This is a genomic window from Clostridium paraputrificum AGR2156, assembly GCF_000424025.1.
Classification (GTDB): domain Bacteria; phylum Bacillota; class Clostridia; order Clostridiales; family Clostridiaceae; genus Clostridium; species Clostridium paraputrificum.
This window is the reverse complement of the sequence record NZ_KE384122.1, coordinates 22,003-137,345: the sequence shown is the minus strand read 5'-3', so window position 1 is coordinate 137,345 and position 115,343 is coordinate 22,003. Positions and strand designations below refer to the sequence as shown.

The following is a 115,343-nucleotide window of genomic DNA, read 5'->3' as shown; positions in this document are numbered from 1 at the left end:
AAATAGCTTGACCAGATGCATTTAAAACATATATTCCATAGTTACCTCTTGCATCTAATCCTATTTGTACTCTTGTTTTTGGAGTAGCTTGGTTATCTTTTATGGTAATTGTATTATCTGCTATTGATAACTTACCACTTGTTGAACTTATATTAACCTTTGTTGCATCAATTTTACCAGCAGTTATTTTATTGGCATTTAAACTTTTAATAGATGCATCTGTAATAGTTGCCTTTGCTATTTGAGCTTCGGAAATAGATGCTTTTGCTATTTTTGCTCCAGATATAGTACCATCTACTATATTTGCATTACCTACTTTAATTTCACCAGATGCTATTTTATTAGCTACTAACTCCCCAGCACTTACTTCTATTGCAGAAATGGTTTCTGAATTTATTTTTGTAGCATCTATACTTCCTGCTTTTATTCTATCCGCAGATAAAGTACCAGTAGTTATTTTACTTGCATCTAAATTAGCTATTTTGGCAGAGCTTATAACTGCATCTCCAATAGTAGCATTTATTGCATTTATTGCATTAGCTTTCATTCTATCTGTAGATATATCACCAGTTGTTATTTTATCAGCACTTAAATTACCAATCTTTGCACTATTTATTGTTGCAGTATCTGTTGATAAATTAATTGCACTTATTACCCCTGCTTTAATCCTATCAGCAGATAAATCACCAGTAATAATTTTATTTGCATCTAAATTGCCTATTTTAGCAGAATCAATAGTTGCATCACCTATATATGCATTTATAGCATCAATTACATTAGTAGACATTTTATCTGCTGATAAGTTTCCAATCTTTGCACTATCTATTGTTGCATTTGATGCATTTAAATTTATAGCGGTAATAGCATTGGCTTTCATAACATCAGCTATTAAATTACCTGTCTTAATTTTCTCTGCTTCTAAATCAGTAATCTGTGCATTTCCTACAACTAAATCCTTTGCAACAATACTTGCTATTTCAGCTACATCTATTTTTGCACTATCTATTGTTGCTTCTTCAATGGATGCATTTATTGCTTCAATAACAACTGCTTTTATTTTATCTGCTGTAATTGCCTTTGCATCTATCTTATCTGCTGTAATACAGTTAGCAGCTAAATTATCAGCAGTAATATTACCTGCTAGTATTTCATTAGCCTTTATTGAATTTATTAAAGCAGTATTTGCAGTTTGACTTATTGATTTATTTCCTGTAGATCCTACACTATTATTTGTACTCGGTACATTTGCACTAATATTAGAAATTAGTCCCCCATTAAAACTAAGTTTATGAACTCCAATTGGAATTGATCTTAAAACACTTTTCTTATCTGTTAACTTTATGATATCTCCACATTCCAAATGTGGCATTCCCTGTACCTTTAAATCATAAGATGGATAAGTAAAAGGAAACATTCTATCATAAATTACTTTTAGTTCTGCATTAGAAGAAATATTTTCGTTCTCAAACTCTAATGTCGCTCCTGTATCATCCCCATATTGAAATATATCTTCACCTTTTTTGCATATAAGCTTAGATATTTTAATATTACTATCACTCTTTAAAGTAAAATCTATATAATTGTTTGTATCTAAGTCAAACTCTACTGTATTAAAACTTCTAAATTCTATTTCATTATCTCTATTTACTAAGCAATTAGCAGTCAATAGCTCTGCAATAATCATAAGCACATCCCTTATAGAACCAGTAGGCAACACTTTAACATTTACGTTTGGTAATACTACATCTTTAAATATCACCTTGTATTTATTCTTTAATTCATTAACTACATTAGTAACTGATGTAGGATATTTTAGCCCAGATTCATACTTAACATTGCTATAGCTCTCTATAATATCAAAGCATTCTATACTAACCTTATTATCTGTCCTTTTTATAGAATCCGGATTAGGATAAAATGTTCCTAATGGTACCCACATTAAATTACCTATTCCATCATCTATCGCTACAGATGGTTTAATAGTTTGAGTAGTAAAGTAAGAAGGTGTATTCCCTATTCTTAATAACTCTAAGCTAAGCTTTGAAGATGTCACTCCTCCTATAGCTGGTATTCCGTTATTACCAAAGGTATATTCTACATTAAGGCTTTGGACCTCTGTATTATCTAGTATTCTATCTCCTATAATGACTTTAATAGCTACTGTTCTTGTTGGTTCTTTAATCTTATTTAAATAAATAGGACTAACACTATACATCTAACCACCTCCTACTTTTCTATTAAATTAAGTTTTAATCCACTCCACTTAACCTCTTCATCAATATACTGATATGCTGGAGCAGTTCTATCTCCTACATACATAGTTTTGGTTATAATTCCTAATTGTGGATCTGGAAAAGTAACCGTAAAAAAAACTCCAGATACAGCATTTAGTATCGGAGCTATTTCACTTTGGGATAATGGTCCCCACTCAAGATTTAATTTTCTTTTTACTGCTATTCTATCTCTAATAAGCTGTCCAGCAGCATTTCTATTAGATTCACCATCTAAATCACTAACCGTAGCTTCATAAATCTTAGGAGTAGCTATAGCCACTCCATTAATCTTTATCATCTATAACTACCTCCTATAAATCTAATAAAATTTTTCCTTCTTGTCTAAATAGCTTATTCATATTGTCTATAACTACTCTTCCAAGTTCCGTTCCACTAATCTCTAATATTATTGATAAAGGACCACTTGGATATGAAGAATTTCCTCCCTGTGGCATTCTAGAAGCTAATTTATCTGCTAATAGACTAATCCACCCTGTATTATTTTCTAAAGGCATTACAACTTCTCTACCTCGTTCTCCTATTACAGCAAGAGTGGCACTATCTACAATACCACCTTTAGCTAGGTATGGAACTTTTCCGAGCTGTGGTATATCGAATCCCCAAGTTTCTCCACCTATAATTGGTACCCAACTAGGGACCTCCCAACTCAACTTGTTTATTCCTCTAATAGCTACATTAATTGCACTTATCATTCCATTAATAAGTCCAATAATCATATTTATAGGTGCTTTAGCTATTCCAGTAAAGCTATCCCATATTCCTTTAAATATGTTTTTAACGCCTTTCCAAGCTCTATCCCAGTTACCTGTAAATACACCAGCTATAAAATCAATAATACCGCTGAAAAATCTTTTAACTCCATCTAGAACATTCTTTACATTAGTTAGATATGCATTTAGTATATCTCCTAGGAAACCAAACTTTTCGCTCCAATCAGTAGCAAATACATTGCCTAGCCATTCTTTAAATTGGTTAAACTTGTCTTTGATCCAATTCCATACTTGTCCACATTTTTCTTTAACTTCATCCCAGTGCTTTACAAGTAACACACCTATAGCAATAACTGCTCCTATTGCTATAATAACTAAGCCTATAGGACTAGTCAAAAATGCTATTGCTGCTCCAAATGCACTTGTAGTTGCTGTAGCAATCCCACATATAACATTCCATGCACCAGTAGCAACATTCATTGCAACTTGTGCTGCTGTATTTGCTATTTTTAATCCTGTGTTTATAGTCCATTGACCTGCTTGTTTAATTAATTCAACTGTCCCTTTTGCTACTGAAACTATAAAGTCTTTTGCATATAATGCAGTTAAATAGATAGTTTCTGCTTTATCTATTAACTTCGCTAATGTACATGCTTTTATTGCTTTTGTGATTTTTGCAAACGCTCCTGCTATACCTCCACTCATTTGAATAAATCCCATAAGTTCTGTTAGCTTCCATGCTGCAAAAAATGAAACAACAACTGTTGTCATAGCATTTACAATTGTTTTATGTTCTTTCATCCAATTTCCAATAGATTTCAATACATTTGCTAATCCATTTAGAACATCTACTATAACTCCTCCTGTCCAACTAGCTATAGGCTGTAAAAATCTCTCCCACAACCAAGCTCCTTGTTCCTGAAAAACATCTATTATCGGATTTATTATATCTAATGCTCCGGCTAAAACATTAAAAAATGCTGGAATAAGACTAGATATACTCCATGTACCAAATGGTACTAATATTTCATCCCAAAACCATTTCAAATTCTCTGCTACATTATCTATAAATGGATTTAATGATTTTTTTAAGCTTTCAAAGCTTTCTGCAACTGGTCTAAAAATATCTTTAAACTTATTTACTGCAGCTTCCAATCCACTTGTATCTGGTTCAAGTATTTCCGCATTACTAAAGTCTAATAATCCTCCACCTATGGGTGCACTTATTCCTGTGTTTCCACTATCAGAACTACTATTTTTACTTAATACATTTATTTCATCAAATCCACCTAGAAGTCTACTTACTTCTTTTTGTGCCTTCTTAGCTTTTTCTCCAGTTTTAGTAGCAGCATTACCTAATGCATTAACTTGTCCTGTTGCTCCTCCCACACCAGTTTTGCTAGAGGGCTTATATCCGAATAGCGTTTGCATAAATGCTGCAACATATCCTGTTACAGTTCTTAGTCCCATAGCAAAGTTAGTTAAAATAGGCATTACTACATTCATAATAGGTAAGAAAGCATTTCCTATATTTAAAGCAACATCTTTAAGAACTGCCACAAATTGTTGTAGGCTAGAGTTTGTATTGCTAAATACTTCTCCACCAAACTTATTGCTTGTTTGCTCTAATATTGCCATTAATCTAATTTGTTGTTGTGTTTGGAAAGATAATTGGTCCCACGATTTGCCATTAGCAAATCTTTTAAATGCTTCTGTACTCTGTAGCATAGCAACATTTACATTAACTCCTAAGTCTTCAATGGCTTCTGTATTACCAAGTAAACCAGATCTAATACGTTCCATTACATCTTCCATAGTTCTACCAGTACCACTAGCTATAATAGAAGAAGCTTTTAATAAATCTGTAGTATATTGTAAAGTTTGTTGAGTACCATTACTGAATGTACTTACTAAATTAGAAAATATAGCTCCATAATTCATTGCATCACTTTGTGACATATTAAATGCTAATGCATTAGCCTTTGACCACTTTAAGAATTGATTAGTACTCTCGCCCATGGTTCTTGTAATCTGTTGAATAGCTGATTCTACTTTCATTGCACTTTGAACACTATTAACAAATATCTTACCTATACCTAGAGTCACTACAAATCTTCCAAGAGACTTAAAGATATTTTTAACTTTATTAACTTCGTTATTAACAGTATTAGTCATTCTTTTAACTTCACTTTGCACCTTATTTATTTCATCCCTAAAACCCTTAGTTTGTGCTTCTATTAATACTTGAAGTTTTTCTAAAGTCATACCATCCATGTTACTCCTCCTTTCTTAATTTTTGATTATGCCTATAAGCATATTCCTCCATCTTAGCTTTATATAATGCCATATCATTATTAACTTCTTCTTTGTCTTCTGCAAAAAGACTAGGAAAAAATTTATTTAATGGAGTTAATTGAGCTTCTTTATTAAATAAACTTGCTACATATTCTCCTATCTGTCTTGCTAATACTGCATTAAGAGATATTTCAGCCTTTAGCTTATCCTCTAGCTCATTAATTTCATTTTTCTTTCTTCTGTTGTAGCTATCCATTAAGTCATAAACTTCTTGAAGTGAAGAATCCCAAAACAAAGAAGGACTATATCCCATATCTAAAAACTGTGGGTATAATCCTTCTATTAATTCAGTATAACTATTTATTATTCCAGCATTTCCTTCATCTCTTCTTGTTTCTCCTCCATCATCTCTGTTTGAGATTCTGTAAAAAAACCACTCACCTTATAAATATCCATAATCACTTTAGTGAAAAACTCTAATTGGCTTCCACCTTCATCAACATACTTATCAAATAGATTTTGAACATCTTTGAATTTAATATTTGCATTATAATCTTTCATAGCATAATGCGTTATCGTAAGCATTATTTTTAATGCAGGCATATTCCCATTACCTAATACATTCATTAAACTAGTACCTAATTTTTCTTCTAAATCACATAAAGTAGAAGTCTTAAGCTTTAACTTATACTCTTCATCTCCTACTTGCCATATAGCAAATTGTTTTCTTGCCATTTAATATCATCCTTTCTTTTACATAATAAAAAGCACCTACAAACTGTAAGTGCTTATCTCTTTCCTGGTTTAAACTGCTTTCCACAATTTAAACAAGTTATTATTATTTTATTTTTACCTATTAATCCAGTAGCAACACCTACTATTGGAGTTAAAGTTATTACTCCTCCAGCTATCGCTTTTCCTAAACTATATCCTTTTTTATTAGTAGTTAATTGAGTACTGCCACACTTTGGGCAGCATACTGATTTTTCTTTAATTGGCGTATAACTTACGGTTCTATGTTTACTTTGAGATACTTCTGGATCAGTAGCCATTATTTTTTCAAAAAGTTCTTTCTTTCTCTGTTTTTCAGCTTCATTATGCTCTCTTTTTTCATTTCTAATATCCTCTGCTGTTAATATATCAAAATGATTATACTTTGCATATTCATTATATAACTCTATAACATGCTTTTGCTTCTTACAAACAAAACTAATTTTATAATCTTCTTCGTAAACGATATGAATATTAAGGCTATTAACATCAAAACTTTTAATTGATTCAAAACTTATAAAATGCTTATCTTTAAAAGCTTGTTCAAAAAATATACCATAGTTATTAACACATAAATTACCACTTCCAAAATTAGAATCTACGATAATTATACATCTTAATCTTCCGCCTTCTTTTTTTAATCTTTTGAATTCAACTTTATCAATAATCATCAAATACCCTCCATATATCTCCTAATAATGTAATTATAGACTAAATATATGGAGAATAAAAGATACTAAATACTTAACTTGGATCAACTACTGTTATTTCACTTTGAAGTGCCATCTTAAGAGTAAATTCTATAACCCCATTTACTCCACCGCCACCTAATTTGACACTTACTTGTGCTTTCCAATTGAACTTTGTTCCATCTGGTAATGTTTCTTCAAAGCTCAATACTTCACCATCTTCTTGTGCTTTTCTTAATATCCTATATGGACTAGTTGCGCTAGAATTTTCATACTTAAATTTAAATTCTAAATCCCCTGCATCTCCTATTCCATTTTCATATTGCTTTACTTTATCACTTAAACAAGTATTTTCAACTTTTTCTGGTTCTATACCTAATTCAGGTATTTCCTTTAAGCCTGGTAAATCTGTATACACATCCGGTTCTGCACCGCTTTTCTTAAATCCTAACTTAGTTCCATTAGCTAACATTTTCATTCCTCCTTTTATTGATATACAAACTGGGTAATATTATCTATAATCCCCTCATATCTCATTACTTTATGGCGTAACCCACTAGGGTCAGCTACATCTTGGCATAATGTTCTCCTTAACCCTAATGCAGATACCTTTTTATCTACTTCTAAAGCAAATTCAGAAGTACTCCTATTGTGCCAAATATCAATTTTATATCTTATATAAGATTTGTCCTCTTTTCCATCTGTAAACTCATATACCTTGTTATCCTCTTCTACATACTGTATAGCGGGTAAATTCGCCCATTCTGACGGGTAGCTATCACTTACATTGGAAGATATATCTTTGATAGCATTAAAAATTTGATCCTTAACATTAATCATTTCTTTGCTACCTCCTTTATAGCTTTCTTAACATCTTCTTTTATATTCTCTATTACTTTTTCTTCATTGTTCTTTAATGCAGGGTATAAATAAGGTTGAGCTGGTTGACCTTCTATCCACCTTACCCCTACATCTGGAATATTAACTTTCCACTTATCTTGCTTATAAGATAGAGGACCAGGATATTTATCTACTGTAGGAGTTGTTTCTCCTTTTTTTCCTGTACCAAACTCAACATATCCTGCATATTCATTATTTGTATAAACTTTAGATACTATCTTGTCTTTATACCTTTTAGTTTGCCTATGAATACTCTGTCTCAAATCACCAGTATCACCAGTAGGACATAAGTCTTTTGCATCACCTTTTACTAACTCACCTTGCTGTTGCATACTCTTATAAAGTACTTCATCAACATTTCCACCTAATTTATCTAATTTTTTAAAAAGACTATCTAAACCAACAACGCTCTTGCCCATTTTTATATCTTCTCCAATTCAATAAATAGATGTGAATATCGCTTAATGCTTATAACTTTGTAATCTGGTTCACTTTCTTTAGAAACATATACACATATGCCATCACCTTCATTTAAAGTTTTTGATCCATCATATAGCATATTTGAGATGTAATTAAGCCTTTCTCCATATATTTCAGCTTGTAATTTCCCACTCGCCGGATATATATTTGCTTGTATTTCTATAGGCTCTGAATATCCTGGATATTTACCACCTTCATTATCTTTAATTACTGTTTTCTTCTTAAGGTAATAAGTCTTTTTATTCTTTATTCGCATTTGCAACACCTACTAACTTAAGTCTTCTAAAAGCTAGTAATCTACTTTTAATATTCTCTGGTATCTCTGTAGAATAACTTACAGATACTCCTCCTTCACTCCTAGAAGCTTCTCCTTCACTTCCTATACGATTATAGTAAGTAATAGCTAATTCCCTTTGTAGAACCTGTGCTTTATCTGGAAGTATATCTCTATTGCAGAAGTCTAATATCTCACCTTCTGCATCTTCTAAAAGTATATTTAATAGATTATCTTCGCTATTATCACTAATTCCTAGCCTTATTTTTAACTTTTCTAACTGTGCCATAATAACACCTCATAACAAAAGAGAGGTTTTACCCTCTCTTACTAAATTGCAGCTTTCTTAACACATACTTGAATTCCAGCATGTCTTTCATCTAAGATAAATACATCTTCAAATGATTCCTCAAAGTATACATACTTACCTTGGCTCAATGCTGACGGCTCTTGTAATTGTGCAAATGAGTATGATACTATTGGCAATACTGCTGATGGATGAACTAATATCATAGCCATATCTCCAGCCGAATCTCCTGGTTTTATCCCTCCTGATTCTTGTCCTCCTGATGTTCCGTCATTAAATGTATAATTAGTTTTCATTAAAGTAGTAGGTACACCAACTATGTCAACTTCCTCAAGTCTTGATACGGATCTAGACAAAACCTTATCTCCATTTGTTCTTACTATAGCTACCGCATTATCTAATAAAGTCTTAGTATAAGTGTCAACATAAAGTATTCTTCCTGTCGGTGGTACTAATCCCTCATCCATTTCATCCATCATTGCATCAAATTTAGCTAATGCAGTTTTAGAAGTTAATTCAGCTTCTTCTGCTGCTATTGATTTCTTTGCATTTTTTAATGTGTAAAGAGTGGAGAACATCATTGCATCAAGTTCTGGGAACTTTTGAGTTTCATTCATAGTCTTAGTAATATTAGATATTGAAGCAACTTGATTAGTTTGATTAACATCTTGTGGATGCACTAATGTTTGCCATATTCTATGATTTTTAAGTTCCTTAGTTTCCCAACTATTAGAGAAATTCTGTGAAAAATCACCTATACTAGTTCTATCACCATTTACTCTTCCTGTAGTTGAAAGTTTCGGTATTTTTATTGTCTTTGCATCAACCGGTTTATATTTATTTGTATTTTCTGTACTCCACAATCTACCTGAATAAAGTACATATGGATATGCATTTGCTAACTCCCTTGCATATTGTTCAGCATAATTTACTGTCATTTTACATTCCTTCTTTCTTTAATCTATTTTGTTTCCTTTGGTCTAACTCCAGCAAAGTTAAAACCAAATGTTGATTGATTATTACTTCCTTGTCCACCTTTAGGAGGATTTCCACCCCTTAACTTATCATTTACTGCTTTCTCTACTGCAGATTGGAAAGCTTTTTCTACTGCTTCAATGCTTTTATTGCAAGTTTCAGCAGATTCATAGTTAAGAATATCTACTAACTCCTTAGGTAGATTCTTTTCTGCTAGAGTTTCATAAGCTGTTGCCCTTAATTCTCTAGTAGTAATATCTTTCTCTCTTTTTGCTAGTTCATCTAGTTTCTTTTGTTTCTCATATTCTGCCTTTTGGTCAGCGTTCATCTTTGCTAACTTTTCAGCTTCTGTCTTAGCTTCTTGGATTTTAGCTTGGTAATCTGTCTCCCACTTTGACTTAGCAGTTTCAAGAGCCTTGGCAACTCTCTTGTCAAATTCAGATTGATACTTTTTATCCTTTAATACATCATCAAAAGACTTGTCTCCACCTTCTTGACCTTGAGTACCTTCTCCTGCTCCTTCACCATTGCCACCATCTGCCCCAGTTCCAGAACCTCCATTTGCTCCTGTATCTGCTTCAAGTAGTCTACCCATACCTAAGCTTTTTCTTAAATTTGCATTTCTTATAAACATTTCTTCCTCCTTGCCCCTAATGTTCGATGCCCATTAGATTCAAATATTATTTACTATCCTGTTCTTTAAAGCCTATCAGTAAGTAATAAAAGGCATAATAAAAAGCCTTAGTTTCCTAAGACTTAAATTTATCCATAATAAAAGCACCTACCCTTTAATTTAGTAAGTGCTTTTATTGATTATCCTTTTGATATGATATTTCATCATATAATTTATATAACTTTAATCCTAAACTATTAACAGTATCTTGATTATCCATACCATTAAGTACTATTTCATCATTTATTAATAACTGTACTTCCCTTAAATTTTTAATATCTATACTAAAATCAATACAATCATTTTCCTCAACTTTATTAACTATATACTGTTCAACTTCTGGTACATTAATTAACAAATCAAATAAACTCTTTTTTAGTTTAAACTTCATAATAGCCACTCCCCTTCTTTATGGATTAGTTTGAATTAAAACTCCTGTTTTAGGATTTATTGAAACCATGCATTTATCTGTTATAAATTTTATACTATTAGGATCACTTTTTCTGATTCTAACCGAACCATTTAAAAGCGCATCCTTAATATCATTAATTTCAACTCCACTTCTAGACCTATTTGTTTTAGGATCTTCATTAGTTCCAAAAACTCTTTCTATAAAGTGTTTACTTTGACCTGTTATCTTGATTCCGTTATTAGTTATTAATCCTACTATATCTGAATCAATAATAGCTTTATATTCTTTATATTGACTATATGGCGTAAATGCAGATATCATGTTGTTTTCTCTAGATTTTACATAATCCTTAACAAGATTCCATTCCTCACTATTATTATACTTTAATTCTTGGAATGCTTTCAATGTATTAGGTGAATCTTTTCCTAAAGTCTCCTTAAACTTCTTAAATTGTTTTCTATCCGAAGCTTTATTCTTAATCATCTTCTCAAAAACTTCTGTTTTACCTTTACCATACTTATCAACAACAAACTTATCATACCAATCTTGATACTTCATATCTCCAGGTACTAAATAAGTCTTTCCTGTCTCTGGATCTCTCGCTCTTCTCTTAATATCATTTAAAGTCTTTTCTCCTAAGTAAGCCCTTGTTGTACTTCTGCAATGTGGATGTAACGGAGGAAGGTTTACTCCAGCTTCTGCTTTTTCTACTTCATGTACTTCCCTATCATGTTCCCTACACACGCTAGAAGTTCTTAAGTCTAAGGTTGCTATAAAGATATATTTGTTTATATCACATTCTTTATAGCTTTCTAATTCAGCCATATTGGTTACATAAGTAGTTTCAGTCCTTATCAATCTCTCACAAGCAAACTTACCATAATCAGTTAAGTCTTGTAGCTCTTGTGCCATCCTTCTTGAACTTTTACCACTCATTAATCCACTTGTTATTACTTCTTCTAATTGCTTTGCTAATACATCAGTATTATGCCATACACGCTTGCTATAGTGTTTTCCACTCCAATTATTCTTAAGTATCTCTTGTATAGTTTCTATAGGCATTTCTGCAATATTAAAACCTACCCCCAAACCTTTTTGTATATCAAAAGTATTTGAGTAGTAGGCTTTCTTTATATTATCTGTATATAGTTTTGTACTTTGGTTTATCTCAACATCTGCTGCTAACTTAGTATTGATATATACACTCTCTTTTAAAGCTTCTAATCTTGTTATCCTAGCCTTATATGCTCCTGCATTAAGCTGGGCCATCATATATCTTTTTAACTCTTCATCTTGGATATTATAAATCCTTTTTCTAATACTATCTAATTCCTTCTTGGGTATTTTAGTATTTAATAGCTCTCTTACCTCTGTAGTAGATAAGCCACTGTCTAGCTGGTACTTATAAAAGATTTTATTTATATCTTCATTAATATCTTTTATAGCTTTGTCATATGCAGCACTAATCTTTTGAATAGTAGAATCACTATTTTTGTGATACTCTTCCATTCTTAAGTTAGCTCTTCTGGTCCAGTAAGCATTATTCTTCATCTACCTCACCACCAGTAGATTTAAAGTCATATGATCCAAACATCTTTTGCTGGTCCTCAACCTTTTTCTTATTCTCTTCTTCTAGTCTCTTTCTTTCTTCATCTACATCTATTTCACCATCAAATCTCTTTATTCTAGTTTCCCATGAAATAAATCCTTCTGTTTCTTGTGCTATTCTTGCTGCAAGTTCATCATCAACTGGTAAAGAACGTTTCATAGAAATATCTATGTTGCTAGGATTAATATTCTTGGCCCTTATATTCTCTATATTAGACATAAGCTTTAATCTTTGCCTTAATCCTTGTTTAAAGTATCTTTCCTTAGTTCTTCCTAACTGTTCAAACCCTAATAGCTTGTACTTCATAGCAATACCAGAAGCATTACCTACAAAGTTTTCATCAGTAAGACATGGTACTTTACTAAACTCGTGTATATCATCTTTTAATGCTTTTTTAAGTACTTCTATTTCAGTTTCATTAAGATTTTTGACTAACCACTTTGCATCTCCACCCTCATCTAGTTCAATAATCTTTAATTCCTTTAATAGCTTTGCTGTTTCAACTTTCTCTTCTTCATTATCACCTAAAGATGCTCCTATAACAGCTAATAAAGCATCAACTACTTGCTCTTTATCATTTACTCTATCACTTTGTAATAAATTATAGGCATCTATAAGTGTTATTACACCCTCGAAGTCCCCTTTAAGTCTTTTGTTATTCTTATACTCTATAAGTGGAATATCACTAAAGTAATGTTCTTCTGGTTCATCTATTGTAGGAGATTGACTAGTTAAATCAGTAAAGAAATAATGAGTAATGTTTTTATCAGTATAAACATTAACATCATATCCTTTTAACATTCCTTCAATATCTCTTTTTTCAAAATACGTAACTGCAAACATAGGTTTTTGTTTTACTGTACTATCTACTACAAGAAAGCTATTTAAAGGACTTACTACTGCTAACTCTGGATATGGAACTTCATCATCATTCATATAAAGCAACTCATATCCCACACCAAATATAGACATATCTAAAGCTAACTCATTATTATGGCTATCTTCATCTATTTCAGTAAATATTTTATTAAGTTCATCTGCTCCATCACCACTATAAGTTATTGGAGCTCCAAATACATACCCTGTCGCCATATCTGTAATATATTCTGCATGATTTGCTACTATCTTATTATTAGGCAATGATTCAGTTGTTAGTGTTCTAGATAGTATCTTGTGTTCCCCATCATAATAGTTGTTTAGCTTACTATATCTATCGACTAGTCTCTTATGTTCATCTATACATTTGATTAATAACTTATTCGATATGCTACCATCTTCATTAAGCAAATCTCTATCCTTTATGATTGCCATCTTCTTACCTCCTACACGAAATTTTAAAAATCACTTCTAAAGTTTACTTATAGTAAACAAAAAAGCCTTATTCTAATAAAATTTAATTTACTAGAATGGCTTAAACACTAACTTTCTATATTACTTCGCTAAATCAAAATTAAACGAAATTATCTTATTCCTATTTTTCCTTTACTCTTAACTTTTACTTTTTTATTTATAATTTCATCTTCCATTCCATACCTACAAGCATCAATAGTATGATTATCTTTATCTGGGTACTCTCCTTTTAGGTTTCCTTCCTTATCTTTCTCTATTTCATACCCTACAAACTCCCTCTTTGCATTAGGACATCTTACTGGATCTATTATTATTTCCTCTATTTCCTCAGACAAAAATTTAAGACCATGTTCTACTGAATCTGGTCCTTTCTTTGCTCCTATTATGTTTAAACCTAATTTCTTAAATTCATTTATTGTTCTAGGCTCTGCACTATCTGCAGTAACCCTTTTATTTAATGGATTAAGCTTCTTTATTTCTTCAACTGCTTTACTATTACTTAATTGAACCTTATATACTTCACCAAAGATATATAATCTCTTTCTAGTCTTATCATAGTTCATTAACAAGTAAGCTAATGGATCCGCTGCATAACCAAAGTCTAATCCATTCTTTAATCTATCAAATATCTTTATTTCTTCATCTGTAATTTCTCTTATAGTTAAGTTCCTAAATACTTCTCCCCCAGTACCAGTTACAGCTCCTAAGTAATCATGTTCATATTTGGTAGGATTGACCTTCTTCATATGTTCAGCTTCTATAATAAACTGCTCTCCTAGCCATTCTTTAGGTACTGTTCTATAGTCACTATGATGTACATATTTATCTTTTCTAGTTTCTAATACTTCCTGGTTACACCAATTCCTTTGACTTTCTGGTGGGTTAAATGAGTAAAATACAAAGAACTTAGGGCCACCTCTCATAAGAGATTGATTAATTGTATCTATCTTATGCTTTCCTTCAAATTCATCTACTTCCTCATACCAAATATATTTGATATATCCTTTAGGTACTTTGGTAGATTTAACTTTCTTAGGATTATCAGCACCTTTAAACCTTATTACTTGTCCTGTAGGCTTATAAGTTATTGTTAATTTAGCTTCTGGTACATGCCAATCATCACTTACACCTAAAGTATCTATTGCCCACTTTATTTGGTCTCTTACTGATTCTGATAAAGTATCTTTAACTCTTCTAAGTATCAATGCATTAGACATAATTCCTTCTTGTGCATCTCTCATCATACCTAATACAATCTCTATGGAAATAAAAGAGGACTTCGTACTACCTCTACCACCTTTAAACCAGTAGTGAGTGTGAAGTCCTTGCTTTATATCTTTATGAGCTTCATAGAAGCTTGAAGCTATTATGCACTTTAACTTTACTTTAATCATTCTATATCATCAACTATCTGTACTTGTTGAACTCCTTCTACCTCAACCTTTTCAGTAAACAATCTATATCTCTTACCTAGTAATTCTGCTGCTTTAGTTCTATCTTGGAGTGAAGGATCTAAACCAAATTGGTCTTTTTCTTCACCTCTCATTACCTTTGTGAGATACTGGAGGACTTCTTCACCTTTTGCTATTCTTGCATCTTCTATTTTTGCTAGGCGTTCTTCTATATATTGTTTTATGTTATCATTTGCTATCAATCTTGCTGCATTACCTCTAGCACCCTTCTTATTATATCCAGCCTTTATATAAGATTCTGTTGCATTTCCTGTTTCTATATAATAATCAACAAAAGCTTTTTGTTTAGGTGTAAGCTTCTTATCCATCTGCTCCACCTACTTCCTTATATAATTCTACTAACTTTAATAATATTTCTATTTGGTTAAATGTACTTAATAGTTCTACTTTAACGCTAGAATATTTATTAGTATCTTTCTTATCATCTGGATACATTCTGTTATAATCTTCTATATCCATTAAGTGAAATAACTTATATACTGTACATATTTTATTTGATGTTTTGCTTAAGAATTGTTCTCTATTTACTAAATAGATATATCCATATGTATTTAATGCTTTTATTAGTTTATTTATCTTACTTTGTATATTCATTATTTCACCTCCTTTAACGTAAAATAAAAAGGTTCTTTTATTAGAACCTCTTAAATTATATAATATTCGGTTATAGTCTCATCATAATTCTTTATTTTTTTATTTATCAACTCTTCTATTTCGTCCTTTTTCATTGTATATTCATCTTTCATACCTTTTGAAATTGATTTTACTAAATATTTTAACACATAAAATACAATACCAATTACAATTCCAAGAACAATTAATCCTGATATACTACTTAAAATACCTTCTTTAAATCCTTCTCCAAAACCAGCGATTACAAAACTTATAGAGTATAACGCAACTAATACTATCACAAGTGCTGGTACTATACATAAAATAGAGAATACAAATACTTCAAGTAACGAGTATGTATACATTAAATAATCAATAGTTCTAAAAATACCATTTGCATTATTAGGAAACCTCTTTCTATAGTCTTCTAATAAAACTTTATGTAATTCAACTTTCTTATTTGCTTTAACTAAATAAAAAATATAGCTAGGTATATAATAATCTTTAATGCTATAATTTTCTTTAATAAAATCTAAAGGATTAATTTTATTATCTTTATTATATAAATCAACATATTGCACTAACAATTTCTCAAAATAGTTGTCTATCAATTTGATATATTTATTTTGTTCTTTATTAAAGTATGTAACTATAAATGTAATTACTGCTCCAACAATTGCAATAATATTAAAATAATCTCCTTTACTCATTCAACTTCACCCCAATAACATAATTTCTATAAAAAATGGGGAAATTCCTTTATTTTTCATAATAAATATTAATATCTACTTGGTATTAATCAACAAATCTCTTTTGCTTTTCTGTTAGCTTGGCCATTAATGCCACCTCCTATTATGAGAAAAAGAACCCAATTAAGAGCTCTTTTTCTTATTGTATATCCTTTTTGCTTCATTATATAAATTCTTATTATCAGCAAACTCAAACACAGAAATTACTACTAAAGCAACCGAATTAAACCAAGTAATTCTGTCATTAGACATAAATGTTACTATAGTTCCAAAAAAAGCTACAACAAAATAAGTTCTCATCTTCCATGAGTACTTAGTCATCTCTCTATACTCTTTCTCTACTTTTTTCCCTAAATGCTTAGCATTAAAATTTTCTGTACCAAATCTAATTACCAACACATACAAAAGAATTATTATTGTACTAATTATTATGCTTATTCTATCTGTACCTGTAAAAATATTATATAAATATTCCATTAAATCACCTCTATATTTCTATTTCTACAAATATAGGAAAAATTCCTTTATAATTAAAACCAGTAGAGTGGTAATACACAATATATTGGATGAAGGGGGTACTCACATCCTTTCATATTATATTCTTCTCTACTGGCTCCTATAGGCTAAACTTCTATTGCCCAGTAAGTATTCTTAGTTCTCTTTACTGCCTTACCTCTCTTTTGTCTTTCTATGTATTCTTTTCTAGTTATTTTCTTCATCTCTTTTCTTGCTCCTTTCATTTGCTTTACTGAAAGAATTTAAGAACCATTGTTGTACTCTATGATTCTTCTTATCTGTTGCATCAATTTTTATATTACTTATCATTTCATTGAATCTAAACATATATATTCTCCTTTTATATAAAATAAAAAGAACCCTATTTCTAGGATTCTTTTTATTTCGAATTTAAAACCTTTCTAACCTCAACTACTTCACTTTTCTTTATATATCTCTCATGTCCATTTTCAAATATCAAATAAAATTCACTATACTCTAAATATAATCTACACTTTATTTTTTCTTCCTTCGTGTTAATAATATACAAATTATTACTAATAATTGAATTATATATACTTTCTAGTCTGATAAGAAATAAAAAGCATACTACCAGAAAAAAATTATATCCTGCAAATATTGTGCTATTTTCCTTATTTAGAATATATAATGAGCTATCTTTGCTTAAATATTGCTGAGTACATAAAATTATTAATGAAATAATAGGTACTACTAATGATAACCTTTTCCATTTTACTATTGTTTTTTTATAATTTTCTTTATGCCTATTGAAAGAACCACCTTCTAATTTATCTATATATTCATTCATAACATCAAAGAATACTACTGTTGTATTAAATATTGGCGCAAATATTAAAAATGCAATTATTATTCCAATAATTATTACTATTATACTATAATATCCATTTGTTGAACTTTTTGTAATAATGATATTTAGTGCTCCCAATAACCAAATTATAAATGTTACTATTCCTACAATATAAATCATTATTTGAATTACAAAACTAAAGCTTGATTGCTTACCAGGTACATTCTCATATTTCATCTTAATTACATTTATGAAAAAGTCATTTATTCCTTTAATTAATACCCCTAAAATTGTTAAAATCATACTCATAACAGTTAAAAATGTCCTCAAATTATCCACTTCTCAACCCCTCCTCACCATAATTATACAATAAAAGACACCTATATTTCTATAAGTGCCTTTTTAAAAAGGGTATTGAGAATTAATGAGAGGTCGTTTAAACAAACTTCCTAGCTTATATAATAAACCTTTTAATTTTAGATTACTTCAAGCAATTCTATAATTTTTCTATAGTTTTCTTATATATTCTCTAAATTCTTACTACGCTAGATACTTCTCCATTTTTTTAATTGCCTCACACTCTATTTGTTTTATCCTGGAGTAAGTTCTATTATATTTTATTTCTAATAAATTATATTTCTTTTGATCTATTAATGCTGTTTGCACTATATCTCTTTCTTCTTCTTTTAATATAGTTAATGCATTATCTATTCGTGCAATCTCTCTAAGCTTTCTATTCTTAGCTTGTAGTAGCTTATCCTTTTCTTTAAGATGCTTTTCTGCCTGTTGCTCTACACTAGAAGTTATCTTATATGTCTTTCCTGTTCTTTCTTCTTGTGGTTGAGCTGATACTCCTAATATTTCTTCTTCTAACTCTTGTATTCTTATATCTATATCAACTATATCCGCTTTAAGCTCTTTATACTTCTTTATTCTTTTTGCTGTATTGTTCATATTTCCTCCATCTTCCAGTGTACTTATTTATGACACACTGATATAATATGATACAAATATTCAATAAATAGAATATTTGTACTAATGTAATCAAAATCGAATAATAAGGAGGACTCTATGAAAGGCAATTTGAAAAAGTGCCTTGCTTGGACAGCGCTACTACTAGAAATATTTAAACTTGTTTTATTTTTAGTAACTCTGTTCAACTAAGCACTAATCAAAGGCGTTACAATACGCCTAGTGTAGGTATCAAATAAATTATAAATATCTACACTGTTGTCTCTTCCCAAATGTAGGATACAATGCTTGTCCTCCTATATAGAGTGGAGTGTTTGTTTACTCCACTTTTTTATTATAATTTCTTAGAATTGCGAATAAAAAATACCGCTTATTCTTTTTTTGAATAATACGGTACTTTAGTTATTTCTTTATTCGTCAATCGACTCTATTCTTTCAGGCAGCTCATCCCAAAATCCAATTAAAGAGTTACAATATCTCTCAAAATCATATTCGTTTATATTTAAAACTTCATCATTAAGTGAATTTTTATATAATTCTAATCGGTTAATTTGTAATTCATCTTCAAAATATTCTGGCTTAATTTTTTGTAATTCCCTTGCTGACCATCCATCTCCATGTTTAATTACATTGTTCACTAGTCTCAATTCATTAATTTCCTTCCAAGAATTTTTCAACTCTAGATTATAATTAAACCATAAGAATATTTCTTTTATGTCACTAATGCCTTTAGTGCAAAAATCTTTATAATCACCAAGAATATGTGTATGAGAAATTTCATCATATAAGAATTTTCTTACTTGTTGTTCCCAAAATTGATATACTGTAGAAATCCACATCATTTTAGTGTTATATTTCATTAATGATACCCCTTCATAATAATCTAATCCCTTTTCCCAAGCTAATTCAGCATAATCTCCAGGGTCATCAGACTCATTGTTGAAATACCTCCCCAATTCACTATAATATTCTTCACTGACTTTTTCTGCTTCCTGCTCAATATTTAAGAATTGAGGTGCTATTCTATTTATATAGGTATCTCTGAAATATTCATAAGGCTTCTTTAAACTTTCCCTTCTGCTTCTATAAAGATAAAGCATTGCTAACATAAGGCATCCCTCCAATATTCTCATTATATAAAAATATTGTAACATTTAACTTTATCAAAAATAAAGAAAATACCGCATTATTCAATTTTCAAAGATCATATTTTTTATTACTTCGCACATTCTTGCAATTACGACTTACCAATTACCAAACCATATGGTTATGCAAGTCATAAGAGCATTACAAATATATAAAAATAAACACATTGCTATTAGAATTACTGACACAACTGATATAGTAAGCATTAAATGAATAAGCTTATTATTCTTTATAAATATCCCTGGAATAAAACTAAATATAAGTGTAAATACCGATAATCCTAATAAAATCTCTATAAAATACATTCTTATACTCCTTTCTTCTAGGGTTAATATTTTTCTCTTAACTTTTACTTGGTTAAGCTTGTACCATTAACCTTTCTTTTGCCTCTTTTATTACACTTTCTTAGGTAATTTCTTTTCCTCTTTAACTTCTAGCCAAAATTCATCTAGCACCTTGTCGCTAACTCCAAATTCTTTTTTTAGCTTTCTTAGTGCTGTAGCTTTCAATACTTTATCTTTCCTATACTCTCTTATCTTTGCTTTAATAGCAGCATCATTTACGTTCATTTCCTCATATCCTTTCACAACTATTTTTTAATGGACCATAATACACTCCATCCAGTTGTATAATGTAATTATTCTCCTGTTCAAATATGAAGCTCCATACAGAGCCACCTAAAAAGCTACTATGTAACTCTGTACAATCTTCCTTTAATCTAATAAAGTTAAATCCTATCTGCTCCATACTAGAAAGGACAATCTCCCATATCATCTGCTAGAGTAACATCTTCTCCCATGTCCCAACCACCATCAAAAGGAGTGCTCTCTTGTGTATTTTCTTGTGTATTAGCTTGTCCATTACTTCCTACGAACTCAAAACTCTCTACTGCAACATCTGTTGTATATCTCTTAGTTCCATCTTGTGCATCATAGCTTCCTGTTCTAATACTTCCAATAACAGCTATCTGTCTACCCTTTGTAAGATATTGAGATATCGTTTCTGCTGTCTTGCCAAATGCAACACAATTAATAAAATCTGTTTCATCTTTCTTGAATTGTCTTTTTACTGCAACAGTAAATCTACAGATACCCATTCCACTACCAGCTGCATATCTCAACTCAGGATCCTTTGTAAGTCTTCCAATGAGAATAACCTTATTCATTACCTCTCACACTCCTTTAAGGCTAATATGCTAAACCCTGTTCTTAACCCTAATCCATTAGGGCATCCCTTGTAGATATATGATATTTTCTTTCGTACTTCTCTTCCTGTATACTTTTCATCTATAATTACTTCTTCTGGACCAGTCCAATCTCTATATCCTGGAATATATTCTCTAAGAATTAATACATCTCCAACATTGAAACCTCTATCGTCTTTTCTAAGTTCAAAAGTTTTACTTCCATCTAAGACTTTTTCAAAATACTCAGGTAGAATCTTCAACTCATGCATCTTCATTCTTTTACCACCCTTTCCAAAGCCATCTTTATACCTCCAATTTTTATGGATAGAACACCAAGCTTTTTACTAATCTCTTTTAGATCATTATTATCTAGTAATATTTGTCTTGGTATAGCTTCTAGCAATTTATCTACTTGACTAAAATATCCTACTGTTACCCATCTTTCTTCTCCAATGTTTTCTTCTTTTGTTAGCTTACTTTCTTGTACTACTTTCTTAGATTTTAAGATAAAACAATTACTATCACTTTCTATTCTGTAATCACCTAAATTAAGCTTCATCTACTTACACCCCTTAATATCAATTCTTATAGTGTTATTAGCTTGTCCTAGATGATATATTAGAGCTTCTGTCCCATCTTCTAATTCAACTGTTGCCTTTGCTTTTATATTTAATTTTCTAGCTTGTTTTATACCTTCTAAATTCTCATTAATCTCTTTTAAATCTTTTTTAGTTATCATTTTTAACCTCTCCTATTCTTTCTCCTTATTTTCTGTAACTCGTAATAATCTATAAATCCATATTCATCACCATATTTAAGATTTCTAGCAACTATACTTAGCTTCAAATCTCTATAAAAATGATTAAATAATTTTATTCTTAACTCACCTTGTTGTGTTGTCATTCCCTTTACATCTACATACTCCTCGCTACCATCATTGTGGTATATAGCAAAGTCTGGAGTATATGTAATTGCTCTATAAGTTTTTCCGTTCTTTTTAAACCCTTGTACTAATGTAAACTTTGGTTGTAACTCAAAGTTTTGTATTTCTCCTCTGTACTTTCTTATCTTTAATGCCTCATAATATTTAGCTTCATCTTTAGAATCAAATGTAATTCCATCTACTACAGTTTTATGACTTAAATATTTACTCATAATTCACCTTCTTATATTAAGAGGGGAAGTTATCCCCTCTCTTAATTAAGCTATTATCTCAATGTTTTCTAACTCTTTTAACTCTTCTTGTAAGTATTCCTTTATACTTAAAATTGCTTTATTTCTCCATGCTCCTCCATCAGCTTCATAAAGTGCTGCTCTTGGACCTTCTTGCATTCTGAATATAAACTTACTTATTGGTTGTTCTACTTCTGGGAATGTTCTATAAGGTGCTAATTCAACTGGATTAGGCACAATAGCTTGTCCTACACTTGCTACACCAGTTTTAACTGTTACTTGTTGGCTTACTCCATCATCACCAGTAGTCTTTACAGCTTCATCTTGTATAAGTCCTGTATACTTAAGTAATGCTGATTTAGTTCCTACATCTACAAATGCACTTTGCAACATAATATTAAACTGTTCTGTTCCTATAAATCTGTCATATATAACGTTATCTGGTAAAATCGCTTCTGCAGATATATATTGTTCTCTTTCTCTATCTGCATTTAAAGGACTATATAGAGCTACCTTTCTTGGAGATATAACTTGTATTAATAGTTTTTCTGGTAACTTATCTAAATCTGACTTAATATAGTCTACCAATCCAGTTAGGGTTGATACTGTTAATACTGATGCCTTTGCTTCTTTTACTCTGCTTAAGCTTTCCTTTGTAAATGTTCCTTGGTCCAACATTACTATTGGATCCTTTTCCTCTCCCAAATTTACTAAATACTTTAATGCTTCTTGATTAATCATTTTTATTCCACCTTTTTATTTAATGTGCAAGGTTTATGCCCCTTGCCATGGCATTGTTTTTATAAATTATTTAACTAATCTAATTCCGTCTAAATCTATTTCTTTTTCTTCTGCTGTTGTTATAATTTCTCCAGTTGATTCATCAACTCTCATTGCACTTTGCCCTGGTATTTGCTTTTTAAATTCACTTGCTAATACTCCACCCTTGCCATCTGTTCCAATTATTATTCTTGTGTTTAATGGCTTAGCTGGTGCCAACTTAGTTTTAGCAACAATATCTACCTCTGTAAGTTCCCTATCTTCCCCTGCTGTAAAAGTCATATCAATTGTCAATTTTCTTTTAGTCTTGTACTCTGTGTTAGGATCTGTTATGTTTGCTAATACCTCCTTTAATGCTATATTTACCTTTTCTGCTAAAGCTCCATCTGCAAAGCTTTCTAAGTTAATCATGTTTTCCATTGTTCTCATCCTTTCTTAATTGAATATCAATTGATAATATATAGGTACAGCTATTGCTGAAATCTATCATTTTCCTAAATATCTTCCCTATTATTTCTTATATCTTCCCTTGCATATTTCCATACCATACGAGAAGTAACTGCAACCTCTTTAAGATATTTACACATTTCTTCTAACCTATCTTTAAGAGCTGCTTTCTCTCCTCTCCCAAGGTCTTTCTTAATATCACACTTTATCTTTGACCATCTGTTATAAACTTGTAGTGCATCTTTAGTTAATTTAAAAGCTCCTACTATATCATTTTCTTGTAAAGTTTCAAACCTAGTTACTATACTGTTAAATAACTTTACTTCTTGAAGATATTGCTTTTCATAGTCCATTACTTATACACTCCAGTTCTAAACTTGATAGCTTTTATTACTCCTGCTCTATGTGATTCATAATTATTTAAATCTCTTTCCTTATTTTTCTTACGCTTTTCTAGAGCTTTAATAGTTAATTTCGCTTTCTCTCTTGGTGTCATTTGCTATCACCTTCTAGGAGCTCTGGATTTTCATATATATTGCCCACAACTGTTATATCCATATCACTCATATCCATGTTGGCTAAATATTCTGTCCCGTATTTAAAGTGTTTACAACAAAATGCTCCGTCTTTAAATACAACTTTGGCATATCCAGGCTTAATAATATAATCTACATCATTATAGAATTGTAATATATTCCCCTCATAAATCGCTTTTCCACACTTGTCCTTAAGCCCTGTATCTCGGACTATCTCATAATCAATTGCGCTCTTAACTTCTTCCAACGGATTTAAACCTTCTTGATGAAATACCAAATCTCCATTTTGATTCAATAAGAATTGACCACAATTACTGGTCAACCATTTATTACGAGTTTTATCCCATATCTTAAACTTAACTCTACTCAATATTTCTCCTCCTCTACAATCAATTTACCGCCCATGCACGCCCTTATAACATCTTTCCTAACATATTTACCCTTATGTCTTTCTACTGTCTTTAAAAGACGATTTAAAGGCTTGTCCGATATGTCTAATACTTCTTTAATCTCTTCTCTAGTTAAGAGTTCCTTATCGAAAAGTATCTCTAAATTATTCTGGAACTGTAACTTTAGTAATCTATCTAACTTATGTCCTTTTCCATTATGAATTTTATCGTGGCACTCTAAACACAATGGTATTAAATTGAGATCACACTCTATTAACGGTCTACATTGTGACCTAAATACTCTATGATGTGAATGACAAGCTCTCTTACCACATATACAAATTTCATTCATGCTAATCCTCCCATCCTAGTAACTTTTTCTCTAATGAATCATAATCATATTCCCTTGGCTCAAAGTTATTAAATCCACTAGTCTTACTATATTTATTTTGTTGCTTATTCTGTGGTTTCTCTGCCTTAAATCCTCGTGCTTTCCAGTTCTTAAGAATACCTTTTACATACTTAATATTTCTTATTCCCTGTTCACTTGCTTCTTTAAGCGCTTCTATTACCCACATTTCTGTATACTCTTTTTCTAATAACTCAATATCTTCTACAATAATTGGACTAATAGAACCAAATCCTAATTCTTCAAACAACAACAATGATTTATTATTATTGTTTTCTTTACTTTCCTTTACTTTACTTTTCTTTACTTTACTTTGTGTACCAATGTCTACATTAACTCCCTCTGAACTAGGGTTTATGTCAACAATAACTAAGTTTTTGTATACATTAATGGTTTCATCATCTAAAAGTAGGTATTCTTTTAATATTTTTACCTTCTGTCTTCTCCCTACTGCTGCTAAATATCTCTTTTGGATACCGTTAGAAGTAAGTATCTTCTTACTTCTAAACAGCTCCTCATTAAAGAAATTCCACTTTATTAAATCATTAATGATTACATTAACCTCATTAATGTCTACATTAACTCTCTTTGAAAAGAGTAATTGTTCCTTTTCTGTCCACTCATAGAAGTATCCGTTCTTATAAATCTTCATTAATAGTTTGATAACTACACCAAAACCTTTAATTCCATGCTGTGCTTCTATAAGTGCAACTTTATCATCCTGATCTATATCACAATCTAAAGGAAAATATTCTAATCCTTCTTTAACTGGTCTTGCCATGATATCCCTCCTTATAAAGGGTTATTTTACTTTTACCTTTCCTTTACTATGAACCTCATATTTATATCCATTATCCTTAAGGAACTTGCTAAGGTTTTGTATTTGCTCAAAAGTACCTTCTACATAAGTATCTACAAAGAACTTAGGTTCATCTTCTTTAACTTCCTTAGGTACTTCTGGAGCCTTTGGCTTTAAATCTATAGGTATTTGTACTTCTTCCTTCGATACTTTTTCTTCCTCAATTTTCTTAGTTGCCATTTCCTCTGCTGCTTTTTCAGCTTGTCTTATTTGTGCTGCTCTCTCATTAATTTCTCTTACTATTCTTGGCCCATCCCAACCTAAAGCAATATACTTCTCAAAGTCTTTATATTCTAATGGAGTTTTTAAAGTTAGATTTACAGTTTCTAAAGCACTTTCTATATTTGCTTTAATCATTTCTGCTTTAACCTTATCCATATTCTGTTGTTGCTTTAATGCCTCTGCTCTTTGCTCTATATCTTCTACTACACTTTTTGCACTAGCACTTAAATTTAAATACTTATCTAGTACTGTAAGTTGATCTGCATATTTCTTTTCTAAACCTAGAGCTTGGCAAGTTTCAAAAATCTTAATATCTGCAAATTTTCTCTTTTCTTCTTTACGCTTGCTATCAAATACTGCAATACCTGCTTTTATTGGCTTTTCTACTTCCTCTATTATTGCTATAAGCTCCTTAGTTTCTTTGTCATGCTCTTTTATTGGTGCTTCTAATACCCTTTTTACTTCCTTTCTTTTGCTGTCAACTTGATTTCTAAGCCCTGCTAATTCTTTTTGCATAGCCTTACAGTATTTAAGGTTATCCTCTGTAACTATGGTGTTTTCATACTTTTCAAGATTTCTTTTCAAACTTTCTTTAACTTCTTCAAAATTAGTCTTTATTACTGGTAATTGCGTATTTACAATAATCTCTTTCATTTCTCATATCCCCCTTAAAATTCAAAATCTTCTTGTTTATTTTCTAGATCCTTTTGAAGTTGTTCTTGTTGTCTAGCCATTTCCGCTTCACGCTTTTTTCTTTCAATAGCTTCATTTAAGTCTTTCTTTTTCTTATTAAGCATATTGATACAAGTTCCAAGAGCATTATTAGTTATATCCTCAACTCTCTCTACTCCTGCCCATTCTAAGAACTTCCTCTTATCTGTCTTTGTCTCATCTATTAAGCCATTAATAGTTAATACACTGGCTTTATTAATCTTTTGCTTTCCTAATTCTGCTTCTTCATCTACTCCACCATTATCTATTGCATCACTTTCAGCTATTTCAAAAGCCATCATGTATAGGTATCTTCTAGCGAAGCTTTGTGTACCCCCTATGTTCTGTATCATGCTGCAACCTTTTAAGCTTGCTACTTCTACTGGAGTATTCCATTGTCTAAATTCTTCTGTATTATCAACATCATAAATAGTTAGCCATGCTTCTGTATTACTGTATTGAAACTCTGTATAAAGCCCTAACTCTCCACATATCTCATTTATTGGTGAAAGAAAATCGCTTAGTTCAAAGTAATAATAATTACTGTACTTGTTATATCCTGTTTTCTTTATCTCTCTTTTTTGAAGCTCAACTCTAGCTTTTTGTATCTTTTGAAACAAATTAAGTTTCTTAACTTCTTCTGACATTTATCTATCCTCCTGGGTTTCAAAATATAATTCATCTGATTTTCCGTTATATCCAACTTGTGTGATATAGAATCCTGGGTTTTCTGAATCATAAATCTTGTAATCAGACTTATTTAATTCTGTTAACTGTGCATTTATTGTAGCTATTAATACATCTATAGCTCTCATTAAATCCCCTCCTATAAGTCCCTGATTGTTTGTCCACTCTCTATGTCATATAACTGGTCATTGTCTAAATCTGTTCCTGGTGGTATAATATTTTTAATCGTTTTGTACTGGTTACTTGGATCTGTTTGGTCGCAATCCTCGTAACCTTTTACTATTTCTAAAGCTTCTTCAAATGTCTTGCCTTCCTCTACTCGCCTTCTTATTTCTTCTAATCTTTCGTTTAATGTTAGTAATCTTCCCATGTTTAACTCCTTCCCACATAATTGCATTACTGTTAAGTAGTAATAGTCTTACTGTTTCTTTTCTCATAACCATACCCCCATAGTTCTGTCATAAGTCCATAATGCTTCTGTATATTTGTTATAAAATACATACTCTTCTGGTGTTGCTCTTTCTATTAAGAAGTCATTAGGATTTAATCTTTCTTTCTCTAAAAACTTCTTTTGATCTCTAGTTAGTTTCTTAAGTTTCTTCAATTTGCTATCCCTCCTTTATAAGTGATATAGGAAATATATAAGTAACCAGAATAAAGAACAGAATCCAAATCCCACCCAAAATCCTAGGTTATCTTTTTTATTCTCAACTGCTTTTATTGCAATTTCTAAAGCATTGTAATCATCAATCCAAACATCATTATTTTGATCATATCTAAGTTGATATTCTGCTTCACTTTTTAAGTCTTTTAATTGTCTTACAACATTTTCTTTTGTCATGTTTGTACCTCCTTATTTTGTTCTTGCCCCTTAACATATGGTAAAATTATGTTGAAAGGGGGTGAAATTTATGAAAAAAGATTTTAATGAGTTTTTATCTACTCTTACAGAAGATAAACTTTTAGAAATTACTGATAAAATTAATTCAGTTGAAAATAAAATTAGTTTTTCAACTACTCCAGAGGGAATTAATAAGTTTGTTAGTATTATTTCAGCGGTTAATCTTCAATTCACAATTGAAGTGGTTAGACTTTATCATGAATGGCTAAATTCCTAAATATTTCGGAACCATTTAATACAAGTGTTATAGACTGCTCCTGAACTGGTACTTCTGGAGCAGTTCCTAAATTCACTCCACATACTGGACAATAATTGTAATCTTCTTTTAAGTTTTCATTTTCACATCTTGGACATTTATTCATTTTTATTCCTCCTTCTCTCTCCAATCTTTACAATTAATAATTGGTTTCTTATCTAGTTGTTCATTTTTCAAAGAGCAACATCTAAAAGCTTCTATCTTTTCATAAGGACAACCATCAAGTTCTGGATGTGGTTCTAAGTACCCTGGTTCATATTCATAATGACTACAAGTTAAACAAGTCTTATTCTTTGTATTAAACCAACACATATTCTCATGCTTTTTCATCTGTGTTTTATTAATTAACTTTTTCTTATTACAATGTTCGCATTCATAGATTGTTCTTTCTATCATATAGACCTCCTTAAAAACCAAGTGCTATTTTCCCGTTATTTAGTCTTTGAATTAACATCTCATTTTCTCTTTCAAGTTTTTCAATTTTCTTTCCAATCTTCTGCGCTCTAGTGGAGAAAGTGGATTAATATCTTGCCCTAAGCTTTCTATCTTTTCAATTTCTTCTAGACTATACCTAATTGAGTTTGGAAGTGGCACTCTAGTTAATACACCTGCTTTTTCAAACGCTTCAATAGGCTTAGTTGATTCATAATCCCATCTCTTTGCAAGATTTTGTCTATTAATCAAAGTTTGTTCCATACGTTATCACTCCTAAGCAACTCCATATTTAATAGCCAACTCTTTTACTATTGCTACATAACCTTCTATTAATCTACTATCTCTAGCAATAACATCTAGATAATTAAGCTTATCTCTCTTAGATTTACACACACCTTCATCAGCCATTCTTCTTCTCATATTAGTAAGTTGAACATCTAATTTACATTTCAATCTAATTTTCATAAGTCCATATATTTCTCTATTTACATCACCTATAAATCTATTGCCACCTAAGCTATTTGCCATTTTGACAATTAACCTTCGGCATTCCTCTCTCCAACTTACAGTGCTTGTATTAATAGAAACTACATCTCTAATCCCTTGTATTTCTTCCTTGGTTTGTTCAACTTTTTCATTAGTTCTTTCTATATAAGCTTTAATTTGCTTATTTTCTAATTCTTGTTTTGCAACTGTATCAAATATTTGCTTAAACATTTGAAGCTCTGGACTTAATTCGGAGGTATTTAAATCTTGTACTTTTTCTTTAGGATTAAAATAGTTTTCCTCTAAATCTTCATATACTTCCCATGCTTCATCTGTATCAAGAATTTTTGCATGTCTTGCTGCTCCTCTATCTGTCCATAAATATAAAACCGGTGCAAATTTTATAGGTTCAAGACTTTCAGTCGGTAAGCTATTTTTAAATTCCTTTAATGCTTGTCCTGCTAATTTGTAATAATGTTTTCCTTCTAAGAATCTTTTTTCATTTCTTGAATAATTCTTTTGAATATTTCCTTCTTCTGTTCCAAACTCTTCTGCTAATACTTTAGTTGTAATAATCCTTTGATTTTTAAATTCTAATGGTGTTAAATTATTCATTTCTATTCGCCTCCCTAATTTACATTCATCTTTCCCCAATACTCTTGCATTTTATTAAGATGAATCCATTCAAACTTAATTAATGTATTTATTACTGCTAAAGCAATTTCTTTTGCATAGTCATAATTAGATTCAGTTATTTCTGTAAGTCTACTAACACCTACATACTCCTTGACTATATTACCTATTTGGGTTATTAAACTTGATTGTATACATTTTCCTTCCCCATACCTCTCTCTTAATATAGGAACTAAATAACTCTCTCTTATGCTTGTCCAATTCTTTTGTGTTTTCAAAGTTTCTCTTAATTTTATATTTTCTTCTTTTAGTACTACATTTTCAGCTAAAACCAATTCCATCTTCTTCACTAGCTCTTCATTACTCATTTTTCTTTTCCTCCTCTTTTTCAAGTTCCTCTGCCTTCTTAATCAACTCTGATACAGGAATCCCAATCCCTTTTGCGATTTTATCTAATGTTTCTATTGTTGGGTTTGCATTTTTCCCATTTGTTATTTCGCTCAATGTTGTTTGTGCTATTCCAGAAATTTTAGATATCCTATATTTGCTGATTTGTTTTTCTCTAGCTAATATTGTTATTGCTTTCCCTATTGTCATTTCCACACCTCCCTCTAACGTATTACTACGTTAATTTAATAGTATTATATTTACGAAGTATTTTCAATAATGATACTTCGGTAAATTTTACTATTAAACAAAAATAAGTCCCCAATTCTTTAAATTACTTCGTTTTTCTTGACATATCTCTTTTTCCGTACTATACTACGGAATATAGAAGTAGTAACCATAAAGGAGGTTATAGTTATGTTTAATAAAGATATAATTATCGAAATACTAAATAAGAAAGGTTGGAGTAGATACAAACTATGCAAAGAAGCTAATATGGCGCAATCAACATTAAGTGACATTCTTTCCGGAAAAAATACAAGTCCTAAGACTGATACATTGCAACGTATTGCTGATACTTTAAATGTTCCTATAAGCTATTTCTTTGACGAGGAAAGAGAAGAATTAAAAAAAGAAACAAATTTAAAGACTATACAAAATGATTTTCCTATAGTTCCAGAACATTTTACTGATCCAGAAGAAGCAAGAGCTTATGTTACTAAACATCAAATCTTTGGATACGGTGGATTTGACCCATACAAGATGAGTGATGAAGATATTCTTAATTTTGCTAATGAAATGATAAACCAAGCAGAATTATTAGGTTATAAATACATGAAAGAAAAAAATAAATAAACCTAACTTTAACGGAGTGAGATTCTATGAGATGGATTAATGAAATAGCAGACGGTATTCTTGATATATACAAAACCAATAGTCCATATGAACTATGTAAATATTTAAATATAAAAATAGAAAAAGTAGAAAGTACATCCTTCTTGTTGCAAGGGAATGATTCTATATACTATAGAAATTACTACGGCACAGAAATTATTTTTATAAGAAATGACTTATATGGTTATGATGAAGAATTTAAACTTAGGCATGAAATAGGTCACGCGATTCTACACGATATACCTAGTTCTAGATATACCAATATTGGAAAGTTAGAGCGCCAAGCTAATTATTTTGCATTAGCTTTAACAGGAATAAAGTTTGATTTAATTGAAATACAAGGAAAGACATTAAAAGAATTTGCCAGTTGTAAAAACGTTCCTTATGAACCTTTAGCTCAACTGGTTAATTTATAAAGCTAAAAAGAACATACATTCGTAAAAGGAGATGATTTTATGGAATATAACATCACTAACCGTAAAAAAGATAATGGATTGCAATTTATAATTTCATACAAAGATAAAAATAGTAAATGGCGTCAAAAATCAAAGCAAGGTTTTGAGAATTCTAGAGAAGGTAAACATAAGGGAAAAGAATGGGCTATGAATACTTTAAAAGAGCTTGAAGGTACTTTTACTCTAAATACTAATTTAAGTGATATTACTTTTAAAGATTTCACCACTTTATTCCTAGAAGATAAATCTGATTCTATCCAGCATAATACCATTGATACTTACAAAAAAGCTTTTAATCGTTTTAGTGATCTAGATAATATTAAGATAAAAAACATAAAAAATATTGATGTTCAAAAAATTGTTAATAAAATGCTTAAATCTGGTTGTAAAGTTTCAACAAGTAAATTGTATTTATACAAAATAAAAACTTGTTTATACTCTGCTGTTAATGACTATAATATTATTTTAACTAATCCAATAAAAAAAATAACCTTCCCAAAAGAAGATACAAAAACAGAAAAGGAAGCTCTAACACTTAATGAAAGTAAAATCTTATTAAATAAATTAATTAACAAAAATATAAAATACTATATCTTCACTCTTTTAGGCTTAAAATGTGGTTTGCGTGCTTCTGAAATTGTAGGGCTAACATGGGATTGTATAGATTTAAAAAATAAAACTTTAAGAGTTGAAAAACAATGGAAATACGATAAAGATAAGAAAGTTTATAGTTTTGGTTCTCTAAAATCAAATAATTCTTATAGAACTATTCCTATATCAAAATTTGTTGTTTCTGAACTAAATAAATATAAATCAACTAATCCTATCCCATTAGATAATAGAGTATTAAATTATGCAACTACTGATTCAATAACTAGTCATTTGAGAAAAGAATTTCACGCACTTGGATTTAATATATCTCCACATAATCTACGCCATACCTATGCTACATCTTTAATTGCAAAAGGTCTAGATTTTAGAACTGTTGCTAATCTTATGGGGCACACTATGCAAGAAACAATTAAGACTTATTCTCATGTTACAGATGAAATGATTGAAAGAGCAAAAGATTTAATTGAAATGATATAATTTTTGACGATTTTTTGACGAATCTGATATAATACAAGTAAATACAAGGAGTGATGAATATATGCCAAGTTTAATTTTGGAAGGTGGTACCTTTAGACCTATATTTAGTGCCGGAGTAATGGATGCTTTATTAGATAATAATATTATGTTTCCTTATTGTATAGGAGTTTCTGCTGGTATTACAAATGGGGTATCATATATATCAAAACAAAGGAAAAGAAACCTTGATATACTTATAACATATAGAAATGATAAACGATATTTGGGACTAAGAAATTTTCTAAAATGTAAAAGCCTTTTTGGATTAGATTTTGTTTATGGAGAAATTCCAAGTAAACTATCTCCTTTTGATATGGAAACTTATCAAAAATATGAAGGAAAAGTATTAGTTGGCGTTACCAATGCTATAACTGGTAAGACTGAATACTTTGATGGAAAAGAATTAGATGATAAATGTTCAATTTTAAGAGCTACTTGTGCTATTCCACTATTCTTTCCTGCAATTAAAATTAATAATAGTTATTACTATGATGGGGGGATATGTGACCCTGTTCCAATAAAGAAAGCTATTGATGATGGTAATGAAAAACATTTAATAGTGCTTACAAGACCAAAAGAATACAGAAAAAAACTTAGCAAAGGAAATATTATAGTTTCAAAGCTATTTAGAAAGAAATATCCAAATTTAAAAGAACCTTTATTAACTAGACATAATCATTATAATGAAACTATTCGTTTTTGTGAGGAATTAGAAGCTCAAGGAAAAGCCGTAATTATAAGACCCACTTTAGAACAATCTATTGAAAGCTTCGAAAAAGATGTTAACAAATTAAGAGAGGGTTATAATAACGGCTATAAAATGGCTATAGAAAATCTTGATAAAATTAAAGAATTATTTAACTAACATTGCTTAAAGGGAATATTCTTTAAAGCAAAACTATATAGGAATGGATATTCTTTTTCAATATATTTCATATAAACTATCCATTCCTTAGTTAAATATTTATATAACCTTAAAATATCGCTGTTTAAATGAGATATATCTTCACTTGTTAAATCCACCTTGCTTTTTCTAAGCTTTATCTCACTATGTAAGTGTACTGCTGCTTGTAATAAATCTGTAAAAATATCATGTTCATCTAAGTATGGATTCTCTATAAATCTAAATAATGTCTCTTTATTCTCATTTAGATTAGTATAAATATCCTCTATATCTTCTTTATTAAAATTTAATTTACAACTATATCTTTCAATTCTTTCCTTTATCTCATTAAAATCCTTTATAATACTATCCCCTATTTTAGGTATAACAGAGCACAATTCATCACAACCATTGTCTCTTTTTGCAATTGTCCTTAACAGTTGATTACCAACCTCTTCGAAAAAAATCTCAATTAAAAGGTTTATCTTTTGTAATTTATGCTTCTTTTCTCTTTTTTCTAATGCTCTTTCAATAATTAATACAGTTACTAATACTTCAATTGGAATAAAAGCCAAATCCTCTGTAAAAAACATTCCTATATGGTGTAAATCTTTAAAAATAGCATAATTAATTAAATATAATATTAAAGATGCAACTATTAGTGCTAATATAAACTTAAACATATACCTGTCTTTTTTCATAACATCACTCCTAAAAACACTTCAATACTATTGTTTCCAGAAATAAATAATTAATTAAGAAAAAAGTGGAGTGGATATTTATTTTGCTTGTTACATAGCTACGCTCCAAGAAAGTAAAACGCTTATCCTTTCTTATTCAAAAAGAAACTCTACAAAAACTGCAGAGTCTCTTTATTTCCATTCTTACCTCGTACCTCATAACTAGTAACTTTTACCTAATCTATGTCTTCCACCTTTATGTTTTTTTCCTTTAACTTACTATTAGTTATAGTTGAAAGTAAAGTATACAACACTCCAAATAAAGGAATTCCTATTAATATACCTAAAATACCAAATGTACTTCCACCTACTGTAATAGCAAGTAATACCCAAATTGCAGATAATCCAATAGAATTTCCAACAACCATAGGATAAATTAAGTTTCCTTCTATCTGTTGAATTACAACTATAAGAATTACAAACCATACTGCTGTCATTGGTTCAACCATGAAAATTATAAATGCAGCAGGTATTGTACCTATTAATGCCCCAAATATAGGCACTAATGCTGTTACACCTATTATTGTACTTACAAGTAAGGCATATGGCATACTAAAGATAGTCATACCAATAAAACATAATCCACCCAATATAACAGCTTCAATACATTGACCTGTTATAAACTTAGAAAACTTATCATGTGATATTCTAGCTACTTCCATAACCTTATTTGCTTTAATTCTATCAAAAAATGCATAAAGAATTTTCTTTGCTTGTATTCCTAACTTCTCTTTACTTAAAAGAATATATATAGCTATTAATATTCCCATAAAGAAATTAATTATTGTTGATGTAACCCCAACAGTTATATCTACTACTTGGCTAACAAGACTTCCTGTAACCTGTCCAACAACTTTTATTATATTTTCTCCCATAGATAAAACCTGATTCCAAAGTTCATCAAAAACTTCAGTTTTACTGAAATGTTCTGCCATAAACATTTCTAGTGTTTTAACGTAATCAGGTATGTTCTTTACCAAAGTTGATCCACTTTCTACAAGTTGAGGAATTATAAATAGTACTAGCCCAACAACAATTGCTATTATTGTAATAATAGTTAATATTATTGCCAAAGGTCTACGCTTTTTAGGTTGCTTTATAACCTTATCTAAAACCTTCTCTTCATAAAATTTCATTGGTATATTAAGTACAAAAGCTATACATATAGCTATTAAAAATGGCTTTAACATTCCCATTGTAGAACCAAATATGTTTCCTACAGATTTAATATTTATGAATATAAAGGCTAGTACAACTACATAGGTAGCTAATAACAAATTAGATTTAAATTTTGGATCTTTCATATTACTCACTTTATCATCTCCATCTAACTAAATCTCTTCACCAATACATACCTTCTTAATCCACCATACTTAATTTTATCTTTAGCTATTTCATAGCCTAAATCTAAAAATGTATTTACACTATAAGGATTATACGGTGAAGCAGTGGCACTCATAATTAAGGTGCCATTTTCTTTTGCAATATCTTCTAATAACTCACATATTATCTTTTGTAGCTTGTTGCCTCTAAAGCTTTCTTTTACTAATGTTGATTCAATTTGTCCTACCTTTAATAGTTCCTCTCCATTAATTCCAATATCATAGCCGTAGTTATCTTCATCATAGCCTAATTTGCAATATACACCTATAGCTATAAGATCGTCATCTTCAGTAACACATCCAATTATATTTCCTTTATTAGATATAAATTGTAAGAATTCTTCCTCCTTACTTGGAAAATATAACTCTTTATTCTCAAGTCCTTCAACAATTTCATCTTGAAACCTCATAATCCTATTAATATATGATTCATCAAGCTTCTTTAATATTCCTTGTATTATCTTACCATCTTTCCTCTTTAAATTAATTTTCTTAATCATATTTCTCTCCAACTCTATTTCAAAACACTTTTCTTAAATTCTTCTATTCCTATTCTATCAATAAAAAAGCCTAACTTCTCTCCCATTTCTGCATTTTCTATATAATAGTTAAAGATATTGTCTATTATTTCTAAAGCCATCTTCTCATCAACTTTATCTACTATTATATCCGCTATCCTAGGATTATAACCTGCCGAACCTCCTGCTGTAACTATGAATCCATCCTTATCAGCTATTACCCCTACATCTTTACTATAGACACTTCCGCAGGCATTTCTACAACCTGCTACACCTATCTTACTTCTACAAGGCATACTCATCCATTGATATTTATTTAATAGCTTCATTCCAGTTCCTATAGTATTAAACTTAGATCTTTTACAGAATCCAGCTGGACATATCTCTACATTTTTAACAGAATTCTGTTCCTTAACTGCTGGCTCCATTTCTAGTTCATTCCATATATTTTCTAAATCTTTTTCTTCAAGGTTTGTTATTAATATTCTTTGACCTGATGTTATCTTTATTACTCCGTTGTATTTTTTAACAACCCTTGCTATTTTCTCTAAAGTTTCAGGCAGAATAAATCCTCCAGGAATATGTGGTGTTATACCATATTTTCTTTTCCCATTATAAATCTTTTGTAGATTACCATATTTATTAGGCACCTTCTCACCTCTTACTATTCTATTTTAGAATAAATTTTTTAACAACTTCAGCAACACCGTCTTCGTTATTGCTCTTTGTTATATAGTTTGCTGCTTCCTTTACATTACTATGCCCATTTTCCATAGCCACTCCAAGTCCTGCGAACTCAATCATATCTAAATCATTTCCAGCATCCCCTACAGCTATTATTTCATCTTTATCAACATTTAAATAATCTGCTAATGCTTTTAAGCCTAACCCTTTATTAGACTCTTTATTTATTATTTCAAAGAAATATGGAGTGCTCTTTGCTAAATTATATTTTTCTCCAACTTCCTTTGGAAGTTTCTCTATTGCCTTATCTAATACATCTGGTTCATCTATAAGCATTATTTTTATAATGCTTTCATCTTCTGATATTTCATTAAAGTCACATATATTTATATCTATTTTATTAATCTCAGCTTCTACTTCAGTATACTTACTATTTTTAGGAGTTATTAGCCCTCTTGTTGGAGAAAAAGCATGTATATTAACTCCAAACTCCCTTGCAAAATTATAAATATAGTGAAGATCACTTCCCTTTAGTCCTTTTTCCGAAATTATTTTTTCACTCTTAGTTTCTTGAACTAAACACCCATTGTAGCTTAATACATATTCATTATCATCTACTAATCCTAATTCATCTAAATATCTTCTTAATCCATCTATAGGTCTTCCAGAAGCTAGTACAACCTTTACCCCTTTTTTCCTTACTGATTGAAGTGCTTTTTTAGTCACCTCTGTAATAATCTTATCATCATTTAATAAAGTTCCATCCATATCTAATGCTATAATCTTGTACATCAATTTCCATCCTCCGTTTATTCATTAAGCTTAACATTCTATGTAATTATATCATAATTTTTCACATGTTATGGAATACTAACTATAGATTTTATAAAGAGAAAGTAGGTAATTATATGAAAAAATATTTAAAGATTATATCTTCAATTCTAATATTTTCTTTATTATCACCATTATCTATTTCTGCTAAGGAAGTAGAACAAGTCTATTTATCACTTGATTATGAAAATACAGACTCACTTCCACATAATTTTAGGAAAACTACTGATTTATCTAATGTTATAAAAGGTGGTGGAAACACTACAGGACTTGAAAACCTAAATATATCAGGTAGTTCTCAATTCACTTCACTCTCATTCTTAAATTTAAAAAAGAATATCAATACAAAAAATGAATTTTGGGATATAGATTTAAGACAAGAATCACATGGGTTTATTAATGGTAATGCTGTAAGCTGGTATGGTCCTGGGGATAAAGCTAATGCTGGTCTTAATTATAAAGAAGTTATCGCTAAGGAAGCTAAGCAATTGTCAGAAATTCCTTTTGGTAAATCTATTACTTTGGACAATGGAAAGCATACATTAATACCAACAGTTGTTGAAAATGAAAGTAAACTAGTTTCATCAAATAATGTAAAATATTTAAGAATAGCGGTAACTGACGGTGATAGACCTACTGATGAATCAGTAGATCAATTTGTAAAGTTCGTTACGCATTTACCTAATAATTACTGGCTTCACTTTCATTGTAAAGAAGGCATTGGTAGAACAACAACTTTTATGTCACTCTTTGATATGATGAAAAATTCTAAAAATGTAAGTTTAGATGATATTATAAAAAGACAGTTTCTATTAGGTGGTTTTAACTTATTTAAACCAGGAGATGAAAATAAAAGAGTTTTATTCCTAAGAAACTTCTATAAATATACCAAAGAAAATAATGATAATTTCAAAACAACTTGGAGCGATTGGATTAAGCAAAATAACATAACTCCATATACATCAACTACAGAACTCCCTAAAAATTAGGGAGTTCTTCTTGTAACTAAAGTAATATTTTAATCATATATATACTAATAACTAGAAATTTGTCGAGGTATATCTATGATAGAATCATTATTATTAGTTTCTTCAATTTGTATAGATGCTTTTGTGGCTAGCATGGCATATGGAAGCAATAAAATAAAAATCCCTATCATTTCCTCTATAGTCATTAGTATTGTTGGCTCTGTAATTTTAGGAATATCATTATTTATTGGTGGATTAATAAAAGACTTTTTACCAGGAACACTTCCTATAACCTTAAGCTTCTCTATACTAATGGTTTTAGGTATATATAGATTATTCGAAAGCTTATTTAAAACCTATATTCAAAAACACTTAAATAAAGAAAAATCCTTTTCTTTTAGATTATTTGATTTTAATTTTATATTACAAGTTTATGCTGATGAAACAAAGGCTGACCTTGATAAATCAAAAGAACTATCAGTTAAAGAATCCCTTTATCTTGCTATTGCCCTTTCATTTGATAGCTTAGCTGTTGGATTCGGTAGTAGTTTAGCAGGTAGTGCATATATACAAACCATTTTATTATGTTTCTTAATAGGTTTTCTTGCTGTTATAGTAGGTAGTTTTATTGGTAAAAAATTAGTTGAAAAATCAAATATCAATTTATCCTGGCTTTCAGGGGTAATACTTATGGTTTTAGCTATAAGTAAAATTATCTAAAACAAAGAAGCTATTGTAAAATAGTTATTTACTTTACAACAGCTTCTTTATAAATTATTTCAATTGTTCACCATTATGATTTTCAAAAAATGATGGTTCATTTTCATTTCCTACATTGTTTTGATTTTCATGTAGCTTTTGTCTTCTTTGTCCTTTTTGTGGACCATTATTTGTTCTCTTATCAGCCTTCATAAATATCACACTCCTCATAAATATTATTTCAAATATCCATAAAATTTATGAGGTGAATATTATAACTTTTCTGGCTCTGGATAATTAGCCCCTTTAGTATCAACTCTTATTTCTTCTATAACTATTTCTTTTTTAGGAGTTTCACCTGATACTTCAGCACCTTCTATTTTGTGAACTATGTCTAATCCTTCTATAACCTTACCAAAACCTGCATAACTTCCATCTAAATTACTAGCCTTTTTAGTAACTATAAAGAACTGACTTCCTCCACTATCCTTATCTTTTGCTCTAGCCATAGATAATACACCCTCATCGTGTTCAAGTGTATTATACTTATATCCATTTCCCTTAAACTCTCCTCTTATTGAATAACCTGGACCTCCAGTACCATTGCCATCAGGATCTCCACCTTGTATAACAAAATCTTTAACTATCCTATGAAAGGTAATACCATCATAAAATCCATTGTTTGCAAGAGAAATAAAATTATTTACTGTATTAGGAGCATATTGAGGATATAATTCAGCTACTATAGTACCATAATCTTTCACTTTAATTGTTGCTATTGGCAAGTCCTTCGGAGCTGCTACCTCTTCTCCCCATTCTTTTACACCGCAACCAACTAACATAAATGATATTGTCATTAATATTATTAATACTTTCCCTAATCTACTCTTTCTCATAGTTATTCTCCTATATTTCAAACTCTTCTATTTCAATATTAAAAGCTCCACATCCTGCACATACAATAATACTTACTATGTAACTATTATCTACTAAACCTTCTCTTTCAAGTCTATTAAAAGATTTTCCTTCTTCCTCAACAGCTAAACTATTGGTTACATATTTGCCATCTTTAGTATATATGTAAAAATGATATTCTAAGAACTTATAAGCTCTTTCATTTTCAACTTTTTCACCACCACAGCTTTCACAACTTAAAGAATAATATGCTTTTTCAAAATCAACATTTCTATCTTTTATCATATTAATAATAGTTTCTTCACTAATATCTTTTATAGGATTATTTTCATCATTAAAAAATCCCTCTAGTTTTTCATTTTCTAAAGTAACCATATTTAACGCCCCTTTACATATTTATTCTAATATTATATCCTCTTATGGCAAATAAATCTATTTTATCTTAGGATTAATTTTATTTTCTCCACATTTATATGGTTTTAAAGCTTCTGTTGCAGGTCCTTCTAACACTTCCCCTTTATAATTAAATCTTGATCCATGGCAAGGACAATCCCAAGTTTTATCAGTATTATTCCATGTTAATTCACAACCTAAATGAGTACATGTAATATCAACTATGTAGACGTTATGTTTACCTTCTTTATATGCACCATATCTTCTTCCATTTAAATTTATTATCTTACCTTCTCCCTCTTCTAGATGAATTTCCATATCACCTATTTTCAGCTTTCCTTTTACATAATTATAGGCAACTTCCATATTAAACTTTACAAAATCCTTTGATAAAAAAGCTTTTCCTCTTGAAGGATTAAATGTGTCTTTATACTTAGACTCACTTGAAACTATTAAGTCTGATATAATAATTCCAGCAAGAGTTCCATTTGTATTTCCCCACTTTCTGAAGCCAGTTGCTACATATATATTTTCATTTTTGCTATTTAAATGTCCTATATAAGGTATATAATCTGGTGTAAAATAATCCTCTGCGGACCACTCATATCTATAATTTTTTATTCCAAACTTCTCTCTACCATACTCCTTTAATACTTCATAATGATTAATATTTTTATCATCTCCCATTTTATGAGTATCACCAACAATAAGTAATAAATGTTCGTTTTCCTTATTCATATAATGTAAACTTCTACTAGGGTCTTCTACATTTACATACATTCCTTCAACAAATCCTTCTGGAACATCTCCAGCTACAGCATATGTTTTCTTAGGCTCTAACCTAGAAAAAAAGAAGCCTTCTCCATCATAAAAAGGGAAATGTGATGCTAAAACCAATTGTTCACACTGTACCCATTTTCCTTCTCTAGTTTGGAAAGAACACTTTTCTCCACTTTCTACTTGAGTAACAGGGCTATTTTCATATATTTTTCCACCTTGCTTTACTACTAAATCTCCTAATCTATCGCAATACATTTTTGGATTTATACTTGCAACGTTATTAAAGGCAACTGCCCCTTTACTTTCTATTGGAATAGGTAGCTCATCTACAAAATCACAATCTATCCCAAGTTCCTTACAAACTTCATACTCTTCTTTCAGTTCCTTTAGCCCTTCATCTGTTTCTGCAAAAACATAGGAGGTTCCCTTCTCAAACTCACATTCTATATTATTTTCTTTCACTATTTTTTCTACAAATTCTATAGCTTCTTTATTCCCCTCATAATAACTTTTTGCTCTTTCTAAATCGTATTTTTTCTTAATTTTAGAATATATAATATTATGTTGTGTTGTTACCTTACCTGTATTTCTTCCTGTACATCCTTGTGCAACCTTATTTGCATCAACCAAAACTACTGTCTTACCTTTTTTAGTTAATAAATAAGCTGTAGTTAACCCAACAATTCCTCCTCCTATAATGCCACACTGACAGTCTTCACTGCCTGATAATGGTCCATAAGTTCTTCCTTCAGATGAATCTATCCAATATGATTCTCCCATTTTTATCCTCCTATCATAATTACTCATATTCTTTTGTACTAAAATCCATATAATATTCTTGAAGATATGAACAAACGAGACATATTAGATGATATTCTTTACCTTCATATATATAACCACAATTTGTACACATCCATTTTATTAGCTCATTTCTTTTGTTTTAGTATCTTTCAATTCCATAAAAAACACCTCATTTATCCTTAGTATTTCAATAACAATTAAGTATTATTCCTTTAATTGCTATTGTAAACTTTTGAATAAATGAGGCTTAATATCACTTTCTACCCATTCCCATAAATAAATTCTTATTTTCTTTAGTTGTTACTTCAACTATATCATAGAAAAAATCCATCTGACTTTTGTTACCTTTTTCTATTATTTCTTCTATTTTACCATCTCTCAAAAACACCAATTTCTTTGTATAGCTTGCAATCATAGCATCATGTGTTACCATTACAATTGTCTTTCCTTCTGTTTCATTTAGGTCCTTTAAAAATTGTAATAATTCATGGGATGTTTTAGTATCTAGATTTCCAGTAGGTTCATCTGCAATAATAACTTTAGGTTCTGTAACCAATGCCCTTGAAGCTGCTGCTCTTTGTCTTTGCCCTCCAGAACATTCTTGAGGATATTTATCCATCTGATCTTCAATACCTAACTTCTTGGATATCTTGTCTACTTTATCTTTAATTACCTCTTTAGATATTCCATCTAAAACTAATGGAACAGATATATTTTCTCTTAAGGTTAAATTATCAAGTAAATTAAATTCTTGAAATATGAATCCTATATTTTTATATCTATATTCTGCTATCTTTCCTTCTCTTAATTCTCTTATATTCTCTCCATCCAAGTAAACCGCTCCTTTACTTGGAGTATCTACTGTTCCTATCATATTTAACAGCGTTGATTTTCCAGAGCCTGATGGTCCCATTATACCAACAAAATCTCCTTCCTTTACACTTAAACTTACTCCATCCAATGCTTTTATTTGCCCTTTACTGCCATATACCTTAACTAAATTTTTTACCTCTATAATCTCAGATACTAACATATTTATACCTCCCTAATAGCTTTAAAGATAATATTTTTATATCCCCAAATAGAAATTAATCCACTTAAAACAAAAACTCCGAAGTAAATGAGAATAATAAGTATTCCAAAGAACACTCCTATTCCGCCACTTAACATATTACATATTAGTACCCCTAATATTTGTGGTATAGGAATTATTAATAATAGTCCATACAAAAATATTACTTCTTCATCTACTATCCTTTTTATTTTATCTCCTGTATACCCAATTAAAAACAATTGCTTAAATATCCTTTTCCTATTTACCCCCTCAATAAAAACCTTATAATTAGTAGCTAAGGCCATTATGGATACTGTTATAACAAATGTAATTAAAGTAATAATTTTTTCATATTCCATTAAATCTTTATCAGCCATGAAATTAATTAAAATAACACTTGAAATTATAGATACAATAATTAAAAATTTCACTTTTCTTAAGGAATACAGTAAGTTGCTTAATGATTGTAGTTGAATCTCTTTATATAAATATTTTTCCTCTTTTATGTTTCTAACCTTTTCTGGAATAAAATCTTTGAGTATATATAATATTCCAATTATAGATAAGAATGATGTTGTTATTACAATTTGTGATTTATTATCAATATTTATTGGTAATAAAAGTGCTAACATAGGTAATATATAGATAAAAGTAACGATATAATTTTTTCTTCTTTTTCTCTTCTCATTATCCTTTTTCTTAGGAAATCCATACCAACCAGAAAAACCGCCTGCAAGCTTAATGCTTTCTTCTAAATCCTTTGTTCTTGTTATTGGAATATCTATTGTATTTGACTCTTCTTTAATTAAATCTATTATTTCTTTCCTATAGGCATACCCCATATCTACTAGTATCATAAATACAAATTGAATAATAATTATTAGTGATGTTAAAAGAAAACCCAAACTACTAAATGCATATGGATTTACCTCTAACCCAGCACTCTTATAAACAATTGTGTTTATAAGAGGCATTATGCCTACTCCAGCTAGTAATCCAAGTATTATACCTATAATGCATATAATCATATTTTGTATAGTTAATATGAATCCAACGTTGTAAACAGACCTACCACTAAGTATTGTTATTGACAGTTCCTTAGCTTTTCCTGATATAAAATACATATTAGCAAAGGCTATCAAAAATAGAGATACCAATAAAATTATTACTGTTAACAAAGAAAATGTTCCATAATGATCTTTACTAACAAAATCGCTGTTATACAACAAGTTAAAAATATTAAAAATCACCATAATTGCAAATACCATTGAAACAATATAAAAAATACATTGTTTAATACTTTTAAAAAGCATCCTTAGTGAAAACTTTATACATCCCATATTCCCCACCTCTTAATGTTGTATTTATTCCCATTTACTAAATTGTACACCAGCTTATAAAGAAAAGGAATAAATTTCAATAAATTTATTCCTTACACTTTATCTTATAACTTTTTAAAATATTCCTGTCCTTTAGTATTTAAAATACGTACTGCTAATGCTACCAATATACTCTCTATTACTAATGATATTATCATAAACATCATGATATTAACTGATGGTAATAACTTATATACTCCAAATCCTATTCCTACAGGGATGATTGATAAAAATAATGTTATAGTTACACTAATAGTATTTTTAACTGCTTGTATTTCTTGTTTCCAATCAAACTTTGGATAAAGAATGTTTATGAAAAGCCCTGAAATAGCTATAAATGCATTATAAACACTTGCAAATACAATTATAAAAATAGTATCTATAATTGATAAACTCAATCCAAATGAAATAATTAGAGTGCTTATTACTATAGCAGGTATGCTTAATATTAAGCTCATTGATACCTTTGCTTTAAATATATCCTTTATATCTATAGGTAAACTTTTTAATATCCAAAGATTTTTACCTTCTATTGATATAGAGGATGGAGTTGTAGATGCCATTCCAGACATTGCACCAAACATTGCTGCTACCGCTAGAACTATTACTCTTCCAGCGCCCTTAGATATCATGCCTAATACTTCATCCCCTGAAAATACTGATACTACACTCATTATTACTAGCATAGCTGTTATTCCCAAAGTATTAAAAACATATGAAGTTGAAGCAAAGTATCTCTTAAACTCTTTATTTAGTAAAGTCTGATACATACCTTTTTGCTTTAATTTTGATATCTTATAATTAGATTTTTGATAACTTTCTCCTAGGTTAGAATTTATTTTCTTAAAGCTTCTACTAAATATAAATACAAATAAAATAAATGGAACTATAGAAATAGCTATAAACTTTAATAAATTACCTACATCTCCATTAATTAATGAAGATGCAAACCAAGCAGATGGAATATATGCCTTTTCAAAAATATTTTCTATACTACTTGCATTCATCATTAAATAAGACATAAAATCTTGAGCCTTCAATGAACCTATAAAGATTACTATTATTACACCAATCATACCTACGCTATATATAATCTTGCTAAATCTAAACTTTGAAGACATAATATTAAGAATAAAAGCTACTATAGACGCTAGTATTATAGGTATTAGAGGCAAAATGACTATTCCTACTATCATATATAAGAAGCAACTTATACTAGCTGTACTTTTTATATAATAAACAATTGTAGAAGGTATCATAACCAATGCACTTATACCAATATTCAATGATAGTAATTCTATTAGCTTACTTGCTAAAATAGTCCTTGAGCTTAATGGTAATGATAATAAAAAATCTAGGTCCTTACTGCCAAAGATTGTGCCATCCGCTTTGAATATTGAAAGCATAAATATAATCAATACAGTTATTAGGGAAGCTATCATTGGTAATAAATGTACTAAGTTAATTTGAGCTAAAGCCTCTCCTATTATTTCTGCATAAACTGTTGCCATGATTATTACTGATATAGCTATAACTAGCATCATTCCAAAACTCTTAATACTTTTGCTTTTATCTTCTTTTGCTATTTTTTTATTAATTACTGCATTTAATCCAAAGTTATTTATATAATTTATTTTTAATAATCTAAACAAACTATTCATTATCAATCAACTCCATAAACACATCTTCTAAGGAACTTGTACCCTTAACTTCATCAACAGTACCATATGCAGCTATCTTCCCATCCTTTATAATGGCTATTCTACTACATAGTTTTTCCACCACCTCTAATACATGACTTGAGAAAAATATAGATGCTCCCTCTTCACATATCTCCTTCATTATTCCTTTTAAAGTATGAGAAGCCTTTGGGTCTAACCCAACAAAAGGTTCATCAAGTACTAATAATTTAGGCTTATGAATTAATGCAGATATTATTGCTAACTTTTGCTTCATACCATGTGAGTATGATGATATTAAACTTCCCAAATTATTAGTTATCTCAAAGGCATCTCCATACTTTTTTATCAACTCTTCTCTTTGAGTTTCTGACACTCCATAAACATCTGCCACAAAATTTAAATACTGTATTGCTGTTAATGATTCATATAAATCTGGATTATCAGGTATATATGCCATAATCTTTTTACATTCAATTGGATTATCCTTTATAGACATTCCATTTATTAATATATCACCCTCATCAAATTCGTTTATTCCAACAATTGATTTTATAGTTGTAGTTTTACCTGCCCCATTGTGTCCAATAAAGCCAAATATTTCTCCCTCTTTAACCTCTAATGAAATAGTATCTACTGCTCTTTTATTACCTTTGTATATTTTAGAAAAATTATTTATCTCTAACATAATTACCCCTCCACTTATCTGTTATATATAATATATAACAACACTATCAAAACTTCAATATAATTATCATTAAATTTCATACTTTTCTAGATAATTAAAAGGCAGGGTAGGTATTTATTCCCTTCGTACTTAAGGTAAGAAAAAAGAAGGAAAATTGCAAAGCAATCTTTCCTTCTTATAATTTATTCTTCTAATATGCAAACTCCCAGCGCTCCTGGTCCAGTATGTACTCCCATAGTGGCTCCTATCATCTCTAATGATATATGAGATATATTTGTATGACTTTTTACACTTTCATATAAGGCCACAGCTTCATCGTGTGAAGCACCACTTAATATCCAAACCTTGCATCTAGCATTCTCTAAACGCTCATGGATAATTGATCTTAACTTGGATATTGCTTGTTTTCTACCTCTACACTTACCCCATGAATATAATTCCCCTTCTTCATTTGCGGAAATTATTGGCTTTAAATGTAATATTTCACCTACTGCTCCTGCTACTCTACCTATTCTTCCACCTTTTCTTAAAAATTCTAAAGTGTTTAAAGTAACATATGCATGTAGTTTTGTTTTTACTTCATGTAGCTTGTCTATTATTTCTTTAGGAGTTAGTCCTGCTCTTATCATCAAGGATGCTTCTAACACCAATGCTCCAACCGGGAACCCTAAGGTCTTACTGTCATAAAAATGAAAGTTTAATTCTTTGTGATCTTCCACCAATAACTTTATACTATTTAGAGTACCAGATAACCTGCTTGAGACTGTAATTACTATAACATCTGTATACCCCTCTTCTTTTAACCTGCATACTAAGTTTTCCGTATATTCTAAATCAGGTAGAGAAGTTGTTGGAATTTCCTCACTTAATGACTTATATAACTCATCATGTGTAATATTTACTTGATCCAAAAACTCTTTATCTTTGTAAATAATTCTAAAAGGTAGCATTTCTACATTATTATCTCTTCTTGTCTTTTCCCCTAAATCACAACTGCTATCAGTTACTAAAGCTATTTTTTGCAACGGCTAATCCTCCTTAGTTATATCTCTCTTTTAGAATAACACAATATGTTTACGTTAACAATTATTTTCCACTGTATATTTTTTTACATTTTTTCTAATCTTATATATATATAAATATAAAAAGGTGATTATATGAAATTTAAAATATTTTGTTGTTTAGTAATTATTTTTATAACTTTATTTATGCCATCTTACATTTATGCCTACGATACTACTCTAGAAAATAAAGACTATATAATCTTTATAGACATTAATGAGTTATCACTTTCACTACTTGATAAAGAAACAAAGATATTAGTAAAAAAATATCCAGTTGCTATAGGAAAAAAAGAAACTCCATCTCCAATAGGTAATTGGAGAATAACTAGTAAAGCTTTAAAGGATGGTCCCTTTGGTGGATACTGGTTAGGCCTAAATGCTCCTTGGGATACTTTTGGAATACATGGCACTAGCAATCCAGGATCAATTGGTAGCTTAGCATCTAATGGCTGCATAAGAATGTTTAATGAAAATATAAAGGAGGTTTTCTATGCAGTTAACTATGACACACCTGTTATTATTTATAGCGGTCCTAGTTGGCTATTTTCACCTTATGCTAGAGATATAAAACCAAATGATAAAGGTACTGATGTTTACTATGTTCAAAGGACTTTAAAATATTTGAATTATTATTCTGGTACTGTAGATGGTATTTATGGATATCCTTTAGAATTATCAGTCAGAAAATATAAGGAAGATCATCAAATGGATGATACTCCAATAATAGATAAAAGTTTTCTAGACTCTATTGGGTTATATAAATTTGAATAAAAAAGTGGTGGATATTTACACTTAAGGTAAGGAAGAGAGGTATTACCCTCTCTTTAATTTATAATTCAATTTCAGTTGGATCGTTATCTTTTAAATTAGGAAACCATTCTTCACTAGTCTCCTCGTTTGTATCAAAATTAGCTATTTTTTCAATAGGCATTTTTATATACCTTCCCTTTGCAGTTACTGCAACATCTCCATTAGGTAATATAATTTCTCCTGTTCCTTCAAACATTCTATTAGTTTCTTTGGTTATTCTTCCAACTATCTTTATTTCTCCTTCTAACGGTACTGGTTTTCTATACTTTGTTGATAGTTCTATTGTTACTCCCCATAAATCAGGATTATTAATTGCAGCTGCCCTTCCTATAGTTTCATCTAATAAAGCAGCTGACACACCTCCATGTCCTCTTCCCGGGAAGCTTTGGTGCCCCTCTTTAAATTTACATATACCTACTAATTCTCCATTCTCTAATTCATAAAAGTCTGTTTTTAATCCTAAATTATTCTCTGTTCCACAAACAAAACACATTTTTCCTACATTTTGTTTCTTTAAAACTTTGTATTTCATATGTAACCTCCCAAAAAGTAATATAATAACATTATATCATTTTTGTTTGACAATCAAAATACATAAGACTTTTTATATTATGGCTTTTCTGTTAAAATCTAATTAACATATTTTATTTGGGAGAATTACATGAAAAAAGATTATAATAAATCAATTATTATTGAGCCTAAGAATAAAAGAAAATATTTTATTTTATTAATTCCTATTATTTTCATTTTAGTATTTATATTTTTTAAATCTAAACCATTTTATAATATTTCATTCCATGATTGGAACATAAACTATCTTAATTATGTATCTGAAAATACTAATAATAAAAATATAGAAACAAAATATTATAATTATAAAATTAAAAACAAAAATATAGTTGAAGCTTCACAAGAAGATAGAGATATAGTTTTAGTAATATCTAAAGAGATGGTGAGCCAAGAAAAATATAATATATTTTTCTCCTACCTTTGGATTCATAATCCTATAAAATTTGATAAATATCAAATTTCATTGAATAATTCTAAAGCTGTAGATACCTCTAATATTAAAAGAAAAATAATAAATAATTCTAACTTAAAGATAATAGCAGAATGTAATTCCGCATTTTCAATAGCACCTGGAACAGATGAATTATTTTTTTCTTACTTCACTAAAGAAAATTATACTAATGGTCCCTATACCTCTGATATAATTTTCTTTCCAGTTACTAATATTAATGATTTAGTTTTAACTTATGAATTTAAATTAGAAGATAGAAAAAATACTTACAAAATTCAAATACCAGGTTTATAACCTGGTATTTTCTAATTATTAAATAGGTCCTGCTTTTTTATTTCCTGTCTTAGCTTTTCCTTGTATCTCTGGAACAACAGGATCTCCTTTACCGTATCTTTGTTTATGATTACTTTCTGTTCCATGAGGCTCATTAACGTCTGGTCTTCTCATACCTGCCTTAGCCATAATATCACTCTCCTCTATTATTCTTAACAACTTTACTCAATGATATTATTTGTAATACAGGCCCTCTTCTATTCACAATATTTAATTCCAAAATATATAAACATATAAATATATAAATATATAAATATAAAAATTTATATTTATGTATTTATAATAATAGAAGCTGCCATTGGCAGCTTCTTAGTTATTATCAAATAAATTTGCACTTGGATATTCAGCATCACATGTAACATCTATACCTAACTTACCAAATGTTTGGTCATCACTTCTTGAAAGTATTGTTGTAGAGTGAGCTTGACACCCTCTTAATTCACTAAGCTTACTCATTGCAACTTGTGCTGTAGGATTTGTTGCTGCTGATATACTTAACGCCATAAGTACCTCTTGGCAACTTAACGCAACATTTCTTTCCTTCAAAGTATTTCCCTTTAAATTTTTAATAGGCTCTAATATAACTGGTGAAATTAAGAATATATCATCAGCAATCTTAGCTAAATGTTTAATAGCATTTATAGTTGCTGCTGCTGCTGCATCCATCAATGATGAACTCTTACCTGTTACTATAGTTCCATCGTGTAATTCTAAAGCTACTGCTGGGCAAATCTCATTTTCTCCAGCCATAAGCTTCAATTTAGCTGACTTTTCTCTTGCAGGAACAACAACTCTTCTATCAGTTTCCTTAAGATTAACTTCTTCCATTATAAGTTTAGCTCTATCGTAAGTTTCCTTATCAACATAACCTTTCTTATATTCACAGCCAGTTTTAAAGTATCTGCTTATAATTTCTTGATTTGAAGCTTCTTTAACTACTTCATCATCAATAATACCAAATCCAACTCTATTAACACCCATATCTGTTGGTGATTTATAAATCGACTCTTTACCTGTTATCTTTTCAATTATTCTCTTTAATACTGGGAATGTTTCTATATCTCTATTATAGTTAACAGCTACTTCACCATATGCATCCATGTGGAATGAATCAATCATATTTACGTCTTTTAAATCAACTGTAGCAGCTTCATATGCTATATTTAAAGGATGTTTTAAAGGAACATTCCATACTGGGAATGTTTCAAATTTAGAGTATCCTGCTGTATTGCCTCTTTTAAACTCGTGATATAGCTGACTTAAACATGTAGCAAGTTTTCCACTTCCTGGTCCTGGTGCTGTTACTACAACTATTGGTTTTGTAGTTTCAATATATGGATTCTTACCATATCCTTCATCACTTACTATAGTATCTACATCTGTTGGATACCCTTTAGTTGCTCTATGTTTATAAACCTTAATTCCTCTTCTTTCAAGCTTGTTTATAAATACTGTAGTTGCAGGTTGGTCATTAAATCTAGTAATAACAACACTATTTACATCTAAATCATATGCTCTTAAGTCATCAATAAGTCTAAGAACATCCATGTCATATGTTATACCAAAGTCCCCTCTTATCTTATTTCTTTCAATATCTCCAGCATATACACATATTACAACTTCAACTTTTTCTCTTAATTTATGTAATAACTTTATTTTTGCATTTTCATCAAAGCCTGGTAAAACTCTTGCAGCATGTTTATCAAACATAAGTTTTCCACCAAACTCTAAATAAAGCTTATCATAATTATTAACTCTCTCTAAAATATACTTTGATTGTTCTTCTAAATATTTTACATGATCAAATCCTATTTTCATACCTTACCTCACTAAAATAATTTTTTCTCAGAAATCACATTTTCATATTATTGCATAAAGTAATTACAGTGTAAATTTTACTTGAATACAATCTGAGTTTATTAGTGTTAATTCTACTCTTTTCTTTAATTATTACATTATTATACATACCTACTTAAACATTGCAATTAAACTTTATTAATGATATTATGTTATACGTATCACCCCTTTTTTAAGGATAGCAAAAAGAGCAGGAAATATATTTCTCTGCTCTTTTTTTATTAAATATTTTTTATAAATTTCTTATTCTGTTTTATCAACGTCTTTAAATTTCTTTTTATAAAATACCATAAAACAAGTAACTGTAGTTAATGTTGCTATTATATCCGCTATAGGTTCCGCAACAAGTACTCCCATTAACTTATCTTGGAATAAGTTTGGTAGTATATATATTAAAGGAACTAATAAAACTACCTTTCTTAATAAAGCTAAGAATAAAGATATCTTTGCTTGCCCTAAGGCTAAGAATGTTTGTTGACAAGCTATTTGTGCACCAAATACAAATATTCCCAAGAAATAAATTCTTATTGCCCATGTAGTAATTGCTACAAGCTCTGGCTCATTGTTAAATATAGATACAAAAAGGTTAGGGAATAACATTAATAATGAACACATAATTACTGTAAAACTTAAACAACTTATTAGTGTTAATTTAAAAGTTTTCTTAACCCTATCCATCTGCTTAGCTCCATAATTGTAACTTATTATTGGTTGAGCCCCTTGAGCTAACCCTTGAAGTGGCATAACAACTATTTGCATTATACTACTCATAATAGTCATTGCACCTACTGCAAGGTCTCCACCAAACATAGATAGCCTTGTATTTAACGATATAAGCACTAAACTTTCAGTTGATTGCATTATAAATGGAGATACTCCTAATGCCATAGTAGCTCCTACAACTTTTAAATCTGGAACCATGTACTTTTTTCTTATTTTTAATATACTTTGCTTTCCAAACAGGAACTTTAATACCCATAAAGCAGATACCATTTGCCCTGCAACGGTTGCTAATGCAGCCCCCTTAACTCCAAGATCAAATACAAATATGAATATAGGATCAAGAACAATATTTATTACTGCACCTATTACTACAGTCATCATACCAATTTTAGCAAATCCTTGTGTATTAATATATGAGTTCATACCTAAAGCAATTTGTACAAAAATTGTTCCAAGAACATAAATAGATAAGTAATCTAATGCATATCCTATAGTGGCTTCGCTTGCACCAAATGCCCATAAAATAGGTTCTTTAAATATAAGGAATCCTGTAATCAATATAACTGCTATGATAAGAAGCATAGAAAAACTATTACTCATAATCTTTTCTGCTTCGTCATTATTTTTTTCTCCCATTTTTATAGCACAAAGTGGTGCTCCTCCCATCCCAATTAAAGCACTAAATGCTGAAATAAGCATAAGAATTGGAAATGCTACCCCTACACCTGCCATAGCTAATTCTCCATTATCCATTCTACCAATGAATATTCTATCTACAATGTTATATAGAACATTAACTAATTGGGCAACTATAGCTGGAGCAGCTAAGGATATTAGCAGCTTACCAATATTACCTTTTCCTAAATCATTTGTTTTCTTCATACATATCCCTCTTTTTCTGAATTTTAATTCATATAATATTATAGTTATTTTCTTAATTATTTACAATAATTATTATTTTAATTATCTATAAACATATCCTCAAAAATAAAAATCACATTTCTGTGATCTTCATTTAAATAATATTTATATTATTATCCGATAAAACTTTTATACTCTTTTCAAAGTTTTCTTCTTTTACTAGTATATAATCTGTATCAAATGTAGATACCACAAATATACTTATTTTTTCTTTAGCTAATATACCACTTATCTCTGATAGTATACCTATTAGTGAAAAATCTAAAGGTCCTTCTACTTTTAACACCCTCCACCCTTTTTCACTCTTTATCTCATTTGGAATATTCTTATCTATACATACAATACTAAGCTCATCCTCTGTTCTTGTAATAGAAATAAAATTCTTTGTGTCTACCCATAAAGGAACCATATCCTCAGATTCTAATCTGCATATAGCATATCTGTCCTTTAATACTTTAATATTCACCTATATTACCTCCCTATAAGATTTCCAAAATATTCACTTTTATTATATCTCTTAATTTATATTATGTACAACAAGATTATGGTAACAAAAGTAATTTACATATAATTGATAATATAGTTAGGTGATACACCTTGCCTCCTATTTATATTTATAATCTTGATTACAAAAAAGAAGCTCTATCAATTAGCAGAGCTTCTATCTTATATTTATTATCTTTTTCTACCCTATAAGAATTCTATTAAGTCTTTTCCTAATTTCTTGATTCTAGCTAAAGAATACACATCATACCCTTTATCATCAAGCATTTTTCTTCCTGGTTGGAAAGACTTTTCTATTACAATACCAATTCCACCAACTTTAGCTCCCGCTTCCTCTACTAATCTTATAGCCCCTAAAGCTGCCTCACCATTAGCCAAAAAATCATCTATTATAAGGACATTATCATTTTCACTTATGTACTTCTTTGAAAGAGTTAACTCATAGTCACTCCCCTTTGTAAATGAATGTACTGTTGTTTGATAAACTTCTCCATTTAATATTTTAGATGTTTGTTTTTTTAGGGTTACCATTGGTAAATTCATTTGCAATGCAGTCATAACTGCTGGTGCAATTCCAGAGCTTTCAATAGTAAATATCTTTGTAATTCCTTTGCTATTAAAATATTCTCTAAAGCATGTACCTATTTCGTACATTAATTTAGCGTCAACTCCATGATTTAAAAATGAATCAACCTTTAGTACACTTTCATTTAAAGCTCTACCTTCTGATAAAATCTTATTATGCAACTTCTCCATCTTCTATATTCTCCTCTATAACTTTTTTATCCTCTTTTAATACCTTATTTAAAACAAGTGCTACTATTGTTCCAGTAGATATTCCTGATGCAAATATCATTCTTAATCCTTCTGGTAAATTAGCTATAAAATCAGGACGGAATGTTACACCCAATCCTAATCCAATTGATGTAGCAATAATTAATAAATTTCTATTATTTATTTCAACTGTGCTTAATGTTCTTATACCAGCAGCTGCTATTGTACCAAACATTACTATACCAACTCCCCCTAATACAGGTTGAGGCATAATATTAATTAATGCTGCAAATTTAGGGAAGAATCCTAAGCCTACTAATAGTATACCAGCCATTATTGCCACCGAGCGACTAGCATTTCTTGTAAGAGGTATAAGCCCTACATTTTGACTGAATGTTGTATTAGGGAAAGTACCTAATACACCTGCCATAGCACTTCCAATACCATCAGATAAAACTCCTCTACCAATTATCTTATCATCCGCTTTAATCTTTGATACTTGACATATAGTTGCTAAACATCCTACTGTTTCAATAGTTGTTACTATATAAGCTGGTATAAATGCAATAACATTTTTAAAGTCAAAGTTTACTCCATATTCAAATATGTTAGGAAGTGCAAACCACTTTGCTTCATTTACTAAAGAAAAATCAACCATGCCAAATGGAATACAAATAATATATCCAACAACCATACCAATAAGAACCGAAGCTGTACTTACCATTCCTTTTCCATATCTATTTAAAAGTAATGTTATTACTAAAACTGTCATTGCTATTACAACATTTCTTAAACTACCATAATCTGCAGCTCCTACTCCTCCTGCAGCCCAATCCATAGATACTGGTATTAAAGTTAAACCAATTAAACATACAACTGTTCCTGTAACTAATGGTGGAAAAAGCTTCATTAAAGGTTTAATAAAAAAGCTTAGTACTACTTCTACAATTGATCCTAAAATAGTTGCACCAATTATTCCTGGTAATCCAGCCACCGAACCCACTGTAATTGCTGGAGAAACAAATGTAAAATCTGTACCCATTATACATGGAACTCTCGCTCCTATTCTTCCTATACCTTTTGATTGAATTATTGTTGCTATACCAGATGCTAATATTGTTGCACTTAAAACAGCTGTAGATGTTGCTCCATCAAGTCCTAAAGCACTTGAAATCACAAGTGGTACTGCTATTATTCCTCCAAAAGCTGCAAATATATTTTGAAACCCTAATAAGATTTGAGTAGCTAACTTTGGCTTATCATTTATTCCATATAATAGTTCATCGCTACCAACTGCTTGTCTGTTTTTTTCCATTATGTTTTATCTCCCATCTAAATGTATTTTTATCAATAGCTCGTTTATACGTATTAGTGGAAGATTAATAAAAAATAATAAGCACCTCAAATTAATTACAATTTGAGGTGTAGAAATTCCAGTTAAATATTTTTCTTAACCAATCTCACCCCGTAGTCTGCTAATTTACGGTTAGCAGGTAGAAACTTTCGGACCCTATTTCCGATGATATACGAGCATATTTATTATATGCGAACATTATAGCATAAAAATATTCACTTTATACACATTTAGATTTTTTTTGACAAATACTTAAAATTTAAATGTTTTCATACGATACTTTAAAATTTAAGTTAGATAATTTAAAAATAATGTTAATGGTATACTAAAAGTAAGGAACTATATCAAATTATGATATAGTTCCTAATATAGATATTTTAATATTCATCCTTCATCTTATTTGCAGCGATTACGAACGGCATATATAAAATAACTGATAATACAATTAATAATATTGCAAGCACAGCTGCTTTCCAGTCTCCACCTGTAGCTAAGAATGCTGAAATTACTGGTGGTGTAGTCCATGGAACCATAACTACTGTCTTAGCTATAATTCCTGCTGATGTTGCTAGATAAGCAATAACTAAACATATAACTGGTACTATTACTAATGGTAATGTGTAAATTGGATTTAATACAACTGGTAATCCAAACATTAATGGTTCATTAATATTGAAGCAAGCAGGAGCAAAAGCTAACTTAGATATTGCTCTATCAGATTCTTTCCTACTAAATATTAATAAAGCTATTACTAACCCTATTGTCATTCCAACTCCACCCATATTTACAAATACATCTAAGAATGGTTTAGTAACTATGTTTGGTATAACTTGATTAGCTTCTAAAGCCTTTATATTTTCATCAATAGCAGTAAGTAATGTAGGTTCTGTAATTGGGCTTAATACGAAAGCTCCATGTAACCCAAAGCTCCATAACAAGCCTTGAAGTATAACAACAATTATTATACCCGGTAGTCCTTGGAATACTGCTTTAATTGGTGTTTGAATAACATTAGTTATAATTTCATATACATCAATACCTGTAAACTTTATAGTTAAAAACGAAATTAATCCAAATATAGTTAGTGTAAATGTAGCTGGAATTAGTAAATTAAAGCTCTTAGATACTGTTGGTGGTACTGAATCTGGCATACTTATCTTTAAAGCATTAGATTTTTGGAATAATCTTAAAAGCTCAGTTGATAATATTGAAGCTATAATTGCAACAAATAATCCTGTTGGAGATGTAAATGTACTTGAGAAAGCTCCTACAGTTTCTCCACCTACTGTTATAGCTCCTGGCATTAATGCCACAGTTGATGCAACACCTACAAATCCTGTTCCTATTCCATCCATATCATAATGGTTAGCAAGCTTGTAAGCAACTCCAAATGCTAAAAATATTGATAAAAATCCTAAAGTTCCATTATAAACACTTACTCCTATATCCTTATAAGTATCAAAGTTTCCTAAGTTACCTAATAAACCATTTGTTGAATCTAAAACTACATTGTTAATTAAAACAAAAAATGAAGCTATAATTACAAGTGGCATTACAGTTATAAAACCATCCCTAATAGCAGCTAGATATCTATTTGACGAAAATTTGTTTGCTATAGGTCCTAGTATTTCTGCTAGTTTTTCTGAAAATTGTCTCATTAGTGCGTCCTCCTAGTTCGTTTAATAGTGCAAAAGTAAATAATTATTCAACCCTGTTTTTAACTTTTATATGATAACTTCTCTCACTTTTTATGTCAATGTCAATTTCTAGCTATTCCAAAGGCATATTTTCTTCTCTAAATAATCAATAATTTTAAATATTATTAAAGACATAATGCTTAATGCCAAAACTCCTGCAAACATTCCCTTGTAATCAACCATAGACCAAGAATTCATTATAAAATATCCTAACCCATATCTAGTTGCATAATTTTCACTAAAAAATAATGCAGAAATAGCTATTCCAATACTAACTCTTAAAGCTGAAAAAACCTTTGGCAATATTGCTGGTAAAATAACCTTAATAATCATATCTATCCAATTAAAATGCATTACCTTTGCCGATATTAATATATCCTTATCTATTTCTTTTACTCCATCTTTTGTTACAATTATTATTTGAAATATTATTATGGTAATCATAAGAATAATTTTTGATTTATCCCCTATTCCAAACACCACCATAAAAATAGGAAGAAATGCTATTTTAGGTATGGGATAAAGTAAATAAGTAATAGGCGACACTATTTTATCTATATATTTATTTACACCTAACAGAATTCCTACTGGTATTCCTATAAGTAAGGACATTGTTACGGAAGATATTATTCTATAAAAACTGTATATTATATGAAATAAAAAATCCTGTTGAAACAATTCAACAAGCTCTTTAAGGGTATCATATGGTGTTGGAACCATATTGGAACCTATTGCAAAACTTAATCCCCACCATAATATAAGAACCATAGCTATACCATATAAAGGTGGTATAATCTTTTTAATCATATAATTCCTCCCTCACCTTACTGCATACTTCTATATACTCTTTTTTACATCTTATATCTTTATCCCCAAAATACCTATTAGAAATTATTCTATGAATTTTTCCTTTTTTCATAACAACAATTTCTTCCCCTAAAAATACTGCTTCTTCAATACTATGAGTAACTAATACCATTGTACTGTTCCTAGTTTTCTTTATATCTAAAAGTAAATCTTGTATCTTTTCCTTATTTATAGAATCCAATGCAGATGTTGCTTCATCTAAAAGCAAAATTTCAGGGTTACTTATAAGAGTTCTTCCTATTGCAACTCTCTGTTTCTGTCCACCACTTAATTCTTTTGGATATTTATTTTTATATTGATATAACCCCAATTCCTTAAGAATTCTATTAACTAACTCTTTCTTTTCTTCCTTGGCCAGCTTTATATTATTTAAGCCAAGCTCTATATTTTTTTCTACTGTAAACCAATTAAAAAGACCTAAATTTTGAAGTATTAAAGATGTGTTTCCCCCTATTTCTAATTTCCCCTCATAATTAGAAATAAGCCCTGCCATAGTAAATAGCAGGGTTGTTTTTCCACATCCTGATTCTCCTATAATGGCATAAGACTTTCCTTTTTCAATAGATAAATTAATCCTATCTATTGCTACTTCTTCTTTATACCTTACTGTTAAATCAGTTATATTAATCATTCTATTTTACAAACTTTCCTTCTAATAAAGCTTCTGGTTTTACAGTTAAATCTTTATTTAAAGTCTTTGATGTCCAATCAATAATACTTTGTAAGTATTCATCACTTGGAATAGCTGCTTTCTTGTATGTTGGTAATACCATAATATCCTTAACTTCTGGATTAGTATTTGGTATTTTTTCTACAAGAATATCTCTTGCTATTTGAGGGTTTTTATTTATCTCATCAACGGCCTTATTATAAGCTTCATGGAAAGCCTTTATTGCCTTTTCTTTTTCAGCTATTGCTTTTCCTGTAAACACTAAACAATCTGGCGAAAACTCATCATCCATACCATATAAATTTTTCTTTAATCCTTTTAATTCTCCATTTGAAGCAACTGGCTCTGGGAATAACCCCATATCTAACTCACCGCTTTGTATAGCTGCAAGTCTTGCTGGTATTTCATTTATAAATACTTTTTCTATGTTATAGTCCTTACTAAGCCACTTATCTATAAGATAGTTTGATACGCTTACTTCCATCATTCCAACCTTAATATCCTTTTTACCAGATACATCTCCCTTAGAAAGAACAGGGAACATACCATCTGTCATAGTAGTAGCTTTTATATCAAAGCCGCCATCAACATTTGTAGCAACCGCAATAAAATCTGTCATAGCACCATCTATTTGATAGCTTTGAAGTGCACTTTGTCTGTTTTGAGCATTAGAATAAATTTCTATTTCCACATTAATTCCAGCATCCTTAAAGTATCCATTTTTCTCTGCTATTAATATTGGTGCAGTATCCACTGCTGGCATTAATCCTATTTTTAAGGTTCTATTTTCTTCACTTTCTTTTGATAGATCATCCTTGCTTGTACACCCTATAACAGTTAAGGAAAATACTGTTATAATAAGCAACACTATCCATCTCTTTAAGTTTTTCATTTGTTAATCCTCCTACAAACTTTTTTAATCCATTTACCATTATATTTAAGTATATTTAATAATTCAAGGAATTTAAAACATTTACTCTTTAAATTTGACAAATTATATGCAATAATATACTAGTTATTTTAAAGAGATAGGATGAATCATTATGAAAAATTTAACGAAAGATTACTTGAAGAAATTCACAAAAGATAGTTGGATAGCATTTAGACCATTATCATTAACTTTAGCTGTTGGTTCTACAACCCTTGGAATAATAGCAGCATATTTGGATGGTTCTATGAAAAATTATTCTTTAGGCTATAATATTTTCCTTATTACTATAATTACTATAGCCGGAATACTTGCTCAAGGTGGAGCTAATCTTGTTAATGATTATTTTGAAGGTGACTTTAGATATTACAGACCTTCAGGAAGAAAGAGAAATTTTTTAGGTGTAGAAAGAACTTACTTCGATATTTATGTATTCTTACTTGCTATGGCATGTTTTGCTGGTGCAGCATTAATTGGACTAGTTCTTATATATCTTACAGATATAAGAATGCTTTGGATTGGACTTGTTGGAATAATAGGAGCTTATGCCTATACAGGAGAACCTTTTGTATATAAAACTAAGGGATTAGGAGTACCCCTTTCATTTATATTAATGGGGCCACTAATGGTTCTTGGTGCATATTTCCCATTTAGTCAAAACTTAAATGTATATCCTATACTAATAGCTTTACCAGCATCATTAATAATACCAGCATTAATGATTAGTAATGAAATGAGAGACTTCCAAAGGGATACTAAACTAAGCCTAGGAACATTAAGCGTTAGACTTGGAAGCAGATTTAGTTCAATTTTGTATAGGTCGCTTATTTATGGAGTTTATGTATTATCCCTATTATTTGTTTTTAATGGATTATACCCTTTATCTACACTAGTTGTATTTATAACTCTCCCTCTTGCTGTTAAAGCACTTAGAGCTGTTACTACATTCCAAAAACTTGGAATTCCATATACAAACAACCTACATTGGACATTTACATTAATCCTAATAGTTTCTTTACTACTAGGATAATTTAAAGGAGCTTTTTTCAAAGCTCCTTTTTTCTATATAATTAAAGTAGTATGCAAAAAATAGACACTATTTATGATAAAAATTAAGGCTATCATAATTGAAAAAATACCATATAATAAAATTAGCTAAATTAATTCATAAATTAAACCTTATTTAAGACAAGTTCCCCCCAGGGTCTTGTCTCTTTTTTTAGTTACACCACAGATTCCAAAATTTATTTTTGTCGTTCTACAACGGCACTATAATTTAAAAAAGGCTATATTAAAATAAATCTTACTTTAATATAGCCTTTGTCTTTATTTTTTTTGTTTCTCTAAAAATCTTTCTATTCTCTTTAATGCTTCAATAATATTATCCATAGAGGAAGCATAGCATGTCCTAATAAATCCTTCACCACAATCTCCAAATGCATTACCTGGAACTGCTAATACTTTTTCACTCATAAGTAGTTTTTCACAGAACTCATCAGAAGTCATACCTGTAGATTTAATACAAGGGAACATATAGAACGCTCCATGTGGCTCAAAACATTCTAATCCAAGCTTCCTAAATCCATCTAATAGCACTCTTCTTCTCCTATTATATTCCCTCACCATCTTTCCTACACTCTCATCACCATTTTTTAAAGCTTCAATTGCTGCATATTGTGCAGTAGTAGGTGAACACATCAATGCATATTGATGAATTTTCTTCATTGCATCAATTAGAACAGGATGTCCACACGCATAACCTAATCTCCATCCAGTCATTGCATATGCCTTAGAGAATCCACTTATAAGTATAGTTTTTTCTCTAACTTCTGGAAAACTTGCTATAGACACATGGTTTTCACCATAAGTTAACTCTGCATAAATTTCATCTGAAAGAATTATTATATCCTTATCCTTTAAAACATCAACTATAGGTCTCAAATCCTCTCTAGTCATTACTGCTCCTGTAGGATTATTAGGAAATGGAATTATAACAACCTTGGTTTTATCTGTTATTGCTTCTTCAAGCTCTTCAGCTGTAAGTTTAAAGTTATTTTCTGCCTTCAGATTTATAACCTTAGAAGTAGCTCCTGTAAATGCAGTACACCCTTTATAAGCAACAAAACTTGGTTCTGGGACAATAACTTCATCTCCAGGTCCAACTAATGCTCTTAAAGCTATATCAATTCCTTCACTCCCCCCAACAGTTACTATGATTTCATTCTTAGGATCATAAGTTAAGTCAAATCTCCTATTTAAATAGTTTGCTATTTCTTCTCTTAACTCTATAAAACCTGCATTAGACGAATAATGAGTATGACCTTGTTCTAGAGAATATATCCCTGCTTCTCTTACATTCCAAGGTGTTACAAAATCAGGTTCTCCAACCCCCAATGAAATAACATCTTCCATCTCATTTATCAAATCAAAATATTTTCTAATCCCAGATGGTGGCATATTCTTCACGTCATCTTTAATCATATTTTCTAGTATCATACAAATATAGCCTCCCTATCTTGAATGTTCTTCTCTTTAAATATTGTTCCATGATCTTTATATTTCTTTAAAACAAAGTGTGTTGCAGTACCTGTAACAGCTTCTTGACATGCAAGTTTTTCTGATACAAATAGCGCTACCTCTTTCATTGTTTTTCCTTCTACTATTACTGTTAAGTCAAATCCTCCTGAAGACATTAAATAACACGCCTTAACTTGATCAAACTTATATATTCTTTCAGCAACTTTATCAAATCCAACATCTCTTTGAGGTGTTATCTTTACTTCAATAAGCGCTGTTACTGTTTCTTTTCCTGTATTTTCCCAGTTTATAAGAGTTGTATATCCAGCTATTATACTTTTTTCTTCATAATCCCTAATGGCTTCTCTAACCTCTTCTACTTTTTTTCCAGCCATCAATGCTATTTGTTCATCAGTATATCTACTATTTTGTTCTAATATCTATAAAATTTCCTCCACTACTTATACCTCCTATAATTTTTTTTAATAAAAAAAGCTCCAATCCCAAATAAGGGACGAAGCTAAAATTCGCGGTACCACCCTAATAAGTAAAATATTTTTACTCACTCAGTAAGGATAATTTCTTATCCTCTCCTTTATAACGTAAGGGACACGTCTGTATCTACATTAAGATTTAATCTTAGTTCTCAATACGCGATTCAAAGGCTGCTTTCTATAAACTAATCTACTAGGTTCCACCTCCCCCTAGCTCTCTAAAAGACTTAATTTATATACTCTTCCTCATCACTATCTTTATCCTATAATTTTATTATACTAATTATCTAATATATGGAGAATTTAGTCAAGTAAATTTGTTTAATAATAAACTTGTAACATTGGTTTATTAAATTCTTGCTTTAGTTTATCCTCTGTTACTCCCTCAATCTTAAAAACCGAGATATTTTCATCCAGAAAATTATTACTTATTTCTTCAACCATGTAAAAATTATCACTTATTATATTCTCCTCTTTTCTTCTATATTAATTATTTCCTTTTTCACTTTACGGGTGTTATATAAAAAAAGAAACTGCGAAAGCAGTTTCCTCACAAATTATCCATCATTCATTAAATTATTATTCATCAAGCAAACTGCTTCGCCAGTTTACTAAAGGCCTCCAAAGATTTTTCAATCTTATCATATCCAATACAGTAAGAAAGCCTAAAATATCCTTGGCATCCAAAGGATGACCCTGGAACTATAAGCAAATTAAACTTCTTAGCTTCTTCAGCAAATTTCTTATCATCTTGTATTAATGCTTTAGGGAATAAATAAAATGCCCCTTCTGGCTTAATGCACTCAAAGCCTAAACTTACCAAATGATTGTATAATAAATCTCTGTTCTTCTTATATATATTAACATCTACTTCTGCACCTAATGTTTTTCCTATTACTCTTTGGAACAATGATGGTGCATTAACAAATCCAAGTATTCTATTTGCTACATTTAATGATGCAATTACATCATCAAAATCATCCATTTCACTATTTACTACAATATATCCTATTCTTTCACCAGGAAGAGATAGTGACTTACTATAAGAATATCCTATAAAAGAATTTTTATAATACTTTAGTATATAAGGCACCTCTACACCATCATATACAATTTCTTTATATGGCTCATCTGAAATAAGATAAATATTAATTCCAAGTTCCTTTTCCTTTTCTTCTAAAACCTTAGCCATCTTCTTTAAGGATTCATCTGAATAAACAACTCCTGTTGGATTATTTGGAGTATTTATTATTACAGCCTTAGTTTTAGAAGTTATAGCTTTTTCTAAGCCTTCAATATTAGGTTGAAATGTCTTAGTTTCAGCTGGTACCACAACAAGCTTTCCATCAAAATTAGCTACATAATTTCCATACTCCCCAAAGTATGGTGCAAGAACTACAACTTCATCATCTGGGTTTAATAAAGTTTTTAAGATAACATTTAGTCCACCTGCTGCACCACATGTCATTACTATATTCTTGTAAGATAAATTAAGGTTATTTTTAGTATTTATAAATTTAGCAATCTCTTCTCGTACATCTTCATAACCTGAATTGTTCATATATCCATGTACTAAATTTGGAGATTCTTCATTTAGGATTTCAAGAATTGCATCCTTAATTTCATTTGGTGGTTCTACATTTGGATTACCAATGCTATAATCAAAAACATTTTCTTCCCCATATATAGCTGATAATCTTTTTCCTTCTTCAAACATCGCCCTAATTACAGAACTATTTTTAACTAGTTCATTCATCTTTTTTGAAATCATTTTTTGCCCCCTTTTTATATTTAGATATCACTATATCCAAAATAATCTTTTCTAACTTCATTCATAAAGTTCTCATACCCATCTTGTTTTTTCTCATTAAGCTGATAGAAATATTCATTAACCATCAGATCATGACATATGTAATCTTCACTTACATCAATTAAACTTTCATCTTGAGTCCAAGTAACCCTACTATCTTCACCTCTTGAGATTACGCCATACAAAGCGTGTTCTCCATCAATAGTAACAGTCATATATCTTTCCTTTTTTTCTTGCAAATAGGTTTCTATATCTCTATGAGGAGTAAGTTCATTAAAAGTATTACTTGTTCCAAAGTATATCCCCTTAATAATCACTCCTCTTTCTTTTGCTTTAATTAACTCTTCTTCAATTTCTTTTACTTCCTCTTCCCATATTGAAAGAGCTATTCTCTTTTGAGCATGAGAAATCAATAAATTTAGCGCCTCAATAATCTTCTCTCTTCCCTCTAAAATAGTAAGAGTATTTTTTTGCTCCTTCTTGTTATAAATACTATTAACATATTTATCAACACTACTTAGAGTTTGAGTAAAGCTCTTTTCAAGTTTTGAAATTAAAAGCTTTGGTTCTAATGGATAATAAACTGTAGTCTTCTCATCACTTTGTTCAAATACCATTCCTTTACTCTTAAGCATATCTAAAACTTCATAAATTCTTGACCTTGGTATTCCTGACTCCTTGCTTAAACTATATCCATTTAGAGGATTTTTTTCCAAAAGACTCAAATAAGCCTTAACTTCATACTCACTTAGTCCTAAAGACTTCATTTCTTGAATTACTGATAAATTCTCTCCCATGTTCCCTCCTACGTTAAAACGCCACTAATACAATAAAAGTAGATAATATTGCTCCTATTACTGGTAATATTATACCACCTTTATACCATGAATATCCAATAGCAAATAAAATTCCTACTATTCCTGCTATTGGTTTATCTGGTGTAGCATTAAAAACTCCCGGTAAAATTAATGCACCAAGAGCTGTTGCCGGAATATATGACAAAAACTTATTAAACTTTTCTGGAAGTTCCTTTTGATTTCCCATTAAAAATGGAATAAGTCTTGGTAGATAAGTTACTATCATCATTCCAAGTATTAAAATAATAACTTTACTCATTAACTTGAACCTCCTCTTTCATAAATGCTCCTAAAGCTGATATTGATATTATTGAAATAATAACACTCCATCCTGCTGGTAAAAAAGAAACTGAAGATAATATTGTATTTAAAATTCCAGCTAAAATAGCTAGTCCTAATAATTTTCTACTCTTTTTTCCTTCTGGTATTAATATGCCTATAAACATAGCATATAAAGCTATTCCCATACTGTCTTGAACCACTGGCGGTAAAACTTCACCTAATAAAAATCCTCCAGCAGTAGCTAAAACCCATACTAAATATGTTGATCCTTCAAATCCTAACATAAACTTAGGCGTTAGTTCTTCCTTCTTAAAAGAAGCAATTGAAAAGATTTCATCAGTCATTGCAAAAGCCACAAGAGGTGTCCACTTTTGAAGTCTATCATTAACCTTTCTTGAAAGGGATGCACTCATTAGAAAGTGTCTAGAATTCACCAAAAATGTAGTTAATATAATTTGTAAAAGTCCTGCCCCTGCCATAAATAGATTTAATGCCATAAACTGGCTTGCACCCGCTGATACAAAGGCTGAAAACATTACTGTCTCACTAAATGTTATTCCTGCAGTTTTTCCTAAAATACCAAAGGCCATGGCTATTGGTATATATCCTATAATTAATGGAGCTGCCGCCCTTAACCCCTCTTTTATTCCTTCTTCTCGTTCTTCACGTAATACTAATTTTTCTGCTAACACTTTTTTACCCCTCCTAACTAGTAACTACCTTAGTAACCACTTACAAGTAGTTATTATAGTAGTCACTAATTAGAAAGTCAATGAAAACTCCTAGTGAATCTAGGAGTTTTCACACTATCACTCTCACTACTTTCTTTAAAGTACAAAAAGAACTATGGCAATAGAAAAAATTAATTTCCTATTGCCATAGCCCTATAATAATTTCTATTAGTTTCTTTTCCTTCCAAATAGCCCTTTTAAGGTTAATCCAACGCCTGCTGCTGTGGTTACAAACATTATTATTCCTTGAAACATAGTTATTCTATTAAAATGTATTCTTAATCCCATAATTATTCCAACTATTAATATTTACCATTATTACCCTCCCGTAATATGTATAACTTTACTGTATACATTTTCTATAATAATAGTAAATATTTATGATATTATTTTAAGTTTTTTAAGTCATTTTCCAACAACTTATATAATGTTGGACTAAAATTAAATTCTTTATTTAATCTATTGATCTCATCTAAAGCCTCTTTCTTCTTATCAAGAGATATTTTACTCTTAGATGCCCTAATTAATATATTTTTAGGAGAATGGGCTATATCAATAAACTCTAACAACTGTGTTTTGTATCCCATTGCTTCTAAAAGGTTTGCTCTAACAGAATCAGTCATAAGAGCTGCCATTCTTTCTTGAATTATTCCATATTTAGTTAATATAGAAAACTCATCTGATTTCATTTGTTTATTAAATTCATGTTGGCAACATGGAACAGAGAATATCATCTTACTATTCCATTTTATTGCATTATACAAAGCATAATCCGTTGCAGTATCACACGCATGTAATGTTATAACCATATCCACCTTATTGTTATACTTAAAACCATTTATATCTCCAAGTTCAAAATGTAAATTATCATACTTGTACCTTTTAGCTATATCATTACACTTCTTAATTACATCTTCCTTTAAATCTAATCCAATCATTTTTACATTGATTTTCTTTATTTCTACAAAGTAATAATAAAGTACAAAAGTTAAATAAGATTTTCCACATCCAAAGTCTAATATAGTAAGCTCTTTATAATCATTTTTCTTTATTTCATCATCTATTATCTCTACAAATCTATTTATTTGCTTATATTTATCATACTTAGACTTAACTACTTTTCCTTCTCTAGTAAATACCCCTAAGTCTATAAGAGGTTCAATTATCATACCTTCCTTTAAGATATAATTTTTCTCTCTGTTATGACTTTTATTAGCTAACTTTTCATTACTACCCTTCTTTTTACCTAAGAATATCTTGCCTTTTTTAGATATCTTCATATCAAATGTTGTGTCATTTGACCATGCAGAAACTTGCTTATACTGTCCTTCAATGCACTCTAAAAGTTTTGAATATATTTCATCAAATTTTATGTTTTCGTGAAATACTTGTTTATCTGTATATTGTTCTATTTGATAATACTTTTCTTTTTTATTTTCCTTTAACAGAAATGTAATCTTATTATATTTAACATCTTTATCAAGCTTATTGCTTATAACTACTTTAATTAATTCTTCTTTTATCATTTCTTCAATTGATTTTTTTAAATCTTCCATAACTACACACCTTATCCATGTATTTTCTAATAGCATATTATATCATATATAAAATAAAAAGAAACCCAAGCGCAAAACTTGAGTTTCTATACATTACAAAATCAACTGAAAATTTCACTATATTTCTCTAGCTACATCTACTGCTTCTTTAATACAATTTAATGCTCTACGAGCTTTAACTGCATCACCTATTGTATGGCAAGGTATATTATTCTTACTACAGTAAACTGAAATTTCATCGTAGTTACGGGCTCTTGAGCCTATTGAAACAACCACAGAATCACAAGAAATTTCTTCTAAAGTCCCTTCTTTATCAATAACAACTGCTTTATCTTTTATCTCTACGCATTTAGCATTAGTTATAGTAGTTATTCCTTCTTTATATAAATTCTCCATTACGCAAATTTTACGAAGTTGTCCTAAATCCTTAGCAACCTCATTTAACATTTCAACAACCGTAATCTTTCCAACTTTGCCTGAAAGATATTCAGCCACCTCAAGGCCTACTAATCCTCCACCTACTACTACAACATCTCCATCTACCTTAACCTTACCAGCTAATACATCATGAGAATTTGTAACATTAGCTAATTTTGAACCAGGTATATTTAATTCCATTGGAGAAGATCCTACCGCTACTATAACTTCATCTGGATTTACGTCTTTAATAACTTCAGGAGTTACCTTTGTAGAAAGCCTTATTTCAATTCCAGCCTTTTCACATACTTCTCCCATATGAATAGCTGCTAACTTCATTTCTTCTTTTCTTGGTGCAGCACCAGCTAGTACAAATTGTCCACCTAAGGAATCACTTGCTTCACATACTACTGGAATATGTCCTCTTTCCTTTAATGTAGTTGCTGCTTGTAAACCCGAAACTCCTCCCCCAATAATTAATACCTTTTTAGGTGTTTCCGTTTTTCTTAACTCATATTCCTTCTCTCTTCCTAATGCTGGATTTCTTAAACAAGTTATAAAGGGAACATCTTTATCAGAAAAGCCATCATAACACCCTTGGTTACAACCTACACAACGTATAATGCTATCTGCTTCCCCTCTCATAGCTTTATTACAGAACTCTGGATCTGCAAGTTGTGCTCTTCCCATTACAACCATGTCTGCTTTACAACCTTTAATTATTTCATCAGCTTGCCCTGGATCATTTATTCTTCCTACAGCAATTGTAACTAATCCTGTCTCATTCTTTATTCTTGTTGCATTATCAACATTAAAGCCTCTTGGTAAATCTACTGGTGGCACTTCATATTTAATAGCTGCACTTGAGAAATTTCCTCTTGAAACATCAACTACATCAACTCCTGCATTTTTAGCTAATTTACAAAACTGAATTACCTCTTCAATCGTTAAACCATCTTCAACATAATCATCAAAGGCATCTATTCTCATGAATAGAGGCATATTTTCTGGAATATTATTACGTATAGCTTCTATACATTCTACTAAAAATCTTGAACGATTTTCTAAAGATCCACCATACTCATCTGTTCTTTTATTAAATGCCTTACTTAAGAATGAGTGTGGAGTATAATTGTGTCCTGCATGAAATTCGATAGTATCAAATCCTGCTTCTACTGCTCTCTTTGCTGCTGTTCCAAAAGCTTCAACAGCTTCCTTAATTATTTCTATACTTGCTCCAGGTATTATATAATTAGGAGCTGCTTGAAAATCACTAGGTACTACAACCATTGCAGTTGGATCCCCAAATAGTACTGCTGATCCACCTAACCATAATTGCACTCCAGCTAATCCTCCAGCTTCATGAATTGCATCAACTAGCTTCTTCATTCCTGGTATATACTTATCATCAGATATTGCTAGAAAATTCTTTGGTGATGATTTGCTATATACAGAGCAAACTTCTGTAAAGTTTAAACCATTACCACCTTTTGCTCTAGCTACATGGTAATCAATAAGTTGATCAGTTACATATCTGTCTCCATTAAGCATCTTCGTACCCATAGCAGGGAAAACCACCCTATTTTTAATTTCTAATCCTCTTATCTTTATAGGACTAAATACATGACTATAATACATAATATACCTCCCAAAATTAACATGGTTAACTAATTAACAATCTTTCCTTAATGCAATTATATTTCATTCCAAAAATTAAATCAATATGTTTTAAACATTTTGTTTTAATTTTGTACTTTCCTAACATAAAATAAGCCAGGAATATATTTATGAAAAGATAAATATATTCCTGGCTTATTTTCTTATTCTATCTTAATATACTTAATATATATTTTATATACTTAATTCGTCCCTCTTTATTAGTTATTAGTTGATTATTTAAATCTGCTGTACTAAAATCGGTAGTTGGATAAATAATTGATGATAAAAATATCATTTTTATATATGAAAATTCATTCCTTGACCCTTTAACAACTCTTTTTAAGATCTCATCTAACTTTTTATTCATAGATTCTGTAACATCTATAATCTTTTTTGCAATCTCATCATATTCATATGAAGCTGCTGCTTCCTTTTGCATTACAAAAATTCCTGGATATCTTAGTGCATATTCCATTATTTCGTTAGCACATAGAATTAACTTTTCTTCATCGCTAAGTTCTTCATTATCAAGTTCTGAATAAGCTGAAACTACATTCTCTATATAAAATGCCTGTACATTTTTCACCATTTCATCCTTACTACCAAAATAATAATTTATAGCACTTACATTAACTCCAGCTTCCTTCGAAATAGCTCTAATGGGAACATTTGATGACCCATTCTTTCCAAAAAGATATAATGCTCTATCTAAAATTCTTTCTTCTATACCTTTAAGTTCTCTCACTTTTTCACCTCTTATAATAGATATATAAATTCATCTAATTAATATTAGAATTATATCAAACTAGACTAATTATGTATACCTTATGTAATTTAAATATTTATTTCCATAGTAAAGATGTTTTCATCAACTTCTACTAATATTTCTCCTCCATTATTGTGAACTATAGCCTTAACATTATATAGTCCGACTCCCCTTTCATCTCCTTTGTTAGAATATCCATAGTTAAACATTTCTGAAACATTTATCACATCATCATTATTAACTGAATTTTTAACTACTATATTATATTTATTATTTTTTTTACTCAAAGATAATTCTATATATTTATTATCACTTTCAAAACTTGCCTCTATAGCATTATTTAAAATGTTTGACATAATAATTACAAGTTCTGAATCAGAAATACTTATATCTTTCAAACTACTTTTTATGTAATATTTAAAATTGATTCCTATTGAAGTTGCATAAGATATTTTACTATAAATTAATGCTCGTATTAATTGATTATTTATCTTTGATAACTCTATTAGATGATCTTCATTTGAAATGTTTTGGATATATCCCTTAACTAGTTCTTTTATTTGGTCATAATCACCAACCTGTAATACACCATATATAACATTAAGATGATTTTTATACTCATGTGAATCTGCTCTCATTTTTTCAAAATACTCTTCAAGAACCTCGTTATATCTTGACTTCAATTTGTCCTCTTCTGTCTTCTTAAATTGTCTAAATATATCAACAGCTAAAAATATACCCACTAAAATAAAGCTTAATATAGAAAGTAATATTAACACTTTTTCAATACTACTTAACCATATTGTTGTATTTATATATTGAAACAAAAAGAAAATCATAAAACACTGTAAAATAACCATAATAAATATTTTTATATTCTTCTTTACTATACCTATAAAATTAATAGTCATTTTTTTGTTAAAAGAATATATAATCAATATTACTGAGGTATTGATTATACTTTGCGATATTATCATATTACTAGCTGTAATATTAATTTCTAAAAATTGATACATTATTGTTAAGATACTCTCTGCAACTGCTAAGCTTATAAAAGCCATAAATAGCTTTATTTGATTATCAAGAATTTTTTCCTTATTAATTAATGATAAAGCTAGTCCATACATAAAATTAATAAAAAAAATCCATATATTCATGTTGCTACCTATAGTTGAAAAAAGCAAGGATATAATTACTATTACAATATAATCTCTAATACTCTTTCTTTTAGACACTATATTATAAATAATCCCCAAAGAGATGCATTGTATAAATAAATTAATCCACATTATACTCTCCTAATAATTCCATTAAATTATTCTTATAATTTAGCGATAACAATGCTGTATCATCTATTCTATCAAAATGAATTTTCCAAAGCTTATAATACTCTTTTTCTATTTTTTGAATATAAGTGCAATTAACTAAGAAAGATTTATGGGTTTGAACTATATTTTCACAACTAATTAAAGTACTAATTTTATTTAAAGTATATTCTCTTGTAGTAAGAACACCCTTTGTTGTATGTATTACACATCTTCTTGATAAATACTCTATAAAAATAATATCTTTAATTCTTAATTTATATTTCACCTTATTTTCTAAAGTAATGAGCAAAAATTCATCCACTTTTTTATTATCCATTTTTTTATTTTCATTAAAGAGATTTACTATATCTACAACATCCTTACTTTCATAAGGCTTCACAATGAATTCATAACAATGTGTTTTTTTAAAGGCATCTAATATTAATTGTTTTTCAGTAGTTAAAAATATAATTCCTGTTAACTCATATCCTTTAATTTTTCTGATTTTTTCTGCAAGCTCTATACCAGATCCATCCTTAAGTTTTATATCTAACATGAATAAATCAATTTTTCTCTCTTTTAATAAAAAGAGACTCTCTTTAACAGAATCAGAATATAAAACTTGTACATCTTTAAATCTACTTTCTACTATTTTTATTAAATTATTTCTCTGAACAACATCATCTTCTACTATTAAAATTCTCATACTCTCACCCTAACACTATTATATTTAATTTTCACTACTTTTACAAATTATTGCAAATAATGTTTAAAATGTAGTTTTTCTAGAATTTTATGCTCTGTTTTTATACTTTTATACTAAAAACATTGTTTTCTAACAATTCCTAAACTAAAATTTATTTATTAATATACGATGTTTAAGGGGGCTTAACTATGAACTTAGATTTAAAAAAAGCATCAAAAATTCTTTCTTTCATTGGAATACTGGCAATACTACTTAACTATATTGCTTACTTTCTAAATTATGTTCAAATAAGCATGTCCTTAAATATTATTTTTATTTTTTTACTTATTGCTTTTGTATATATATTTCTCATTTCAAAGTAGGAATATATTATGATAATTTTGATTGTTTTAAGTATACTTAATCCAAATGTTTTTATCCCCCTATTATTCAATATATAAAAAGGGGATTTATCCCTTTATAACAAAAAAGTTGTACTTGCTTTAATAGCAAGTACAACTTTCTTTTAAAAACATTTAACCATTTTTATTATTCTCTCACCAAAAAGAACCTTATCAAAAACTTTATTGTAATCTAGCTTTTCGTAGAACTTAGTTACATTTTCATCCTTTGCTAAAAGTGATATGCCTTCATACTCTTCTTTCTTTGCAACCTGTTCTGCATATTTCATCAATTTCTTTCCAATACCAAGGCCTCTAGCTTCTTTGGAAGTAGCTATGTTTGCTATATAAAGGTCCCCTCTTCTACATTCTCTTAAGAATATATACTTAATCTCATTAAAGATAAAATATAATTTATCTAATAAACCATCTAATCTTTTAAATTGCTTAAACTCAGTTTCTAAACTTAATCTATCTAATTCATCATAAGGTATTAAAACTATTGCTCCTAGGACTTTTTCATCCACCTCTGCAACCATAATATAATCTAAACTATATCTTGATTCTTCATCTTTTATAAGTTCTTTTAAATTTTCTAAGCACTCCTGCTTAGACTCTCCCCCTCATACATCATGAGGTTTCACTTCTGTATAGTATATCAGGTGAGCCACCGTGTCTACGTCTTGTTTTTTTGCTTTTCTAATTTTAACCTTTTTCAAAAATATTACCTCCCATACAGAAATTTGTTTTCTGTATAGTATTATTATATAAACTTATTGAATCTATTTTAATTGCTATTTATGTTATGTTTTATGTACTGTTATGCTAAATGAAAAAAGTATGATTTAACAAAAATCATACTTTCCGTTTGTATTTTTATACTATTTGTACTTTTTAATAATTTTCTAATACTCCATATAATGAATTATCTTGAAAAAAGGTATTTGCATTATATAAAAATAAAGTTTCACTGAACTTCTCTTCTTTAATTAATTCTTCAATATCTCCATAATAATATCTTGGGTCTACCATTACGATTTCTTCAAAATAAGGAGTTAAAAACTGAACTATACTATTTGCATAAGAATCTTTAATTAAAAGTAATTTCTTATTATATTTAGCTGTAGTTTGAATTTTAATTATAGGTTTATTGCCTCCAAGAAATACTCCATATTTATCATTGGTACCAAGCTTTAAACTATCATATAGTGATGGAATTACTTTCTTTTCTTCTAACTGATTAACTATAACTTCATCATCTTCATTTTTAGGAATATATACTTTTATCTCATCCTCTTTATTAATATCAAACAAGCTACGTGAATATAAAGTGCCTTTAAAATCATTTGATACTAGTTCGATATCGTAATAACTCTCCTCATTCTTCTTTAAGTTCATCTTGTCACAAAGAGCTAGGTATCCATAGTAAGCTCCCTTAGTAGTCCAATGATGATCTGCTCTATAAAAAATTTCTTCTTCCTTATTTTCTATAAAGTAGTTGTATGGGTTTATAAATGAAATATTTCTATCTAACTTATTAGAAAAGTTATTTATATATTCTACCTGCTTAGATTCAGATACATATCTAGGTAGTTTTTCATTATATATACTAATAGCATTAGGAATCATCATAAAATTTATTTTTATTTCTGAATGCTTGTTGGAAAATTCATTTATAGCCCTAATGTTCTTCTCTAAACTTTCTTTATTAGGTTCTAAGAATTTTTCAATTAAATAACCATCTGAACACAAATATATATTATTATTCTCTTTTTTCCCTAATAAGACATCAATCTCACTCTTCAGTTTTATAAATGTATCTCTCATAAAAAACTGATCGTTTTTATACTTCTCATAATTTTTTGTATATCTACCTTCAATTAGTCTATCTATTTTAAAAGTAGGCATTTTAGCCAATGACCTATTTTCTAAGTTAGAAAACTCCATATCTTTATTAAATATATTAATAATAAAGAATCCAAAAATAAATATTACAAAAACTATAGCTAAGGCATTTCTATATTTCTTTCTCATTAATTTCACTCCAAGCATATTTAAAATCTAAAATATATAAATGGATTGTATGTTGAGCTTAATAAATATGCAGTAGCTATTACAAGAATAAGCACATTTACAGCTCCTATCATTGTATAGCATATTATCGAATTATAAGACTTCACCTTTTTTACTATATATCCTGGAATTGGTGTTGAAGCCATTATTAATATAATGAATAAAATTATATTAGTACTTAAGTAATATAAAGCTGTATCATCAATTATTGCATTACCTGATATAAAAAACATAACTTTTAAATAATTTAGAGCTTCATATAATGTATTCATACCAAAGAATACCCATCCAACCATAACTATAACAAGTGTATATATCCTTCTAAATATAGTTGGTAAGTTTTTAATATATCTTCCTATAATGAACTTTTCTATAATCAAAATTACACCATAGTACATTCCCCAAATAATAAAGTTATAACTTGCCCCATGCCATAACCCAGTCAATATCCAAACTATCATTAAATTTCTACACTGTTTTTTTACTCCTTCTCTATTTCCTCCCAAGGGAATATATACATATTCTTTAAACCATGTACTTAATGATATATGCCACCTTCTCCAAAACTCAGTAACACTTTTTGATATATATGGATATTTAAAATTCTCTTTAAATGTAAACCCAAACATATGCCCCAAACCAATGGCCATGTCTGAATAACCACTAAAATCAAAATATATTTGAAATGTATACGCAGCTATACCTATCCATGATGTAGCTACAGAAATATTATTAATATCCAGTACACTAATTACGCTCCATAAATATCCTATATTATTGGCTAACAGAACTTTTTTCCCAAGTCCTGCAATGAATCTCTCAACCCCATATCCAAATTCATCTATTGATTCTTTTCTTTTTTCAAGCTTACCATTTATATCAGTATATTTTACTATAGGACCTGCTACTAACTGAGGAAACATTGAAATATATGTAGCAAATGATATTATGTTTTTCTGAACTTCTACTTTATTCAAATAAACATCTACTATGTATGATATAGTTTGAAATGTATAAAAGGATATACCAATAGGTAATGATAGATTGTTATATTGTATATTTAAAGAAAAAATACTATTTATATTTCCTACTATAAAATCATAATACTTGAAGAATCCAAGCATCCCAACATTAAGAGCTAAAGTTAATACAAATATAATCTTTTTTCTTCTCCCTTTTTGATTTTTAATTAATAAAGCTAAAACATAATTAATAATTATTGTTAATATCATTAAAATTATATATATTGGTTCTCCCCATGCATAAAAAACTAAACTTCCTAATAATAAAATAAAGTTTCTTAATTTTCTAGGAGACAGATAATATGTAACTAGGATAATAGGCAAAAATGTAAACATAAAAATAATACTACTAAATACCATCTTGTCCCCTCTTTCTACACTTTTATACTTTCTATAAATATTTGTTTATTATTTTCTGCATTTTCTCCAATACATAAAAATACAAATTTACCTCTTGCTATTAATTCATAATCTTCTATGATTTTTGTCTGCTCTGGAGCATATCCACCAAAATTATTTAATTGATTACTAACTCTTTGTTCCATTGCACACTCTATGGATTCTATTTGATTTTTATCCTTTACTTTTACAATCAACACTTCATTAACTTCCATTGTAGATTTAGAAATATATAATGAAACTTCCTCATAATCACTACTATTTAAGCCATAAAGTCTTTTCAACATCTTTTTATCTGACTTTTGTAAATTTTCATCTTCATGTAAAATATTATTAGATATTTCATCTGTGGTAATATTCTTATAACTCTTAGTACATCCACTCATAGTAAACATAGCTAATAAAATCATAAGAAAAGACAACTTCCTCAATTTATTCACCTTCTAAGTTATATTTGATCAATTCATTAAGCCACTTTGGATAAAATGAGCTTTTTACATGAATTCCATCTGGTTCATACAACATTTTATTTTCTTCAATTATGTATCTTATATCAACGAATGTAGCTCCTTCATTAATAGCTAGCTCATTTAATCTTTTATTCGCTTCTATAATTCTCTCTTTTTTATACAAAGGAGTTATAGAACTAACCTTGTCCGTTACAGGCAAGATAGAATTTATATATATTTTTGTATTAGGACTTCCTTCTTTTACTTTATCAATAAGTACTTTATAATTATCAATAAATAAACTTAAGTCTTCAAAAACTAATAAATCATTCATTCCCAAAAGAATAAATAATCTTTCTGGTGACAATTTTATTATGGTATTTATATCTTCTCTAGATTTTAAAACATCTTTCCCCTTCTTCGCTACTACTGAATAATTATTTAAATATTCATATTCTGATAATGCTTCAACAATAGAATCTCCCCAAAAAATATCTCCTTTAAAAATAATTTTATAGTCTATTTTCTTCTCTACTACCATTTTTCTAATTTCTTCTCTTCTCTTTTTTACTGCCTCTTCTCTATGCATATTATCAATTTTTGTTTGTATCTTTGAAACATCCTTCACCTCTAATTCTTTTAACATATGTACTCCATGCTCTAATTCACTACTTACATATTCTCTACTGGATACATATGAACTTTTTACAAACCTACCAATTAACAATACAAAAATTGTACATAATATGACCTCTCTTTTGTACTTTTTTATCATTTTCCTCACCCACATATCTTATTAGTTATCTCACTAACTTAGTATATATAATAAAGTTTAATATATAGTTTAAAAAAAATTACAATCATGTATCAATTTAACTCTAATTTGATACATAATTGTAATAATTTAAATTTATATATTCTTTTTTCCTATTTTTACTCTATAAAATATAATACCTAAGCAAGACCACATTATTAAGGCAACTATAGGCTCAATTTCTAGGGCAGCTGGAGATATTGGTACTAATAAAAGTATCATAAACAAAATACTAATTAACACCCCAATACACCCTATCAATTTACTACCTTTAGTTTTAACTTTTTTAATTGAAATATATGATACATAAAAATATGCAATAGCAGCCCCTAAAGATGACATATCTACTATCCATATTATTACCTCTCTACCAAACCAAGGAGCTATTAAACTAATAATACTTACAAATATAATAGAGTTATTAAACACCCCTCTATTATTTACATTTCCTATAGAAGAAGGAACTAATCCATACTTAGCAATAGATCCTAAAAGCTTAGAACTACAAATCATAAATCCATTTATTCCACTCCATACTGCTGCACATAAAGCTATTATAAGTAAGAGGAAAGCCCACTTACCTAGAACTTGTATAACAGCACTTCCAGCTGCCCAATCTAATGCAACTGCTTCCGAGGGTGAAAAAGCTAATGCTGTAATAATATTTAAAAGATTATATATTAATGTTCCAATTAACAATGATACTATAGCTACAAATGAAGCTTTCTTTTTAGAAAACTTAAATTCTTTTGATAGTTGTGGTATAGCATCAAATCCTATAAAAGCAAAGGGTGTTATTGAAAATACCTTGGCTATTCCACCTAAATCGAATTTATAATTCGAGATATAGTTATTCATAAAAGCTGTCTTATTCCCTTCGAATACCATTCCAATAAATACTATAGAAACACTCGATATCAATGCCAATATTATTATATTTTGAATTTTACTAGTTCCACTTATACCTTTTATATTTACATAAGCAAATAAACAAATAATAAATGTAGATAATATAATTTCGCCTAAATATACATCATATCCAGCAATAGTGTATAAATACCCCACTTCAAATACCGGACCTATTAGCTTTTTGACTACCAACGGAAATGCAGTAGCATTTAACGGAATCATACTAAGATAAGCTAATATTAAAAACCATCCTACTATAAAACCATGCTTCTTTCCCATATTATTATATGTGTAAGAAAATTCTCCTCCCTCTTCATCTTGAGAATTTATCATAACAGCATAATTTTTTTCAATTAATATTATACAAATGGCTCCTAGAATAAGCCCTAAAGCTGTATTAATTACTCCAGCCTCTTTTAAAAACTTTGTTCCAGGCAGCATAAAGGACCCCCATCCAATAATTGCTCCAAGTACAATTGCAAAAATATCAAATTTCCCAAGACTTTTCTTCACTTACTCTTCCTCCAACACTGAATTATCTTATGTTCTATAGCACTAAAAGGCAGGAACAAGTTTCCTTGCTCTGCCTTATTAATTTAAATATTAAGCTGGTATATCAAACTTCTTAACTATTTGTATACCTATTAATCCTCCAATTACTAACATAACAAGAAATACCCATCCTGATAATGACATGTTAGCAATACCTGAGAATAATGCTCCAACGTTACATCCACCTGCTAATTTAGCTCCATATCCCATTAAGATACCTGCTAAAGCATAGAATACTGTATCTTTAGCTTTAAAGTTTACATAGAACTTCCACTTTCCAGCTAATAGCATGCAGATTAATGCTCCTAGTATAATACCTATATTTCTAACTGAAACTGGATCATTTAATATTCCACCATTAACAACCTTAACACTTCCTGCAAATCCATCAATAGCAGAGAATTCAATTCCTAATTTACTAAATAACGCAACTCCCCAATGAGTGTAAGGACCGGATGCTCCCCAACTTGATCCTGTTGTATTTATTATGAATAAGAATAATATTCCAATTAATACTGCAGAAACATAGAATGACCATCTTTCTACAAAGAATTTGTGATAAGTTTCTTTACTGAAGAACCTATATTCTTTAGCTTCTTCCATTGGTCTTTCATCATCTGGAACCACTTCTAAAACTTGAGTTCCAGCATTTTTTCTCTTATTTTCATAAATTCTAACAATTGCATATAATACAGTTAATAAAAGTAATGAAACAACTACTGCTCCTATGTATCCAAACTTATCTGGTAAATAAAGTGTATATCCATTTTCAAAAAGGAAAGTCTTCTTTAACTTTGGTAAATGCCATGTTCCAAGCATACCACCTATACAGAAGAAGAACAATACTATCATACCTCTTCCAGAACCTTCACCTGTATCAGATAATGTACCAGATGCACATCCTCCACCTATAATCATACCAATACCAAATAGTAAACCACCAATTATGAATGCTAAGTTAATTGCAGATACACTTCCTGTACCAGGAATTGTTGCAACTCCCTCAGCTGCTCTAAATGCTGCTTCTGCACCTTTAGAAAATGCACCATAATGTATACCAGCAGCTCCTATTGTTGTTATAGCAAATAAGAATAATAATGCCTTTGATAATTTTCCATCACCAGTCATAGCAATCTTTCTAATTCCACCGGCGAATCCGAATCTACTTCTTTGTAAAACGTAACCTAGTAATAAACCTGTTAATAAGAATAAAGCTAATTTACTATTTTCCTTATACTGTATTGCACCAAATGCAGTAACTGCTGCTAATACACCCAGCCCAATAAAAACTTGTCCTTTTTTCATCTTCTTCCCCCTAAAATAATTAGTTTTTTGTTTGTTAATTATCAATCATTGTTTTTATATTTCAAAGGATAGTAATAACTATCCTTTATGATAAACTTAGTCAAAATTATAATCTGTAACTATCTTCTCTCTATCTGTTACTTGGTCATGGAAATATTCATAGAAACTTATTCCCATAAATCCGCCTGAAACATTATATATGTTGTCAAATCCTAAATGTCCTAATGCTAAACAAGCGTTATAGCTTCTTTGAGCACTTCTACAATGTAAATAAACCTTTTTATCCTTTGGAATTTCATCTAATCTATCTCTTATTTCACTTAATGGAATATTTTTAGCTCCAACAATATGGCTTAATTCATATTCATCTTTTTCTCTAACATCAACTATGAATGCACCAGATTCTACTAATTCTCTTACATTTTGAACATATACTTGTTTAAAAGTTCCTTGTAGAATGTTTGATGCTACTAAAGCTGCATGATTAACTACATCCTTGGCAGTTCCAAAAGGTGGTGCATAGCAAAGTTCTAAATCAGCTAAATCTTCAACTGTACCATTGAACTTAATTAAAGTTGCTATAATATCAACTCTCTTATCTACATTTCCCTTACCTATTGCTTGTGCTCCTAAAATTCTACCTGTTGGTACTTCAAATATAAGCTTGAAGTGAAGCGGTTCACTTTCTGGCATTAATCCAACCTTATCTTGAGGTATAACTCTCACTATGTCATAATTAATATCTAATTTTTGAGCTTTAATTTGACCTTCTGTTAAACCAGTTGAAGCTCCGTTGTAATCAAATACTTTAATACATGATGACCCAATAAATCCTGTATTTTTAACTGGTATCCCATGAATATGATTTGCTACTGCTCTTGCTTGCTTTTGCGCTGGGCCTGCAAGTGGAAGCTTTGTAGCTGTTCTAGTTAATGCACTAAATACCTCTATTGCATCCCCAACAGCATATATGTCCTTATCATTAGTCATGTAGTTTTGATTTACTTTTATTGCTCCTGTAACTCCAACTTCTAATCCTGCTTCTCTAGCTAAATCAGTTTCTGGAACTACTCCAATAGCCATAACTATAGCATCAGATTCAATTCTCTTTCCTGAAGCTAAAACAACATTATTTCCTTCAAAGGCCTCAACCTTATCTCCTAAAATTAAATTAATTCCTTTATCATAAATTTCTTTATGTAAAACTTGTACCATATCGACATCAAATGGCTTCATTATTTGATCCATAGCTTCTATAAGAGATACACTATAACCAGCTTCTTTTAAATTCTCAGCTACTTCAACTCCAATGAACCCTCCACCGATTACAGAAACATTCTTGCACTTCTTTTCCTTTATAAAAGTATTAAGCTTAGCTATATCAACAACATTTCTTACAGTAAAGATATCAGCATTATTTATACCTGGAATAGGTGGAACTATAGGCTTAGCCCCTGGAGATAAGATCAACTTATCATAGCTTTCCTTATATTCTTTTCCTGTAACAACGTTTCTAACTGTTACTTCTTTATTTTCTCTGTCTATAAATACTACTTCTGTGAAAACTCTCGCATCAATTCTATATTGATTAAAGAATTGTTCAGGCTTCATTAACACTAAATCTTCATGATCTTCTACTTTTCCACTTAAATGATATGGTAAACAACAATTTGAAAAAGAAACGTGAGGTCCTCTTTCAAACATTACTATTTCATTACTTTCATCTAGTCTTCTGGATCTAGCTGCAACAGATGCTCCTCCAGCTACTCCACCAACTATAACAATTTTCTTCCCCATTTCTTATCATCCCTCTAACTTTATTTATAGTTTGTTATTTTTTTATCTTTCAAGAGTATATTTGTCTTTTCTTGTCTTCTTGTCTCTATATTACCATCCAAGTTTCCCCTTGCATAATAAGAATCCCTTATGTACAATAATAATTTATTATATATAATAAATTTAATTAAAATTAATGATATAATTATGTTGATAAATACTAAAGGAAAAGGGTGGAGGAGTATATATGAACTTATCCTATATGCAATCGTTCTATACAACGGTTAAATGTAATAGTATTTCAAAAGCAGCAAAAGAACTACATTTAACACAACCTGGATTAAGTATGCAATTACAAAACTTTGAGAATGAAATTGGAGAAAAACTATTAATAAGAAGTAATAAGGGTGTTTCTCTTACGGAGGAAGGACAAGTTGTCTTTGAATTTGCAGAATCAATGCTTTCATTGCAACATAATTTGGATAAAAAACTTAAAAGCCTAAAGGAAAAGAAATCTAGACTATTTCTTTCAGCTTGTAGTAGCCTTGGAGAACAAATACTTCCTTGCAGTATTTATACCTTCAAAGAAATTTACTTTAATATAAATGTTTCAATGGATATAGATAACTCTGAAAATATATTAAAAAAGCTACTTAACCATGATACAAATTTAGGTATAATACATGAATTAGACAATATTCCTGACAATGTAGTTACAGAAAAGATAATATCAGACAAACTTATTTTAGTAGGAAGTAACAAGTCCGAGCTTAAGAATATTACTATAGATGAACTAACAACACTACCTATAATTTTAAGAGAAGATGGCTCTGGAACATTATCAATATTAAAAAAATCATTAGGTGAGAAAAACATTTCAACTAATAACTTAAATGTATTACTTTCATTAAATTCATCGGAAGCTATAAAATCATCAGTTATATCAGGAAGAGGATTTGCTTTTATGCCTGAACTATCAATTACTCATGAGCTTAGAACAGGATCTTTAAAGAAGATTAATATAAAAGAATTTAATACAGACTTTAACTATAACATTGTGGTAAGAAAAAATTATTGTTTATCTGATGCAGAAGAGAAGTTCTTATCTTTCCTTACCTCAAAAAAGAGATGTTTTTGTTATTAATTTATATTACATATAACATAAGCCAATGATACTAGCATCATTGGCTTAATTCTTTATTTTGATAAATCATACTTCTTTTAATTAAACTAACAATACATATTATTATATAGATTCCCTTATTTATACTAAAAAATCACCATTTTTATATTGTCTTTCTCCTAAAATTACACTTATCAAACCGAAAACTAAAATAGAAAAAATTACAAAGATTAAATCAGTATTATTAAAGTTATTAGATAAATCAATTAATCTTTTTTGTGGAAGTATATTTCTAATAAATCCAATAACTTTATTACTATCTGCAATGTTTATTAAACATCCCCCCAAAAGACAAGTTATCATAACAACTATAGAACCTCCCATTGATGCTGATGCCCTATCTTTAAAAATTGTTGATATAAACATTCCAAAACTACTACTTAATACTCCTACTAACAATAATAAAAAAGTAAATAGTGAATAACTTATCTCTAAATTAACATTTAGCACTTTTAAAATGAAAACTGACCACATTGTGCTTGGAATAGTTAAAATAACTGTTGAATATAGCATTTGACCTGTAATATATTGAAAGTAAGATATTTTCCCACTTAATACTCTGGTATAAGTTCCGTTTTCTCTATCAACCAAAAAGAAATCCATAACCATTGTAGTTGCTCCAAAGAATAGGAACATTATTAAAAATCCAATTATTTTCCCTTGTACCGTAGCATTATTGTCATCTCCTACATAAACTTCACCCTTTAAGTTAGCTTCCAAAGTCTTTTTTATATCATCTTTTCCATATGAAATCACACTAGGTTCATTCCCCTGAAAATTTATTTCTGCTAAGTAAACTCCCTTTATAAGCTCAGTTTTGCTTGGCGATTCTTCTAAAAATTCCACCTTGACCTTTTCATTATCCATCATAGAACCTTCAATCATTTCTTTTTCTTCTATTCTTGCCCCTACAACAGCTATCTTACCCTTTATGCTATCCATACCATTAAAGTATACTCCTAAGCAAATTATAATTGGCATTACTCCAACTACCATTGTCATCATTACTTTCTCTTTTGTAAATCTATATAAATTATTTTTCATTACTAATAATATATTTCTCATATATTTTACCCCTTTATAAATACTTCTCAGTTTTAAATGTTTTAGAAGTTAATCCAATAAGCATTACTGCTATAATAATATTAATTCCTATTATTACAAATAGAATAAAATTATTATTATCATACATACTGTTTAAAAGTCCATCCATAAGCCACTTTACTGGTGATATCTTGGATATCATTGCAGGTATTTCACCTAAAGCTTCCAAAGAAAAGAAAGCTCCTCCAAGTATACATAAAACTGTTTGTACTATATTAAAAACCATATTTACTGCTCCAATATTATTTATTGTTGCACATAAAAGCATTCCCAAGGAGTTTGACATGAAAGAAAGTATTACGAATGAAACACAAATTAAAATTCCATTGCCGTTATAATTAACTCCAAATAAAAGGCTAAAAATTAGCATTGTTATTGCGATAGCAACAGAAGAATAAATTGTTCCACTTATTATTTCAGAAAGATATATTCCTAAGTTCTTAACTGGAGTAAACATAGTTCTTACGTTTCCCTGCTTTACATTCTCATCAAGGAAATTATATGAACTAATAAGTCCTGAACTTGTAAATATAAAAATCATCATTCCTATTGAATAATACTCATAAGAGGATACCCCTCCACCAAAACTACTTTGGGTTAAATACCCTATTATTGCTGTTAATAGTACTGGATAAACAAAAAACATCATGAACATTATTGGTGTTTTGCACATTAATTTAAGTTGAAACTTTATCATATTTACTATATTCATTCCGCTCACCTAATTCCTTAAATTTCTTCCTGTTAAATTTAAGAATATAGTTTCTAAATTTTGCTCTTCAGTTACTATATTTTTTATTTTTACCTTCTCATTAATAAGTTTTAAAATTATTTTATCTAGATTGTTAGAATCTTTTCTTGTACTCACTATTAATGAATCCTTCACTTCCACATTATTTACTCCTTCAATTGAATCAAAAAAAGTTTTTTCTATATTTTCAATTCCCTCTCCAGAAATATTGTAAACTGTGCTCTCTTCCATGCTCTCTTTTAATTCCTTTAAAGTTCCCTCTGCTATAACTAATCCCCTATCCATGATAAGAACTCTATCACATATAGCTTCAACTTCCTCCATATAATGGGTTGTATATATAATAGTTGCTCCTCTTTTCCTTAACGTCTTAATAGATTCTAAAATATGATTTCTTGATTGTGGATCAATTCCAACAGTAGGTTCATCTAAAATTAAAAGCTTTGGACCATGTGCTAATGCACAAGCTATATTTAATCTTCTTTTCATACCACCAGAATAAGTCTTTGGTAAATCCTTAGCTCTATCTAGAAGTCCCACCATGTCTAAAGCTTCTTCTGATTTCCTTTTTAGTTCTTCTCCCTTTATTCCATAAAAACTTGCAAAATATTTTACATTTTCAATGGCAGGTATATTTTCAAATATGGCTAAGCTTTGAGGTACTATTCCAAGTGAAGATTTATACTCAGATTTATTCTCTGAAATATATTTACCCATGAACTTTATCTTTCCTTCAGTAGCTCTTAGTGCTGTTGAAAGAATATTTATAGTTGTACTTTTTCCTGCTCCATTAGGACCTAAAAAACCTAATATTTCACCTTTATTTACTTCAAAGGAAATTCCATTAACTACATAGTTAGTAGTGTATTTTTTCTTTAAACCATTAACCTCTAATATATTCATCTTTAAACCCTCTCCTTACATTAATTAGCTTTTCTCTCTACATCACTTAGTTTAAAGGTGTGACTAACTCCTAGGTCAATAGCTTTTAGCAAAAAAATAAAAGTGAAATAAATTCACTTTTATTTTACTGGTGTATATATCTCTAAATATTCAATATTTTCCTCATCTTTATATCCATTAAACAATAGATTTACAAAAGCTATTCCCATAGTCTCATAACCTAATTCATTAGCTTTCCTTAAAATTGACGTAACCATACTTTCATCAACGTTGTCACATTGTTTATCAACAGGTACTGCTATTACTATATATATACATTTAGGATAAGATATAACTTCTCTTTTTTCACAACCACTTTTCCCCAGCTTATCATATAAAACATATCTCTCTTCTATCACAGTTTTGCTATTAAAATAAACTATTCTCGAAATTCCCGATAAATTTACAGCTTTTTTTAATCTAGTGGAGTAATCATACTTTTCTAATATTTCACTATAAGTTTCAATAACATTACCTTTCATATTTATTTCATTTGTTATTACTATTGGCTTCATTTTCCTAATAGTAAACTTATTTAAACTTTCTTTTATTGATTTACAATCTTCCTTGATGTCTTTAATGCGTTTTAAAAGTAATTTTTTATACTCTATTTCTTCTTCAATCTTTCTTTGCTTTTCATTTAATATAGATTCTATTGTATTTAAATCATCACTCTTTTTAATTTCTTGTATCTTCTTAATTTCTATATCTATATCCCTATAAAAATTAACTGTTACTATTTCATAAATATCTTTAAAATTGTATTTTCTATAACCATTTTCTTCATCCTGTTTAGGATTAATTAAATTTTTCTCCTCATAGAACTTTAATGTATCTCTTGATATCCCTAAAATTTTTGCCACTTGCCCCACTGTATACATCTCAACACCCCAATTAAAATATAATTTATAAAAAACTTAGTAATAATAATTTATACACAAAGTAATATTATTTTATATACTAATTAATTGAAAAATAAATATCAGCAAAAATTAATGCTTTAATTTATTAATACATAGTATTAGAATATTTTCCCCTACTCTATCCCATACTTTTTCTCTGGATTAAAGTTATCAGGATATCTTTCTGAAATAGTAAGTTTTTTATTTTGATCTACACCTGCATAAAAAACATCTTCAATAGCATTTATATTTTTCTTTTTAAGTTCAGATTTTAGCCACTTTTCATCTACCCCTACTATTTGAAGATTTTTATCCACTATTTTTCCATCAATTATAATATCATTTATCAAAGAAAGATTCTTTACCTTTATATTCATATCATATGGGGTTATTGGCTTTTTATCTGCTTTAATCAAAACTGATAACTGGCCATTGCTTTCCATTATTGCAAATTGTACATCTTCTATATTGAAAACATCCTTCTCCCTTAACTTCATCATAAGCTCATTTATTGTAATTCTAAGTTTTTTTATATTCTTATCAATAATACGCCCATTTTCTATTAATATTAGAGTCTTTGCATTTACTATGCTTCTAGCTATATAGCTTTTTAAATTTAAGTAGCTAGTTGATATAGTTAACAATGAAAAAACTATTAATGCTATAACTCCTGAAAAAACCACATGATCTTTATCAATTATAATTTTTGCAATCATTGATCCTATAGATACTCCCATTACGAAATCAAAGAAATTCATTTGTGAAATAATTTTGATACCAATTAACTTACTAAGAACTAATGCTAATATATACACTAAAATACCTTTAATTATTGTGCTAAATAATATGCTACTATACATAAAATTACCCTCCTATCCTAAGATACAATTATATTTTTAGCAAGAAAAGTAATTTTATCCCTATCTAATCATATCATCTCTCCAATATTATTAAACTTAAGTGTTAACATTCATAATTATTTAAAAAAACTATAGAGGAATCATCCCCTTTTTTTAATCTAGGATACTTTAATATATCCTTATCTTCTTCTTCAATTTCTCTTATTAACTCATAAGTATTCTCAGCACCTAAATCAATTAATCTTTCTATTAATTCAGCTTCATTAAAATGCTTATAAGTATCAACTATTGCAGCAAAGCCATCACTCATTAGAGCTAAATTCTTAATTTCCTTATCTAAGAACTTTCCTTCAATACAATGATTAACAGCCTCTTCATTAAACTCTAATATCCAATATCCATCTTGAGTATTTTTCAACAATCTATTTTCTATTAAAATTGGATTAATAATCTTCCTTGCTTCTACCCAACTTATATTATTTTCATCTCTTACCTTAAGCATTTCACTTATAGCCCTATTATCAAACTTCTCTAATGATGTATCTTTAATTTTAGCTACATTATTATCTATATCCTTTATTAGAAGTGTACAGTCTCCAAGCATAAAGTATTCAATTATATCTTCATTTTTTCTAACTATTGATATAGATGCTGATGGCCTTTTTATTTCTTCTATATAATTTAAACCACACTCTTTATAAAATCTATCTCTAATTATTACTATCCCTTCTAAAACTATATCTCTTATAGTTTTACATTTATCATTTAAATTATCTTTTAAATATTTATCCCATTTATTCACAAACCATCTTGCATCGCTTTCAAATGAAGTTAATTTTTTATCTGTTAATCCTGTAGCTCCATCTAGTACCCATGCCATATTTTCATCTGCATAAGTAATATCTTCATTGACCTTCTTAATTGACTCGTTGATTATCTCCCATTGAAATTTACTCATATAACTCCTCCTATATTTTTGTCCCTTTGTATTATTCCACACTATTTTACAGATTAATTTTCTACACATCTCCTACATAGCTACGTGTTAAATTCGGCATTATAAGCTGTCCTTTATCGCTATATTTTTCATAAATCTTTTTTAATTCATTAATATAGTCATTATACTGTTCATTATTACTTTCTAGCTCATATGAGGATAATCTCTTTCTGTATTTAGTATAATTCTCTATACTTTTCTTTTAAACTCCTATTCGTCTGTTACCTAATATTATTTACTTTATTTCTTAACAACTAAAACTTTATCCCCATGAACTCCTAAAATACTTATTCCTTCATTCAAATATCCCTTTATTTCTTCAATTATTTCCTGGGTAATCTTCTCCCCACTAGAAACTAGCGGTATCCCAGGTGGGTAAGGTACAATAGCTTCCTTAACAACTCTCCCTTTTGCATAATCAAGCTTAACCAATTCTCCTTTATGATTAAACACCTCATAAGGTTCCATTTCCTTTTCAGGGATAACAGAATTAAACTTTATAGACTTTTCCTCATTCATAAGTAAATCCATATCTAATTCTTCTAAAGCTTTGTAAAGTTTTTCCAAACCGTTATCAACATTAGCAGGTGATAAAAGTAATACAACTCCAGAGAAAAAGCTCATTTCGCATTGTATTTTCTTACTTCTTAAATAATCCTGAAGTTTACCACCACTACATCCTTTAGGTAAAACTAATACGTATCTACTTAAATCTATATCATACCCTTTAGGTAATTCTTCCTTTGAAAGAACTCTTACCTTACCTAATTCATTAACTTTCTTCTTTTCTTTTTCAGCTTTCTTAATTAAATTTCTATAATCCTCTTCTCCATATTTGCTCAAGTAAAATCTTGCATAGTCTAAAGATGCCATTATTAAATAAGATGGTGATGTAGTCATAAATGAACTTATATAGAAATCTATATTCTCATTCTCCTTATTAACTAATAGGTAAGCTCCTCCTGTCAATGCTGGTAAAGTCTTATGAGCACTTACTACAGTATAATCTGCAAGGGGTGCAATATTTTTAGGTAAGTTTTCACATAATCCATAATGTGCTCCATGAGCTTCATCAATAATTACCTTTAAACCTCTTTTCTTTAGGTCTTTAATTATCTCTTCCATATCATAAGATATTCCAAAGTAATTAGGATAAGTTAATATAATTCCCTTAGGATTGTCACACTTTTGAAGAACAGAATATATATTATTCTTATCTGGAGGTAAGAATAATCCCCCATCACCAAAAACCACCGGTTCAATATATCTTACCTTCAGTTTTCTTAATATCAGTCCATTATAAACTGATTTATGGCAGTTTCTTTCTACCAATACCTCATCACCTTCATTAAAGGCAGAAAATATTGAAGATAGGTTTCCACTTGAACTTCCATTTACTAAAAAATATGCTTTTTTAACCCCATAGTACTTTGCTAACAGTTCTTGTGACTCTTTAATTACTCCTTCTGGATGATGAAGATTATCTAATGGATCTACTTCTGTTATATCTAGGCTTCCTAAATTTTCTCTTAAGTAATTTCCTATTTCATCTCTAGAAAAAGCAAGACCACACTTATTTCCTGGCATAGAAAAAATAGTGTTTTTTTCTTTATGATAATCTATTAATGCTTGTAATAATGGTAATTCTTTATTCATAAAGCCCCCTTGGCATAATAATTTCTATAGAAGGATTTTTTAAAACCTTTTTCGCTACATGAATTATGTCTTTGGATGTTAATTTTTCTATTCCTTCTAACATATCTGTGAAAATATTAGTATCTTTAAACATTATGGCATAAGTAGTCATGCTGTTTGCTAATCTAATGCTTTGTTCTTCTTTAAATAATTTCTTTAACTTTATACTCTTATAAAGTTCCTCTATTTTCTCCTTAGTGAAATCTTTCTCATATTTCTCAACATTATTAAAAGCCTCTTTTACTAAAGTTAGTGATTTATCTAACTTTTCTTTAGATGTACTAAACTCTATTTTATAAAGTCCTATATGCTTTTCATTTGATATTGTTGTTATAACATCATAAACTAGCCCATTTTTAGTTCTTAAGGTATCAAAAAGTATAGAGTTCATTCCTTCTCCAAAGAATTCATTAAATATTCTAAAAGACTTAATTTCTTCATGAGTTAAATTGCTTATAGTAAAAATCATCTCTACTCTACAGGAGTTTATCCCTTCTCTAAAGTCTATATATTCTCCTAGTCTAGGAATTTCAATAGAATCTTGCACTTCTACCTCTTCCCCCTTCCATCCCCCAAAGTATCTTTCAACCTTTTCTTTTACTTCTTCAAACGTTAGATCTGATACTATACTTATTACAGCATTTTTAGGAGAATAATATCTTTTGTAGAAATCTTTAATATCCTCTAAAGTAATTCTATTTAAATCTTCTATTCTTCCTATTATAGGGTACTTCAATCTATTTTTATTAAAAGAATGGATGAGAAGCTTATCCTCACAAAATTGTTGTAGCTCCTCATCCCATTCATTTAATTCTTCCTTGATTGAATCCATCTCTTCCTTAAATCCCTCTATTGGAAAACTTGGGTTTAATAAAATATCACTAAAAATATCTAACCCCTTATATAAATCTTCTCCTAATAAAGTTCCATAATAAATTACATAAGGAAAATTTGTCATAGCATTAGAAAATCCAAATATTTTACTTAACTCTTCATTTATTGTTTTTTCACTTCTAGTTTCAGTGCCTTTAAATATCATATGTTCTGTAGCATGTGCTAAACCTAAAAGCCAATCTTCAACAGAAGCCCCAGCTTCTAAACCAATAGAAACTGAGGTTAACATTGAAGGCCTATTCTCGTAAATTAATTTCATTCCATTATCTAAGATGAATTCCTTCATAACTTTTCTCCTAAGATTGTAATTCTTCAGCTTTTAAAGCTATTGCACATTCAATTCTCTTCTTTTGCATTTTACAACCTATTTCATATGGAATATTCATATCTCCATTAAAGTTTACATTGTTAGCTTGGCATCCACCACTACAATAGAATCTTGCCCAACAATCCTTACATTTTGGTTTGTTGTAGATATGAGCCTTCTTAAACTTCTTACCTAATTCAGCATCATAAGTATCATCCCAAATGCTTCCTAGCTTATACTCTTCCTTACCTACAAACTGGTGACATGGGTAAACTTCACCCTGTGGTGTTATTGCAACATATTCAAATCCTGCTCCACAACCTGAAATTCTCTTATAAACACATGGTCCACCTTGTAGGTCTATATTAAAGTGGTAGAATTTAAACTCGTCTCCCTCTACCTTTCTTCTTCTCATTTCTTCATATAACTTATCATAGTTATCAAATATAGTTGGAAGGTCTTCTTCTCTTAAAGCTAAAGGATGTCCATTTTCAAGAACAACTGGTTCTATTGATATTTCTCTAAAGCCTTCATTTACCATAGCTTTAACATCTTCATAAAAATCAGTATTTGCTCTAGTAAATGTTCCTCTTACAAAGTACATCTTTCCTTCTGTTCTCTTATCAATCATCTTCTTTATGTTAGGAAGTATATCATCATAAGAACCGCTTCCATCAACCTTAATTCTTACATTATCATTTACTTCTTTTCTTCCATCTAAAGAAAGGATTATATTACCCATTTCCTTATCCATGAATTCCATCATTTCATCATTTAAAAGAGTAGCATTAGTAGTCATAGTAAATCTAATGTTCTTCTTCCACTCCTTTTCATGCTCTCTAGCATAAGCAATGATTTCTTTTATAGTATCCATAATCATAGTTGGCTCCCCACCAAATAGATCTATTTCAATATTCCTTCTTGGACCACTTCTCTTAACAACATAATCTATCGCCTTCTTTGCTGTATCTATATCCATAACACCCTTGTGTCCATGGTATTCCCCCTCATCAGCAAAACAATACTTACATCTTAAGTTACATCCATGAATTATGTTTAAACAAACAGCCTTTATGTAGTCTCTATCATCCATTGATCCATGAGCTATTTCTTCATATTGATCTCCAGAATAAAGGATTCCTTCTTTAACTAGTTCCTCTACTTCATCGTATGCTTCCCCAATAACACTTTCTTCGTACTTTCCTTTTAGATTAGTTAATACTTCTTCCTTTGATTTTAAACTTGAATCATCTAATATGTCATAAACAAGCTCGTCCACCACATGAACAGCACCTGTATTAACATCTAGTATAAAATAGTTTCCACCTTGTTCAAATTTATGAATTAATGACATTTATTTCTCCTCCAAACTCTTAGTAAAGAAGCAGTAACTTCTTTACTAAAGTTACTGCTTCTGATAATTAGTTTTCGCACTCTAAGTTTGCAACTGTGCAAGAAGTCTTACAAGCAGATTGACATGAGTTAGCACACTCTTTACAACCTGGTTTGCATAAGCTGTTTTTGATGTTAGTCTTGTTAATAGTCTTAATATGTTTCATTAGCTTATCCCCCGCTTTCCTTAATTAACGTGAATATTATACCATAACTACCATTGGTACAAAACACTTTTCTAAGTTTTCCATATTATTAATAAAATATATATTCTTTTATTCTTATTTATTACTAATCTTTCTTTTTCTAGCTTTAAGTTCAGAAAAAGCTGGGTAAAATCCTGATTTAATTGCTATATTTTGAGATATAACATGAGATTGACCAGTTCCATAGAAAGGTACTTTTTCAAGACTTAGTATCTTTTGCTTTATGAGATAAACAAGGTTTGTCCCAATTCCTTTTCCTTCCCATCCTTTAAAAACATTAATTCCTATTTGCCACATGTTTTCTGAATCCATACTAGCTCCTGCCATCCCAATTATATTATCATCTTCATCTAGCGCCGCAACACCTAAAACATCTGGGTAGTTCTCATCAAAAACAAAAGCTTCATCAAATCTCCCATCATCTTCAAACTGTTTTATTTCTTCTTGATTATACCACTTTATTTTTGTCATCGGATTAGCCTATTCTACATTTTCCTTTGGCAAATAATACTGATGGGTATCATCAACCTCATATCCAATATCATTTAGCTTCTTTTCTAATGCTCCTAACACTCTAAAAGAAAATATCCATTCACCAGAAAAGTTTAATAACTTTTCCACACACCATTCTCTTAATTCTTCACATACACATATTATAGCTTTCTTACCAAATACAAGTATTTTTATCGGACTGTACTCATCCCCATAATTTCTTCTTCCCTCTCTTAACTTATAGTCTGTTATTAAATTCTCTTCCTTATTAAAATCCTCTATGCTACAATTATAATCTCTTGATAATTGTTCCTTAACCTTCTCTAACATTTCGTTTCTATTCATAAACTTCTCCCCAAATTATTTTTATCTAAATTAATTATATCTCATATACAGCTCATGACCCAATTTTCCTATATATTTATATATTTATATATTTTTAAGTTCATATAAATATATAAATAATCTAATAAAGTATTAATAAAATTCGCTTTTCTTATTTATTAGAGCTTATCAAGTTTCATATAACTCAACTGAAATTTTAATATTCGTCCATAAAATTAAAGAAGAAACACCAACTTTAGTAATGTTTCTTCTTCATCATTATTATCTTTATTAATTCTATTACCCTTACTATTCTTCTATATCTTCTTTAGATATATAACTTGTTACAATAAATCCAACTATCCCAAGGACAATTCCTATTAAACTATTTATTCCATCAAAGCCTGGAAATACTCCAAAGACAGACCCTAAAATAAATCCAAAAATTATCATATAAGTTTGTTCAGGATATTTATTTAATAACATCTCTATTAATCTTGCACTTAAAACTGTTCCAACTATTCCTCCTAATGCTATAGGAATAAGTATTGGAATATTAAAATCAGTTATTGCTGTTATCACCGTATTATATAAGCCTAAAATTAATAACATAAATGACCCGCTTATTCCCGGTAGTATTAGTGCTATAGCTATAACTACTCCTCCAACAAACAACCACATAAATATAAATGGTGTTAAACTAACTATAGCATCTGAATATCCATTGTAATCTCCTGACATAAGTAACACAATTACAAATCCAATAACTAAATACACTAAAGACCTTTGACTAAATGACTTCTTTGAAGTAGCTTTTTTAAACATTAATGGAGCTCCACCTAAAATAATTCCTATAAACATATATCCCAAAGGAATAGGATATTTCTCCAATAAAGTTTTAAATATATTACTAAATAGAAATATTCCTACTATTGCTCCAAGTCCTACTCTAAATAAAATCTTATATTGATTTTTAAAGTCCTTAACTATATTATTTACCGCATGTATTAACTTATCGTATATACCTAAGATCATCGCAATAGACCCACCGCTAATACCTGGAACTATTTGAGATATACTTATTATCACTCCATAAATAAACTCCTTTAAAAAAACCATGACTCCCTCCAAAATATTATTTTTTAACAATTATATCACTATTTTTAACATAACTTATATATATTAACCTACATTTAACAATATCAACCTATCATAAAGAAAAAATGTGGGGTGGATATTTATTTTGCTTGTTCAGCCGCAACCTCCAAGTCAAATTAAAATTTTATATTTCCCTAGACATAAAAAAAGAACTACCCTTAGAAAGTAATTCTTTTAAATAGGTTATTCTTTTTCCTTATTGCTTAATTCAATATTAAAAGTTGTAATATTATTTTCACTTGTTACTCCAACTTTTCCTTTATATTTCTCCACAATAGACTTAGCAATAGAAAGACCTAATCCATATCCACCCTTTTCTCTTGCTCTTGCTTTATCTACCCTATAAAATCTATCAAATATTTTATCTATATCCTCTTTAGGAATTGTATCTCCTTTATTGGTTACTGATAATAATATTTTTTGTTTTCTTTCTTTTAACTCTACATTTATAGAACTTTTTTCATAGGAATGTTTTATGGCGTTGTCCATTAGTATTCCTATTACTTGATTTATGCTCTCCTTATCTCCAGTAAACTCTATATCATTTTGAATATCTGAATCTAACATTAAGTTATTTTCATACATTATTGCTTCAAAGCTTAATAATTGACTCATAATTGCATCACTTAAATTAAACTTAGATATTACTCCAAGAACTTCATTATTATCAGCTTTTGCAAGATAAAGTAGATTATTAACTAGGTTTGACATTCTTTCAGTTTGAAAGGATATATAATTAATCCATTTCTTCTGATTCTTTATAGTGTCCTCTTCATTACTATTAATTAGCTCTATATTAGTATTAATTATGGCTAATGGTGTTTTAAGTTCGTGTGATGCATCTGCTATGAACCTTTTTTGTGAATTATAGGCTGCTTCAACTGGTTTTATTGATTTATTAGCTATAAATATGCTTACTATAAATAAAAAAATCAAACTAATTGGTCCAACTATAAATGACGTAATTACTAATCTCTTTATAGTATTTAGGTGAATAGTACTATCTTGAAATACCATCTCAATCCCTCTTGGTCCATTTCTATATAGATAAGCAAAATTATAATTATTATATTTTATAAATCCTTTTTCTTTCTTATTATTTATTGCTTTTTGAACTATATTTACCAAGGTATCTTCATCCATATTATAAGCATCATTATAAAGTAATCTTGAATTCTTAGAATCATAGATAATAAAGGTTGTATTATTAAAAGGCTTGCCCCTCCCATCTATCTCTCCGTTAGGAGACATCTTCATCCCATTTAAAGTATCACTTAATTGAGTAAATATCATGTATTCTCCATTTTTGCTTGTTCCAATATATATAGCAGAAAATATAGCTATTACTATTGCTATAAAAAGAATCATTAAAGTAGTTACAAATTTAACCCTTAACTTTTTAAACATCATTATTCTCCATCTTTATATTCTAAAATATAACCTAGATTTCTTATAGCTTTAATAGCTACCTTAGATTTTAAATAGGATAGTTTCCTTCTTAAAAATGATACATATACTTCAACATTATTATGTTCTGCTTCTGATTCATATCCCCAAAGCTTACTTATAATATCATCTTTATTTGAAATCATATCCTTCCTATTAATTAGTAATTCTAAAAGTCCAGATTCCTTTGCAGTAAGCTTAATACTATTTTCTTTTGATCCTAATTCTAAATTACCTATATTTAAAGTAATATCTCCATAAGACAATAGGTTATCACTTTGTACCTCACCTTTTCTTCTAGTTAAGGCTCTAATTCTTGCCATAAGCTCCTCAACATAAAATGGCTTAGGCAAATAATCATCTGCACCACAATCTAACCCAATAATCCTATCCTCCACTTCCCCCTTAGCTGTTAAAAGGATAATTGGTGTTGATATTCCCTCTTTTCTTGCCTTCTTCAATACTTCTATTCCATTTAATTTAGGTAGCATTATATCTAAAATAGCTCCATCATATATATCCGATAAAATATAGTCTAATCCACTTTCTCCATCAAAAACTCTATCAACTATATAATTATTCTTTTCTAAAATTGCACCAAGCGCCTCTGATAATTGCACCTCATCTTCAACTATTAAAATTCTCACTTTTTCACCTTCTTTATTAATAATATTACCATAGAAAACTTAAATGAAACTAAAAAATGTGGGGTAGATATTTATCCCCTTGTACTTAATGTAAAAAAAATAGGCTTACAAATGTAAACCTATTTCTATTATTTATTACTCAAGATTCTCTCCGTTAGTTGATATAACCTTTTTGTACCAATCAAAACTCTTTTTCTTTGTTCTTTCTAATGTACCATTTCCATTATCATCTTTATCAACATATATGAAACCATATCTTTTGCTCATTTCACCAGTAGATGCACTTACTAAATCTATACATCCCCAAGGAGTATACCCTATAAGCTCAACTCCATCCTTGATTCCTTCTTTCATTTGCTCAATATGCTTTCTTAAATATTCAATACGATAGTCATCATTTATTGAACCATCTTCTTCAACTTTATCCACAGCGCCTAGTCCATTTTCAACAATAAATAATGGTTTTTGATATCTATCATATAATTCATTCATTGTAATTCTTAATCCAACTGGATCTATTGTCCATCCCCATTCTGATTGCTTTAAGTATGGGTTTGGTAAGCTCTTAAAGGCATTTCCAGTAAGCTTTTGGCTCATAACAACTGGATCTGCGCTTCTTAATCTACTTGAGTAATAACTAAAAGCTACATAATCAACTGTATTCTCAGCTAATATTTTCTTTTCTTCCTCAGTTATTTCTATATTGAAGCCCATTTCTTCAAACATTCTATTTGCATAAGCTGGATATTTACCTCTTGCTTGTACATCAATAAAGAAGTAGTTATCCCTATTTCTAGCTTGAGCTTCTAGAATATCTTCTGGATTACAAGTATACGGATATATTTGTCCTGCTGCAAGCATACATCCTATCTTATTTTCTGGATCTATTTCATGCCCTAGTTTAGTTGCTAAAGCACTTGCTACTAATTGATGATGTGCTCCTTGATACTTAATTTGATTTATATTTTCTCCTTCTTCAAATATCAGTCCTCCACCAAATGAAGGTATATGAAGAATCATGTTTATTTCATTGAATGTCATCCAATACTTAACTTTACCTTTATAACGGTTAAATATAACATTACAGTAATTTAAGTAGAAATCAATTAGCTTTCTATTCTTCCACCCACCATATTTCTTTGTTAATTCTAATGGTGTATCAAAGTGATTAATGGTAATAACTGGCTCAATGTCATTAGCTATTAACTCATCTATTAATGAATCATAGAACTTTAATCCTTCTTCATTTGGAGCTTGATCATCTCCATTTGGAAATATTCTAGCCCAAGATATTGAAGTTCTTAAACACTTAAACCCCATCTCCTTAAATAGCTTTATATCCCCTTTATATCTGTGATAAAAATCTATTGATACATGAGATGGATAATATCCATAATCCTTCTCCATAGCTTTTTTAGCATCTGCTAAAGCCTCTTTTCTTAAGGCACCTCCCGGTAGAATATCTACCGGTGACATCCCCTTTCCGTCTTCAAGATAAGCTCCTTCACATTGGTTAGCTGCTATAGCTCCACCCCATAAGAAATTTTCTGGAATTATATTTTTCATAATTAATCTCCTTACTGCTTATAGAATTGTGATTACTGTTTCTCCTACCTTAGCCTTTTCATCACATTTCCCTACTATATCTAAATATTTATCTGAATTTGTTACTATAACTGGAGTTACTGTTTCATATCCTTTTGCTTTTACAGCTTCTAAATCTACATCTACTAATGGATCTCCAACCTTTACTCTATCTCCATCTTTAATATGAGCTATAAAATGTTCTCCATTTAATTGAACTGTATCCATACCTATGTGGATTAATACTTCCACACCTTCATCTGATAATAATCCAATTGCATGCTTAGTTTTAAATATTGTTTGAACTGTTCCATTTATTGGCGAAACTACTTTCCCATCAGTTGGTATAATAGCTACACCTTTTCCTATAATTCCTGATGCAAATGTTTCATCTTCTACTTGCTCTAGAGCAATAACTTCTCCATTAATCGGACATGCTATTTCAACTTTCTCTACTAATCTATCTACAGTTTCTATTGCTGCTATCTCTTCTTTTCCTTCTTCTACTGGATCATCAAATCCTATAATCCAAGCAGCTATAAATGAAACTACAAATGCTATTACTGCACCTATACATGCATTTATTATATTAGCTGATCCATTTCCTCCAATATATCCTGGTAATGCTAGTAATCCTGGAGAACCTGATACAAATCTACCTACTCCTGTAATTCCAAGGTATAACCCTGAAACACCTCCACCAATCATAGCAGCATATAAAGGTTTCTTTAATGCTAAGTTAACACCATACATTGCTGGTTCTGTAATACCACAAACTGCTGTAAGTCCTGATGATCCTGCTAATTGTTTTAAGTCTTTGTTCTTTGATTTTAATGCAACACATAATGCTGCTCCACCTTGAGCTATGTTAGAAGCTAACATACCAGGTCCTACTACTGTATCAAATCCTGCTGTAGCAACATTATTTATTCCTATTGGAATTAATCCATAATGCATTCCTGTCATAACTAATAATGGTGAGAATGTACCAACGACAAATGGAACTAACCAACTTGCATATGAATCTAAGAATGCTATTGCACTTGCTATACCATCACCTAGAATAGTTCCTAAAGGTCCTAAAACTATAAGTAATACTGGTGCTGTAACTAAAATTGTAATAAGTGGCTTTGTAAAGAATTTAACTACCTTTGGTGATACTTTATCAGCTATTGGTTCTACAAATGACATAAACCATACTCCAAGAATTATTGGAATAACTGATGAAGAATATCCTGCTAAAGTTACTGGTAATCCTAAGAATGAAACTGGATCACCAGCTGTTTTTAATGCTGCAAAGTTAGGGTGTAATAATACCCCTGCTATTGTCATTGCTAAATATGCATTACACTTAAACTTCTTAGCTGCTGAGTTTGCAAGTAAGAATGGTAAGAAGTAGAATGCTGCATCTCCCATAAAGTTTAAAATGTAATATGTTTGTGATGATGTATCTATTAAATTAAATGATACTAATAGTGCTAATACACATTTAATCATACCTGCACCAGTGATTGCTGGTATAATTGGTGTAAAGATACCTGCTATTGTATCAAACACTTGTACTAATTTACCTTTCTTTTCCCCATCATTTTTATTATCATTTCCATCTGAGAAGTTCCCTAGCTCAGTAAGTGGCTTATAAACACTTGCTACGTCACTTCCTATGATAACTTGGAATTGTCCACCCTTATTTACAACTCCCATAACACCTTTTGTTTTCTTTAAAGCATCCATATCTGCTTTAGTTTCATCTTTTAAGGTAAATCTTAATCTTGTTGCACAGTGAGTTAAGAATGCAACGTTTTCTTTTCCTCCAACTTTCTCTAGAATTTGTTTTGCTAATTCTGCGTAATTCATAATTTTCTTTCCTCCATTTATTTAAATTATTAATAATGAAGGTTTTGCCTGCTTTACCAGTAACAATCCTAAAAATATATATTGTCTGTACTTGGCTAAAAGAAAAAACCTAAACTAATCCTAGAGCAAAAAGGGTGAAGTATATGCTCTAAGAATAATCTAGGTTTTGCCTGCCGTTCCAGTAACAATCCTGTTAATTATTTATTTTCTGTCACACGTTGTATGTGAATCATTAGATATAATTTTTCTTCTTTTGTTAAATCATATGTATACTTTTCTTTTATAAATTTTTCTACTTTCTTTACACATTCATGTGCAATAGGATATTTAATCTTGATCATATCATAGATTTCATCATCCTTATCAGTATAGGTCTTGCCATTAAATAATCTTTGTGCAAAGAATTTTAAGTGAGTTATGAATCTGTAATAACTTAATGATTCTTCATCAAAATCTATTTTATAATGATATTTGACTATGTTTAAAATTTCTTGCATAACCTTAGTCATATTCATAAGGTTCGGCATTTCTTCATTTAATTCTGCATTAACTATGTGAAGAGCTATAAATGCCGCCTCATCTTCAGGAAGCTCTATATTTAAATCTTCCTTTATCATCTTTAATGCTTCAACACCAATACAAAACTCATCCTTATAAAGTCTTTTTATATCCCATAATAAAGCATTTTTTAATTGGATACCATTTTTATATCTATCAATTGTACTATTTATATGGTCAGTTAATGAAATAAATATACTTTCATTTAACTTCTTACCTAGTTCTGTCTTAGCATAAGTAATTATTTTTTCAGATAACAACATATACTCACTTGGAATCTCTTGTAGTAATTGCTGGAACTTATCAGTAATATCCTTATTGGTTATTGTAAATATCTTTTCGATATTATCTTCATTTATTTCTGCTCCAATCTTCTTTTGAAAAGCAAGGCCTCGTCCCATGACAATTACTTCTTGTCCTTTGTCATTAATTGAGACTACAACATTATTATTAAGTATTTTTTCAATCTTCATTATCTAACCTCCACTCTTCAAAAACATAAAAAGACAAAACCATCCCATAACAAAAAAATATTATGAAATAGGTTTTGCCTGCATTACCAGTAACAATCCGTGTATACGTTTTATATATATTATATTATCATCTCATTTATAGCCTGTCAACATTATTCTACAAAATTTTCAGAAATATTTTAAGTTTATTTAAGCTTTAAACTATATAATTCCTTCATAAGAAAAGGAGGTGAATTAAATGAATACTCCAAAATATAGACATGAAATTAAACATTTCATTAATTATTCTGACTACTTGCAAATAAGAAATAGATTAAAACATATTGCATCGATAGATACATCTAGCACTTCTAATGGTAGATATAAAATAAGAAGTTTATATTTTGATAACCTTTATGACAAAGTTTTAATGGAAAAAATCAACGGATTCAATAAGCGTGAAAAATTTAGAATACGTTTCTATAATAATGATACATCCTTTATAAGACTAGAAAAGAAAAGTAAAAATAATGGACTTTGTTTAAAGGAAAGTACTATTTTAACAAAAGAACAATGTAAAGACATTATAAATAATAATCTTAATTGGATAAAAGATTCTAATGATAATTTACTTTTTGAATTTTATAGTAAATGTAAATATCAATTATTAAAGCCTAAAATAATAGTAGATTATGTTAGAGAGGCTTTTGTATACGAACCAGGTAACGTAAGGATAACCTTTGATATGGATGTTAGAACAGGAATATACTCAAACAATATCTTTAATCCTTCACTTCCTGTTGCTCCAACTAATACAAACTTAATTATATTAGAAGTTAAATATGATGAATTTTTGCCTGAAATTATTAATAATGTCATTCAAACTAACAACAGAGAAGTCGCAACTATATCTAAATATGCTTCAAGTAGAATTTATGGATAAAAAGGAGAATTAAAATGGATAAATCACTAACATTTAATGATATTTTTAAATCAAGTTTCTTAGAAAAAGCTTCAAGTTTTTCAATATTAGATACATTTATTGCTCTTACTTTAGCTTTAGCAATTGGTATGTTTATTTTTATAATATATAAAAAGACTTTTAATGGAGTTATGTATTCTGCAAATTTTGGAACATCCTTAATTGCAATTACATTAGTTACTACATTAATAATACTTGCTGTTACATCTAATGTAGTTTTATCACTTGGTATGGTAGGTGCTCTATCAATAGTTAGATTCCGTAGCGCCATTAAAGAACCTATGGATATAGTTTATATCTTTTGGTCAATTAACGTTGGTATAGTACTTGGTGCCGGATTAATTCCCCTAGCTGTTATAGGCTCTCTTTTCATAGGTTTATTTATGATTATATTTGTAAATAGAAAAACTTCAGATAATCCTTATATCTTAGTTTTAAATTGCTATGATAATGAAAGTGAAAAAAAAGCTGTTGATTATGTAAAACAACACGTAAAAAAGCATGTTATTAAATCCAAAACTATTTCTTCTGACTTTAAAATCGAGCTAACGCTTGAAATAAGATTAAAAGATATGAGCACAGATTTTATAAATAAGTTAGCTTCTATTGATGGTATTAATAACGCTGTATTAGTAAGCTATAATGGAGACTACATGGGCTAGTCCCCTTGTTTTATAAAACCTTTGATTAAAAGTAATAAATTTAAGGTAATTGCTTGTGTTTTCATGGTATGTGCTCTACTATTTACATCCTTTATATTGATTTATCCAAAGGAAGTGTCAAATGCAAGTTCTGACCAATATTCAACCTTACTTTTCGATAACACAAAAGTTGCTGATATTAAAATTAATATATCTGACGAGGACTGGCAAGACATGTTATCTAATCCACTAAAAGAGGAATATCACAGAGCTGATATAACAATTAATGGAGAAGCTTTTTATAATGTTGGTATTAGAACAAAAGGAAATACAAGTTTATCTCAAGTTGTCTCTTCTGATTCAGAAAGATATAGCTTTAAAGTTAAATTTGATAAATACGTAAATGGACCAAACTACTATGGTCTAGACATGTTAAACCTAAATAATATTTATGCAGATGCAACATATTTAAAAGAATACCTATCCTATGACTTGTTTGAGTTTATGGGAGTTACTACACCAAAAAACTCTTTCTCCAATATAGCTATTAATGATAATAATTATGGTCTATATCTAGCTATTGAAGGATTACAAGAGTCTTATCTAGAAAGAAATTATGACTACGACCATGGAAATTTATACAAAGCTGAAGGTACAGGAACAAATTTGAAATACACTGGAGAAACTCAAAGTAATTATTCTGGACTTAAAGATAATGCAATAACGGCTATAACAGATGATGATTTTCAAAAAATTATAGATATGATTAAAAACTTAAACAATGGAACTAACTTAGAAAAATATATTGATATAGATGCCACATTAAGGTATTTTGCAGTAAGTACAACACTTGTTAATTTAGATAGCTATCAATCTAATCTATTTCATAATTACTATATATATGAGAAAGATGGGATTTGCACCATTCTCCCTTGGGATTTAAACCTATCCTTTGGTGGATTTTCTGCTGAAATGGGTGGTGGAAACAGAGGTGAAATGAATAATTCAAAAAGAACAAGTAGCGATTTATCTACCATACATTTTCCTATTGATGAACCTACAAGCACCAACTTGTCAGATAGCCCATTATTAGAAAAATTATTAGAAGTTAATGAGTATAAAGATTTATATCATAAATATCTTAATGATATTGTTTCAACTTATTTTGATAGTGGCATATTTAAAAATAAATTATATTCTACAGCTTCTCTTATAGATGAATATGTAAAAAATGATTCTACAGCCTTCTATAGCTATAGTCAATTTAAAAATTCTTTAGACGAACTATATAAACTTGGAAATTATAGATCAAAAAGTATATCTCTTCAACTTACAGGAGTTATACCATCTACTAAAGAAGCACAAAATCAAGTTAACCTTGATGAATATCTTGGATCCAACCTAGTAAATATGAGTCTTCTTGGATCTATGGGTGGTGGAAAAGGAGACGCAAACAAGGTAAATGCTATGAATCAAAATACTGATTCTAATATTTCTTCTAATATACCACCACAAATAAATAATGCTACAAATGGCAATATGAATCCTCCCGATATGGATATAAATCAAGGAGGAATTAATGGTAATATACCTTCTCCTAACAATAATAATCAGAATGGTATGACTGCTCCACCTATTGATAATGATATGATGATGCAACAAACTGAAAGTAGTAACAATAAATTACCTAAGCCAGAAGATAATCAGCAACAAATACCAGTTCCAAATGACAAAACAAAGCCAGCTATGGGTAATATGGATAAAAACAATCTTAATTCCAATAAAAGTATATCAACTCTAGAAATGGCTTTTGTATTATCATCTATTGTAGTAATAAGTATAGCATGTATATTGGCTAATAAATTTAAACGAAAAAAATATATGGTATAATTAAAAACTTGGTTTCTTATAAAGAAATCAAGTTTTTTTAAGATTAAATATATTTGCATATTTATCACAAATGTAGCTAATAATAAAAATCACATTGAACGAATTTTTTAAAATTTTTTTCACTTTCCCTATTGCAATGAAAATAATTTCATGGTATATTGTAAACATATTCAGTGAAAAATATTTTTACTGATGTTGCAATCATGAAAATAATTTTATAAAATGAAGGAGGATGTTATGTTTAAACAACTTCAAAAAATCGGAAAATCATTTATGTTGCCAATTGCAATATTACCTGCAGCTGGTTTATTACTTGGAATTGGTGGTGCACTATCAAATCCTAACACTGTACAAGCTTATCCGTTCTTAGATATTCCTTGGTTACAAGGTATATTTAAAATAATGTCATCTGCTGGAGACGTAGTATTCGGTAACTTAGCACTTATAATGTGTATTGGTCTTTCAGTTGGACTTGCTAAGAAAGATAAAGGTACTGCTGCACTAGCTGGTGCTGTTGCATTCCTTGTAATGAATGCTTCTATTAAAGGAATGATTGGTGCTTTCAACCCTGCTGTTGAATCAATTGATACAGGGGTTGTTGGTTCCATAGTTATAGGTTCATTAGTTGCATATCTACATAATAGATATCACAACATTCAATTACCTGCAGTATTAGGATTCTTTGGTGGATCAAGATTTGTTCCAATAGTCTCTTCATTTGCAGCCATTGGTGTTGGTGCAATCTTCTTCCTAATCTGGCCTACTTTCCAAGGTTGGTTAGTTAGCGCTGGAAATGGTATTGCTAACTTAGGTCCTATAGGAACTTTCCTTTATGGATTCTTATTAAGATTAACTGGTGCTGTTGGATTACATCACATGATTTACCCATTATTCTGGTATACAGAATTAGGTGGAGTTGCTCAAGTTGCTGGACAAACTGTAACTGGTGCACAAAACATATTCTTTGCTGAGTTAGCTGACCCAAATCACGTAGGTTTATTTACTGAAGGTACTAGATTCTTTGCTGGACGTTTTGCAACAATGATGTTTGGTCTACCAGCTGCTTGTTTAGCAATGTATCATTGTGTTCCAAAAAATAAGAGAAAGGCTGTTGCTGGTTTATTCTTAGGTGCTGCAATCACATCATTTGTAACTGGTATTACAGAGCCAATTGAATTCATGTTCTTATTCGTAGCTCCTTGGCTATATGTAGTGCATGCTTTCTTCGATGGATTATCATTCTTCTTAGCAGATATATTAAATGTATCAATTGGTAATACATTCTCTGGTGGATTAATTGACTTCTCACTATTTGGTGTATTACAAGGTAACGAAAAAACAAACTGGATTTATGTAATATTAATAGGTATTGCATGGGCCGTATTATACTATGTAACATTTAGATTCTTAATAACTAAATTCAATGTTCCTACTCCAGGTAGAGAATCCGACGGTGAGGAAGTTAAAGTTATTACTAAAGATTCTATGAGCGAAACTGCTGCTGAAATCTTAGCTGCACTAGGTGGAAAAGAAAACTTAGATGATGTTGATGCTTGTATTACAAGATTAAGAGTAGCCGTTAAAGATGTAAGTAAAGTAGATAAAGATAAGATAAAAGCTCTAGGGGCTACTGCTGTCCTTGAAGTTAAAGGTGGAATCCAAGCTATATTTGGAGCAAAAGCAGATCCTCTAAAACAAAAAATTAATGAAATAATCGATAAAGAATAATTTATAAGGAGTGAAAGTAATGAATAAAGGATTAATCGTATCATGTCAAGCACTACCAAATGAACCACTACATAGCTCCTTCATAATGGGTAGAATGGCTTTAGCAGCTAAAGAAGGTGGAGCAATTGGTATACGTGCTAACACTATAGCTGATATTCAAGCAATAAAAGCAGAAGTTGATCTACCTATCATCGGAATAATAAAACAGGATTATGATAATATGATTCCATATATTACTCCTACAATGAAGGAAGTTGATGCTTTAGTTAAAGAAGGTATAGATGTAGTAGCTTTAGATGCAACTATAAATCAAGATGAAGATTTCCTTAAAGAAGTTATAGCTAAGTATCCAAAACAAAAATTTATGGCTGACATTTCAACTGTTGAAGAAGGTTTAAGAGCCGAAAAATTAGGCTTCCATTTTGTAGGAACAACATTAATTGGATATACTGAACAATCTAAGGGTATGAATAACTTCCAAGTTCTTTCTACACTAATTGAGAACTGTAATGTTCCAGTTATAGCAGAGGGTAATTTTGATACTCCTGAAAAGGCTAGAAAAGCCTTAGAAATTGGTGCTTATTCAGTAGTCGTTGGTGGAGCTATTACTAGACCACAACTTATAGCAAAGAAATTTAGTGAAGAAGTTCAGAAAGCATTATAGAATACTCATACCAAAGAGATAGAGACTATTAAGTCCCTATCTCTTATTTTATAAAAAAAAGAATTATGGTATCATTAAATATATCACTGTATTATGGAGGTTTTTAATTGAACATTATATGCGAGATACAACAAAAATATAATAATTTTTCAGATAAAGAAAAAGCTATTGCTGATTATATCTTAAATCAACCTGATATGATTAAAAATATAAATATAACAGAATTAGCTAAAATAATAGGCACTTCTGGTGCTACTATTACTAGATTTTCTAAAAAAATTGGCTGCGATAGCTTTGTTGAAATGAAAATGCAGATTAATTTAAGTACTAATGATAGCGAATCTATTGATAGTGATGATATTTTTTCAAGTGTCTATAGTCATTACAATGAAGTAATTGAAAGAACAAATTCAATTATAGATAAATCCGCTATATTTAATATAGTTGAAGAAATAAAAAAGGCTAATAAAATATATCTTTATGGAGTTGGTAGTTCTGGTTTAACAGCTACTGAAATGATGCAAAGATTAATAAGAATGGGATTTAATATACATTGTATCTCAGACTCTCATATGATGATTATTAATAGTTCAATAGCATCCTCAGAAGACCTTGTTATAGGATTATCTATATCAGGTGAAACAAAAGAGGTTGTAAATGCTTTAAAGGTTTCTAAGAGAAATGGTGCTAAAACTGCTTGTATAACAAGCTTTGATGAAAGTTCAGTAACAGTCTATTCGGATATAATATTAAAAGTTTATAATACTCGTTTCATAGGTAGACATAAGTTTATAAACTCTCAGTTTTCTACTATGTATCTTTTAGATTTAATATCTACTGTATTATTAGAAGATAAAAACTTAGAAGAAAAAATGCAAATAACTATAGATGCCATAATTAATTCATAATGTTAAGAAAAAGGACTAGTTCAAAATTATTATAATTTCAAACTAGTCCTATATCTTTACTATTCCTCTATGTGTTTTGCTTCTCTTCCTTGCCTTTCAGCCTTTCTTTCTTCTATAAGGTTCTTTAATAAATGAGATAAAGTCCAATTTATTGATGTTTCTGTTACAATAGCCTTCATAGCAGGAGCAATTCTCATTTTTTTCATATTATCTATAAACATACTTACCTTCATGTTAGATAAATCATTAAATATAATTGCTCTATCTCTTATTTCTTCTTCACATTCTGAAGAAATATTATCTTCTAAAATGTCTTTTACTAAAGTATTTCCATTGGTCCAGTTAACTCTTATCTGGTCCTTTAATCCCATAATACTTCCATAAGTTTTCAATAGCTTTGCTTCTTTATCATTAAAGTTACAAATAATTATACAAGGTCTGCTCATATCTTCACCTCTCTATCTAGTAAATACTAATTCATTTTCATTAGATAAAACCTCATTATAAGTATATCCATCTAAATCAAAATCTTTAACTTCTTCTACTGTATTAATTTTATTTTGAACAACATATCTGGCCATCATTCCTCTTGCTTTTTTTGCATACATGCTAACCATCTTATGTTTTCCATCTTTATATTCTAGAAAATTCACATCTACTATTCTATATTTTTCATTTATCATAGGCACATTCAAGACACTACTATATTCTTTTGAAGCTAAGTTTACTAGTACCTTTTCACCTGGGGATGTATCTATTGCTTCCATAATCTTACCTGTAATCCTATCTCCCCAGAATTCATAAAGATCATTGCCCCTATTATTTTTAAGCTTTGTACCCATTTCTAATCTATATTCTTTAATTTTATCTAATGGTTCAATAACCCCATATAATCCTGATAATATTCTTAATACACTATTAGAATGAAGAAAATCTTCTTCTGAGAAATCTTCTACACCTATACCTCTATAGGCTTCCCCTTTAAAGGCAAGAATAGCTGTGTATTCTTTAGTATCTTCATTATAAAAATTTCTATATCTATCATAATTCAATATTCCTAATTTATCTGATATTTTCATTAATGAACATAATTCATCTAATGAAAATTTCTTTAGTATAGAAACTAACTCTTTAGTATCCTCTTCAAAAGCCAATTTCTTATTAGAAGTTTCTATATTATTAATCTTTGTATTTATAGTTTTGGCTGGAGATAAAATCATTAACATACTTTCACCTATAGTATCTCCCTATATAAATCTTCCTTAAAACCAACAAGCACCTTATCACCATTTATAAGAATAGGTCTCTTTACTAACATACCATTTGTTGATAATAATTCTGCAGCTTCTTCCTTTGTAATGCTCTTAACCTTATCCTTTAAATTCATTTCCTTATATAGTTTTCCTGAAGTATTAAAAAACTTCTTAGCTTCTAGCCCACTCATATCTATCCACTTTAATAGCTCTTCTTTGCTAGGATTCTCTTCTACTATATGTCTATCAATAAATTCTACATTGTTTTCTTTTAGGAATTTTTTTGCCTTTATACATGTTGTACACTTTGGATATTCTATAAAAATCATACTCATATTTCAATCTCCTTTATTATTTAATAATTATTATCTATTTTATCATATAAGATTTAATTTGCCTATATATAAGTAACTACAATTTTATTAACTAATAATAATTATTTTTTACCAAAACATATTGACAAATTACTAATTAATAATTATTATTAATACATAAGTAGTTGATAATAATTATCAAAGCAAAAAAATATATTTTTAGGAGGATTTAGATTATGTCATTAATCGGAAAACAAATACCAGAATTTAAAGTTCAAGCATATCATAACGGAGATTTTAAGGAAGTAACATCTTCAGATGTTAAAGGTAAGTGGGGAGTATTCTTCTTTTATCCAGCAGACTTCACTTTTGTTTGTCCAACTGAATTAGGTGACTTAGCTGATAACTATGAAAACTTCCAAAAAATTGGATGTGAAGTTTACTCAGTATCTACTGATACTCATTTTGTACACAAAGCATGGGCTGATGCTTCAGAAACAATAGCTAAAATTCAATATCCAATGTTAGGGGATCCAACTGGAACTCTTTCTAGAGGATTTGAAGTCATGATTGAAGAAGAAGGTTTAGCTTTGAGAGGAACTTTCATTGTTAATCCAGAAGGAGAAATTAAAGCTTATGAAGTACATGATTTAGGAATCGGAAGAAATGCAGAAGAATTATTAAGAAAAGTTCAAGCTGCTCAATTCGTGGCCGAACATGGTGACCAAGTATGCCCAGCTAAGTGGACTCCAGGTGCTGAAACTTTAGTACCAAGCTTAGATTTAGTAGGTAAGCTATAATTCTTTTAACTAAAGCGTGGCTAATTGAGCCACGCTTTTATTTCAAAAAATATTTAAGATTTTTTATAAAAAAGTTTTAAATACTTTTTGAAAGGGAGGATTTTAATATGAATAATAAAATATATGATTTAGTCGTTATAGGGGCTGGTCCAGCCGGACTTTCTGCTAGTATATATGCAGGTAGAGCAAAGTTAAATACATTGATATTAGAAAAAGGGCAACCAGGAGGACAAATAACTAAAACCTCTGAAATAGTAAACTACCCTGCTATCAGAAAAACTTCTGGACATGAACTAATGGAAGAAATGAGAATGCAAGCTGAATACTTTGGTGTTAAATTTCAAAGAGCTGAAGTTACTGATGTAGATTTCTCAGGAGAAGTAAAAATTTTAAAAACTGATATAGGAGAAATCCAAAGCAGAAGTGTTATTATAGCAACAGGAGCTAGTCCAAGAAAACTTGGTTTCCCTGGTGAAGAAGAATTTGGGGGAAGAGGTGTAGCTTACTGTGCTACTTGTGATGGTGAGTTCTTTAAAGGGCTCGAAGTTCTGGTTATAGGTGCTGGATTTGCTGCTTGTGAAGAAGCTATTTATCTAACTAGATTTGCTAAGAAAGTTACTATAATAGCTAGAGAGCCTGAATTTACTTGTGCAAAAACTATTGGGGATAAGGTTAAATCCAATCCTAAAATCCATGTTAAATTTAACACTGAAGTTATAGAGGCAGTTGGCGATGATTTACTACGTTCAGTTAAATTAATTAATAATGTAACTGGAGAAAAATCAGAATATCATCCACCAAAGGAAGATGGAACTTTTGGAATATTTATTTTTGCTGGATATGTTCCTCAAACTTCAATATTTAAAAATGTTGTTAATTTAGATAACTTTGGATATATATTAACTGATGATAATATGAAAACTAATATTAATGGTATATACGCGGCTGGTGACTTAAGGCCTAAAGCATTAAGACAAGTTGTTACTGCTGTAGCTGATGGCGCTATTGCTGCTACTGATGCTGAAAAATATATTGCAGAAGAAAAAGAACGTTTAGGTATAATTGATGAACCTACCGAAGAAAAAACTTTGCCCAAAAAAGAAGAACCTAATAAAGAAATTTTAAAGCCATCTTCATCAGGAAGAAGCCATTTATTAAATGATTCTTTAAGAAACCAATTATCTTCTATATTATCAAAAATGCAAAATGAAGTTACTCTTATAACTATAGTAGATCCTAATAATAGTAAGTCAATTGAGCTTAGAGATTTGGTTCTTGATATAGCTGACTTAGGTGAAAAACTAAAAGCTGAAGTTTATATCAAAGGTAATACTAAGTCAATCGAAGAAAAAATAAATGCCGATAAATATCCAGTAGTAGGACTATTAGATAAAGATAGAAATTATAGTGGTGTTAAATTCCACGGTGTTCCTGGTGGTCACGAATTAAATTCATTTATATTAGCTATATATAATTTATCAGGACCTGGTCAAGCAATTGAGCCTACAAATTTAAAGGCTATAAAAAACATTAATAATAAAATCAATCTTAAGGTATGTGTTTCACTTTCTTGTCACCTTTGTCCAGATGTCGTTGCATCTGCTCAAAGAATAGCAATCGAAAATCCTAATGTAGAGGCGGAAATGTTGGATTTAGCAAACTTTGATGAAATAAAAACTAAATATAAACTTATGAGCGTACCAGCTATAATAGTAAATAATAAAGATGTATACTTTGGGGCTAAAAAAATAGATGAAATAATAAATCTAATAAATAAATAATAAGACTCGCATAAGCGAGTCTTATTATTTATTGTATTTTGAATCCTATCTGCTACAGATATGGTTCTAAATAGCTTTTAGCGATGAGTATTTAAAAGAATATATAAAAAGCTATAGCATAATTTAAATAAATATATCGACTTGTTTACTGGTGATTCGGTAAAAGGAAGTAAAAAACAAATCACCTTTGAGGTGCAGCAGTTTGCAAAGTGGTACGAAAGCATTACCACCCGTTTTATAGGTTCCTGATTACCTCTTATTTTTATTTATTAAATTTTTTTAATATTAAAACAAATATACACATTATTAAGCATAACCTTAGACAAAATAAAAAAGGACTACATTCGTAGTCCTTTATGGTGGAGATAAAGAGATTCGAACTCTTGACCCCCTGCGTGCAAGGCAGGTGCTCTCCCAACTGAGCTATACCCCCACAATATTACCTGGCAACGTCCTACTCTCCCACACAGTCTCCCATGCAGTACCATCGGCGCTATAGAGCTTAACTTTCCTGTTCGGTATGGGAAGGAGTGTTTCCTCTATGCCATCATCACCAGATGTCTGACAGTCCAAATTTTATATTTGGTTACTGAAACGTATGCAATCCCTTAGGATTGTATTCCTTAATCAGAGTTGTTCTCTGAAAATTGCACATAATAATTTGAAATTTCTTTAACTTGGTCAAGCCCTCGACCTATTAGTATCAGTCAGCTACATACATTACTGCACTTACACCTCTGACCTATCAACCTCGTGTTCTTCAAGGGGTCTTACTAGCTTATGCTATGGGAAATCTCATCTTGAGGTGGGCTTCACGCTTAGATGCTTTCAGCGTTTATCCCTTCCCGACTTAGCTACCCAGCTGTGCTCCTGGCGGAACAACTGGTGCACCAGAGGTCAGTCCATCCCGGTCCTCTCGTACTAAGGACAGCTCCTCTCAAATTT

Annotated in this window: 138 protein-coding genes, 1 tRNA gene, 1 rRNA gene, 1 riboswitch and 1 other annotated feature (1 of these 142 running past the window's edge); of the genes, 19 read left to right on the top strand and 121 right to left on the bottom strand. The window is 29.7% G+C overall.

Going from position 1 to position 115,343, the window contains the following annotated elements:
- From G594_RS0115410 to G594_RS0115165, 46 genes are all read right to left on the bottom strand, one after another.
- Positions 1 to 2,215, bottom strand: partial view of a phage tail tip fiber protein gene (locus G594_RS0115410; RefSeq protein ID WP_027099358.1) — the 5' portion only. 1,196 nt of this gene lie to the left of the window's left edge; only the first 2,215 of its 3,411 coding nucleotides appear in the window; its start codon is at positions 2,213 to 2,215; the stop codon falls past the left edge of the window.
- Positions 2,216 to 2,226: 11 nt separating this feature from the next.
- Positions 2,227 to 2,571 carry a DUF6711 family protein gene (locus G594_RS0115405; protein ID WP_027099357.1) on the bottom strand — a complete coding sequence of 115 codons (345 nt, stop codon included), beginning with the start codon at positions 2,569 to 2,571 and terminating at the stop codon, positions 2,227 to 2,229.
- Positions 2,572 to 2,584: 13 nt separating this feature from the next.
- Complete coding sequence (locus G594_RS19770; RefSeq protein WP_051196052.1) at positions 2,585 to 5,278, bottom strand: phage tail tape measure protein; 2,694 nt, start codon at positions 5,276 to 5,278, stop codon at positions 2,585 to 2,587.
- Between the two features lies 1 nt (position 5,279).
- Complete coding sequence (locus G594_RS0115395) at positions 5,280 to 5,612, bottom strand: hypothetical protein (protein WP_027099356.1); 333 nt, start codon at positions 5,610 to 5,612, stop codon at positions 5,280 to 5,282.
- Between the two features lie 50 nt (positions 5,613 to 5,662).
- On the bottom strand, positions 5,663 to 6,034 hold the full coding sequence (locus G594_RS0115390; protein ID WP_027099355.1) for a DUF6096 family protein: 372 nt from the start codon (positions 6,032 to 6,034) through the stop codon (positions 5,663 to 5,665).
- Positions 6,035 to 6,087: 53 nt separating this feature from the next.
- Entirely contained in the window at positions 6,088 to 6,741 is a 654-nt protein-coding gene (locus G594_RS19765) for a hypothetical protein (protein WP_051196051.1), read from the bottom strand.
- A gap of 73 nt (positions 6,742 to 6,814) precedes the next feature.
- Entirely contained in the window at positions 6,815 to 7,231 is a 417-nt protein-coding gene (locus G594_RS0115380) for a phage tail tube protein (RefSeq protein WP_027099354.1), read from the bottom strand.
- Positions 7,232 to 7,245: 14 nt separating this feature from the next.
- On the bottom strand, positions 7,246 to 7,599 hold the full coding sequence (locus G594_RS0115375) for a hypothetical protein (RefSeq protein ID WP_027099353.1): 354 nt from the start codon (positions 7,597 to 7,599) through the stop codon (positions 7,246 to 7,248).
- Positions 7,596 to 8,078, bottom strand: a complete 483-nt coding sequence (locus G594_RS0115370) for an HK97-gp10 family putative phage morphogenesis protein (RefSeq protein ID WP_027099352.1) — start codon at positions 8,076 to 8,078, stop codon at positions 7,596 to 7,598. The genes G594_RS0115375 and G594_RS0115370 overlap by 4 nt, the downstream gene beginning before the upstream one ends.
- A 2-nt stretch (positions 8,079 to 8,080) precedes the next feature.
- Positions 8,081 to 8,395 (bottom strand): hypothetical protein, encoded by a 315-nt coding sequence (locus G594_RS0115365; RefSeq protein WP_081663739.1) that lies wholly within the window; start codon positions 8,393 to 8,395, stop codon positions 8,081 to 8,083.
- Positions 8,379 to 8,702, bottom strand: coding sequence for a phage head-tail connector protein (locus G594_RS0115360; RefSeq protein ID WP_027099350.1), 324 nt, complete (start codon positions 8,700 to 8,702; stop codon positions 8,379 to 8,381). The genes G594_RS0115365 and G594_RS0115360 overlap by 17 nt, the downstream gene beginning before the upstream one ends.
- A gap of 41 nt (positions 8,703 to 8,743) precedes the next feature.
- Entirely contained in the window at positions 8,744 to 9,658 is a 915-nt protein-coding gene (locus G594_RS0115355; RefSeq protein WP_027099349.1) for a hypothetical protein, read from the bottom strand.
- 23 nt (positions 9,659 to 9,681) lie between these two features.
- Positions 9,682 to 10,329 carry a DUF4355 domain-containing protein gene (locus G594_RS19185; RefSeq protein ID WP_051196050.1) on the bottom strand — a complete coding sequence of 216 codons (648 nt, stop codon included), beginning with the start codon at positions 10,327 to 10,329 and terminating at the stop codon, positions 9,682 to 9,684.
- Between the two features lie 172 nt (positions 10,330 to 10,501).
- On the bottom strand, positions 10,502 to 10,759 hold the full coding sequence (locus G594_RS0115345; protein WP_027099348.1) for a hypothetical protein: 258 nt from the start codon (positions 10,757 to 10,759) through the stop codon (positions 10,502 to 10,504).
- An 18-nt stretch (positions 10,760 to 10,777) separates the two neighbouring features.
- Positions 10,778 to 12,331 (bottom strand): minor capsid protein, encoded by a 1,554-nt coding sequence (locus tag G594_RS19180; protein ID WP_051196049.1) that lies wholly within the window; start codon positions 12,329 to 12,331, stop codon positions 10,778 to 10,780.
- Positions 12,321 to 13,700 (bottom strand): phage portal protein, encoded by a 1,380-nt coding sequence (locus tag G594_RS0115335; RefSeq protein ID WP_051196048.1) that lies wholly within the window; start codon positions 13,698 to 13,700, stop codon positions 12,321 to 12,323. Before G594_RS0115335 ends, G594_RS19180 begins: the two co-directional genes overlap by 11 nt.
- 149 nt (positions 13,701 to 13,849) lie before the next feature.
- Positions 13,850 to 15,133, bottom strand: coding sequence for a PBSX family phage terminase large subunit (locus G594_RS19175; RefSeq protein WP_034866964.1), 1,284 nt, complete (start codon positions 15,131 to 15,133; stop codon positions 13,850 to 13,852).
- On the bottom strand, positions 15,130 to 15,519 hold the full coding sequence (locus G594_RS0115320) for a terminase small subunit (protein WP_027099346.1): 390 nt from the start codon (positions 15,517 to 15,519) through the stop codon (positions 15,130 to 15,132). Before G594_RS0115320 ends, G594_RS19175 begins: the two co-directional genes overlap by 4 nt.
- Complete coding sequence (locus tag G594_RS0115315) at positions 15,512 to 15,805, bottom strand: hypothetical protein (protein ID WP_027099345.1); 294 nt, start codon at positions 15,803 to 15,805, stop codon at positions 15,512 to 15,514. The genes G594_RS0115320 and G594_RS0115315 overlap by 8 nt, the downstream gene beginning before the upstream one ends.
- A gap of 50 nt (positions 15,806 to 15,855) precedes the next feature.
- Positions 15,856 to 16,533: a hypothetical protein gene (locus tag G594_RS19760; protein ID WP_051196047.1), complete on the bottom strand. Its 678-nt coding sequence runs from the start codon at positions 16,531 to 16,533 to the stop codon at positions 15,856 to 15,858.
- 162 nt (positions 16,534 to 16,695) lie between these two features.
- On the bottom strand, positions 16,696 to 17,049 hold the full coding sequence (locus tag G594_RS0115300) for a hypothetical protein (protein ID WP_027099344.1): 354 nt from the start codon (positions 17,047 to 17,049) through the stop codon (positions 16,696 to 16,698).
- Positions 17,050 to 17,274: 225 nt separating this feature from the next.
- Positions 17,275 to 17,415, bottom strand: a complete 141-nt coding sequence (locus tag G594_RS20210; RefSeq protein WP_155849327.1) for a hypothetical protein — start codon at positions 17,413 to 17,415, stop codon at positions 17,275 to 17,277.
- A gap of 52 nt (positions 17,416 to 17,467) precedes the next feature.
- On the bottom strand, positions 17,468 to 18,235 hold the full coding sequence (locus G594_RS0115285; protein WP_027099343.1) for a hypothetical protein: 768 nt from the start codon (positions 18,233 to 18,235) through the stop codon (positions 17,468 to 17,470).
- 201 nt (positions 18,236 to 18,436) lie between these two features.
- Positions 18,437 to 18,850, bottom strand: a complete 414-nt coding sequence (locus tag G594_RS0115280) for a sigma factor-like helix-turn-helix DNA-binding protein (RefSeq protein ID WP_027099342.1) — start codon at positions 18,848 to 18,850, stop codon at positions 18,437 to 18,439.
- A gap of 428 nt (positions 18,851 to 19,278) precedes the next feature.
- On the bottom strand, positions 19,279 to 19,977 hold the full coding sequence (locus tag G594_RS0115270; protein WP_027099341.1) for a hypothetical protein: 699 nt from the start codon (positions 19,975 to 19,977) through the stop codon (positions 19,279 to 19,281).
- Between the two features lie 135 nt (positions 19,978 to 20,112).
- Entirely contained in the window at positions 20,113 to 20,319 is a 207-nt protein-coding gene (locus G594_RS0115265; RefSeq protein ID WP_027099340.1) for a hypothetical protein, read from the bottom strand.
- Positions 20,320 to 20,409: 90 nt separating this feature from the next.
- Positions 20,410 to 20,601 carry a hypothetical protein gene (locus tag G594_RS0115260; RefSeq protein WP_027099339.1) on the bottom strand — a complete coding sequence of 64 codons (192 nt, stop codon included), beginning with the start codon at positions 20,599 to 20,601 and terminating at the stop codon, positions 20,410 to 20,412.
- Complete coding sequence (locus G594_RS20205) at positions 20,588 to 20,761, bottom strand: hypothetical protein (protein ID WP_155849325.1); 174 nt, start codon at positions 20,759 to 20,761, stop codon at positions 20,588 to 20,590. The genes G594_RS0115260 and G594_RS20205 overlap by 14 nt, the downstream gene beginning before the upstream one ends.
- A gap of 1 nt (position 20,762) precedes the next feature.
- Complete coding sequence (locus G594_RS0115250) at positions 20,763 to 21,179, bottom strand: single-stranded DNA-binding protein (protein WP_027099338.1); 417 nt, start codon at positions 21,177 to 21,179, stop codon at positions 20,763 to 20,765.
- Positions 21,179 to 21,475, bottom strand: coding sequence for a DUF3850 domain-containing protein (locus G594_RS19165; RefSeq protein WP_034866960.1), 297 nt, complete (start codon positions 21,473 to 21,475; stop codon positions 21,179 to 21,181). The genes G594_RS0115250 and G594_RS19165 overlap by 1 nt, the downstream gene beginning before the upstream one ends.
- Positions 21,472 to 21,759 (bottom strand): hypothetical protein, encoded by a 288-nt coding sequence (locus tag G594_RS19160; protein WP_051196046.1) that lies wholly within the window; start codon positions 21,757 to 21,759, stop codon positions 21,472 to 21,474. Before G594_RS19160 ends, G594_RS19165 begins: the two co-directional genes overlap by 4 nt.
- Positions 21,760 to 21,939, bottom strand: coding sequence for a hypothetical protein (locus G594_RS0115235; RefSeq protein WP_027099337.1), 180 nt, complete (start codon positions 21,937 to 21,939; stop codon positions 21,760 to 21,762).
- A gap of 2 nt (positions 21,940 to 21,941) precedes the next feature.
- Positions 21,942 to 22,355, bottom strand: coding sequence for a DUF1064 domain-containing protein (locus tag G594_RS0115230; RefSeq protein WP_027099336.1), 414 nt, complete (start codon positions 22,353 to 22,355; stop codon positions 21,942 to 21,944).
- 45 nt (positions 22,356 to 22,400) lie between these two features.
- Complete coding sequence (locus G594_RS0115225; protein ID WP_034866957.1) at positions 22,401 to 23,114, bottom strand: hypothetical protein; 714 nt, start codon at positions 23,112 to 23,114, stop codon at positions 22,401 to 22,403.
- Between the two features lie 66 nt (positions 23,115 to 23,180).
- Positions 23,181 to 23,573: a hypothetical protein gene (locus G594_RS0115220; RefSeq protein WP_027099334.1), complete on the bottom strand. Its 393-nt coding sequence runs from the start codon at positions 23,571 to 23,573 to the stop codon at positions 23,181 to 23,183.
- 74 nt (positions 23,574 to 23,647) lie between these two features.
- On the bottom strand, positions 23,648 to 23,953 hold the full coding sequence (locus tag G594_RS0115215; protein ID WP_027099333.1) for a hypothetical protein: 306 nt from the start codon (positions 23,951 to 23,953) through the stop codon (positions 23,648 to 23,650).
- Entirely contained in the window at positions 23,953 to 24,096 is a 144-nt protein-coding gene (locus G594_RS20200) for a hypothetical protein (protein WP_155849324.1), read from the bottom strand. The genes G594_RS0115215 and G594_RS20200 overlap by 1 nt, the downstream gene beginning before the upstream one ends.
- The gene (locus tag G594_RS19755; RefSeq protein ID WP_051196045.1) at positions 24,093 to 24,506 is read right to left on the bottom strand and encodes a YopX family protein; all 414 of its coding nucleotides are present in this window, start codon (positions 24,504 to 24,506) and stop codon (positions 24,093 to 24,095) included. The genes G594_RS20200 and G594_RS19755 overlap by 4 nt, the downstream gene beginning before the upstream one ends.
- The gene (locus G594_RS0115200; protein WP_027099332.1) at positions 24,503 to 24,877 is read right to left on the bottom strand and encodes a hypothetical protein; all 375 of its coding nucleotides are present in this window, start codon (positions 24,875 to 24,877) and stop codon (positions 24,503 to 24,505) included. The genes G594_RS19755 and G594_RS0115200 overlap by 4 nt, the downstream gene beginning before the upstream one ends.
- A gap of 1 nt (position 24,878) precedes the next feature.
- Positions 24,879 to 25,715: a Lin1244/Lin1753 domain-containing protein gene (locus tag G594_RS19150; protein ID WP_051196044.1), complete on the bottom strand. Its 837-nt coding sequence runs from the start codon at positions 25,713 to 25,715 to the stop codon at positions 24,879 to 24,881.
- Between the two features lie 21 nt (positions 25,716 to 25,736).
- Positions 25,737 to 26,669, bottom strand: coding sequence for a DUF1351 domain-containing protein (locus G594_RS0115190; protein WP_027099331.1), 933 nt, complete (start codon positions 26,667 to 26,669; stop codon positions 25,737 to 25,739).
- 14 nt (positions 26,670 to 26,683) lie between these two features.
- Positions 26,684 to 27,373 carry an ERF family protein gene (locus G594_RS0115185; protein ID WP_027099330.1) on the bottom strand — a complete coding sequence of 230 codons (690 nt, stop codon included), beginning with the start codon at positions 27,371 to 27,373 and terminating at the stop codon, positions 26,684 to 26,686.
- Positions 27,374 to 27,541, bottom strand: coding sequence for a hypothetical protein (locus tag G594_RS20395; protein ID WP_167539570.1), 168 nt, complete (start codon positions 27,539 to 27,541; stop codon positions 27,374 to 27,376).
- A gap of 11 nt (positions 27,542 to 27,552) precedes the next feature.
- Positions 27,553 to 27,810: a hypothetical protein gene (locus G594_RS19145; protein ID WP_155849323.1), complete on the bottom strand. Its 258-nt coding sequence runs from the start codon at positions 27,808 to 27,810 to the stop codon at positions 27,553 to 27,555.
- Between the two features lie 36 nt (positions 27,811 to 27,846).
- Positions 27,847 to 28,017, bottom strand: a complete 171-nt coding sequence (locus tag G594_RS20390) for a DUF6906 family protein (RefSeq protein WP_167539569.1) — start codon at positions 28,015 to 28,017, stop codon at positions 27,847 to 27,849.
- Positions 28,018 to 28,032: 15 nt separating this feature from the next.
- On the bottom strand, positions 28,033 to 28,254 hold the full coding sequence (locus G594_RS0115165) for a hypothetical protein (protein ID WP_027099329.1): 222 nt from the start codon (positions 28,252 to 28,254) through the stop codon (positions 28,033 to 28,035).
- A gap of 70 nt (positions 28,255 to 28,324) precedes the next feature.
- On the opposite strand from G594_RS0115165, the gene G594_RS0115160 reads away from it, so the two are divergent.
- Positions 28,325 to 28,531, top strand: coding sequence for a hypothetical protein (locus G594_RS0115160; protein WP_027099328.1), 207 nt, complete (start codon positions 28,325 to 28,327; stop codon positions 28,529 to 28,531).
- On the opposite strand, the gene G594_RS20195 is transcribed toward G594_RS0115160, so the two are convergent.
- From G594_RS20195 to G594_RS19135, 6 genes are read right to left on the bottom strand one after another with little or no spacing between them, the layout of a single operon-like run.
- Entirely contained in the window at positions 28,500 to 28,676 is a 177-nt protein-coding gene (locus tag G594_RS20195; protein WP_155849322.1) for a hypothetical protein, read from the bottom strand. The genes G594_RS0115160 and G594_RS20195 overlap by 32 nt on opposite strands.
- A gap of 2 nt (positions 28,677 to 28,678) precedes the next feature.
- Positions 28,679 to 28,966 (bottom strand): hypothetical protein, encoded by a 288-nt coding sequence (locus tag G594_RS0115150; protein WP_027099327.1) that lies wholly within the window; start codon positions 28,964 to 28,966, stop codon positions 28,679 to 28,681.
- 51 nt (positions 28,967 to 29,017) lie between these two features.
- A complete protein-coding gene (locus G594_RS19140; protein WP_034866951.1) occupies positions 29,018 to 29,266 on the bottom strand; it encodes a hypothetical protein in 249 nt (82 codons plus the stop codon).
- A 12-nt stretch (positions 29,267 to 29,278) separates the two neighbouring features.
- The gene (locus G594_RS0115140; RefSeq protein WP_027099326.1) at positions 29,279 to 30,106 is read right to left on the bottom strand and encodes an ORF6N domain-containing protein; all 828 of its coding nucleotides are present in this window, start codon (positions 30,104 to 30,106) and stop codon (positions 29,279 to 29,281) included.
- A 14-nt stretch (positions 30,107 to 30,120) separates the two neighbouring features.
- On the bottom strand, positions 30,121 to 30,492 hold the full coding sequence (locus G594_RS0115135; protein ID WP_027099325.1) for a hypothetical protein: 372 nt from the start codon (positions 30,490 to 30,492) through the stop codon (positions 30,121 to 30,123).
- Positions 30,485 to 30,721: a helix-turn-helix domain-containing protein gene (locus G594_RS19135; protein WP_034866949.1), complete on the bottom strand. Its 237-nt coding sequence runs from the start codon at positions 30,719 to 30,721 to the stop codon at positions 30,485 to 30,487. Before G594_RS19135 ends, G594_RS0115135 begins: the two co-directional genes overlap by 8 nt.
- 207 nt (positions 30,722 to 30,928) lie before the next feature.
- On the opposite strand from G594_RS19135, the gene G594_RS0115125 reads away from it, so the two are divergent.
- From G594_RS0115125 to G594_RS0115110, 4 genes are all read left to right on the top strand, one after another.
- The gene (locus G594_RS0115125; protein ID WP_027099324.1) at positions 30,929 to 31,366 is read left to right on the top strand and encodes a helix-turn-helix domain-containing protein; all 438 of its coding nucleotides are present in this window, start codon (positions 30,929 to 30,931) and stop codon (positions 31,364 to 31,366) included.
- A 26-nt stretch (positions 31,367 to 31,392) separates the two neighbouring features.
- Entirely contained in the window at positions 31,393 to 31,821 is a 429-nt protein-coding gene (locus tag G594_RS0115120; protein WP_027099323.1) for an ImmA/IrrE family metallo-endopeptidase, read from the top strand.
- Positions 31,822 to 31,860: 39 nt separating this feature from the next.
- The gene (locus G594_RS0115115) at positions 31,861 to 32,949 is read left to right on the top strand and encodes a tyrosine-type recombinase/integrase (RefSeq protein ID WP_027099322.1); all 1,089 of its coding nucleotides are present in this window, start codon (positions 31,861 to 31,863) and stop codon (positions 32,947 to 32,949) included.
- A 61-nt stretch (positions 32,950 to 33,010) separates the two neighbouring features.
- Positions 33,011 to 33,853, top strand: a complete 843-nt coding sequence (locus G594_RS0115110; RefSeq protein ID WP_027099321.1) for a patatin-like phospholipase family protein — start codon at positions 33,011 to 33,013, stop codon at positions 33,851 to 33,853.
- Here the strand turns inward: G594_RS0115110 and G594_RS0115105 are convergent.
- The 5 genes from G594_RS0115105 to yidA form a co-directional block, all read right to left on the bottom strand.
- The gene (locus G594_RS0115105; protein ID WP_027099320.1) at positions 33,850 to 34,572 is read right to left on the bottom strand and encodes a hypothetical protein; all 723 of its coding nucleotides are present in this window, start codon (positions 34,570 to 34,572) and stop codon (positions 33,850 to 33,852) included. The genes G594_RS0115110 and G594_RS0115105 overlap by 4 nt on opposite strands.
- A gap of 215 nt (positions 34,573 to 34,787) precedes the next feature.
- Positions 34,788 to 35,915: an AI-2E family transporter gene (locus tag G594_RS0115100; RefSeq protein WP_027099319.1), complete on the bottom strand. Its 1,128-nt coding sequence runs from the start codon at positions 35,913 to 35,915 to the stop codon at positions 34,788 to 34,790.
- 23 nt (positions 35,916 to 35,938) lie between these two features.
- Positions 35,939 to 36,493, bottom strand: a complete 555-nt coding sequence (locus tag G594_RS0115095; RefSeq protein ID WP_027099318.1) for a GNAT family N-acetyltransferase — start codon at positions 36,491 to 36,493, stop codon at positions 35,939 to 35,941.
- Between the two features lie 14 nt (positions 36,494 to 36,507).
- Positions 36,508 to 37,161 carry a nitrite/sulfite reductase domain-containing protein gene (locus G594_RS0115090; protein ID WP_051196043.1) on the bottom strand — a complete coding sequence of 218 codons (654 nt, stop codon included), beginning with the start codon at positions 37,159 to 37,161 and terminating at the stop codon, positions 36,508 to 36,510.
- 19 nt (positions 37,162 to 37,180) lie between these two features.
- Positions 37,181 to 37,987 (bottom strand): sugar-phosphatase, encoded by an 807-nt coding sequence (gene yidA / locus G594_RS0115085; protein ID WP_027099316.1) that lies wholly within the window; start codon positions 37,985 to 37,987, stop codon positions 37,181 to 37,183.
- 116 nt (positions 37,988 to 38,103) lie between these two features.
- Here yidA and G594_RS19130 point away from each other — a divergent pair, with 116 nt between their 5' ends.
- On the top strand, positions 38,104 to 39,015 hold the full coding sequence (locus tag G594_RS19130) for a fused DSP-PTPase phosphatase/NAD kinase-like protein (RefSeq protein ID WP_051196042.1): 912 nt from the start codon (positions 38,104 to 38,106) through the stop codon (positions 39,013 to 39,015).
- Positions 39,016 to 39,090: 75 nt separating this feature from the next.
- Entirely contained in the window at positions 39,091 to 39,714 is a 624-nt protein-coding gene (gene ytaF, locus G594_RS0115075) for a sporulation membrane protein YtaF (protein WP_027099315.1), read from the top strand.
- A gap of 54 nt (positions 39,715 to 39,768) precedes the next feature.
- Here the strand turns inward: ytaF and G594_RS20385 are convergent, their stop codons facing one another.
- From G594_RS20385 to G594_RS0115030, 10 genes are all read right to left on the bottom strand, one after another.
- Complete coding sequence (locus G594_RS20385) at positions 39,769 to 39,906, bottom strand: clostri-philic family protein (RefSeq protein ID WP_167539568.1); 138 nt, start codon at positions 39,904 to 39,906, stop codon at positions 39,769 to 39,771.
- Positions 39,907 to 39,965: 59 nt separating this feature from the next.
- On the bottom strand, positions 39,966 to 40,589 hold the full coding sequence (locus tag G594_RS0115065) for a peptidylprolyl isomerase (protein WP_034866946.1): 624 nt from the start codon (positions 40,587 to 40,589) through the stop codon (positions 39,966 to 39,968).
- Positions 40,590 to 40,599: 10 nt separating this feature from the next.
- A complete protein-coding gene (locus tag G594_RS0115060) occupies positions 40,600 to 40,983 on the bottom strand; it encodes a DUF3785 family protein (RefSeq protein ID WP_027099313.1) in 384 nt (127 codons plus the stop codon).
- A gap of 57 nt (positions 40,984 to 41,040) precedes the next feature.
- Complete coding sequence (locus tag G594_RS0115055; protein ID WP_027099312.1) at positions 41,041 to 42,561, bottom strand: FAD-dependent oxidoreductase; 1,521 nt, start codon at positions 42,559 to 42,561, stop codon at positions 41,041 to 41,043.
- A 19-nt stretch (positions 42,562 to 42,580) separates the two neighbouring features.
- On the bottom strand, positions 42,581 to 42,694 hold the full coding sequence (locus G594_RS20715) for a rubredoxin-like domain-containing protein (RefSeq protein WP_341349980.1): 114 nt from the start codon (positions 42,692 to 42,694) through the stop codon (positions 42,581 to 42,583).
- 141 nt (positions 42,695 to 42,835) lie between these two features.
- Positions 42,836 to 43,615 carry an ABC transporter ATP-binding protein gene (locus G594_RS0115050; RefSeq protein ID WP_027099311.1) on the bottom strand — a complete coding sequence of 260 codons (780 nt, stop codon included), beginning with the start codon at positions 43,613 to 43,615 and terminating at the stop codon, positions 42,836 to 42,838.
- Between the two features lie 2 nt (positions 43,616 to 43,617).
- Complete coding sequence (locus tag G594_RS0115045) at positions 43,618 to 44,976, bottom strand: FtsX-like permease family protein (protein ID WP_027099310.1); 1,359 nt, start codon at positions 44,974 to 44,976, stop codon at positions 43,618 to 43,620.
- A 104-nt stretch (positions 44,977 to 45,080) separates the two neighbouring features.
- Positions 45,081 to 46,676: a putative ABC transporter permease subunit gene (locus G594_RS0115040; protein WP_027099309.1), complete on the bottom strand. Its 1,596-nt coding sequence runs from the start codon at positions 46,674 to 46,676 to the stop codon at positions 45,081 to 45,083.
- On the bottom strand, positions 46,669 to 47,382 hold the full coding sequence (locus tag G594_RS0115035; protein ID WP_027099308.1) for an ABC transporter ATP-binding protein: 714 nt from the start codon (positions 47,380 to 47,382) through the stop codon (positions 46,669 to 46,671). Before G594_RS0115035 ends, G594_RS0115040 begins: the two co-directional genes overlap by 8 nt.
- A gap of 182 nt (positions 47,383 to 47,564) precedes the next feature.
- A complete protein-coding gene (locus tag G594_RS0115030; RefSeq protein WP_027099307.1) occupies positions 47,565 to 48,407 on the bottom strand; it encodes a DegV family protein in 843 nt (280 codons plus the stop codon).
- 132 nt (positions 48,408 to 48,539) lie between these two features.
- Here G594_RS0115030 and G594_RS0115025 point away from each other — a divergent pair, with 132 nt between their 5' ends.
- Positions 48,540 to 49,217 carry a L,D-transpeptidase family protein gene (locus tag G594_RS0115025; RefSeq protein WP_027099306.1) on the top strand — a complete coding sequence of 226 codons (678 nt, stop codon included), beginning with the start codon at positions 48,540 to 48,542 and terminating at the stop codon, positions 49,215 to 49,217.
- Positions 49,218 to 49,275: 58 nt separating this feature from the next.
- Here G594_RS0115025 and G594_RS19125 read toward each other — a convergent pair whose 3' ends face one another.
- A complete protein-coding gene (locus G594_RS19125; protein ID WP_034866943.1) occupies positions 49,276 to 49,788 on the bottom strand; it encodes a PaaI family thioesterase in 513 nt (170 codons plus the stop codon).
- 129 nt (positions 49,789 to 49,917) lie between these two features.
- Between G594_RS19125 and G594_RS0115015 the strand changes: the two genes are divergently transcribed.
- Complete coding sequence (locus G594_RS0115015; protein WP_027099305.1) at positions 49,918 to 50,571, top strand: hypothetical protein; 654 nt, start codon at positions 49,918 to 49,920, stop codon at positions 50,569 to 50,571.
- An 18-nt stretch (positions 50,572 to 50,589) separates the two neighbouring features.
- Here the strand turns inward: G594_RS0115015 and G594_RS20380 are convergent, their stop codons facing one another.
- The 10 genes from G594_RS20380 to G594_RS0114965 all read right to left on the bottom strand — a co-directional run bounded on the left by G594_RS20380 (position 50,590) and on the right by G594_RS0114965 (position 60,869).
- Complete coding sequence (locus tag G594_RS20380) at positions 50,590 to 50,739, bottom strand: hypothetical protein (RefSeq protein WP_165438814.1); 150 nt, start codon at positions 50,737 to 50,739, stop codon at positions 50,590 to 50,592.
- Positions 50,740 to 50,919: 180 nt separating this feature from the next.
- Complete coding sequence (locus tag G594_RS0115005) at positions 50,920 to 52,428, bottom strand: DUF1846 domain-containing protein (protein ID WP_027099304.1); 1,509 nt, start codon at positions 52,426 to 52,428, stop codon at positions 50,920 to 50,922.
- A gap of 282 nt (positions 52,429 to 52,710) precedes the next feature.
- Positions 52,711 to 54,072, bottom strand: coding sequence for an MATE family efflux transporter (locus tag G594_RS0115000; RefSeq protein ID WP_034866941.1), 1,362 nt, complete (start codon positions 54,070 to 54,072; stop codon positions 52,711 to 52,713).
- A 133-nt stretch (positions 54,073 to 54,205) separates the two neighbouring features.
- On the bottom strand, positions 54,206 to 54,577 hold the full coding sequence (locus G594_RS0114995; protein ID WP_027099302.1) for an ACT domain-containing protein: 372 nt from the start codon (positions 54,575 to 54,577) through the stop codon (positions 54,206 to 54,208).
- 224 nt (positions 54,578 to 54,801) lie between these two features.
- Positions 54,802 to 55,371 (bottom strand): xanthine phosphoribosyltransferase, encoded by a 570-nt coding sequence (locus tag G594_RS0114990; protein ID WP_027099301.1) that lies wholly within the window; start codon positions 55,369 to 55,371, stop codon positions 54,802 to 54,804.
- Positions 55,355 to 56,704 carry a uracil-xanthine permease family protein gene (locus G594_RS0114985; protein ID WP_027099300.1) on the bottom strand — a complete coding sequence of 450 codons (1,350 nt, stop codon included), beginning with the start codon at positions 56,702 to 56,704 and terminating at the stop codon, positions 55,355 to 55,357. The genes G594_RS0114990 and G594_RS0114985 overlap by 17 nt, the downstream gene beginning before the upstream one ends.
- Before the next feature lie 133 nt (positions 56,705 to 56,837).
- A riboswitch (purine riboswitch) is annotated at positions 56,838 to 56,939 on the bottom strand.
- 181 nt (positions 56,940 to 57,120) lie between these two features.
- The gene (locus G594_RS0114980; protein ID WP_034866939.1) at positions 57,121 to 58,401 is read right to left on the bottom strand and encodes a PTS sugar transporter subunit IIC; all 1,281 of its coding nucleotides are present in this window, start codon (positions 58,399 to 58,401) and stop codon (positions 57,121 to 57,123) included.
- A 108-nt stretch (positions 58,402 to 58,509) separates the two neighbouring features.
- Positions 58,510 to 59,247, bottom strand: coding sequence for an ABC transporter permease (locus tag G594_RS0114975; RefSeq protein WP_027099298.1), 738 nt, complete (start codon positions 59,245 to 59,247; stop codon positions 58,510 to 58,512).
- Positions 59,240 to 59,938 (bottom strand): ABC transporter ATP-binding protein, encoded by a 699-nt coding sequence (locus tag G594_RS0114970; protein WP_027099297.1) that lies wholly within the window; start codon positions 59,936 to 59,938, stop codon positions 59,240 to 59,242. Before G594_RS0114970 ends, G594_RS0114975 begins: the two co-directional genes overlap by 8 nt.
- A 1-nt stretch (position 59,939) precedes the next feature.
- Positions 59,940 to 60,869, bottom strand: a complete 930-nt coding sequence (locus tag G594_RS0114965; protein WP_027099296.1) for an ABC transporter substrate-binding protein — start codon at positions 60,867 to 60,869, stop codon at positions 59,940 to 59,942.
- Positions 60,870 to 61,020: 151 nt separating this feature from the next.
- On the opposite strand from G594_RS0114965, the gene G594_RS0114960 reads away from it, so the two are divergent.
- Positions 61,021 to 61,935: a prenyltransferase gene (locus G594_RS0114960; RefSeq protein ID WP_034866936.1), complete on the top strand. Its 915-nt coding sequence runs from the start codon at positions 61,021 to 61,023 to the stop codon at positions 61,933 to 61,935.
- 296 nt (positions 61,936 to 62,231) lie between these two features.
- Here the strand turns inward: G594_RS0114960 and G594_RS0114955 are convergent, their stop codons facing one another.
- The 20 genes from G594_RS0114955 to G594_RS0114845 form a co-directional block, all read right to left on the bottom strand.
- Positions 62,232 to 63,401, bottom strand: a complete 1,170-nt coding sequence (locus tag G594_RS0114955; protein ID WP_027099294.1) for an aminotransferase class I/II-fold pyridoxal phosphate-dependent enzyme — start codon at positions 63,399 to 63,401, stop codon at positions 62,232 to 62,234.
- Positions 63,398 to 63,862, bottom strand: a complete 465-nt coding sequence (locus G594_RS19120) for an Lrp/AsnC family transcriptional regulator (RefSeq protein WP_242829747.1) — start codon at positions 63,860 to 63,862, stop codon at positions 63,398 to 63,400. The genes G594_RS0114955 and G594_RS19120 overlap by 4 nt, the downstream gene beginning before the upstream one ends.
- Positions 63,863 to 63,929: 67 nt before the next feature.
- Positions 63,930 to 64,178, bottom strand: a binding site (T-box leader).
- A gap of 59 nt (positions 64,179 to 64,237) precedes the next feature.
- Positions 64,238 to 64,360 (bottom strand): hypothetical protein, encoded by a 123-nt coding sequence (locus G594_RS20655; RefSeq protein WP_271837849.1) that lies wholly within the window; start codon positions 64,358 to 64,360, stop codon positions 64,238 to 64,240.
- Positions 64,361 to 64,502: 142 nt separating this feature from the next.
- Complete coding sequence (locus G594_RS0114940) at positions 64,503 to 65,687, bottom strand: pyridoxal phosphate-dependent aminotransferase (RefSeq protein ID WP_027099293.1); 1,185 nt, start codon at positions 65,685 to 65,687, stop codon at positions 64,503 to 64,505.
- 20 nt (positions 65,688 to 65,707) lie between these two features.
- The gene (locus G594_RS0114935; RefSeq protein ID WP_027099292.1) at positions 65,708 to 66,523 is read right to left on the bottom strand and encodes a TrmB family transcriptional regulator; all 816 of its coding nucleotides are present in this window, start codon (positions 66,521 to 66,523) and stop codon (positions 65,708 to 65,710) included.
- 13 nt (positions 66,524 to 66,536) lie between these two features.
- Entirely contained in the window at positions 66,537 to 66,842 is a 306-nt protein-coding gene (locus tag G594_RS0114930; protein WP_027099291.1) for an AzlD domain-containing protein, read from the bottom strand.
- Complete coding sequence (locus tag G594_RS0114925) at positions 66,835 to 67,557, bottom strand: AzlC family ABC transporter permease (protein ID WP_034866934.1); 723 nt, start codon at positions 67,555 to 67,557, stop codon at positions 66,835 to 66,837. The genes G594_RS0114930 and G594_RS0114925 overlap by 8 nt, the downstream gene beginning before the upstream one ends.
- 425 nt (positions 67,558 to 67,982) lie before the next feature.
- Positions 67,983 to 69,152 (bottom strand): class I SAM-dependent methyltransferase, encoded by a 1,170-nt coding sequence (locus G594_RS0114915; protein WP_027099289.1) that lies wholly within the window; start codon positions 69,150 to 69,152, stop codon positions 67,983 to 67,985.
- Positions 69,153 to 69,269: 117 nt separating this feature from the next.
- A complete protein-coding gene (baiCD, locus tag G594_RS0114910) occupies positions 69,270 to 71,207 on the bottom strand; it encodes a bile acid Fe-S flavoenzyme BaiCD (protein WP_027099288.1) in 1,938 nt (645 codons plus the stop codon).
- A gap of 187 nt (positions 71,208 to 71,394) precedes the next feature.
- A complete protein-coding gene (locus tag G594_RS0114905; protein WP_027099287.1) occupies positions 71,395 to 71,973 on the bottom strand; it encodes a TetR/AcrR family transcriptional regulator in 579 nt (192 codons plus the stop codon).
- An 89-nt stretch (positions 71,974 to 72,062) separates the two neighbouring features.
- Positions 72,063 to 73,283 (bottom strand): sensor histidine kinase, encoded by a 1,221-nt coding sequence (locus G594_RS0114900; protein ID WP_027099286.1) that lies wholly within the window; start codon positions 73,281 to 73,283, stop codon positions 72,063 to 72,065.
- A complete protein-coding gene (locus G594_RS0114895; RefSeq protein WP_027099285.1) occupies positions 73,273 to 74,007 on the bottom strand; it encodes a LytR/AlgR family response regulator transcription factor in 735 nt (244 codons plus the stop codon). The genes G594_RS0114900 and G594_RS0114895 overlap by 11 nt, the downstream gene beginning before the upstream one ends.
- Before the next feature lie 505 nt (positions 74,008 to 74,512).
- Positions 74,513 to 74,965 (bottom strand): GNAT family N-acetyltransferase, encoded by a 453-nt coding sequence (locus G594_RS0114885; protein WP_027099284.1) that lies wholly within the window; start codon positions 74,963 to 74,965, stop codon positions 74,513 to 74,515.
- Positions 74,966 to 75,281: 316 nt separating this feature from the next.
- The gene (locus G594_RS0114875; protein ID WP_027099283.1) at positions 75,282 to 76,421 is read right to left on the bottom strand and encodes a DHHW family protein; all 1,140 of its coding nucleotides are present in this window, start codon (positions 76,419 to 76,421) and stop codon (positions 75,282 to 75,284) included.
- Between the two features lie 20 nt (positions 76,422 to 76,441).
- Positions 76,442 to 77,818, bottom strand: coding sequence for an MBOAT family O-acyltransferase (locus tag G594_RS0114870; RefSeq protein ID WP_341349979.1), 1,377 nt, complete (start codon positions 77,816 to 77,818; stop codon positions 76,442 to 76,444).
- A gap of 38 nt (positions 77,819 to 77,856) precedes the next feature.
- Positions 77,857 to 78,291: a DUF4358 domain-containing protein gene (locus G594_RS0114865; protein ID WP_070098179.1), complete on the bottom strand. Its 435-nt coding sequence runs from the start codon at positions 78,289 to 78,291 to the stop codon at positions 77,857 to 77,859.
- 22 nt (positions 78,292 to 78,313) lie between these two features.
- Positions 78,314 to 79,105 (bottom strand): GDSL-type esterase/lipase family protein, encoded by a 792-nt coding sequence (locus G594_RS19115; RefSeq protein ID WP_051196039.1) that lies wholly within the window; start codon positions 79,103 to 79,105, stop codon positions 78,314 to 78,316.
- 135 nt (positions 79,106 to 79,240) lie between these two features.
- Positions 79,241 to 80,566 carry an APC family permease gene (locus tag G594_RS0114855; protein ID WP_027099280.1) on the bottom strand — a complete coding sequence of 442 codons (1,326 nt, stop codon included), beginning with the start codon at positions 80,564 to 80,566 and terminating at the stop codon, positions 79,241 to 79,243.
- 90 nt (positions 80,567 to 80,656) lie between these two features.
- Positions 80,657 to 81,910, bottom strand: a complete 1,254-nt coding sequence (locus tag G594_RS0114850; protein WP_027099279.1) for a YeeE/YedE family protein — start codon at positions 81,908 to 81,910, stop codon at positions 80,657 to 80,659.
- A 96-nt stretch (positions 81,911 to 82,006) separates the two neighbouring features.
- Complete coding sequence (locus G594_RS0114845) at positions 82,007 to 83,707, bottom strand: FAD-dependent oxidoreductase (RefSeq protein WP_027099278.1); 1,701 nt, start codon at positions 83,705 to 83,707, stop codon at positions 82,007 to 82,009.
- Positions 83,708 to 83,933: 226 nt separating this feature from the next.
- Between G594_RS0114845 and G594_RS0114840 the strand changes: the two genes are divergently transcribed.
- Positions 83,934 to 84,830: a LysR family transcriptional regulator gene (locus tag G594_RS0114840; RefSeq protein WP_027099277.1), complete on the top strand. Its 897-nt coding sequence runs from the start codon at positions 83,934 to 83,936 to the stop codon at positions 84,828 to 84,830.
- A 120-nt stretch (positions 84,831 to 84,950) separates the two neighbouring features.
- On the opposite strand, the gene G594_RS0114835 is transcribed toward G594_RS0114840, so the two are convergent.
- The 18 genes from G594_RS0114835 to licT form a co-directional block, all read right to left on the bottom strand.
- Complete coding sequence (locus G594_RS0114835) at positions 84,951 to 85,934, bottom strand: ABC transporter permease (RefSeq protein WP_027099276.1); 984 nt, start codon at positions 85,932 to 85,934, stop codon at positions 84,951 to 84,953.
- Between the two features lie 13 nt (positions 85,935 to 85,947).
- Positions 85,948 to 86,685 carry an ABC transporter permease gene (locus tag G594_RS0114830; RefSeq protein WP_027099275.1) on the bottom strand — a complete coding sequence of 246 codons (738 nt, stop codon included), beginning with the start codon at positions 86,683 to 86,685 and terminating at the stop codon, positions 85,948 to 85,950.
- A 9-nt stretch (positions 86,686 to 86,694) separates the two neighbouring features.
- The gene (locus G594_RS0114825) at positions 86,695 to 87,627 is read right to left on the bottom strand and encodes an ABC transporter ATP-binding protein (protein WP_027099274.1); all 933 of its coding nucleotides are present in this window, start codon (positions 87,625 to 87,627) and stop codon (positions 86,695 to 86,697) included.
- A 119-nt stretch (positions 87,628 to 87,746) separates the two neighbouring features.
- Positions 87,747 to 88,547: a MerR family transcriptional regulator gene (locus G594_RS0114820; RefSeq protein WP_027099273.1), complete on the bottom strand. Its 801-nt coding sequence runs from the start codon at positions 88,545 to 88,547 to the stop codon at positions 87,747 to 87,749.
- A gap of 155 nt (positions 88,548 to 88,702) precedes the next feature.
- Positions 88,703 to 89,428, bottom strand: a complete 726-nt coding sequence (locus G594_RS0114815; protein WP_027099272.1) for a DUF421 domain-containing protein — start codon at positions 89,426 to 89,428, stop codon at positions 88,703 to 88,705.
- Between the two features lie 103 nt (positions 89,429 to 89,531).
- Entirely contained in the window at positions 89,532 to 90,386 is an 855-nt protein-coding gene (locus G594_RS0114810) for a protein phosphatase 2C domain-containing protein (RefSeq protein WP_027099271.1), read from the bottom strand.
- Between the two features lie 279 nt (positions 90,387 to 90,665).
- Complete coding sequence (locus G594_RS0114805; protein WP_027099270.1) at positions 90,666 to 92,081, bottom strand: aminotransferase class I/II-fold pyridoxal phosphate-dependent enzyme; 1,416 nt, start codon at positions 92,079 to 92,081, stop codon at positions 90,666 to 90,668.
- Positions 92,074 to 93,300, bottom strand: a complete 1,227-nt coding sequence (locus G594_RS0114800; protein ID WP_027099269.1) for a M16 family metallopeptidase — start codon at positions 93,298 to 93,300, stop codon at positions 92,074 to 92,076. The genes G594_RS0114805 and G594_RS0114800 overlap by 8 nt, the downstream gene beginning before the upstream one ends.
- Before the next feature lie 10 nt (positions 93,301 to 93,310).
- Entirely contained in the window at positions 93,311 to 94,675 is a 1,365-nt protein-coding gene (gene scfB / locus G594_RS0114795) for a thioether cross-link-forming SCIFF peptide maturase (RefSeq protein ID WP_027099268.1), read from the bottom strand.
- 67 nt (positions 94,676 to 94,742) lie between these two features.
- Positions 94,743 to 94,880: a six-cysteine ranthipeptide SCIFF gene (gene scfA, locus G594_RS19985; RefSeq protein WP_003371542.1), complete on the bottom strand. Its 138-nt coding sequence runs from the start codon at positions 94,878 to 94,880 to the stop codon at positions 94,743 to 94,745.
- 114 nt (positions 94,881 to 94,994) lie between these two features.
- Positions 94,995 to 95,390, bottom strand: a complete 396-nt coding sequence (locus G594_RS20590) for a GNAT family N-acetyltransferase (protein ID WP_242829738.1) — start codon at positions 95,388 to 95,390, stop codon at positions 94,995 to 94,997.
- Between the two features lie 9 nt (positions 95,391 to 95,399).
- Positions 95,400 to 95,756: a hypothetical protein gene (locus tag G594_RS20585; RefSeq protein WP_242829737.1), complete on the bottom strand. Its 357-nt coding sequence runs from the start codon at positions 95,754 to 95,756 to the stop codon at positions 95,400 to 95,402.
- 288 nt (positions 95,757 to 96,044) lie between these two features.
- Positions 96,045 to 96,854, bottom strand: coding sequence for a DUF368 domain-containing protein (locus G594_RS0114785; protein ID WP_027099267.1), 810 nt, complete (start codon positions 96,852 to 96,854; stop codon positions 96,045 to 96,047).
- A gap of 222 nt (positions 96,855 to 97,076) precedes the next feature.
- Positions 97,077 to 98,300, bottom strand: a complete 1,224-nt coding sequence (locus G594_RS0114780) for a sensor histidine kinase (protein ID WP_027099266.1) — start codon at positions 98,298 to 98,300, stop codon at positions 97,077 to 97,079.
- Positions 98,301 to 98,302: 2 nt separating this feature from the next.
- Positions 98,303 to 98,986 carry a response regulator transcription factor gene (locus G594_RS0114775; RefSeq protein ID WP_027099265.1) on the bottom strand — a complete coding sequence of 228 codons (684 nt, stop codon included), beginning with the start codon at positions 98,984 to 98,986 and terminating at the stop codon, positions 98,303 to 98,305.
- Positions 98,987 to 99,121: 135 nt separating this feature from the next.
- Positions 99,122 to 100,552, bottom strand: a complete 1,431-nt coding sequence (locus G594_RS0114770) for a 6-phospho-beta-glucosidase (protein ID WP_155849321.1) — start codon at positions 100,550 to 100,552, stop codon at positions 99,122 to 99,124.
- A gap of 18 nt (positions 100,553 to 100,570) precedes the next feature.
- Complete coding sequence (locus tag G594_RS0114765) at positions 100,571 to 102,427, bottom strand: beta-glucoside-specific PTS transporter subunit IIABC (protein WP_027099263.1); 1,857 nt, start codon at positions 102,425 to 102,427, stop codon at positions 100,571 to 100,573.
- A gap of 197 nt (positions 102,428 to 102,624) precedes the next feature.
- The gene (gene licT / locus G594_RS0114760) at positions 102,625 to 103,458 is read right to left on the bottom strand and encodes a BglG family transcription antiterminator LicT (RefSeq protein ID WP_027099262.1); all 834 of its coding nucleotides are present in this window, start codon (positions 103,456 to 103,458) and stop codon (positions 102,625 to 102,627) included.
- Positions 103,459 to 103,696: 238 nt separating this feature from the next.
- Between licT and G594_RS0114755 the strand changes: the two genes are divergently transcribed.
- The 6 genes from G594_RS0114755 to G594_RS0114730 all read left to right on the top strand — a co-directional run bounded on the left by G594_RS0114755 (position 103,697) and on the right by G594_RS0114730 (position 110,250).
- A complete protein-coding gene (locus G594_RS0114755; RefSeq protein WP_027099261.1) occupies positions 103,697 to 104,380 on the top strand; it encodes a polyphosphate polymerase domain-containing protein in 684 nt (227 codons plus the stop codon).
- Between the two features lie 14 nt (positions 104,381 to 104,394).
- On the top strand, positions 104,395 to 105,081 hold the full coding sequence (locus G594_RS0114750) for a DUF4956 domain-containing protein (RefSeq protein ID WP_027099260.1): 687 nt from the start codon (positions 104,395 to 104,397) through the stop codon (positions 105,079 to 105,081).
- Positions 105,082 to 105,177: 96 nt separating this feature from the next.
- The gene (locus G594_RS19750) at positions 105,178 to 106,950 is read left to right on the top strand and encodes a CotH kinase family protein (RefSeq protein WP_167539567.1); all 1,773 of its coding nucleotides are present in this window, start codon (positions 105,178 to 105,180) and stop codon (positions 106,948 to 106,950) included.
- A gap of 237 nt (positions 106,951 to 107,187) precedes the next feature.
- Positions 107,188 to 108,678 carry a PTS transporter subunit EIIC gene (locus G594_RS0114740; protein WP_027099259.1) on the top strand — a complete coding sequence of 497 codons (1,491 nt, stop codon included), beginning with the start codon at positions 107,188 to 107,190 and terminating at the stop codon, positions 108,676 to 108,678.
- A 19-nt stretch (positions 108,679 to 108,697) separates the two neighbouring features.
- The gene (locus G594_RS0114735) at positions 108,698 to 109,342 is read left to right on the top strand and encodes an N-acetylmannosamine-6-phosphate 2-epimerase (RefSeq protein WP_027099258.1); all 645 of its coding nucleotides are present in this window, start codon (positions 108,698 to 108,700) and stop codon (positions 109,340 to 109,342) included.
- 107 nt (positions 109,343 to 109,449) lie between these two features.
- Positions 109,450 to 110,250, top strand: a complete 801-nt coding sequence (locus G594_RS0114730; protein ID WP_027099257.1) for a MurR/RpiR family transcriptional regulator — start codon at positions 109,450 to 109,452, stop codon at positions 110,248 to 110,250.
- A 59-nt stretch (positions 110,251 to 110,309) separates the two neighbouring features.
- Here G594_RS0114730 and G594_RS19100 read toward each other — a convergent pair whose 3' ends face one another.
- From G594_RS19100 to G594_RS0114715, 3 genes are read right to left on the bottom strand one after another with little or no spacing between them, the layout of a single operon-like run.
- Positions 110,310 to 110,696, bottom strand: a complete 387-nt coding sequence (locus G594_RS19100) for a DUF3783 domain-containing protein (protein ID WP_051196037.1) — start codon at positions 110,694 to 110,696, stop codon at positions 110,310 to 110,312.
- 12 nt (positions 110,697 to 110,708) lie between these two features.
- Entirely contained in the window at positions 110,709 to 111,476 is a 768-nt protein-coding gene (yaaA, locus tag G594_RS0114720) for a peroxide stress protein YaaA (RefSeq protein ID WP_027099256.1), read from the bottom strand.
- A gap of 8 nt (positions 111,477 to 111,484) precedes the next feature.
- Complete coding sequence (locus G594_RS0114715; RefSeq protein ID WP_027099255.1) at positions 111,485 to 111,838, bottom strand: arsenate reductase family protein; 354 nt, start codon at positions 111,836 to 111,838, stop codon at positions 111,485 to 111,487.
- Between the two features lie 215 nt (positions 111,839 to 112,053).
- Between G594_RS0114715 and ahpC the strand changes: the two genes are divergently transcribed.
- Both ahpC and trxB read left to right on the top strand, forming a co-directional pair.
- Positions 112,054 to 112,617, top strand: coding sequence for an alkyl hydroperoxide reductase subunit C (gene ahpC / locus G594_RS0114710; RefSeq protein ID WP_027099254.1), 564 nt, complete (start codon positions 112,054 to 112,056; stop codon positions 112,615 to 112,617).
- Positions 112,618 to 112,724: 107 nt separating this feature from the next.
- Positions 112,725 to 114,398 carry a thioredoxin-disulfide reductase gene (gene trxB, locus G594_RS0114705; RefSeq protein WP_027099253.1) on the top strand — a complete coding sequence of 558 codons (1,674 nt, stop codon included), beginning with the start codon at positions 112,725 to 112,727 and terminating at the stop codon, positions 114,396 to 114,398.
- Positions 114,399 to 114,755: 357 nt separating this feature from the next.
- Here trxB and G594_RS0114700 read toward each other — a convergent pair.
- Together G594_RS0114700 and rrf are read right to left on the bottom strand one after the other, a co-directional pair.
- Positions 114,756 to 114,831, bottom strand: a tRNA-Ala gene (locus G594_RS0114700).
- An 8-nt stretch (positions 114,832 to 114,839) separates the two neighbouring features.
- Positions 114,840 to 114,956, bottom strand: a 5S ribosomal RNA gene (rrf, locus tag G594_RS0114695).
- Between the last annotated feature and the right edge of the window lie 387 nt (positions 114,957 to 115,343).

Bases quoted from the DNA above. Each gene is read 5' to 3' on its own strand.
- G594_RS0115405 (WP_027099357.1), bottom strand. From the start codon at position 2,571: ATGATAAAGATTAATGGAGTGGCTATAGCTACTCCTAAGATTTATGAA.
- G594_RS19770 (WP_051196052.1), bottom strand. From the start codon at position 5,278: ATGGATGGTATGACTTTAGAAAAACTTCAAGTATTAATAGAAGCACAA.
- G594_RS0115395 (WP_027099356.1), bottom strand. From the start codon at position 5,612: ATGGGATATAGTCCTTCTTTGTTTTGGGATTCTTCACTTCAAGAAGTT.
- G594_RS0115390 (WP_027099355.1), bottom strand. From the start codon at position 6,034: ATGGCAAGAAAACAATTTGCTATATGGCAAGTAGGAGATGAAGAGTAT.
- G594_RS19765 (WP_051196051.1), bottom strand. From the start codon at position 6,741: ATGATTATTGATAAAGTTGAATTCAAAAGATTAAAAAAAGAAGGCGGA.
- G594_RS0115380 (WP_027099354.1), bottom strand. From the start codon at position 7,231: ATGTTAGCTAATGGAACTAAGTTAGGATTTAAGAAAAGCGGTGCAGAA.
- G594_RS0115375 (WP_027099353.1), bottom strand. From the start codon at position 7,599: ATGATTAATGTTAAGGATCAAATTTTTAATGCTATCAAAGATATATCT.
- G594_RS0115370 (WP_027099352.1), bottom strand. From the start codon at position 8,078: ATGGGCAAGAGCGTTGTTGGTTTAGATAGTCTTTTTAAAAAATTAGAT.
- G594_RS0115365 (WP_081663739.1), bottom strand. From the start codon at position 8,395: ATGCGAATAAAGAATAAAAAGACTTATTACCTTAAGAAGAAAACAGTA.
- G594_RS0115360 (WP_027099350.1), bottom strand. From the start codon at position 8,702: ATGGCACAGTTAGAAAAGTTAAAAATAAGGCTAGGAATTAGTGATAAT.
- G594_RS0115355 (WP_027099349.1), bottom strand. From the start codon at position 9,658: ATGACAGTAAATTATGCTGAACAATATGCAAGGGAGTTAGCAAATGCA.
- G594_RS19185 (WP_051196050.1), bottom strand. From the start codon at position 10,329: ATGTTTATAAGAAATGCAAATTTAAGAAAAAGCTTAGGTATGGGTAGA.
- G594_RS0115345 (WP_027099348.1), bottom strand. From the start codon at position 10,759: ATGAAGTTTAAACTAAAAAAGAGTTTATTTGATTTGTTAATTAATGTA.
- G594_RS19180 (WP_051196049.1), bottom strand. From the start codon at position 12,331: ATGAAGAATAATGCTTACTGGACCAGAAGAGCTAACTTAAGAATGGAA.
- G594_RS0115335 (WP_051196048.1), bottom strand. From the start codon at position 13,700: ATGGCAATCATAAAGGATAGAGATTTGCTTAATGAAGATGGTAGCATA.
- G594_RS19175 (WP_034866964.1), bottom strand. From the start codon at position 15,133: ATGATTAAAGTAAAGTTAAAGTGCATAATAGCTTCAAGCTTCTATGAA.
- G594_RS0115320 (WP_027099346.1), bottom strand. From the start codon at position 15,519: ATGGATAAGAAGCTTACACCTAAACAAAAAGCTTTTGTTGATTATTAT.
- G594_RS0115315 (WP_027099345.1), bottom strand. From the start codon at position 15,805: ATGAATATACAAAGTAAGATAAATAAACTAATAAAAGCATTAAATACA.
- G594_RS19760 (WP_051196047.1), bottom strand. From the start codon at position 16,533: ATGAGTAAAGGAGATTATTTTAATATTATTGCAATTGTTGGAGCAGTA.
- G594_RS0115300 (WP_027099344.1), bottom strand. From the start codon at position 17,049: ATGGAATATTTATATAATATTTTTACAGGTACAGATAGAATAAGCATA.
- G594_RS20210 (WP_155849327.1), bottom strand. From the start codon at position 17,415: ATGTTTAGATTCAATGAAATGATAAGTAATATAAAAATTGATGCAACA.
- G594_RS0115280 (WP_027099342.1), bottom strand. From the start codon at position 18,850: ATGAACAATACAGCAAAAAGAATAAAGAAGTATAAAGAGCTTAAAGCG.
- G594_RS0115270 (WP_027099341.1), bottom strand. From the start codon at position 19,977: ATGTTAGCAATGCTTTATCTTTATAGAAGCAGAAGGGAAAGTTTAAAG.
- G594_RS0115265 (WP_027099340.1), bottom strand. From the start codon at position 20,319: ATGTATTTTATAGAGATTTTATTAGGATTATCGGTATTTACACTTATA.
- G594_RS20205 (WP_155849325.1), bottom strand. From the start codon at position 20,761: ATGGAGCAGATAGGATTTAACTTTATTAGATTAAAGGAAGATTGTACA.
- G594_RS0115250 (WP_027099338.1), bottom strand. From the start codon at position 21,179: ATGAATAAGGTTATTCTCATTGGAAGACTTACAAAGGATCCTGAGTTG.
- G594_RS19165 (WP_034866960.1), bottom strand. From the start codon at position 21,475: ATGAAGATGCATGAGTTGAAGATTCTACCTGAGTATTTTGAAAAAGTC.
- G594_RS19160 (WP_051196046.1), bottom strand. From the start codon at position 21,759: ATGAAGCTTAATTTAGGTGATTACAGAATAGAAAGTGATAGTAATTGT.
- G594_RS0115235 (WP_027099337.1), bottom strand. From the start codon at position 21,939: ATGATAACTAAAAAAGATTTAAAAGAGATTAATGAGAATTTAGAAGGT.
- G594_RS0115230 (WP_027099336.1), bottom strand. From the start codon at position 22,355: ATGAGTAAATATTTAAGTCATAAAACTGTAGTAGATGGAATTACATTT.
- G594_RS0115225 (WP_034866957.1), bottom strand. From the start codon at position 23,114: ATGATTAATCAAGAAGCATTAAAGTATTTAGTAAATTTGGGAGAGGAA.
- G594_RS0115220 (WP_027099334.1), bottom strand. From the start codon at position 23,573: ATGGAAAACATGATTAACTTAGAAAGCTTTGCAGATGGAGCTTTAGCA.
- G594_RS0115215 (WP_027099333.1), bottom strand. From the start codon at position 23,953: ATGGACTATGAAAAGCAATATCTTCAAGAAGTAAAGTTATTTAACAGT.
- G594_RS20200 (WP_155849324.1), bottom strand. From the start codon at position 24,096: ATGACACCAAGAGAGAAAGCGAAATTAACTATTAAAGCTCTAGAAAAG.
- G594_RS0115200 (WP_027099332.1), bottom strand. From the start codon at position 24,877: ATGAATGAAATTTGTATATGTGGTAAGAGAGCTTGTCATTCACATCAT.
- G594_RS19150 (WP_051196044.1), bottom strand. From the start codon at position 25,715: ATGGCAAGACCAGTTAAAGAAGGATTAGAATATTTTCCTTTAGATTGT.
- G594_RS0115190 (WP_027099331.1), bottom strand. From the start codon at position 26,669: ATGAAAGAGATTATTGTAAATACGCAATTACCAGTAATAAAGACTAAT.
- G594_RS0115185 (WP_027099330.1), bottom strand. From the start codon at position 27,373: ATGTCAGAAGAAGTTAAGAAACTTAATTTGTTTCAAAAGATACAAAAA.
- G594_RS20395 (WP_167539570.1), bottom strand. From the start codon at position 27,541: ATGAGAGCTATAGATGTATTAATAGCTACAATAAATGCACAGTTAACA.
- G594_RS19145 (WP_155849323.1), bottom strand. From the start codon at position 27,810: ATGCAATTATGTGGGAAGGAGTTAAACATGGGAAGATTACTAACATTA.
- G594_RS0115165 (WP_027099329.1), bottom strand. From the start codon at position 28,254: ATGACAAAAGAAAATGTTGTAAGACAATTAAAAGACTTAAAAAGTGAA.
- G594_RS0115160 (WP_027099328.1), top strand. From the start codon at position 28,325: ATGAAAAAAGATTTTAATGAGTTTTTATCTACTCTTACAGAAGATAAA.
- G594_RS20195 (WP_155849322.1), bottom strand. From the start codon at position 28,676: ATGAATAAATGTCCAAGATGTGAAAATGAAAACTTAAAAGAAGATTAC.
- G594_RS0115150 (WP_027099327.1), bottom strand. From the start codon at position 28,966: ATGATAGAAAGAACAATCTATGAATGCGAACATTGTAATAAGAAAAAG.
- G594_RS19140 (WP_034866951.1), bottom strand. From the start codon at position 29,266: ATGGAACAAACTTTGATTAATAGACAAAATCTTGCAAAGAGATGGGAT.
- G594_RS0115140 (WP_027099326.1), bottom strand. From the start codon at position 30,106: ATGAATAATTTAACACCATTAGAATTTAAAAATCAAAGGATTATTACA.
- G594_RS0115135 (WP_027099325.1), bottom strand. From the start codon at position 30,492: ATGAGTAATGAAGAGCTAGTGAAGAAGATGGAATTGGTTTTAGCTGAA.
- G594_RS19135 (WP_034866949.1), bottom strand. From the start codon at position 30,721: ATGACAATAGGGAAAGCAATAACAATATTAGCTAGAGAAAAACAAATC.
- G594_RS0115125 (WP_027099324.1), top strand. From the start codon at position 30,929: ATGTTTAATAAAGATATAATTATCGAAATACTAAATAAGAAAGGTTGG.
- G594_RS0115120 (WP_027099323.1), top strand. From the start codon at position 31,393: ATGAGATGGATTAATGAAATAGCAGACGGTATTCTTGATATATACAAA.
- G594_RS0115115 (WP_027099322.1), top strand. From the start codon at position 31,861: ATGGAATATAACATCACTAACCGTAAAAAAGATAATGGATTGCAATTT.
- G594_RS0115110 (WP_027099321.1), top strand. From the start codon at position 33,011: ATGCCAAGTTTAATTTTGGAAGGTGGTACCTTTAGACCTATATTTAGT.
- G594_RS0115105 (WP_027099320.1), bottom strand. From the start codon at position 34,572: ATGAAAAAAGACAGGTATATGTTTAAGTTTATATTAGCACTAATAGTT.
- G594_RS0115100 (WP_027099319.1), bottom strand. From the start codon at position 35,915: ATGAAAGATCCAAAATTTAAATCTAATTTGTTATTAGCTACCTATGTA.
- G594_RS0115095 (WP_027099318.1), bottom strand. From the start codon at position 36,493: ATGATTAAGAAAATTAATTTAAAGAGGAAAGATGGTAAGATAATACAA.
- yidA (WP_027099316.1), bottom strand. From the start codon at position 37,987: ATGTACAAGATTATAGCATTAGATATGGATGGAACTTTATTAAATGAT.
- G594_RS19130 (WP_051196042.1), top strand. From the start codon at position 38,104: ATGAAAAAATATTTAAAGATTATATCTTCAATTCTAATATTTTCTTTA.
- ytaF (WP_027099315.1), top strand. From the start codon at position 39,091: ATGATAGAATCATTATTATTAGTTTCTTCAATTTGTATAGATGCTTTT.
- G594_RS20385 (WP_167539568.1), bottom strand. From the start codon at position 39,906: ATGAAGGCTGATAAGAGAACAAATAATGGTCCACAAAAAGGACAAAGA.
- G594_RS0115065 (WP_034866946.1), bottom strand. From the start codon at position 40,589: ATGAGAAAGAGTAGATTAGGGAAAGTATTAATAATATTAATGACAATA.
- G594_RS0115060 (WP_027099313.1), bottom strand. From the start codon at position 40,983: ATGGTTACTTTAGAAAATGAAAAACTAGAGGGATTTTTTAATGATGAA.
- G594_RS0115055 (WP_027099312.1), bottom strand. From the start codon at position 42,561: ATGGGAGAATCATATTGGATAGATTCATCTGAAGGAAGAACTTATGGA.
- G594_RS20715 (WP_341349980.1), bottom strand. From the start codon at position 42,694: ATGTGTACAAATTGTGGTTATATATATGAAGGTAAAGAATATCATCTA.
- G594_RS0115050 (WP_027099311.1), bottom strand. From the start codon at position 43,615: ATGTTAGTATCTGAGATTATAGAGGTAAAAAATTTAGTTAAGGTATAT.
- G594_RS0115045 (WP_027099310.1), bottom strand. From the start codon at position 44,976: ATGGGATGTATAAAGTTTTCACTAAGGATGCTTTTTAAAAGTATTAAA.
- G594_RS0115040 (WP_027099309.1), bottom strand. From the start codon at position 46,676: ATGAATAGTTTGTTTAGATTATTAAAAATAAATTATATAAATAACTTT.
- G594_RS0115035 (WP_027099308.1), bottom strand. From the start codon at position 47,382: ATGTTAGAGATAAATAATTTTTCTAAAATATACAAAGGTAATAAAAGA.
- G594_RS0115025 (WP_027099306.1), top strand. From the start codon at position 48,540: ATGAAATTTAAAATATTTTGTTGTTTAGTAATTATTTTTATAACTTTA.
- G594_RS19125 (WP_034866943.1), bottom strand. From the start codon at position 49,788: ATGAAATACAAAGTTTTAAAGAAACAAAATGTAGGAAAAATGTGTTTT.
- G594_RS0115015 (WP_027099305.1), top strand. From the start codon at position 49,918: ATGAAAAAAGATTATAATAAATCAATTATTATTGAGCCTAAGAATAAA.
- G594_RS20380 (WP_165438814.1), bottom strand. From the start codon at position 50,739: ATGGCTAAGGCAGGTATGAGAAGACCAGACGTTAATGAGCCTCATGGA.
- G594_RS0115005 (WP_027099304.1), bottom strand. From the start codon at position 52,428: ATGAAAATAGGATTTGATCATGTAAAATATTTAGAAGAACAATCAAAG.
- G594_RS0115000 (WP_034866941.1), bottom strand. From the start codon at position 54,072: ATGAAGAAAACAAATGATTTAGGAAAAGGTAATATTGGTAAGCTGCTA.
- G594_RS0114990 (WP_027099301.1), bottom strand. From the start codon at position 55,371: ATGGAGAAGTTGCATAATAAGATTTTATCAGAAGGTAGAGCTTTAAAT.
- G594_RS0114985 (WP_027099300.1), bottom strand. From the start codon at position 56,704: ATGGAAAAAAACAGACAAGCAGTTGGTAGCGATGAACTATTATATGGA.
- G594_RS0114980 (WP_034866939.1), bottom strand. From the start codon at position 58,401: ATGAGACAATTTTCAGAAAAACTAGCAGAAATACTAGGACCTATAGCA.
- G594_RS0114975 (WP_027099298.1), bottom strand. From the start codon at position 59,247: ATGATTAAAAAGATTATACCACCTTTATATGGTATAGCTATGGTTCTT.
- G594_RS0114970 (WP_027099297.1), bottom strand. From the start codon at position 59,938: ATGATTAATATAACTGATTTAACAGTAAGGTATAAAGAAGAAGTAGCA.
- G594_RS0114965 (WP_027099296.1), bottom strand. From the start codon at position 60,869: ATGAAAAACTTAAAGAGATGGATAGTGTTGCTTATTATAACAGTATTT.
- G594_RS0114960 (WP_034866936.1), top strand. From the start codon at position 61,021: ATGAAAAATTTAACGAAAGATTACTTGAAGAAATTCACAAAAGATAGT.
- G594_RS0114955 (WP_027099294.1), bottom strand. From the start codon at position 63,401: ATGATACTAGAAAATATGATTAAAGATGACGTGAAGAATATGCCACCA.
- G594_RS20655 (WP_271837849.1), bottom strand. From the start codon at position 64,360: ATGGTTGAAGAAATAAGTAATAATTTTCTGGATGAAAATATCTCGGTT.
- G594_RS0114940 (WP_027099293.1), bottom strand. From the start codon at position 65,687: ATGATTTCAAAAAAGATGAATGAACTAGTTAAAAATAGTTCTGTAATT.
- G594_RS0114935 (WP_027099292.1), bottom strand. From the start codon at position 66,523: ATGGGAGAGAATTTATCAGTAATTCAAGAAATGAAGTCTTTAGGACTA.
- G594_RS0114930 (WP_027099291.1), bottom strand. From the start codon at position 66,842: ATGAGTAAAGTTATTATTTTAATACTTGGAATGATGATAGTAACTTAT.
- G594_RS0114915 (WP_027099289.1), bottom strand. From the start codon at position 69,152: ATGGAAGATTTAAAAAAATCAATTGAAGAAATGATAAAAGAAGAATTA.
- baiCD (WP_027099288.1), bottom strand. From the start codon at position 71,207: ATGTATTATAGTCATGTATTTAGTCCTATAAAGATAAGAGGATTAGAA.
- G594_RS0114900 (WP_027099286.1), bottom strand. From the start codon at position 73,283: ATGTGGATTAATTTATTTATACAATGCATCTCTTTGGGGATTATTTAT.
- G594_RS0114895 (WP_027099285.1), bottom strand. From the start codon at position 74,007: ATGAGAATTTTAATAGTAGAAGATGATGTTGTTCAGAGAAATAATTTA.
- G594_RS0114875 (WP_027099283.1), bottom strand. From the start codon at position 76,421: ATGAGAAAGAAATATAGAAATGCCTTAGCTATAGTTTTTGTAATATTT.
- G594_RS0114870 (WP_341349979.1), bottom strand. From the start codon at position 77,818: ATGTTTACATTTTTGCCTATTATCCTAGTTACATATTATCTGTCTCCT.
- G594_RS0114865 (WP_070098179.1), bottom strand. From the start codon at position 78,291: ATGATTTTATTAGCTATGTTTACTATGAGTGGATGTACTAAGAGTTAT.
- G594_RS19115 (WP_051196039.1), bottom strand. From the start codon at position 79,105: ATGATAAAAAAGTACAAAAGAGAGGTCATATTATGTACAATTTTTGTA.
- G594_RS0114850 (WP_027099279.1), bottom strand. From the start codon at position 81,910: ATGAAAAAAGGACAAGTTTTTATTGGGCTGGGTGTATTAGCAGCAGTT.
- G594_RS0114845 (WP_027099278.1), bottom strand. From the start codon at position 83,707: ATGGGGAAGAAAATTGTTATAGTTGGTGGAGTAGCTGGAGGAGCATCT.
- G594_RS0114840 (WP_027099277.1), top strand. From the start codon at position 83,934: ATGAACTTATCCTATATGCAATCGTTCTATACAACGGTTAAATGTAAT.
- G594_RS0114835 (WP_027099276.1), bottom strand. From the start codon at position 85,934: ATGAGAAATATATTATTAGTAATGAAAAATAATTTATATAGATTTACA.
- G594_RS0114830 (WP_027099275.1), bottom strand. From the start codon at position 86,685: ATGAATATAGTAAATATGATAAAGTTTCAACTTAAATTAATGTGCAAA.
- G594_RS0114825 (WP_027099274.1), bottom strand. From the start codon at position 87,627: ATGAATATATTAGAGGTTAATGGTTTAAAGAAAAAATACACTACTAAC.
- G594_RS0114820 (WP_027099273.1), bottom strand. From the start codon at position 88,547: ATGTATACAGTGGGGCAAGTGGCAAAAATTTTAGGGATATCAAGAGAT.
- G594_RS0114815 (WP_027099272.1), bottom strand. From the start codon at position 89,428: ATGTATAGTAGCATATTATTTAGCACAATAATTAAAGGTATTTTAGTG.
- G594_RS0114810 (WP_027099271.1), bottom strand. From the start codon at position 90,386: ATGAGTAAATTTCAATGGGAGATAATCAACGAGTCAATTAAGAAGGTC.
- G594_RS0114805 (WP_027099270.1), bottom strand. From the start codon at position 92,081: ATGAATAAAGAATTACCATTATTACAAGCATTAATAGATTATCATAAA.
- G594_RS0114800 (WP_027099269.1), bottom strand. From the start codon at position 93,300: ATGAAGGAATTCATCTTAGATAATGGAATGAAATTAATTTACGAGAAT.
- scfB (WP_027099268.1), bottom strand. From the start codon at position 94,675: ATGTCATTAATTCATAAATTTGAACAAGGTGGAAACTATTTTATACTA.
- scfA (WP_003371542.1), bottom strand. From the start codon at position 94,880: ATGAAACATATTAAGACTATTAACAAGACTAACATCAAAAACAGCTTA.
- G594_RS20590 (WP_242829738.1), bottom strand. From the start codon at position 95,390: ATGACAAAAATAAAGTGGTATAATCAAGAAGAAATAAAACAGTTTGAA.
- G594_RS20585 (WP_242829737.1), bottom strand. From the start codon at position 95,756: ATGAATAGAAACGAAATGTTAGAGAAGGTTAAGGAACAATTATCAAGA.
- G594_RS0114785 (WP_027099267.1), bottom strand. From the start codon at position 96,854: ATGGTTTTTTTAAAGGAGTTTATTTATGGAGTGATAATAAGTATATCT.
- G594_RS0114780 (WP_027099266.1), bottom strand. From the start codon at position 98,300: ATGTTTAAAAAGTTAAGGGTTAAATTTGTAACTACTTTAATGATTCTT.
- G594_RS0114770 (WP_155849321.1), bottom strand. From the start codon at position 100,552: ATGAAAAATATAATTCCAGAAAATTTCTTATGGGGTGGAGCTATAGCA.
- G594_RS0114765 (WP_027099263.1), bottom strand. From the start codon at position 102,427: ATGAATTACGCAGAATTAGCAAAACAAATTCTAGAGAAAGTTGGAGGA.
- licT (WP_027099262.1), bottom strand. From the start codon at position 103,458: ATGAAGATTGAAAAAATACTTAATAATAATGTTGTAGTCTCAATTAAT.
- G594_RS0114755 (WP_027099261.1), top strand. From the start codon at position 103,697: ATGAATACTCCAAAATATAGACATGAAATTAAACATTTCATTAATTAT.
- G594_RS0114750 (WP_027099260.1), top strand. From the start codon at position 104,395: ATGGATAAATCACTAACATTTAATGATATTTTTAAATCAAGTTTCTTA.
- G594_RS0114740 (WP_027099259.1), top strand. From the start codon at position 107,188: ATGTTTAAACAACTTCAAAAAATCGGAAAATCATTTATGTTGCCAATT.
- G594_RS0114735 (WP_027099258.1), top strand. From the start codon at position 108,698: ATGAATAAAGGATTAATCGTATCATGTCAAGCACTACCAAATGAACCA.
- G594_RS19100 (WP_051196037.1), bottom strand. From the start codon at position 110,696: ATGAGCAGACCTTGTATAATTATTTGTAACTTTAATGATAAAGAAGCA.
- yaaA (WP_027099256.1), bottom strand. From the start codon at position 111,476: ATGTTAATGATTTTATCTCCAGCCAAAACTATAAATACAAAGATTAAT.
- G594_RS0114715 (WP_027099255.1), bottom strand. From the start codon at position 111,838: ATGAGTATGATTTTTATAGAATATCCAAAGTGTACAACATGTATAAAG.
- ahpC (WP_027099254.1), top strand. From the start codon at position 112,054: ATGTCATTAATCGGAAAACAAATACCAGAATTTAAAGTTCAAGCATAT.
- trxB (WP_027099253.1), top strand. From the start codon at position 112,725: ATGAATAATAAAATATATGATTTAGTCGTTATAGGGGCTGGTCCAGCC.